Annotated in this window: 76 protein-coding genes, 1 tRNA gene, 4 pseudogenes and 1 other annotated feature; of the genes and pseudogenes, 19 read left to right on the top strand and 62 right to left on the bottom strand. The window is 39.4% G+C overall.

The genetic code is table 11. The features are described 5' to 3' along the window. From M1R56_RS03545 to M1R56_RS03490, 11 genes and pseudogenes are all read right to left on the bottom strand, one after another. The coding region (locus M1R56_RS03545) for a YSIRK-type signal peptide-containing protein (RefSeq protein WP_248034627.1) at window positions 1-3,093 on the bottom strand (3,093 nt) is incomplete at its 3' end. A gap of 465 nt (window positions 3,094-3,558) precedes the next feature. Continuing rightward, window positions 3,559-3,954: a YtxH domain-containing protein gene (locus tag M1R56_RS03540; RefSeq protein ID WP_248034626.1), complete on the bottom strand. Its 396-nt coding sequence runs from the start codon at window positions 3,952-3,954 to the stop codon at window positions 3,559-3,561. Further along, a pseudogene (locus M1R56_RS03535) lies at window positions 3,954-4,353 on the bottom strand (DUF948 domain-containing protein). Before M1R56_RS03535 ends, M1R56_RS03540 begins: the two are co-directional and overlap by 1 nt. Window position 4,354: 1 nt before the next feature. After that, window positions 4,355-5,143 (bottom strand): prolipoprotein diacylglyceryl transferase, encoded by a 789-nt coding sequence (lgt, locus tag M1R56_RS03530; RefSeq protein ID WP_075231806.1) that lies wholly within the window; start codon window positions 5,141-5,143, stop codon window positions 4,355-4,357. Continuing rightward, a complete protein-coding gene (gene hprK, locus M1R56_RS03525; protein WP_194251822.1) occupies window positions 5,136-6,071 on the bottom strand; it encodes an HPr(Ser) kinase/phosphatase in 936 nt (311 codons plus the stop codon). Before hprK ends, lgt begins: the two co-directional genes overlap by 8 nt. Before the next feature lie 129 nt (window positions 6,072-6,200). Next, a complete protein-coding gene (gene rpsU / locus M1R56_RS03520; RefSeq protein WP_000048054.1) occupies window positions 6,201-6,377 on the bottom strand; it encodes a 30S ribosomal protein S21 in 177 nt (58 codons plus the stop codon). A gap of 503 nt (window positions 6,378-6,880) precedes the next feature. Further along, window positions 6,881-7,588, bottom strand: a complete 708-nt coding sequence (locus tag M1R56_RS03510) for a glucosamine-6-phosphate deaminase (RefSeq protein ID WP_049526994.1) — start codon at window positions 7,586-7,588, stop codon at window positions 6,881-6,883. Window positions 7,589-7,846: 258 nt separating this feature from the next. Continuing rightward, window positions 7,847-8,606 (bottom strand): annotated as a pseudogene (locus tag M1R56_RS03505) (IS5 family transposase). Window positions 8,607-9,509: 903 nt separating this feature from the next. Then, a complete protein-coding gene (locus M1R56_RS03500) occupies window positions 9,510-10,145 on the bottom strand; it encodes an SGNH/GDSL hydrolase family protein (RefSeq protein ID WP_248034625.1) in 636 nt (211 codons plus the stop codon). A 1-nt stretch (window position 10,146) separates the two neighbouring features. Next, window positions 10,147-10,974: an HAD family hydrolase gene (locus M1R56_RS03495; protein WP_248034624.1), complete on the bottom strand. Its 828-nt coding sequence runs from the start codon at window positions 10,972-10,974 to the stop codon at window positions 10,147-10,149. A gap of 21 nt (window positions 10,975-10,995) precedes the next feature. Next, the gene (locus tag M1R56_RS03490) at window positions 10,996-12,315 is read right to left on the bottom strand and encodes a CapA family protein (protein ID WP_248034623.1); all 1,320 of its coding nucleotides are present in this window, start codon (window positions 12,313-12,315) and stop codon (window positions 10,996-10,998) included. Window positions 12,316-12,490: 175 nt separating this feature from the next. Here M1R56_RS03490 and def point away from each other — a divergent pair, with 175 nt between their 5' ends. Both def and rlmB read left to right on the top strand, forming a co-directional pair. Continuing rightward, window positions 12,491-13,102, top strand: a complete 612-nt coding sequence (def, locus tag M1R56_RS03485) for a peptide deformylase (protein WP_075231800.1) — start codon at window positions 12,491-12,493, stop codon at window positions 13,100-13,102. A gap of 44 nt (window positions 13,103-13,146) precedes the next feature. Continuing rightward, window positions 13,147-13,875: a 23S rRNA (guanosine(2251)-2'-O)-methyltransferase RlmB gene (rlmB, locus tag M1R56_RS03480; protein WP_248034622.1), complete on the top strand. Its 729-nt coding sequence runs from the start codon at window positions 13,147-13,149 to the stop codon at window positions 13,873-13,875. Window positions 13,876-14,058: 183 nt separating this feature from the next. Here the strand turns inward: rlmB and trxB are convergent, their stop codons facing one another. From trxB to M1R56_RS03445, 7 genes are all read right to left on the bottom strand, one after another. After that, window positions 14,059-14,970: a thioredoxin-disulfide reductase gene (gene trxB, locus M1R56_RS03475; RefSeq protein ID WP_248034621.1), complete on the bottom strand. Its 912-nt coding sequence runs from the start codon at window positions 14,968-14,970 to the stop codon at window positions 14,059-14,061. A gap of 65 nt (window positions 14,971-15,035) precedes the next feature. Next, window positions 15,036-15,260: a DUF4059 family protein gene (locus tag M1R56_RS03470; protein ID WP_000960970.1), complete on the bottom strand. Its 225-nt coding sequence runs from the start codon at window positions 15,258-15,260 to the stop codon at window positions 15,036-15,038. Between the two features lie 79 nt (window positions 15,261-15,339). Beyond that, window positions 15,340-16,083, bottom strand: coding sequence for an amino acid ABC transporter ATP-binding protein (locus tag M1R56_RS03465; protein WP_045762917.1), 744 nt, complete (start codon window positions 16,081-16,083; stop codon window positions 15,340-15,342). Beyond that, on the bottom strand, window positions 16,083-16,883 hold the full coding sequence (locus M1R56_RS03460) for an amino acid ABC transporter permease (protein ID WP_248034620.1): 801 nt from the start codon (window positions 16,881-16,883) through the stop codon (window positions 16,083-16,085). Before M1R56_RS03460 ends, M1R56_RS03465 begins: the two co-directional genes overlap by 1 nt. A gap of 156 nt (window positions 16,884-17,039) precedes the next feature. Then, window positions 17,040-17,396, bottom strand: a complete 357-nt coding sequence (locus M1R56_RS03455; RefSeq protein ID WP_223339217.1) for a Spx/MgsR family RNA polymerase-binding regulatory protein — start codon at window positions 17,394-17,396, stop codon at window positions 17,040-17,042. Window positions 17,397-17,408: 12 nt separating this feature from the next. Beyond that, complete coding sequence (locus M1R56_RS03450) at window positions 17,409-17,921, bottom strand: methylated-DNA--[protein]-cysteine S-methyltransferase (RefSeq protein ID WP_248034619.1); 513 nt, start codon at window positions 17,919-17,921, stop codon at window positions 17,409-17,411. Further along, complete coding sequence (locus M1R56_RS03445) at window positions 17,914-18,414, bottom strand: GNAT family N-acetyltransferase (RefSeq protein WP_248034618.1); 501 nt, start codon at window positions 18,412-18,414, stop codon at window positions 17,914-17,916. Before M1R56_RS03445 ends, M1R56_RS03450 begins: the two co-directional genes overlap by 8 nt. Window positions 18,415-18,548: 134 nt before the next feature. On the opposite strand from M1R56_RS03445, the gene M1R56_RS03440 reads away from it, so the two are divergent. Further along, entirely contained in the window at window positions 18,549-19,004 is a 456-nt protein-coding gene (locus tag M1R56_RS03440) for a DUF1836 domain-containing protein (protein ID WP_248034617.1), read from the top strand. Then, complete coding sequence (locus tag M1R56_RS03435) at window positions 18,994-19,641, top strand: hemolysin III family protein (protein ID WP_248034616.1); 648 nt, start codon at window positions 18,994-18,996, stop codon at window positions 19,639-19,641. The genes M1R56_RS03440 and M1R56_RS03435 overlap by 11 nt, the downstream gene beginning before the upstream one ends. A 29-nt stretch (window positions 19,642-19,670) precedes the next feature. Here the strand turns inward: M1R56_RS03435 and pdxT are convergent, their stop codons facing one another. From pdxT to M1R56_RS03405, 6 genes are all read right to left on the bottom strand, one after another. Further along, window positions 19,671-20,243 (bottom strand): pyridoxal 5'-phosphate synthase glutaminase subunit PdxT, encoded by a 573-nt coding sequence (gene pdxT / locus M1R56_RS03430; RefSeq protein ID WP_248034615.1) that lies wholly within the window; start codon window positions 20,241-20,243, stop codon window positions 19,671-19,673. After that, complete coding sequence (pdxS, locus tag M1R56_RS03425; protein ID WP_248034614.1) at window positions 20,244-21,119, bottom strand: pyridoxal 5'-phosphate synthase lyase subunit PdxS; 876 nt, start codon at window positions 21,117-21,119, stop codon at window positions 20,244-20,246. A gap of 137 nt (window positions 21,120-21,256) precedes the next feature. Beyond that, complete coding sequence (locus M1R56_RS03420) at window positions 21,257-21,889, bottom strand: Pr6Pr family membrane protein (RefSeq protein WP_248034613.1); 633 nt, start codon at window positions 21,887-21,889, stop codon at window positions 21,257-21,259. Between the two features lie 2 nt (window positions 21,890-21,891). Continuing rightward, on the bottom strand, window positions 21,892-22,230 hold the full coding sequence (locus M1R56_RS03415) for a zinc ribbon domain-containing protein YjdM (RefSeq protein ID WP_248034612.1): 339 nt from the start codon (window positions 22,228-22,230) through the stop codon (window positions 21,892-21,894). 138 nt (window positions 22,231-22,368) lie between these two features. After that, entirely contained in the window at window positions 22,369-23,040 is a 672-nt protein-coding gene (gene cmk / locus M1R56_RS03410) for a (d)CMP kinase (RefSeq protein ID WP_248034611.1), read from the bottom strand. 8 nt (window positions 23,041-23,048) lie between these two features. Beyond that, entirely contained in the window at window positions 23,049-23,537 is a 489-nt protein-coding gene (locus M1R56_RS03405; protein WP_248034610.1) for an SAG1386/EF1546 family surface-associated protein, read from the bottom strand. Window positions 23,538-23,582: 45 nt separating this feature from the next. Between M1R56_RS03405 and M1R56_RS03400 the strand changes: the two genes are divergently transcribed. Further along, window positions 23,583-23,780, top strand: a complete 198-nt coding sequence (locus tag M1R56_RS03400; protein WP_248034609.1) for a ferredoxin — start codon at window positions 23,583-23,585, stop codon at window positions 23,778-23,780. Between the two features lie 102 nt (window positions 23,781-23,882). Here the strand turns inward: M1R56_RS03400 and M1R56_RS03395 are convergent, their stop codons facing one another. From M1R56_RS03395 to M1R56_RS03370, 6 genes are all read right to left on the bottom strand, one after another. Further along, window positions 23,883-24,815, bottom strand: coding sequence for a glycosyltransferase family 2 protein (locus M1R56_RS03395; RefSeq protein ID WP_248034608.1), 933 nt, complete (start codon window positions 24,813-24,815; stop codon window positions 23,883-23,885). 1 nt (window position 24,816) lies between these two features. Further along, on the bottom strand, window positions 24,817-25,836 hold the full coding sequence (galE, locus tag M1R56_RS03390; protein ID WP_248034607.1) for a UDP-glucose 4-epimerase GalE: 1,020 nt from the start codon (window positions 25,834-25,836) through the stop codon (window positions 24,817-24,819). A gap of 103 nt (window positions 25,837-25,939) precedes the next feature. Then, entirely contained in the window at window positions 25,940-27,037 is a 1,098-nt protein-coding gene (locus M1R56_RS03385; RefSeq protein WP_248034606.1) for an FAD-dependent oxidoreductase, read from the bottom strand. A 16-nt stretch (window positions 27,038-27,053) separates the two neighbouring features. Next, window positions 27,054-27,851: a Nif3-like dinuclear metal center hexameric protein gene (locus M1R56_RS03380; RefSeq protein WP_248034605.1), complete on the bottom strand. Its 798-nt coding sequence runs from the start codon at window positions 27,849-27,851 to the stop codon at window positions 27,054-27,056. After that, window positions 27,838-28,515: a tRNA (adenine(22)-N(1))-methyltransferase TrmK gene (locus tag M1R56_RS03375; RefSeq protein WP_248034604.1), complete on the bottom strand. Its 678-nt coding sequence runs from the start codon at window positions 28,513-28,515 to the stop codon at window positions 27,838-27,840. The genes M1R56_RS03380 and M1R56_RS03375 overlap by 14 nt, the downstream gene beginning before the upstream one ends. 101 nt (window positions 28,516-28,616) lie before the next feature. Beyond that, window positions 28,617-30,953, bottom strand: a complete 2,337-nt coding sequence (locus tag M1R56_RS03370) for a cation-translocating P-type ATPase (RefSeq protein WP_248034603.1) — start codon at window positions 30,951-30,953, stop codon at window positions 28,617-28,619. 131 nt (window positions 30,954-31,084) lie between these two features. On the opposite strand from M1R56_RS03370, the gene M1R56_RS03365 reads away from it, so the two are divergent. From M1R56_RS03365 to M1R56_RS03355, 3 genes and pseudogenes are all read left to right on the top strand, one after another. Beyond that, window positions 31,085-31,834, top strand: coding sequence for a 1-acyl-sn-glycerol-3-phosphate acyltransferase (locus tag M1R56_RS03365; RefSeq protein ID WP_248034602.1), 750 nt, complete (start codon window positions 31,085-31,087; stop codon window positions 31,832-31,834). Window positions 31,835-31,951: 117 nt separating this feature from the next. After that, a tRNA-Thr gene (locus tag M1R56_RS03360) sits at window positions 31,952-32,024 on the top strand. A 430-nt stretch (window positions 32,025-32,454) separates the two neighbouring features. Then, window positions 32,455-33,307 (top strand): annotated as a pseudogene (locus M1R56_RS03355) (IS630 family transposase). 8 nt (window positions 33,308-33,315) lie between these two features. Here M1R56_RS03355 and M1R56_RS03350 read toward each other — a convergent pair. The 16 genes and pseudogenes from M1R56_RS03350 to M1R56_RS03275 all read right to left on the bottom strand — a co-directional run bounded on the left by M1R56_RS03350 (window position 33,316) and on the right by M1R56_RS03275 (window position 53,820). Next, on the bottom strand, window positions 33,316-34,572 hold the full coding sequence (locus M1R56_RS03350) for an ISL3 family transposase (RefSeq protein WP_248034601.1): 1,257 nt from the start codon (window positions 34,570-34,572) through the stop codon (window positions 33,316-33,318). A 261-nt stretch (window positions 34,573-34,833) separates the two neighbouring features. Beyond that, entirely contained in the window at window positions 34,834-36,339 is a 1,506-nt protein-coding gene (pyk, locus tag M1R56_RS03345; RefSeq protein WP_001042821.1) for a pyruvate kinase, read from the bottom strand. Between the two features lie 66 nt (window positions 36,340-36,405). After that, window positions 36,406-37,413, bottom strand: coding sequence for a 6-phosphofructokinase (gene pfkA, locus M1R56_RS03340; RefSeq protein ID WP_248034600.1), 1,008 nt, complete (start codon window positions 37,411-37,413; stop codon window positions 36,406-36,408). An 81-nt stretch (window positions 37,414-37,494) separates the two neighbouring features. Continuing rightward, window positions 37,495-40,596, bottom strand: coding sequence for a DNA polymerase III subunit alpha (locus M1R56_RS03335; protein ID WP_248034599.1), 3,102 nt, complete (start codon window positions 40,594-40,596; stop codon window positions 37,495-37,497). 247 nt (window positions 40,597-40,843) lie between these two features. Beyond that, window positions 40,844-41,512 (bottom strand): annotated as a pseudogene (locus tag M1R56_RS03330) (phenylalanine--tRNA ligase beta subunit-related protein). 77 nt (window positions 41,513-41,589) lie between these two features. Further along, the gene (locus M1R56_RS03325) at window positions 41,590-41,976 is read right to left on the bottom strand and encodes a VOC family protein (RefSeq protein WP_000157160.1); all 387 of its coding nucleotides are present in this window, start codon (window positions 41,974-41,976) and stop codon (window positions 41,590-41,592) included. A 57-nt stretch (window positions 41,977-42,033) separates the two neighbouring features. Next, a complete protein-coding gene (rplT, locus tag M1R56_RS03320; RefSeq protein ID WP_000124830.1) occupies window positions 42,034-42,393 on the bottom strand; it encodes a 50S ribosomal protein L20 in 360 nt (119 codons plus the stop codon). Window positions 42,394-42,444: 51 nt separating this feature from the next. Next, entirely contained in the window at window positions 42,445-42,645 is a 201-nt protein-coding gene (rpmI, locus tag M1R56_RS03315; RefSeq protein WP_001125942.1) for a 50S ribosomal protein L35, read from the bottom strand. Between the two features lie 32 nt (window positions 42,646-42,677). Further along, window positions 42,678-43,208 carry a translation initiation factor IF-3 gene (infC, locus tag M1R56_RS03310; protein ID WP_000848177.1) on the bottom strand — a complete coding sequence of 177 codons (531 nt, stop codon included), beginning with the start codon at window positions 43,206-43,208 and terminating at the stop codon, window positions 42,678-42,680. 15 nt (window positions 43,209-43,223) lie between these two features. Then, window positions 43,224-43,354, bottom strand: a sequence feature (ribosomal protein L20 leader region). Window positions 43,355-43,440: 86 nt separating this feature from the next. After that, entirely contained in the window at window positions 43,441-44,832 is a 1,392-nt protein-coding gene (pgdA, locus tag M1R56_RS03305; protein WP_248034598.1) for a peptidoglycan-N-acetylglucosamine deacetylase PgdA, read from the bottom strand. A 262-nt stretch (window positions 44,833-45,094) separates the two neighbouring features. After that, window positions 45,095-46,822 (bottom strand): septation ring formation regulator EzrA, encoded by a 1,728-nt coding sequence (gene ezrA, locus M1R56_RS03300; RefSeq protein WP_248034597.1) that lies wholly within the window; start codon window positions 46,820-46,822, stop codon window positions 45,095-45,097. Window positions 46,823-46,903: 81 nt separating this feature from the next. Next, complete coding sequence (gene gyrB, locus M1R56_RS03295) at window positions 46,904-48,850, bottom strand: DNA topoisomerase (ATP-hydrolyzing) subunit B (protein WP_248034596.1); 1,947 nt, start codon at window positions 48,848-48,850, stop codon at window positions 46,904-46,906. A gap of 29 nt (window positions 48,851-48,879) precedes the next feature. Then, a complete protein-coding gene (locus M1R56_RS03290; RefSeq protein ID WP_248034595.1) occupies window positions 48,880-49,443 on the bottom strand; it encodes an HAD family hydrolase in 564 nt (187 codons plus the stop codon). A 105-nt stretch (window positions 49,444-49,548) separates the two neighbouring features. Further along, entirely contained in the window at window positions 49,549-50,100 is a 552-nt protein-coding gene (locus M1R56_RS03285; RefSeq protein ID WP_248034594.1) for a DJ-1 family glyoxalase III, read from the bottom strand. A 10-nt stretch (window positions 50,101-50,110) separates the two neighbouring features. After that, the gene (locus M1R56_RS03280) at window positions 50,111-51,334 is read right to left on the bottom strand and encodes an FtsW/RodA/SpoVE family cell cycle protein (RefSeq protein WP_248034593.1); all 1,224 of its coding nucleotides are present in this window, start codon (window positions 51,332-51,334) and stop codon (window positions 50,111-50,113) included. A gap of 32 nt (window positions 51,335-51,366) precedes the next feature. Further along, window positions 51,367-53,820, bottom strand: coding sequence for a bifunctional DnaQ family exonuclease/ATP-dependent helicase (locus tag M1R56_RS03275; RefSeq protein ID WP_248034592.1), 2,454 nt, complete (start codon window positions 53,818-53,820; stop codon window positions 51,367-51,369). Window positions 53,821-53,938: 118 nt separating this feature from the next. On the opposite strand from M1R56_RS03275, the gene M1R56_RS03270 reads away from it, so the two are divergent. Next, on the top strand, window positions 53,939-54,124 hold the full coding sequence (locus M1R56_RS03270) for a hypothetical protein (RefSeq protein ID WP_045762893.1): 186 nt from the start codon (window positions 53,939-53,941) through the stop codon (window positions 54,122-54,124). Window positions 54,125-54,147: 23 nt separating this feature from the next. Here the strand turns inward: M1R56_RS03270 and M1R56_RS03265 are convergent, their stop codons facing one another. The 6 genes from M1R56_RS03265 to M1R56_RS03240 all read right to left on the bottom strand — a co-directional run bounded on the left by M1R56_RS03265 (window position 54,148) and on the right by M1R56_RS03240 (window position 66,949). After that, window positions 54,148-54,996 carry an NAD(P)H-hydrate dehydratase gene (locus M1R56_RS03265; RefSeq protein WP_248034591.1) on the bottom strand — a complete coding sequence of 283 codons (849 nt, stop codon included), beginning with the start codon at window positions 54,994-54,996 and terminating at the stop codon, window positions 54,148-54,150. 11 nt (window positions 54,997-55,007) lie between these two features. Further along, window positions 55,008-55,829 (bottom strand): phosphate ABC transporter ATPase, encoded by an 822-nt coding sequence (locus M1R56_RS03260; RefSeq protein WP_248034590.1) that lies wholly within the window; start codon window positions 55,827-55,829, stop codon window positions 55,008-55,010. A 127-nt stretch (window positions 55,830-55,956) separates the two neighbouring features. Further along, window positions 55,957-64,290, bottom strand: a complete 8,334-nt coding sequence (locus M1R56_RS03255; protein WP_248034589.1) for an SIALI-17 repeat-containing surface protein — start codon at window positions 64,288-64,290, stop codon at window positions 55,957-55,959. Between the two features lie 251 nt (window positions 64,291-64,541). Next, window positions 64,542-65,399 (bottom strand): bifunctional methylenetetrahydrofolate dehydrogenase/methenyltetrahydrofolate cyclohydrolase, encoded by an 858-nt coding sequence (locus M1R56_RS03250; protein ID WP_248034588.1) that lies wholly within the window; start codon window positions 65,397-65,399, stop codon window positions 64,542-64,544. A gap of 132 nt (window positions 65,400-65,531) precedes the next feature. Continuing rightward, window positions 65,532-66,266 carry an amino acid ABC transporter ATP-binding protein gene (locus M1R56_RS03245; protein ID WP_248034587.1) on the bottom strand — a complete coding sequence of 245 codons (735 nt, stop codon included), beginning with the start codon at window positions 66,264-66,266 and terminating at the stop codon, window positions 65,532-65,534. Further along, entirely contained in the window at window positions 66,266-66,949 is a 684-nt protein-coding gene (locus tag M1R56_RS03240; protein WP_001011628.1) for an amino acid ABC transporter permease, read from the bottom strand. The genes M1R56_RS03245 and M1R56_RS03240 overlap by 1 nt, the downstream gene beginning before the upstream one ends. A gap of 196 nt (window positions 66,950-67,145) precedes the next feature. On the opposite strand from M1R56_RS03240, the gene M1R56_RS03235 reads away from it, so the two are divergent. From M1R56_RS03235 to M1R56_RS03215, 5 genes are all read left to right on the top strand, one after another. Next, window positions 67,146-67,376: a DUF1797 family protein gene (locus tag M1R56_RS03235; protein ID WP_000443576.1), complete on the top strand. Its 231-nt coding sequence runs from the start codon at window positions 67,146-67,148 to the stop codon at window positions 67,374-67,376. A 397-nt stretch (window positions 67,377-67,773) separates the two neighbouring features. Continuing rightward, window positions 67,774-70,026 carry an ATP-dependent Clp protease ATP-binding subunit gene (locus M1R56_RS03230; protein WP_248034586.1) on the top strand — a complete coding sequence of 751 codons (2,253 nt, stop codon included), beginning with the start codon at window positions 67,774-67,776 and terminating at the stop codon, window positions 70,024-70,026. A gap of 88 nt (window positions 70,027-70,114) precedes the next feature. Continuing rightward, window positions 70,115-70,564: an NUDIX hydrolase gene (locus M1R56_RS03225; RefSeq protein WP_045762885.1), complete on the top strand. Its 450-nt coding sequence runs from the start codon at window positions 70,115-70,117 to the stop codon at window positions 70,562-70,564. Between the two features lie 63 nt (window positions 70,565-70,627). Beyond that, window positions 70,628-70,927 (top strand): DUF1827 family protein, encoded by a 300-nt coding sequence (locus tag M1R56_RS03220; protein ID WP_000767183.1) that lies wholly within the window; start codon window positions 70,628-70,630, stop codon window positions 70,925-70,927. 225 nt (window positions 70,928-71,152) lie between these two features. After that, a complete protein-coding gene (locus M1R56_RS03215) occupies window positions 71,153-71,785 on the top strand; it encodes a GNAT family N-acetyltransferase (protein WP_248034585.1) in 633 nt (210 codons plus the stop codon). 34 nt (window positions 71,786-71,819) lie between these two features. Here the strand turns inward: M1R56_RS03215 and metK are convergent, their stop codons facing one another. Together metK and M1R56_RS03205 are read right to left on the bottom strand one after the other, a co-directional pair. Continuing rightward, window positions 71,820-73,010: a methionine adenosyltransferase gene (gene metK / locus M1R56_RS03210; protein WP_000003967.1), complete on the bottom strand. Its 1,191-nt coding sequence runs from the start codon at window positions 73,008-73,010 to the stop codon at window positions 71,820-71,822. A 236-nt stretch (window positions 73,011-73,246) separates the two neighbouring features. Further along, a complete protein-coding gene (locus M1R56_RS03205; protein ID WP_248034584.1) occupies window positions 73,247-73,945 on the bottom strand; it encodes a GntR family transcriptional regulator in 699 nt (232 codons plus the stop codon). 140 nt (window positions 73,946-74,085) lie between these two features. On the opposite strand from M1R56_RS03205, the gene guaA reads away from it, so the two are divergent. From guaA to M1R56_RS03180, 5 genes are all read left to right on the top strand, one after another. Continuing rightward, window positions 74,086-75,648 carry a glutamine-hydrolyzing GMP synthase gene (gene guaA, locus M1R56_RS03200; RefSeq protein ID WP_248034583.1) on the top strand — a complete coding sequence of 521 codons (1,563 nt, stop codon included), beginning with the start codon at window positions 74,086-74,088 and terminating at the stop codon, window positions 75,646-75,648. Between the two features lie 245 nt (window positions 75,649-75,893). Further along, complete coding sequence (locus tag M1R56_RS03195) at window positions 75,894-76,667, top strand: ABC transporter ATP-binding protein (RefSeq protein ID WP_004251193.1); 774 nt, start codon at window positions 75,894-75,896, stop codon at window positions 76,665-76,667. Beyond that, the gene (locus M1R56_RS03190; protein ID WP_248034582.1) at window positions 76,657-78,711 is read left to right on the top strand and encodes an FtsX-like permease family protein; all 2,055 of its coding nucleotides are present in this window, start codon (window positions 76,657-76,659) and stop codon (window positions 78,709-78,711) included. Before M1R56_RS03195 ends, M1R56_RS03190 begins: the two co-directional genes overlap by 11 nt. Window positions 78,712-78,743: 32 nt before the next feature. Then, entirely contained in the window at window positions 78,744-79,427 is a 684-nt protein-coding gene (locus M1R56_RS03185) for a response regulator transcription factor (RefSeq protein ID WP_049528771.1), read from the top strand. After that, window positions 79,417-80,418: a sensor histidine kinase gene (locus M1R56_RS03180; RefSeq protein WP_248034581.1), complete on the top strand. Its 1,002-nt coding sequence runs from the start codon at window positions 79,417-79,419 to the stop codon at window positions 80,416-80,418. The genes M1R56_RS03185 and M1R56_RS03180 overlap by 11 nt, the downstream gene beginning before the upstream one ends. A gap of 131 nt (window positions 80,419-80,549) precedes the next feature. Here M1R56_RS03180 and M1R56_RS03175 read toward each other — a convergent pair whose 3' ends face one another. The 8 genes from M1R56_RS03175 to M1R56_RS03140 all read right to left on the bottom strand — a co-directional run bounded on the left by M1R56_RS03175 (window position 80,550) and on the right by M1R56_RS03140 (window position 88,425). Then, window positions 80,550-81,893, bottom strand: coding sequence for a DEAD/DEAH box helicase (locus M1R56_RS03175; protein WP_248034580.1), 1,344 nt, complete (start codon window positions 81,891-81,893; stop codon window positions 80,550-80,552). A gap of 156 nt (window positions 81,894-82,049) precedes the next feature. Next, complete coding sequence (locus M1R56_RS03170) at window positions 82,050-82,745, bottom strand: alpha/beta hydrolase-fold protein (RefSeq protein ID WP_248034579.1); 696 nt, start codon at window positions 82,743-82,745, stop codon at window positions 82,050-82,052. Beyond that, window positions 82,726-83,736 (bottom strand): ABC transporter substrate-binding protein, encoded by a 1,011-nt coding sequence (locus M1R56_RS03165; RefSeq protein ID WP_248034578.1) that lies wholly within the window; start codon window positions 83,734-83,736, stop codon window positions 82,726-82,728. Before M1R56_RS03165 ends, M1R56_RS03170 begins: the two co-directional genes overlap by 20 nt. Before the next feature lie 22 nt (window positions 83,737-83,758). Continuing rightward, window positions 83,759-84,514, bottom strand: a complete 756-nt coding sequence (locus M1R56_RS03160) for an ABC transporter ATP-binding protein (protein ID WP_248034577.1) — start codon at window positions 84,512-84,514, stop codon at window positions 83,759-83,761. A 1-nt stretch (window position 84,515) separates the two neighbouring features. Continuing rightward, on the bottom strand, window positions 84,516-85,562 hold the full coding sequence (locus M1R56_RS03155) for an iron ABC transporter permease (protein ID WP_248034576.1): 1,047 nt from the start codon (window positions 85,560-85,562) through the stop codon (window positions 84,516-84,518). A gap of 151 nt (window positions 85,563-85,713) precedes the next feature. Next, window positions 85,714-86,328 carry a CadD family cadmium resistance transporter gene (locus tag M1R56_RS03150; protein WP_248034630.1) on the bottom strand — a complete coding sequence of 205 codons (615 nt, stop codon included), beginning with the start codon at window positions 86,326-86,328 and terminating at the stop codon, window positions 85,714-85,716. Between the two features lie 323 nt (window positions 86,329-86,651). Continuing rightward, on the bottom strand, window positions 86,652-87,989 hold the full coding sequence (locus M1R56_RS03145) for an ISLre2 family transposase (protein ID WP_248034575.1): 1,338 nt from the start codon (window positions 87,987-87,989) through the stop codon (window positions 86,652-86,654). 109 nt (window positions 87,990-88,098) lie between these two features. Then, window positions 88,099-88,425 (bottom strand): hypothetical protein, encoded by a 327-nt coding sequence (locus M1R56_RS03140; RefSeq protein ID WP_248034574.1) that lies wholly within the window; start codon window positions 88,423-88,425, stop codon window positions 88,099-88,101. Window positions 88,426-88,436 lie beyond the last annotated feature (11 nt).

The following is an 88,436-nucleotide window of genomic DNA, read 5'->3' as shown; positions in this document are numbered from 1 at the left end:
TGGGAGTTCGGTTGTCTCCACTTTGTCCTTCGCTGCGACTTTGACAATTGTTGCTGTTGGATTTACTACTACTGGTTTTCCTACTGTTTCTGTAATAGCGCCTGTAGTAGAATCAACACCATATGTTGTTGTGGTAGTGCTTGAACCTGCTTGGCCTGCTTCTTCCACATTTGGTTGATCTTTGTCGCGTGTATCATCTTTTACATATTTCTTAGGTGATGGAATTTCTGTTGTTTCTACTTTATCCTTCGCTGGAACTTTGACAATAGTATTCGTTGGTGCTTTCGTACGAACTGGTTTACCTTCACTTGCTGTAATCTTTCCAGTATTAGGATCCACAGTGTAAGTTGTTGTGATAGTGTCTTCACCATCTTCACCTTTAACAGTAGTTGGGGTTGTACCTTTTTCTTTTGTACCATCTTTTTCATAAACTACTGGAGACGGTACTACTCTCTTCACAACCGTTGGTGCTTTCGTTTTCCCATAAGTTCGAACTGTTGTTGGAGTTACCTTACCTGTTTTTGAATCAACTTCATAGGTAGTGGTATCAATCACATCACGACCTTCAGAATCTTTAGATTGTTCAACCTTAGTTTTCGCACCAACTTTAACGATTGTCTTACCTGCCGGGGTGACAACTGGGGTACCAACGTGTTCTGTGATATGACCGTCGTTTGAATCTACATCGTAAGTAGTTGTAGTAACTGTTTTACCTTTTTTACCCTCAATACGCTGATATGGTGTACCGAAGTTTTTTTCAACATCTTTAACATACTCAACTTCAGGTTCAATTGGCGTTTCTACTACTTTGTCCTTCGCTCCCACTTTTACAACTCTAGCTATTGTTAGAGTTACGACTTCTGGTTTGCCTTTTGATGGAGTTAGGGTTCCATTTACTGGATTTACGCTATATGTTGTGGTGACTTTAGTTTGTCCTGCTTTCCCTAGAAATTGAACGGTAACAGTACCTTTTGGACTGTTCTCATCTTTTAAATAAACTGGTTTGGGTTCAACTGAATTATACTCAACTATATCCCTCGCGCCACCTCTATTGACTACTTCTTCCTTCTCAGTCGAAGTAAGACTGCCAGTTTTTGAGTTTACTGTGTAGCTCGTTGTCTTCTTAACAACATCGTCTCCTTTTTTAATGTATTCTACTTCGTCCTTGGCTGCGACTTTGACAACTGTTTCTGTTGCCGGTTGCTTAACTACTGGTTGTCCTACATGTTCAATAAGATCTCCAGTGTTAGGATTGACACTATAAGTTGTTGTTACCGTCTGTTCTCCAGTTTTACCAGGCTCTTCAACATTAACTTGTCCTTTTTCGCGTGTATCATCTTTTACGTATTTCTTAGGTGATGGGATTGCTGTTGTTTCTACTTTGTCCTTAGCTCCATCTTTCTTGAACATTTCATCAAGTGTATTCTTAGTAATGTTTTCTGTATCAGGATCCTTGATACTAACAGTTGTTGACTTAATGATGTCATTTCCGAGTTTGCTATATACAACAGTTTCTCCAACTTTTTCTAGAGACTTGGCTGTAGTAATCTTAGGATTTTGAAAACCTATCCCATCTAAGGAAATTCGTTTCCCAGAAATAAACTCTGGTCGTCTATTAATCATATCGGCTTCAAAATAAGAACGGGAACTATGCCCTCCTTTTGTATCCCCAACATTTATAACAACATCACTATCATTACTGACACTTTTTCCTATAGTAGAATCGTTATTAACTATATAATGGGTCAGTTTACCTGACTTAGCTATTTTTTTACTATCTAAACCTTTTTGCCAAAACGCAGATGATGAGAGAAGACCTGTCCTCACTTTTGGAGCATTAAATGTTGTTCCTTTTTTTAATACATTATTATAAAAGTTTCTATAAGCCAGCTGTTCTTTAGTAGACATGACTCTGCTGTCAGAATATGCCAACTGATAGGCTTCAACCATTGCCCGTTGTACTAAATATCCTCCCAGAGAATGTCCTGTTAGATAAAGGTTGGTGACACTCTTATCCTTGGCTAATTCACGCATAATTTCTTCTGCTTCTATCGCCTGTTTAGGATTACTCCCTGTTCCAAGTGTTATATCAGCACCTATATCTTTAGAATCACTAGTCCCACGAAATGCTAGTACCTGGGCAGTTCCATTTGGTAAATATAAGAAATCGCTCTTAGTCTCAAATAATACAGCATCAAGTCCACTGGATGTATGATAACTTTTCTTTCTTTCCCAATAAGGTCCCAATTCCCTATTCATCATCATATATTCATAGCGTGGTTTACTTTCACCTTTCTTTTTGTATAACTCTGCTTCTGTTAAAGGTCTCTTATGATCCAGTACTCTGTCAATGTACTTATCGTCACGGTAAGCCAATTCCATGAACATAATCATATCACGTTCACTTACATTCCATTTTAATTTTTCATCTGGCTTTTCGTCACTATCAATAATCCCATCACCATCAGTATCCTCTAGTAACGGATGACTATTATAACCTACATACTTTTTACCATTTTTTTCATAAATATAGAGTTCTTCTTTATCACTCAAATAATCGTTATCTGTATAACCATTCGGTTTTAACTGTTCTCCATCTAGTAATAGGCTATCATACTTATCCCCTTCTGAACCGATTATTCCTGCTTTGATTTTTTTAGCATCTTCCTCAGTCAATTCATATTTTTTAATCTCAGTAGGATTTGATGCTGCTCTAACCTCTGGAGCACTTGATCTGTCTTCACCAGCCACCAAAGTAGTTGCCGTCGAATTGATATTTTCCTTACCACCGGAAGTATCTAGAACTGTCTCTTTTGTAGCTACTGTTGAAATCTCTTTAGCATCTATCTCAGAAGAAGCATTGTTTCGATGTTCTGAGATACTTTGAGCTTCTTCTTTGATCTCCACAGTCGGCAGAGAATTGTCAGTTTCAGAATTAACTTCTATCCCTGTATTATTATCATTATTATTTTCCGTAGAAGCTAAGACTCCTTGAGTTGGAGCAAATAAGGAAACCCCTATTAGTACCGACGCCACTCCAAAAGAAAACTTTCGAATCGAAAAACGCTGGCGTTTATTAAAGATATCTTTCATGTTATCCAATCCTTTTTAACAATTTTTCATATAAAACATAGAAAACATTAACATTTTCTGTTAACAAAATCACAATTTTTTCTTTTCCTAAAATTTAGGAAGTTTACTCTACTTTAATACATCACATTTTAAATCCTTTCAATTTTTAAATAACTATTTGTTATAATAGCTAAACCCAGTCACCCAGTTCATCAGGCATGTTATTTAGGTTACGGACAGAACCGCTAATTTTAGACTTCCAAACAACTCTGTAAAAAGTACAAGGTTATCTTTTTCTATTTTATCATCTAGTTCCATTTTCCCATCCGTATAAAGATCAATAACCTGCTGTTAAAATTTCACTAAATTAAGAAAGAAATCTAAATACTGAACTTTCTATACTGCCATTATATCACAAAGAATTCCTTAAAAGAAAAAAATCACCATTCTTGATTTTCTAGAAAACCAAAAAATGGTGATTCTATGTTAATTTTCTTGAAGCTCAATGACAATTTCTTGACCATTTCCATTTTCTTCCACAACTACTTTTTCTTCCAGTTGTGATTTGAAATGATTCAAGGTTTCTTTTGAAACTTCAGTCGCTTGTTGAGCATGATATTTTGCTTTATCAAGAACAGTGTCCAGAGTAATTTCCCCAGATTCAATCTGCTCTTTTGTTTTAAGAACAAATTCTTTGGTTTGTTCTTTGACATCCGTTAATTTTTCACAAACCTGCTCTTTCGCATATTCAGGATCTTCTTTTAGATCTTCTAAAAATTCTTGTGCTTGGCTTCTAACTTGTTTTCCTTTGTCACTAGTTAGAAACAAGGCAGCTGCAACGCCTGAAACAGTTCCTAAAAGGATAGATGATAGTTTTCCCATTAGTCAACTCCTTTTTTATTTTTTAAAAAATTTACTTGCAACACGAATGGCAGACAAGCCTGCGCCAGTCTTCAAGGTTTTTGAACCAGCAGATGATGCCTTTTTACTCAAAACACGCGCTTGATCATTAAGGTCTGATACAGAAACAGACAAATCAGCCACTGCTGTAAAGAGGGGGTCAATCGTTGCCACTTTAACGTTGATATCATCAACCAGAACATTGACCTTTGTAAGCAATTCATTTGTTTGATGAAGAGTTACATCTACATCTGATGTTAAAGTTTTAACAGTTTTTTCAGTTTCATCAATTACACGACCAACTTTTTGAAGGGTAATAATCAGATAAACTAAAAATACAACCAAGGCAATTGCCACAATAATATAAGCCACTTCTAACATTTTAATTCTCCTTTTTTACATTATAAAATGGTGCTTTTTTCCGATTTTGATAAAAGATGATATAAATACCAAGGCCAATCAATAGGGCAGACAACCACTGGGATACTCGGAGCCCAAAGAACATGAGACTATCCGTACGCATGCCCTCGATAATCATACGTCCAAATCCGTACCAAATTAGATAAAAGGCAGTGATATGACCACGACGGATACTCTTTAATCGGCGTCTAAAAATGACAATCAAGGCAAAACCGATCAGATTCCAGATAGATTCGTATAAGAAGGTTGGTTGGCGGTATGAGCCATCAATATACATCTGATTCTTAATAAAACCAGGTAAATAGTCTAGATTGTCAACGACTGCTCCATAAGCTTCTTGGTTAAAAAAGTTTCCCCAACGCCCTAGACTCTGAGCAATCATGACGCTCGGAGCTGCAATATCTAAGAAATCCCAAGTATTGATTAATTTGCGATCAGCAAAGATATAGAGAACAATCGCTCCAGTAATTAAACCGCCATAAATCGCAAGACCACCATTCCAAATAGCAAAAATCTCTCCCAGATGTTGGCTATAGTAATCAAATCTAAAAATAACATAGTAGAGTCTAGCACCAATGATGGATAAAGGAAAGGCAATTAAGATAAAGTCCAAAATATCATCAGATAAAATCTTCTTTTTAGGCGCTTCTTTACTGGCAAGGTATACCGCTAAAACAAGACCTGAAACAATGCAGAGTGCATACCATCTAACAGCTAAAGGGCCAATTTGAAAAGCAATTGGATCAATCATCTTTCACCTCGTTCTTTGCAATCAGATTTGTCAATCTTTCTTCAAACAATCGAGTAGCATCAAAGCCCATTTCCTTAGCACGATAATTCATCGCTGCTGCTTCGATAACGACAGAAATATTACGTCCTGTTTTTACAGGAATGCGGATACGCGGAATGGCTACTCCAGAAATCTCCAATTCTTCAGCATTATTGCCTAGGCGATCAAAAGTCTTTTGTGTGTCATAATTTTCTAGATAGACAGCTAACTGAACTTGTGAAGAATCCTTAACTGCACTGGCACCATAAAGACTCATCACATCTATAATACCAACACCACGAATCTCAAGTAAATGCTTCAAGATTTCAGCTGGTTCACCCCAGAGAGTCATTTCATCCTTAGCAAAGATATCTACACGGTCATCCGCTACCAAACGGTGTCCTCGTTTCACGAGTTCTAAACCTGTCTCACTCTTACCAATACCACTGTCACCCTGAATGAGCACACCCATACCATAGATATCCATCAAGACACCATGTACACTTTCACGCTCAGCCAAACGAGAATCTAGGTAACTTGACAATTCCCCAGACAGACGACTTGTTGCTGTACGACTCGTTAAAATAGCGATTTTACATTCTCTAGCAGCCTTTAGCATTTCCTCTGGAACTACTAAACCACGCGCAACAATAACTGCAGGTGTTTCTGGTTGAAACATCTTTTTCAAAACCTGGTAGCGATTATGAGAAGACATACTAATCAGATAAGACCACTCTTTCATTCCCAAAAGTTGAATCCGCTCTGGAGTATAGTAGTCAAAATACCCCGTCATTTCAAGCCCTGGTCGCGTAATATCCGCAGTATTGATTTTCTTTTCAAGTAATTCAGTCTCACCATAGACAATGTCTAGTCTGAGCTTATCAATCACTTCTTTGACTAAAACCGACATAATTTTCTCCTTCAATCAAGTTCTTCCCTCTATTATATCAAATTGTAGGAGGAAGTTTCAGAATTTTGCAGGATTTATAGGATTTATTTAAAGCAAAAAAGACTAGATCACTCTAGCCTTTCTTATTAATTAGAATTTTTTACGTTTACGAGCTGCTTCTGACTTACGTTTACGTTTTACAGAAGGTTTTTCATAGAATTCACGTTTGCGTGTTTCTTGAAGAGTACCAGCTTTAGTAACTGCACGTTTGAAACGACGAAGAGCATCGTCAAGAGATTCATTCTTACGTACTACTGTTTTAGACATTTTTTTCACTCCCTTCAAGTTCAAGATCTATTCTATTTTACACGGAATAAAGAAAATTGTCAAGAAAAAAATGAAATTCTCCCAAATCATTCCATTTAAAATTTACAAGATTTTACCATTATGTCTAGCCTAGTTCTCCACTTCTAAAGTTTGTTCTAAACGAACACTTAATTTTTTAATTTCTAACCCCATGTGGTCTAGGTACTCCCAATAATCTGACGGTAGATCAAAAATGGTATATAAGTCCTTGCTGCCAACGTGATCAACAAGATGTTTCAGTATTTGCTCTCGAATAAAATATAAATCCTTTACTTGACCTAAACTAATAGTTTCTAACTTTGCTAAATACTGACATAAAGCAGAAAGTGAAGAACAGTCAAATTTGTCTTCTTCATGTAAAAAATATAAAAATTTTGATTTTCAACCCTTATCATATTTGAAATATACCCAAACCAAAAAACCACCCAATCCATAGGATCGAATGGTCTTTAATGATTAAAATCTTATTTTTTTAACAAGCTGAGTGCTGCTGCATCTGCGATAATGGTCACATCTGGATGGTTTTGCAGGCTACTTGCAGGTAGACTTTCTGTCACAGGGCCTTCAACAGTTCCAGCGATAGCTTCTGCTTTTGATTCACCATAAGCAAATAGAAGGATAGACTTAGCATCCAAAATGTTCTTAATCCCCATTGAAATAGCTTGGGTTGGAACATCTTCAATCTTCTCAAAGAAGCGCGCGTTAGCTTCGATAGTAGACTGGTCAAGCTCTACAAGGTGAGTTTGACTATCAAATGGTGTGCCTGGTTCATTAAAGCCTATATGACCATTGCGACCAATTCCTAAGATTTGTAGGTCAACTGGATGGTCAGCAAGAATTTGGTTGTAGCGTTCTACTTCTGCTTCTGCATTATCCTTGACACCACGTGGCAAGAAGCTTTCTTTAAATGGTTTCTTATTGAAAAGATTTTCTTGCATGAAGTAACGATATGATTGAGGATTGTCCCCATCAAGACCTACGTACTCATCCAAGTTCACACTTGTAAGATTTGAAAAATCAAGATCGCTCTCAACGATTTGTTGGTAAAACTCCAGAGGGCTACTTCCTGTTGCAAGTCCCAATGTTTGTGCACCGTTTTCCAATTTTTCTTTTAAGATATCAAAAGCAACTTTTCCACCTTCAATTGGATTTTCCACTTGAATAACTTTCATAATTTTGTCCTCCATATTCTTTATTTTATTATATGGTATAGACCAATTTTTGTCAAGTGAAAACGATTTATTTTTGTTAGAAATATGAATATATTAGTAACTGATTTAAAAAGTAGATTAGAAAACTAAAATTGAGAACCAGAGTTTATAAACTATTTGAAGTTACACAATTTTTTCATAACTATTATAGAACATGTTTTATTGTAGATTAACTATAATATCAGAAAATAATAAAAACTCATTAGATTTCTTGCGAAACTAAAATCCTAGTTCACGGTTGATAATGCCAGCAATCAAATTCATTCGTAATCCAAACCGTTTGCGTCGATTTCGATAGGTTGTTGAAAATATTTTAAACGTTTTTACTTTGGCAAAAATATTCTCAACCTTGATTCTCTCTTTAGATAGCGCATGGTTATCGGAGTTTGCGCTTGTGAATACATCTTCGTGAGTCCTTGATAACCACTGTCAGCCAAGATTTTACCAGCTTGTTCGATATTTCTGCGACTCATTTTGAACAATTTCATATCGTGGCAATAGTTCACAGCGATATCCAATGAAACAATTCTCCCTTGGCTTGTGATAATCGCTTGAGCCTTCATAGCATGATATTTCTTTTTACCAGAATAATTGGCTAGTTGATTTTTTTAGGACGATTTATTTTTACCTCTGTTGCATCCACAATCACCGTATCCTCAGCACTAAGATGAGTTTTTGAAATCGTAAAACCACTTTGAATAAGAGTTACTTCAACCCATTGACTCCGACGGATTAAGTTGCTTTCGTGAATGCCAAAATCAGCCGCGATTTGTTCATAAGTACGGTATTCTCGCATGTATTGAAGAGTAGCCATGAGGAGATCTTCTAAGCTTAACTTAGGGGTTCGTCCACCTTTTGCGTGTTTACGTTGATAAGCTGTTTTTAACACAGCTAACATCTCTTCAAAAGTAGTGCGCTGAACACCAACAAGGCGCTTAAAGCGTGCATCAGTTAAGAGTTTACTTGATTCATAATTCATAGTTTTATTGTATCATATTTTGTTTCGCAGGAAGTCTATTAGATTTCTAGCAAAATTCAACTACATGAACTCGATAGGAAGGAGTTTCTTATGTGATTTCATCATTTTACCATAGAGAATCTGAAAGTATTCTATTCGACCATTCTCATAGTCTAAATTTTTCATAAATATGAAATTATTTCATTCCATTCTTCTAGTACTAGTCGTGATTAGAAACAGAAGGAGGTAGTTCTCAATGACCAACAATCTACTGATGAAATAAAAAGCTACCTACTCTTACAGTATTTTAAGGATGATATTAGTTATCAAACAAGCTGGCAATGAAGAGGTAAATTTTGATGATAAACCACTTTCACATGGTCCTTAGATTGTAATTCGCCAACTTCACCATCGTATAAAACATATTCTGCTAGAAAAGCATACCAGATGAGGTGTTGTTTTAGTATGCCTTTCGGAGATCAATAAGTGTTAACAATATGACAGTAGCCTCAAAATAGCTACTGTCTTGTCTCATTTGATTCTTAAAACCTTGATAGACTTGACAAATAGTAGGAAAGAGCCAAAAAAAGCTCGATAATATTTGTAATAGGCAAATTCCTATAGATATTATGGAGCTTTTTATTGTATCGAATTGTCAAATGAAGAGCAGATAGTAGATTGCATACAGAATAGTGCACTGTGACTTCTAAAACATTGCTAGAAATTGATTTGACTTCCTTAATCAATTTATCCAGATTTTAATACTTTCAAGATCTATTATTTAGTATATCCTCCGACAGGTGAATGGTATCATCAACTAACATGAGATCGCTAGTATTGAGAGAATTTTTTTAATAATATTAACAACATATTTATTTTACCAAAAATATTAATCATAAAAAATCTTGTTCATCTATAATGAACCTAGAAAATATATTTCTTTAAAGTATTTGATAAAGCTTGATAACCAGCGACACCGAGATGAAGACCATCCGTTGTGAAGTCTGACTTGAGTTGACCTTTCTGATCTAGTAAGTTCTCAAAAACAGGCACAAATTCAACCTGCATGTATGCAGAAGCTAGCTCTTGATAGGCTTGGTTCCACGCCTTGATTTTCTCATTGGTACGAATATAAACTGTCTGTTTAAAGTCCTCACCTTCATTGACCGGTAAGATTGAAACTAACTTTATCTGTGACAGTGGATAATCACGAGAAATACTTTGAATCACACTTTCAAGATTTGTTAATGCTTGACTCATTGGAATATCTTTCCCAATGTCATTGGTCCCAATCAAAAGCACAATTTGATCCACTGCATCGCCATAAAGATGAGCATCAAGATTTTCTCGTAAAAGTCCAGTCTGGTAGCCTCGAATCCCTCGGTTCACAATAGTTTTTGACGTTCCCAATAATTCTTGCAAGGGATAATATTCAATAATGGAATCCCCGATAAAAATGATATCTGGTTCAATTACCGAGATTTGATTGAGTTCACGATACTTGGTTTGGATTTTCTCCTGCTCTTTCAAGAGCCAGTTTTCTAATAATTGTACTGCCAAGTTATTCTCCTTCTTCTAGCCAGTTTTCTAAAACTTGGTAAACACCTGCCTGACTGTTTGCTGGCGCTACTTCTGTCACAATTTCCTTGACTCTATCCTCTGCATTTTCCATTGCATAAGAAATACCCGCCAACTCTAACATTTCAATGTCATTTTCACTGTCTCCAAAAGCCATGATTTGTTCAGGTTTTAAATTCCAACGTTTGAGCAATTCTTCTAAGCCCCAAGCCTTATGAATTCCATCTTGTAAGATATCAATACAACCATATCCACTAGAAACAGCTCGCACATGCCCATCAAATAAGTCATTGATTTCCTGTAAAACCGAATCGGATCGTTCTTCACCAACAACCATACTCATCTTAAGAACTCCACCGAAAAGACTGGAATCCCATTCATCAATAAAGTGCATCCGTTGATAGAATTTCTCAATCATCTCCGGAGTCATGAATTTATCAAGTTCTGTAAAGACAGTGCCTTCCTTGACAAAACCCCCACTCATAGCAGTTACGACAAACTGATCCTGACACTCTCTGCCTTTAAAATGAGCTAAAGCTCTATCAACCATAGCATCGTCCCAAGTCTGAGCTTGAATCAATTTATCACTTTCGAATATACGAGCACCATTAGCAACCACGAGAACTACTCTATCTGCTAGATGTTCCAGTAATTGTCGCATTCGATGAACTTCATTTCCCGTTGCAATGACAAAACGAACTCCACGCTGATCTAGCTGATTTAAAATTTTCTCTAGTCGAGGTAGATCCAGTTGTCCTTGAGGATCCAACAAAGTACCGTCCATATCCGTCGCTATTATCTTAATATCCATCTTGCTCCTCTTTTAATGTCACTACCACTTCAAACCTACATGCTCGTTCATTTCTTTATAGGCTGTATCAATCCGTTGCTTGGTGGCCTCGTCTAACTGACTACGGTATTTCCCACCCTCAATAAAGTCTTCCAGGATATAAGTTTGGTAAAGATAGAGTGGGTAGCCTTCTGGAGAATAGCCTCCCTTTGGAGTTCTACTCACCCAGCTTGGATGGGCTTGAGCCGTCTCAATTATAGTCTTACCTGCTTTTTTCTTAATAGTCACATCCATGAGAACACCACGTTCTGTCCATTTTGCATTTTCCTCATCCTGCATAGTCTCAATTCGCTGATTTGAGATGAAATTCCCCATAGAATAGATAATGAGTTTCTTGTCCCCATCTTTCTCAACCGTTTCAGCAGGCTCAACTACGTGAGGATGGCCACCAAAGATAATATCAGCTCCCCAATCAATCATCTTGTGATAGAGAGTCTTTTGCTCTTCAGTTGGTTCCAATTGGTACTCAATTCCCATCTGAGGCATGATAATTGTAATATCCGCTTCCTTCTCTGCTCGTTCAATTTCAGCCTTCATCTTGTCTTCATTTAGGTCAGCAAGATGATTATCATAGTCTTCTTTTGAAATGTATTCTTCAATGCCGTTAAAACCATAAGAATAGGCTAAAAGGGCAATTTTAATTCCATTGACTTCCTTGATAACTATCGGTGCTTTCTCTCGTGGTTCATGGGTATAAACACCAATTGGTGTCATTCCAGCTTTTTCGATAGCATCTGCAGTTGAAAAAACTCCCTCAATCTGAGAATCCAAGATATGATTGTGAGCCAAGTCTAAGACCTGATAACCAGCATCCTTTATAGCATCCATGACTTCACCAGGTGCATTAAACAAGGGGTAGCCAGCTAAATAATGGCTAGGACTTATCGTCCCCTCAAAATCACCGATGACTAAGTCAGCTTGCTTGAGCCAAGGTTTTACATACTCAAAATTTTCATGAAAATCGTAAGTCCCATCTTCTTTTAGAGCAGTTCTATAAATCGGAATATGATAGAGCAAATCCCCATTTGCCATAATACGCGCACTTGTTTCTTGCTCCGTATCTGCATTCTTTTCCTGAGAATTTAACTTTTTCTGCACAGCACTTGGATCACTACTGCTTAAAGAAATCCCTCGAACTCCTTCCACTAATAAAGTAAAAATCATCAAGATAGCTACCGAAGCTAACAAGACCACAATAAAAGTGCGATTGTTCCACTGCTTATAGTTCCTGAAAAATCGAACAGAATGTCTAATAGCATGTAGAACAGGACCTTTTTTTCTTTTTCTACTACGTTGTTCCAAATTTTTTCTCCCTACTTTTTGATGCAAGTCACCTTACCTTATTATACCACAGACAAATTGGTATTTCCTTTTATTATATTATTTTTTAGCAACTTCTGTGACTTTCTTTCTCATCTGTTTTGTGTTATCATGTAATTGTAATAGAAGGAAAGGAAAGGAAAGGAAAGGAAAGAATATGTCTGCTATAGAACGAATTACCAAAGCTGCTCATTTAATCGATATGAAAGATATTATCCGCGAAGGGAACCCTACTCTTCGTGCCGTTGCCGAAGAGGTCTCTTTCCCCTTGAGCGACCAAGATATCATTCTTGGAGAAAAAATGATGCAATTTTTGAAACACTCGCAAGATCCTGTTATGGCTGAAAAATTAGGTCTACGTGGAGGTGTTGGGCTTGCTGCACCACAGCTGGATATCTCAAAACGCATCATCGCCGTACTGGTACCAAATATCACTGAGGAAGATGAGACTCCTCAAGAAGCCTATGATTTACAGGCTGTCATGTACAATCCGAAAATCGTCTCACATTCAGTCCAAGATGCTGCCCTAGGCGAAGGGGAAGGTTGCTTATCTGTTGACCGTGCTGTTCCAGGTTATGTTATCCGCCACGCTCGAGTAACTGTCGACTATTTTGATAAGGATGGAGAAAAGCACCGCATCAAACTTAAGGGCTATAACTCTATTGTAGTTCAACACGAAATTGACCACTTAAATGGCATTATGTTCTACGATCGCATCAATGAAAAAGACCCATTTGAAGTTAAAGATGGTTTGCTCATTCTTGAATAAAGAAAATCCCGTTGCAAGACGGGATTTTGTGTTATAATGAAGATATGAAAACAAACGATATTGTCTATGGCGTTCATGCCGTCACAGAAGCTCTTTTAGCAAATACTGGAAACAAACTCTACCTTCAGGAAGATTTACGAGGAAAGAATGTGGAAAAAGTTAAGGAATTGGCTACTGAAAAGAAAGTATCCATTTCTTGGACTTCTAAAAAATCACTTTCTGAGATGACTGAAGGAGCTGTTCACCAAGGTTTTGTCTTGCGTGTTTCTGAATTTGCCTACACTGAACTCGAGCAAATTCTTGCTAAGACACGCCAGGAAGAAAACCCACTACTACTAATCCTTGATGGTTTAACGGACCCACATAATCTCGGTTCTATCTTGAGAACAGCGGATGCAACCAATGTTTCAGGTGTTATCATTCCCAAACACCGAGCTGTCGGCGTCACTCCTGTCGTTGCAAAAACAGCAACAGGTGCGATTGAACACGTTCCTATCGCTCGCGTGACCAATCTCAGCCAAACCTTGGACAAACTCAAGGATGAAGGCTTCTGGACCTTTGGAACTGATATGAATGGAACTCCTTGCCACAAATGGAATACAAGTGGTAAAGTCGCCCTCATCATCGGAAATGAAGGCAAAGGTATCTCAAGCAACATCAAGAAACAAGTAGACGAGATGATCACCATTCCTATGAATGGTCACGTACAGAGCCTCAATGCCAGTGTCGCAGCTGCTATCCTCATGTACGAAGTCTTTAGAAATCGATTATAATAAAAAGGTGAGGTTGGGACAAAAAGATCCCGACCTCACCTTTTTATTAGCAATCAAACTTTGACGCGGAGCTGATTGAACTTTTTGTTCGTCTTTTGGACTCCAAAAAGCTCCTAATCATCCTCGCGGGGCTGGGACTACGAAATCGAGACTTTGTCTATCGATTTCTGTCCCACCGCCTTTTTAACTATGTTCAGTAATATATTTATAAGCTTCTTGACCTGCAATAGCGCCATCTCCAACTGCAGTTGTGACTTGACGAAGGTCTTTTTGACGAACATCGCCAACTGCGAAGACCCCTGCAACGCTTGTTTTCATGTGGTCGTCTGTCACAATCCAACCCGCTTGGTCTCGAATCTGCAACTCTTGGACGAAGTCACTAACAGGGTCCAATCCAACATAGATGAAGACACCACCAAAGGCTTGTTCTGTCACTTGTCCTGTTTTAACATTTTCAATGGCAACCGACTCAACACGGTTTTCACCCTTGATTTCTTTGACAACCGAATCCCAAATGAAGTTGATTTTTTCATTGGCAAAGGCGCGATCTTGCAAGACCTTTTGGGCACGTAGTTCATCTCGACGGTGAACGATGGTTACAGACTTAGCAAATCGTGTTAAGAAGATTGCTTCTTCAACTGCTGAGTCACCTCCACCTACAACCAACAAATCTTGGTCACGGAAAAAGGCTCCATCACAAACCGCACAGTAAGAAACACCACGGCTATTGAGTTCTTCTTCCCCAGGAACTCCCAAGAGACGATGATTAGAACCTGTCGCTACGATAACTGTGCGCGTTTCATAAACTTGGTCGTCTGTTACGACTTTTTTGAATTCGCCATGGTCCTCAATATTTTCAACGAAGCCATAGAGATGCTCAACACCCAGATTTTCAAGAGGTTCAAACATTTTTTCAGCTAATTCAGGACCACTGATATTAGCATAACCTGGATAGTTTTCAATGTCAGAAGTATTATTCATCTGACCTCCTGGAAGGCCCCCTTCAATCAAAGCCACTTTCAGATTACTGCGTGCTGCATACAAGGCTGCAGTCATCCCAGCAGGACCTGCACCGATAATAATCGTATCGTACATTCTCTTTCCTTCTTTCTTGTTGTAACTATTTTTATTCTAACGAATTAAATCCCATTTTACAACTATTAAGCCTTGAGAACCAACAAGATGCTCATGGTTGCAAATGACAATACTGGAATTGTTAAAACTCCAATCATAATCATATCGTAGAGATGGGCTTGACGTGCTTTGGCAGTTTTGTCAACCCCCGACAGAGCTCTAAGACCAATCCAGAGTCCCAAAATAATCAAGACAAGTAGAATTGTCAACACTAAACTCTCTAAATACAAAGCAAATAGCTGAACTAGCATGCTCTCTCTCGTTTCTATTAATTTTAAAGAGCAAACCCAGTTGGCCTAGCCAACTGAGTCTTTCTTGTCTTCTATTATATCAAATATAGGTCCGTTTGTAACTAGCAAAGAATTCTTTTGTTCGTTCTTCTTTAGGATGATTGATAATCTCATCTGGTGTTCCAGACTCAATAATCTTTCCTTTATCCAAGAACAAAACCTTATCAGCTACTTGAGAAACAAAGGACATATCGTGACTGACTAAAATCATGGTTTGACCTGATTTAGCTGCATTAGCAATAGATCTTTCTACCTCACCAACTAATTCTGGATCAAGGGCTGAAGTAGGTTCATCCAAGAGCAAGATAGCTGGCTTCATGGCCAAAGCACGCGCCAAAGCTACCCGTTGTTTTTGTCCACCTGATAAGTGGCGAGGATAGTGCTGTTGACGATCTGAAAGACCAACCTTAGCCAACTCTTCTTTGGCAATCTTAGTTGCTTCTTCGTCGGAAAGTTTTTTAACGACTACCAAACCTTCCTTGACATTGTCTAGGGCTGTTCTACGCTCAAACAAATTGAACTGTTGGAATACCATAGATAACTTGCGGCGGAGAGTCAAGATCTCATCTTGAGTAATTTGAGAAAAGTCGACTTTGAAATCATCAATCTGAATGCTTCCACTATCAGGTGTTTCCAGATAATTTAGGCTACGAAGAAAGGTTGATTTACCAGCTCCTGATGAACCAATCAAAGCCACTACTTCCCCTTTTTGAATATCTAAATTCAGATGATCCAAGACGGTTTGACCTGAAAAGGATTTGCTTAAATTTGAAATCTTAATCATTAGCGAAGGTCTCCTTTCACATCTGTTTTCACATTATCTGGTGCTTCGATGGACATTTTTCTTTCAATAAAGCGGCCAAGATTTTCAATAGCGATATTTACCACCCAGTATACAAGGGCAACTGAGATGAAACGTTCGAAGTAACGGTAATCGGCACCACCCAAAATCTGAGCTTGGGCAAAGACTTCTACAACACCCGCACTAAAGGCTAGGGAAGTACCCTTAGTCAAACCGATTAGGGAGTTAATCAAGGTTGGAGTTGCTACTACCGCTGCATTTGGAATAATCACACGACGGTAAACTTGTGCACGTGTCATTCCAAGACTACGAGCGGCTTCAATCTCTCCAGGATTGACAGAAAGAATAGCGGCACGGATAGTTTCACTAGCGTAGGCTGCTTCATTAAAAGCAAAGGCTACAATGGCAAAAGCTGCAGCCGGAATCGCATTGATATTAAAAGCAGTCCCCCATTGTTGATTCAACGCTTTTAATGCTAGAGGAATTCCATAGTAAGTCAACATCAGCTGCACTAGGATTGGTGTCCCTTTTAAGAAACTAACAAAGAATGCTTGTAATGGATAAAGAATTCTAACGCGATTAATTTTTACAATAGCAAAAACCAAGGCCAAGATGATACCAAAAAAAGCACCAAATACTGTCAACATCAATGTTGTTGGCAATTGTTGTACAATTCTTGGAATCCCATCAAAGACAGAACGAAAACTAAACAGTTTGCCGTCTGGAATATACTGCATCAAGTTTTGGTACCAATCTGATGCTAAAAGTGTTGTAACATTCATAGAAACATCCTCTCCTGATAATGAATCATTCTATCATACTTCTGCCTAGATTTAAAATATTTGCTACGAGCAGAAGAGACTTTGTCTACCTACTAGTTTATCATACTTTAAAAGTGTGAGGTTATATATTTTACCTATCAAGGAGATAGAAAAAAACTATTTCAAATCCAAGTTGTCGTAGGTTTTACGATAGCCAATTTGTTTAACAACACCATTCTCCACTAATATTGGACGTTTTAATAACATACCATCACTGGCCAAGAGTTTGGCTGCTTCTTTATTGGATAAAGTCCCAACCTTATCTTTTAAACCCAGTTCACGGTATTTAATCCCACTGGTATTGAAAAATTGCTTCAACTCAAATCCAGAAGTTTCAAGCCAGTTCAGAATGATCATTTCACTTGGAGTTTCTTCTACAATATGAACATCTTTATATTCTAGTCCAAGTTGATCTAACTCTTTTTTGGCTTTTTTACAAGTTGTACATTTTGGATATTCGATAAATTCTAACATTTTCTTTACTTTCTATTTCTTATTTTCTTGAAATGCTGCACCTTCATGCTTTAAGAGCCAAGCCTTCTTGTCAATTCCTGAAGCATAGCCTGTTAGACGATTACCAGCACCTAATACGCGGTGACAAGGTACTAGGATAGACCAGGGGTTGCGCCCCACAGCACCTCCGATTGCCTGAGCCGAAGCTATCTGCAAGTACTTAGCTATTTGTCCATAAGTAACAGTCTGACCAAAAGGAATTCCACGCAAGTAGTTCCAGACTCTTTTTTCAAAGTCACTACCAACAGGAGCCAAAGGTAACTGAGACAAATCTTGATTTTGTCCTTTAAAATAAGCATCTAAATAGCTAGCAATCTGATTTAAGATGGGATGACTTTCCACCTCAACTAGATTACCTAGCGACAAACCTCGCTCAAAATGGCTCTGTGCTTCAACCCATATTCCAAACAGATAGTGATCATCTGCTATCAAAGATAAGATTCCAATCGGAGACTTGTACAGCATCTTTGCATAATTCTTAGACATTTGATTTTAATTTTTGATAGGCCAAGCGTTCCCCATCTACTGGAACTTTACCAACTTGTTTAAAACCTAGCTTCTCAAAAATATGTTGCATGGCTTTGTTTTTAGCGTGCGTATCTGAACGAAAATCTAGGTAATCAAAGCCTTCAATCAAGCCTTCCAAGAAGGTCTGGGCAACACCTTGCCCTTGGACATCTCTAGAAACCGCAATCCGGTGAAATACAAGGTATTCTGGTTCTCTTCCTTCCCAGCTTCCATCATAAATGGCTTCATAGGCTTTTTCTGGACTCTTGGTTACTGCTGCATAAGCTAAGAGCTCTCCTTCTTCCAGGGCTACATAAGCCTGACCTGAGATAATATCTTCGATAATCGTATCAGTATTTGGATAACCATTTTGCCATTGGGTGCTATCAGCTTCCGCCAAGCATTTTTTAGCTTCCTCAATCACTTGCATAATTGCATCTACTTCGTTTGGAAAGGCTAAACGAATTTCCATCTTATCTCCTCTTTTCTGACTAGTTTCTCTCATCATAGCATAATTTAAGGCTTTCTACAAGCAGTTAAAACTTGACTTTTTGTTTCTATTATTTTATAATCTAGTTATCAAAACTAGATAAACAGGAGTTGAAAATGAAAACTACTTTTTCCTACCCAGAATGGGACGAAATTCCAAACATTGATCTCTATTTGGATCAGGTCCTACTTTATGTGAATAAAGTTTGTTCCCCTATTTCTCTTGCTAAAGAGAAAGGTTTAACTGCATCAATGGTGAACAACTATGTGAAGCACGGCTATATCAGTAAACCTGAAAAGAAAAAATACCAACGCAAGCAAATTGCTCGTTTGATAGCTATCACAACGCTCAAGTCTGTTTTTTCTATTCAAGAGATTGCTCAAACACTCAATACTCTACAAACAGAAACTAACTCAGAGCAACTCTATAACGATTTTGTGGACTATATGAACGAAGGAATTGACCCAGAAAATCCAATCATTCAAGCAAGCTGTCAAACGGTCAAACTTTATCATCAAACACTAGCACTAGTCTATACAGAAAATGAAGAGGAAGAAACAAATGAATACTAGTTTCAAACTTAGCAAGCGCCTTAGTTTTGGAGAAGAAATAGCAAACAGTGTCACCCATGCTGTAGGGGCACTTATCATGCTGATTTTGCTCCCTATCTCATCGACTTATAGTTATGAAGCTCATGGATTTTTATCGTCTGTCGGTGTGTCCATCTTCGTCATCAGCCTCTTTCTTATGTTTCTTTCATCGACTATTTATCATTCTATGGCTTATGGTTCCACTCATAAATATGTGTTGCGAATTATTGACCATTCTATGATTTATGTTGCGATTGCAGGTTCTTATACTCCTGTCGTTTTAACCTTGATGAATAACTGGTTTGGTTATCTGATTATCGCCATTCAGTGGGGAACAACTATTTTTGGTATTCTTTATAAAATCTTTGCCAAAAAAGTCAATGAAAAATTTAGTCTGATACTCTACCTCATCATGGGTTGGCTAGTTGTGACTATCCTACCAGCAATCATCAGTCAAACAAATCCAATCTTTTGGACTCTTATGGTATCAGGTGGGCTTTGCTATACAGTTGGTGCTGGTTTTTATGCTAAGAAGAAACCATACTTCCACATGATCTGGCACCTCTTCATTCTGGCAGCTTCCGCTCTCCAATACATTGCCATTGTTTATTACATGTAAAAATAGGTCGGGAAAATCCCGACCTATTTTTATTTGCACATATTGATAAAGTATTGATGCAAGCGAAGATCATTTGTCAATTCAGGATGAAAGGAAGTCACTAGCATATTCTTTTCTTGAGCAGCAACGATTTGATTGTTCACTACCGCCAGAACATCAACACCCTTACCAACTTCACTAATAATAGGTCCACGGATAAAGGTCATGGGAATTTTGCCAACACCCTTGCAGTCAGCTTCTGTATAAAAGCTTCCTAGCTGACGTCCATAGGCATTGCGCTCTACTACTATGTCCATGGTCGCTAAATGGCTTTCCTCTTGAGAAGTGATTTGTTTTGCTAGCAAAATTAAACCCGCACAAGTTCCAAAGACCGGTAAACCATTGAGAATAGCCTCTCTTATAGGAATCAACATTTGCTGATCTCGCAATAGTTTTCCCATAGTTGTAGACTCACCTCCTGGCAAAATCAAACCTGATAGCTCACTTCGATGTTGCTGAAAATCTTCTAGGTTTCGCAGTTCAATACTTTCAACTCCTAGTTCAGCAAGCACTTTTTCATGTTCTACAAAGGCTCCCTGCAAGGCCAATATTCCAATTTTCATCTATTTTCCTCGCTCAGCCATGAGAATTTGGATTTCATTCTCATTGATACCAACCATGGCTTCTCCCAAATCTTCAGAGATTTGAGCTAGAATTTGAGGATTTTGATAGTTTGTGACTGCCTTGACAATTGCTGTCGCACGTTTAACAGGATCACCTGACTTGAAAATCCCTGAACCAACAAAGACACCTTCTGCACCTAGCTGCATCATGAGAGCAGCATCTGCTGGTGTTGCAACTCCTCCAGCTGCAAAGTTGACAACTGGTAATTTCCCATGTTCGTGGACGTATTGAACTAATTCTACCGGAACTTGGAGTTCTTTTGCTGCGACATAGAGTTCATCTTCACGGAGATTTTGAATGCGACGAATTTCTTGATTCATCATACGCATATGGCGGACTGCCTGAACGATGTCTCCTGTTCCAGGTTCCCCTTTTGTACGGATCATCGATGCTCCTTCAGCAATACGACGCAAGGCTTCTCCTAGATCTTTAGCACCGCAAACAAAAGGAACTTGGAATTCTTTCTTATCCACATGGAAACGATCGTCAGCTGGAGATAGCACCTCACTCTCATCGATATAGTCAATCTCGATGGCTTCTAAAATCTGTGCTTCAACAAAATGCCCAATTCGAACCTTGGCCATAACTGGAATGCTGACTGCGTCTTGGATTTCCTTGATCATCTTTGGATCGCTCATACGAGAGACACCACCAGCTGCACGAATATCAGCTGGGATTCGCTCCAAGGCCATAACAGCTGCCGCACCTGCAGCCTCTGCAATTCTTGCTTGCTCAGGATTTTGAACATCCATGATGACGCCACCTTTAAGCATCTGTGCCAAATTTTTATTTAATTCATAACGATTTTCAGTCATTTTTTTCATCCTCAATAGTTGTATTGGTAGCTACAGTTTTATTGTAAGGTATAAAAGACTTCATAACAAGATAAAATAAATCGATTTGTCCGGGTACAATTGTCTCTATCACAAAAAAGCACCCACATTGGGTACTTTTATTTCTTAGATTTTTTAATACTTTTCACAAGATAAAAGAGATATCCTGAAACCATGTAGGCAAGAAAGATAGTAGCTGCCCATCTAAAGACAAAGCCCCAACCATGTTTGGTAGCATTCAAAAAGAAATAAGGGAAGGGACTATCCTTAGCATTAGGGACATCCATCTTTAGAACAAAACCGTTTAAGAGGGCAAAAATCATATAAAGCAAAGGAAGGCTAGTCCAAAGCATGGGATCAACTAACTTATATTGACGACTCTTATCAAAAATAATTGTATCTGCTAAAAACCAGAGAGGGACAATATAATGGCAAAGGAAATTTTCCAAACGGTAAAAATCTGTCGTCAAAGGAGCTAGCATGAAATGATAGATGACACAAGTAATCATAATACTCATAGTGACACCACCTTTGAGACGTAGAATCCCAGAACTCTGCCAACTATCACCGCCACTACGCATCTTTAACAAAAGATAAGCTGTAAAGATGACAACCAAAAGATTGGAAAGGACTGTATAGTAAAGCAACATCCCTAAACCACCACGTTTGGTAATTTCCAGATAGACCCCTGTAAATGCTGCGAAAAACAAGAGAGTCCGACTGAAAAAAATAAATTTATTCCAAGTAGTCATGATTAAATCTTTTTAACAAATTCTGATTTTAGTTTCATAGCACCAAAGCCATCAATCTTACAATCGATGTTGTGGTCACCTTCAACGATACGGATATTTTTAACACGTGTCCCTTGCTTAAGGTCTTTTGGAGCACCTTTTACTTTGAGGTCTTTGATTAGGGTTACTGTGTCTCCATCAGCCAATTTATTTCCATTAGCATCGATAGCAACAAGGCCTTCTTCAATCTCTGCTTGCTCAGCAGGATTCCATTCATAAGCACACTCTGGACAGACTAGCAATGCTCCGTCTTCATAGACGTATTCTGAATTACATTTTGGGCAATTTGGTAGATTATTCATTTTATCTCCTTCTATTTCATGATGGTTTGATTGTCAAATTTTTGTTAACAAAGACTATTATACCTTAAAATTAAAAATTTGACAAATTGCTAAAAAACCGACTCACCACTATCATGGTCAATCGGTTAAAATTTCAAATTAAAAATGTTTGACTGCTTCTGATTTAATTTTTTCGACAACTTCTAAAATAGTTAGTCCTGTAGTATCTAAGTAGATAGCATCCTCTGCTTGTTTAAGAGGCGAAGTTTCTCGATGACTATCCTTGTAGTCACGCGCAGCAATTTCTTCTTTCAAAGTTTCTAGATCTGTTTCGATCCCCTTTGAAAGATTTTCCTTGTAACGACGTTCTGCTCGCTCATCAACTGAAGCAACAAGAAAAATCTTCAATTCAGCCTTAGGCAAGACCACTGTGCCAATATCTCTCCCATCCATGACAATACCGCCTTGTTGGGCAATTTCTTGTTGAAGAGCAACCAATTTTTCACGAATGGCTGGAATGGCAGCAAAAGCTGATACTGCATTAGTCACAGTATTTTCTCTGATTGGATGGCTAACATCTACATCTCCGACATAGACAAGCTGTTCTCCATCCTCAGAACGCCCAAAACTAATCGGATATTGATCCAATAAATCAAGGAGCTGAGAGGATTCTTCTGGATTGATTTGATGCTGTAAGGCAATATAAGTTGCCGCACGATACATGGCACCTGTATCCAAGTAGGTATAACCAAAATCCTTAGCTATGATCTTAGCTACTGTACTCTTTCCACTTGAAGCTGGACCATCAATAGCGATCTGAATTGTTTTCATTCTAACTCCTATCTTGTCTTAAGAACATCACCAGGATTTGCAAACCAAGAACCTGAAGACATATGACCAGGATTCAAGGCTTCAAGCTGGGCAATAGAAATTCCTGCTCTAGCTGCGATAGCCGCTTCACCTTCACCAGCAAGAACAGTAATAGTTCCCTCGGCATTAGCATGTCCCTCTGAACTACTTGAAGAAGTTGATTCTGCATCAGAACTTGATGCTTCAACTGAACTACTTGATGATGTTGAAGAAACTTCCTCTACCTTAGGCGCAGAAGAATCATGGAAATCTTTCAAAGCTGCCGTACGATCACTACCACCTGAAGATAGATAGATTAAAACAGCAATCATACCGACCACGATTACAAAGAAAATACAAGCTAAAATGGTTAGAATACGGTTAGCAACCACTCCTGTTCCCTTATTTCCTCTGCTTCTACGCTCCGAACGGCTTTCCTCATTGTTATAGATATCTTCTTGCCACGGTTCCTTTTCCATACCTTACTCCTTGTTTTTTTTCTATTTTCTTATTACAATATAAATATGAAAATCACACTTATACCTGAACGATGCATTGCCTGTGGGCTATGCCAAACTTATTCTGAATTATTTGATTACCATGATAATGGTATTGTACGTTTCTATGATGATCCTAATCTACTAGAGAGAGACATCCCAGCTAGTGAAGAGCTGCTAGAGGCTGTGAAACAGTGTCCTACTCGCGCGCTCATCAAATATTAATTTGTCATCAGTGGTGTTTTGATGTTCAAATCCCACTTTCTCTAGTTTAGCATATTTTTCCAGAAAATTATAGTCTTTTGAAGGACTTATTTTTAGCAAATCTTATCTTGACTCACTCTGTTCTTTTATCAGATAGAGGGGTCTTTTTTTCGTTTCCATATAAATTTTACTGATATATTTTCCGAGAATCCCAATCGTCAATAATTGGATACCACCAAGAAATAGAATGACAGCCATCAGAGAGGTCCAACCAGAAGTTGGATTGCCAAGTATAAGAGTACGAACAACTACAAACAAGGTCATCACCAAAGCCAGAAAACACGACGAAAGGCCAGCAACAAAGGCTAATATCAAAGGAAAATCTGAAAAATTCACAATCCCTTCAATGGAGTAGAAAAAGAGTTGTCTAAAACTCCAACTTGTCTTACCTGCCTGCCTTTCAACATTAGGATATTCTAGATAGTGAGTGCGAAAACCAACCCAGGCAAAGAGTCCTTTGGAAAAGCGATTGTATTCTGTCAATTCTAACACTGCATCCACAACTGATCTTCTCATCATCCGAAAATCACGAACACCCGATGGAAGAGCTACTGGGCTAATTTTTTGCATAAAACGATAAAAAAAATCTGCGCAGCAACTACGTAAAAAGGGTTCTCCTTCTCGACTGGTTCTGCGTGTTCCAACGCAGTCCAAGTCTGGATTCTGATCTAGTAGTTCTTTCATCTCAAGCAAGAGACTTGGCGGATCCTGAAGGTCTGCATCCATAACCACCACCAAATCCCCTGTTGCTTGTTGTAAACCTGCATATAAGGCCGCTTCCTTCCCAAAATTTCGCGAGAAAGAGATATAATGTACTGCAGAATTTTTCTCTCGATAAACCTTTAAAACATCCAAAGTCTTATCAGTAGAACCATCATCTACAAAAATGTATTCGATTTCTGTTTCCAAATCTGGGATCAGTGCTTCAAGAGTTTGATAAAAAAGAGGAAGTACTTCCTCTTCGTTTAAACATGGGACTATGATTGAAATCATCATCTTAATCTTCAAATCCGTTTGGATGTTGACTTTGCCAACGCCAAGCATCTTCACACATCTCTGTAATTCCAAGTTCTGCTTCCCATCCTAGCTCTTCCTTAGCTTTTGCTGGATCTGAGTAGCAAGCTGCAATATCACCTGGGCGACGTTCAACGATACGATAAGGAATAGGGCGACCAACTGCTTTTTCCATATTTTGGATAATTTCAAGTACAGAGTAACCTTTTCCTGTACCAAGGTTGTAAATATTTAGACCTGAACCTTTTTGAAGTTTCTTAAGTGCTGCAACGTGCCCTTTTGCAAGGTCAACGACGTGGATATAGTCACGGACACCTGTTCCGTCTTCAGTATCGTAGTCATCTCCAAAGACCTGAACTTGTTCCAATTTGCCAACTGCGACTTGTGTCACATATGGAAGAAGGTTATTTGGAATACCGTTTGGATTTTCACCCAAATCACCACTCTTATGTGCACCAATTGGGTTGAAATAACGAAGTAAAACAACATTCCATTCTGAATCGGCTTTATAGATATCTGTCAAGATTTCTTCAAGCATCAACTTAGTACGACCATAAGGGTTAGTAGCAGAAAGAGGGAAATCTTCGAGGATTGGAACAGTATGCGGATCTCCATAAACAGTTGCTGAAGAGCTGAAGATGATATTCTTACAGTTTGTCTCTTCCATAACTTTCAAGAGACTGACAGTTCCAGCAATATTGTTATCATAGTAGGCCAGTGGGATACGTGTAGATTCCCCTACAGCCTTCAAACCAGCAAAATGGATGACTCCTGTTGGTTCTTCATGTTTGAAAATATCACGAAGTGTATCTGTATCACGAATATCTGCTTCGTAGAAAGGAATTTCTACGCCTGTAATTCTTTCGACTACTTCAAGACTTTTACGGCTACTGTTTACCAAATTATCCACAACAACTACTTGGTGTCCAGCTTGGACCAGTTCGATGACAGTGTGAGTTCCGATAAAACCTGCTCCACCTGTTACCAGAATTTTTTCTTGCATTTCATTTCCTCAATTCTTGGATTATTTTTTTCATTTTACCATTTTTGATAGGGAAAGTCATTTACTTTCCTAAGACTATCGTAAAAACTAGGTAAAAGTTTTACTATTGTTTCTTTTTAATGTATCTTTCAGTCGGATAATCTGCTGGATTTAATACTCCACTTCTCCCCTGAAGCATTTGGGCTAGGTGATAGCCTATAATGGGTCCAGTTGTCAATCCTGACGATCCTAATCCACTCGCAGCAAAGACTCCTGATAAGTCTGGAACCTGTCCGAAAAACGGCGAAAAATCACTCGTGTAAGCACGAATCCCCACACGTTCACCACTTATCATTGCATCTTTTAAGCTAGGATAAAACGAACTTGCTGCTTCAGCCATTTGTTGAAGCAAATTCTCATCAACTGCTAGGTCAAATCCCATGTCATTTTCATGGGTAGCTCCTAGAGATAATTTACCGCCGGGAAATGGTATCAAATCCCACTCACCTTCAGGCATAACTACAGGGTAAGCTCCCATGTCTTGTGGCACTTGATAATCTCTAAGTTGACCTTTTTGAGGACGAACATCCACCTCATAGCCTAAAGGCTCCAAAATGTGTCCAAGCCAAGCTCCCGTAGATAAAATTACTTGATCAAACATTTGATTGTCTATCTGATAGCCTGATAATAAAGGAGTTAGACTAACCTCTTTCTTTACGACCTTAACCTGACTGGCATCCAGTAAACGACTCACTAGGAGTTGCCCATCTACTCGAGCTCCACCAGAAGCATAAAGCAATCTATCAAATCCCTTTAGACCAGGGAATAGGCTGCTTGCAGCAGCTTGGTCCAAAATGGCTAATTCGCCAATTAAGGGAGATTCATCTCTACGTTGCAAGGCAAGTTGATAGAGTTCCTCTAGCTTGGAATCATCCTTTTTGAGAAGGAAGACTCCTGAGCGCTGGTAGAAATCAATCTTTTGACCATTTTTTTCTAAATCAGCTAATAAATCTACATAAAAGTCTGCTCCTAGGCGAGCCATCTTGTACCAAGCTTTATTACGTCGTTTAGAGAACCAAGGACTGATGATTCCTGCCGCTGCCTTGGTAGCTTGTCCGTGCCCATGATCAAAGACAGTTACTTCGACATCTGCTTCTTTAGAGAGATAGTAGGCAGCTGTTGCCCCTACAATTCCTGCTCCTACAATGGCAACTTTTTTCATTGTCTTTACCTTCTAACTAGATATGATGGAATGGATTGGTAGAAACTTGACTTGCGACAACTTCTAGCGACCAAGCATTCTCTTCCTTCCATTCATTCAAGAGCACTGCAATTTTTTCAACAAAAAGAACTTCGATATAGTGGCCTGGATCCAATGCCAGCAAACCGTCAGACAACATATCCTGGGCAGTATGATAATAAATATCACCAGTGATATAAAGATCTGCTCCTTTTTCTAAAGCATCAGAGTAGAAAGATTGTCCACTGCCACCACAGATAGCCACTCTTGAGATTGTTTTTTGCAAATCACTCTCATGATAATACACCATACGAAGGCTATCTAGACCAAAGACTTCCTTAACATGACTGGCAAATTCTTCAAATGTTTGAGGTCTAATCGTTCCAATACGCCCAATCCCACGTTCAGGACCTGTTTCCTGCAGATAAGTTGTATCTTCAATACCCAATAGTTGGCAAAACCAATCATTAAGACCATTTTCAACAATATCGATATTAGTATGGCTAACATAGACGGCAATATCATTTTTGATGAGATTGATGTAAATCTGATTTTGAGGACGACTAGCTACCAAGTCCTTGATAGGACGAAAGATAGGAGCGTGCTTAACGATAATCAGATCAACACCCTTGTCAATAGCTTCAGCGACTGTCTCTTCACGGATATCAAGAGCAACCATGACTTTTTGGATATCCTTATCTAGAGTACCAATTTGCAGACCACGACTATCACCTTCCATAGAAAATTCTTGTGGGCAATAGGCTTCATAACGCTTAATTACTTCACTTGCTTTCATGGAGCACCTCCTTGATGGCTTGAATTTTATCTGCTAGAACCTGACGTTCTTCTTGATTTTTTTCTGGAATTTGACTAAGGGCAAACTCAAGCTTGCTGGCTTCTTTTTGCCATTTTTGGATGAAGACTGGACTGACTTCTTTGGACAAGAAGGGGCCAAAGCGAACATCAGTGGCTGATAGCTTCATTTCACCAACTTCTACAACTATGATCTCGTAGAATTTCCCAGCTTCTTCTAGAATACTTTCTGCTATGATTTGAAAACCGTGTTCTTGTAACCAAGAACGCAACTCATCTTCTCGGTTATTTGGTTGAAGAATCAAACGCTCAACATTGGCAAGTTTGTCTAATCCTTCTTCTAATATCGTAGCAATCAAGCGACCACCCATTCCAGCAATAGTGATAACAGAGATCTGGTCAGCCTCTTCAAAAGCAGCCAAACCATTTGCTAGGCGAACCTGAATTTTCTCAGTCAAACCATGACTTTCAACATTTTTGACTGCAGATTGATAGGGACCTTCTACTACCTCTCCTGCAATGGCACGCTCAATGTGACCCTTTTCAACTAGCTCAATCGGTAAATAAGCATGGTCGCTTCCGACGTCCAGTAAAACAGCTCCTTGAGGTACAAAGGAAGCTACCGTTTCTAATCTCTTTGAAATCATCTTCTCTCACTTTCCAAAAGTCTATTTCTCTTTATTATACCATATTTTGTCTAGCAATCCTGTACCTAAAAAAGACCGCAATCATGGATTGCAGCCTTTCTTTATCTTCTAGCTTGATAACGACTTGTCAGGATGAAAATCACAGTAAAGATGAGCATCATGATGCCATAGATAGGCAATGTTTGTCCTGTCAGTGTTGAAATTTCAAGTAGTTTTTGGATTCTTGGAAATAGAGCTGTTCCAAGGAAGCCACCAACTGACCAAATAATCAAGAGGACACGCCACAGACTAAATGGCAAACAAGCTCTAACTACAGACATGAAACCAATCGATGCCAGTAGATAATACAAAAGTGTCGAAATTTCAATGGCTGACCAACCTTGACTGGTTCCAAAAATTTTAATAAATAGAACGCTAAAGACTACCATCAAGGCACTTGGTAGTGCACGGAGCATGGATTTTCTGAGAAAGTTTTGTTCGACTGGTTTGATATTTCGTTCAAAGGTCAATACGAACGGTGGGAATCCTTCCACAAACTGGTCAATCATAGTAATCTGAATCGGAATGAATGGGAAAATCAAAATCCATTCACTACGTCCCAACAATGCACTTGCAATACAGATAACTGCTAACAAGAAAGAATAGATTGTCTTAATCAAGAAAATTGGAGCAATGTGGGCAATGTTATTGACCACACGACGACCTTCAAAGAGAATCTCAGGGACATCATTAAAGTCTGAGTTCAAGAGGACCAGATTTGCAATCTGACGAGTCGCTGGATCTCCTTCAGCCATCACGATGGAACAGTCTGCCTCACGAAGAGCTAGAATATCATTGACACCGTCTCCTGTCATGGCTGTAGTATGACCTGCTTTTTTCAACGTTTGGATAATCAGTTTCTTTTGATGAGGAGAGACACGTCCGAAAATCGCTGTCTCCTCAGCCATGGCAACCAACTCTTCATCAGTAATTTTCGAGCAATCTACGTAGCTGTGGTAGTCTGCAAAACCAGCTTTTTGAGCAATACTTGAAACAGTAACTGGATTATCACCAGAAATAATTTTCAAGCCCACTTCCTGAGAACGAAGATAGTCTAGAGTTTCAGCTGCCCCTTCTCGGATTGGATCTAGAATTTCAAGCAAAGCCAAGGCTTGAATATCAGATGGCTTTTGTGGCTTGTGGTGATCAAGTTTTTCTTGACTGAGGGCCAGAACTAAGACACGAGATCCTTGTTCAAGAGCTTCTCTAGCCTCAGGAACTTCAGCATTCAACAACATCTCAGGTGCACCTAGGAAAACAGTTCCGAGACCTTTCAACTCCATTGCTCCCCATTTACGATCGCTTGAAAATGGAAGATTAGAAATCATCGGATAAGTTACTTGACCTTGAAAATGTTGACGAATAGCTTGTGCTGTTGGGTTCTTATCCTCACTGTTTGCCATATAGCTAGTTAGTATGTCAGCAATAGCATTTTGATCATAAACTTGAGTAAGAGGAAGGACAGTCTCAACCTGCATCTTACCTTGGGTGATGGTACCTGTCTTATCCAAACAAAGCATATCCACACGCGCTAGGGTTTCAACAGAGTACATCTCCTGTACCAAAACCTTTTTCAAACCAAGCTTGATAACAGCGGTTAGAAGAGAGGTAATGGTCAAAAGGGCAATTCCCTTAGGCAACATTCCTAAAAGAGCTGTAGAGGAATTCACTACAGAAGACTTCAGTGGTAAACCTTTTAAGACCAAAGCTTCAAGCAAGAGGGTAATTCCAAATGGAATGATGATTTTCCCAGTAAAGCTTGCCAGCTGGTCTAACGATTTCATGATGCGTGAGTTGATGGGTTTAACGGTCTTAGCTTCAAGCATAAGCTTAGCTGCATAGTTATCCGCCCCTACATGATGAACTTGAGCAAAGACAGAACCACTGGCAAGAAAACTACCTGACAACATTAAGTCTTCTACTTCTTTTTGCACCAAGTCGCTCTCGCCCGTTAACATGGCTTCATTGACTTCTGCAAAACCTTCTAATACAACTGCATCGCTTGGAATCTGATCCCCTGCAGACAAGCGAATCACATCATCCAAAACAAGCTCTTCAGGGTCTAAAGCAATCTCCTGTCCATCACGAATAGTCGTAATCTTTTCTTTATTCAAGAGATTGAGTTTATCTACCATATGTTTGGCACGTAGCTCGGTTACAATTCCTGAAAAAGCGTTAAAACAGATAACTGCAAAGAAAACCAAGTTGCTCCAGGCTTGAACAAAAGCGAGCGCTAAGGCAATAGCAAAGTTCAAAGCATTGAAGAGAGTAAAAACATTTCGTTTTACAATCTGCCAAGTACTGGTACTAGCTGATGCTTTGAAATCATTGACCTGCCCCTGTTTCTGACGTTCTTTAACTTCTGATTGGCTTAAGCCTATAATTTTATTTTTATCCATAATCTCTATCATATCATTTTTTTTTGAATAATTCTAATTTCATATAAAGAGCTTTTCCGCCTTTACAAAAAAAATTTGCCTGTCCTACAACGATAAGGTATAATAAAAGAAAGAAATTTGAAGGAGACACCATGTTTTATACTTATCTTCGTGGGCTGGTTATGTTGATTCTTTGGTCTATCAACGGTAATGCTCATTATCATAATACGGATAAAATTCCGAGTCAGGATGAAAACTATATCCTAGTTGCTCCCCATCGTACTTGGTGGGATCCTGTCTACATGGCATTTGCGACCAAACCGAAACAGTTTGTTTTTATGGCTAAAAAGGAACTTTTCTCTAATCGGATCTTTGGTTGGTGGATTCGAATGTGTGGTGCCTTTCCTATTGACCGAGAAAATCCTAGCGCTTCTGCCATTAAGTATCCTATCAATGTTCTTAAAAAGAGCGACCGATCTCTCATCATGTTTCCAAGTGGTAGTCGTCATTCTAACGATGTCAAAGGTGGCGTAGCTCTGATTGCTAAAATGGCCAAGGTTCGCATCATGCCAGTTACTTACACTGGTCCAATGACCTTAAAAGGACTCATCAGTCGCGAACGTGTCGATATGAACTTCGGAAATCCTATCGATATCTCAGACATTAAGAAAATGAATGATGAAGGAATTGAGATGGTTGCTGAACGTATCCAATCAGAATTCCAACGTCTTGATGAGGAAACAAAACAATGGCACAATAACAAAAAACCAAATCCTTTGTGGTGGTTTATTCGCATACCAGCACTGATTCTTGCTGTCTTAGTTGCGATTATTACCATCATCTTTAGCTTTATCGCAAGTTTTATCTGGAATCCAGAAAAAAAACAAAATCAATTAGGTTAGAATAAAATGGCTGAGGGATATTCTCTTAAGCCATTTTAGTTTGACTGACAGCTGATTACTTTTAAATAAAATATTTTATTGACAAAGATTTGATTCTATAGTATACTTTTTAAGTAAGCTGATTTAGCTCAGTAGGCAGAGCGCATCCATGGTAAGGATGAGGTCGCCGGTTCGATCCCGGCAATTAGCATTGTTTAACAGTTCCTTGGTATAGGAACTTTTTTTATTGACATTTTATGGATCTTATAGTAGAATAGACAATGCGATGAGTCGATATGTAGCGAGAGCTACTATTGAGCAAAGGAGGTCATAACGCAGGAGCGGACCTTGAGAAATTGTGTGAACCGATTTCTCACATGGAGATGCCTCTCAAGCTTTCTGTTTTTTCCAGAGAGCTTTTTTTATTTTCCTAAACACTATTAACTCCTATCTTTTAGCAATCCTTTCTGTCCAAATAGCAATAAGCTCAAGCAACAATCAAACACTTATAGACTTATTATCCAAAAAATCCTAGCTAGATTTAGACAAAAAGATACTAAGATAACCAATGAAATCTCTAATTACAGCAAAAGTTACAGGGCAAACTGTATTATAGTCAATTGAACCCAAAATAGTACATAATGTGGTATAATCTTCTTATGGCATTTTCGTAAAAAAGTTCTCGCTTATTGTGAGCGAACAGGTAGTATAACAGAAGCATCACACATTTTCCAAATCTCACGTAATACCATTTATGGCTGGTTAAAAAACAGGAGAGCTAAACCATCAAGTAAAAGGAACAAAACCAAGAAAGGTTGATAGAGATAGACTTAAAAACTATCTTACTGACAATCCAGACGCTTATTTGACTGAAATAGCTTCTGAATTTGGCTGTCATCCAACTACTATCTACTATGCTCTCAAAGCTATGGGGTACACTCGAAAAAAAAGAATCACACCTACTATGAACAAGACCCAGAAAAAGTAGCTTTATTTTTTAAGAATTTTAATAGTTTAAAGCACTTAGCATCTGTTTATATTGATGAAACAGGATTCGAGACTTATTTTTATCGAGAATATGGTCGCTCATTAAAAGGTCAGTTAATAAGATGTAAAATATCTGGAAGAAGATATCAGAAGATTTCTTTGGTTGCAGGGCTAACAAATGGTGAGTTAATCGCTCCAATGACTTACGAAGAGACGATGACGAGCGACTTTTTTGAAGCTTGGTTTCAGAAGTTTCTCTTACCAACATTAAACACACCATCAGTTATTATTATGGACAATGCAAGATTCCATAGAATGGGTAAGCTAGAGCTCTTATGTGAAGAATTTGGGCATAAACTTTTACCACTTCCTCCCTACTCACCTGAGTACAATCCTATTGAGAAAACATGGGCTCATATCAAAAAGCACCTCAAAAAGGTATTACCAAGTTGTAATACTTTTTTCGAGGCTCTTTTGTCTGGCTCTCTGTCAACTGTAGTGGGTTGAATAAAAAGCTAACATCTGGAGAGGACAATCGTTGTCCTCTCCATTTTTATATTCAGAGCGATGAAAATTCGTTTCTTAAAGTTGTCAAAGTTCCGAAAACCAAATGCATTTCGTTTGATAAGTTTTATGAGATTATTGGTCGCTTCCAGTTTGGCGTTGGAATAGAGTAGTTGAAGGGCGTTGACAATTTTCTCTTTGTCCTTGAGAAAGGTTTTAAAGACAGTCTGAAAAAGAGGATGAACCTGTTTAAGATTGTCCTCAATGAGTCCGAAAAATTTGTCTGGCTCCTTGTTCTGAAAGTGAAAAAGCAAGAGCTGATAGATATTATAGTGGTGTCTCAAGTCTTCTGAATAGCTCAAAAGCTTGTCTAGAATCTCCTTATTTGTTAAGTGCATGCGAAAAGTAGGGCGATAAAAACGTTTATCACTCAGTTTACGACTATCCTGTTGAATGAGCTTCCAGTAGCGCTTGATAGCTTTGTATTCATGGGATTTTCTATCAAATTGATTCATGATTTGAACACGGACACGACTCATAGCACGGCTAAGGTTTTGCACAATGTGAAAACGATCTAGAACGATTTTAGCACATGGAAAAAGCTGTTTAGCCAAGTTATAGTAAGGACTAAACATATCCATAGTAATGATTTTCACCTGACAACGAACAGCTCGCTCGTAGCGCAGAAAGTGATTTCGGATGATAGCCTGTGTTCTGCCTTCAAGAACAGTGATGATGTTGAGATTATCAAAATCTTGTGCAATGAAACTCATTTTTCCCTTAGTGAAGGCATACTCGTCCCAGGACATAATCTCAGGAAGACGAGAAAAATCATGCTTAAAGTGGAAATCATTGAGCTTTCGAATGACAGTTGAAGTTGAAATGGAAAGCTGATGGGCAATATCGGTCATAGAAGTCTTTTCAATTAACTTTTGCGCAATCTTTTGGTTGATAATACGAGGAATTTGATGATTCTTCTTGACGAGCGAGGTCTCGGCGACCATCATTTTCGAGCAATGATAGCACTTGAAACGACGCTTTCTAAGGAGGATTCTAGTAGGCATACTAGTCGTTTTGAGGTAAGGAATCTTAGACGGTTTTTGAAAGTCATATTTTTTCATTTGACTTCCACAATCAGGACAAGATAGAGCATCGTAGTCCAGTTTGGCGATGATTTCCTTGTGTGTATCCATATTGATGATATCTACAATCTTGATGTTTGGGTCTTTAATATCAAGGAGTTTTGTGATAAAATGTAATTGTTCCATATGAATCTTTCTAATGAGTTGTTTTGTCGCTTTTCATTATAGGTCATATGGGACTTTTTTTCTACAACAAAATAGGCTCCATAATATCTATAGGGGATTTACCCACTACAAATATTATAGAGCCTTTTGTCTTATTCTTGTTTCAATTGATTATATATACCTTAGCATTGAAAGGAAAATGATATATTTTGCCCCTCGTCACAAAAAAAGACCTATCACACAAGCTAGAAAGCTTGATATGATAGGCTTTTTAATATTAGATTAACGTACAGTGCGGATACGCATTGTGTTAGTACGAACTGCTTCACCAAGTGGCACACCTGCAACGATAACGATATCGTCACCAGATTGTACAAGACCTGCTTCAACTGCTTTACGTTCAGCAATTTCGAACATATCATCAGTTGATGATGGAGCTTCTGTCAACATTGGGATAACACCCCAGTTCAACATCAATCCACGTTCTGTCAATTCGTCAAATGTCAATGCCAAGATATCAGCATTTGGACGATATTTAGAGATCAAACGTGCTGTGTGACCAGTCTTAGTAAGAGTTACAACCAATTTGATGTCCATTGAGTTTGTAGCGTCTTTAACTGCTGAAGCCATAACTTCTGTCTTAGAGTTACGTTCAAATGAATCTGAGTTCAAACGTCCGTATTCGTTAAGAAGAGTTTGAGCGTTCTTATCGATAGTTGCCATTGTACGAACAGACTCAAGTGGGTATTTACCATTTGCTGACTCACCTGAAAGCATTGTAGCATCAGTTCCATCGATAACAGCGTTAAATACGTCTGATACTTCTGAACGAGTTGCACGTGGTTTTTCAGTCATTGTTTCAAGCATGTTTGTTGCAGTGATAACAACTTTACCAGCAGCGTTCACTTTAGTGATGATCATTTTTTGGTAAACTGGAACCATTTCAAATGGTACTTCGATACCCATGTCACCACGAGCGATCATGATACCGTCAGCAGCTTCAATGATTTCATCCAAGTTATCGATACCTTGTTGGTTTTCGATTTTAGCGAACAATTGAACGTGACCGTTACCAGTTTCTTCACAGATTGCACGAACTTCGTTAACGTCTTTTGCAGTACGTACGAATGAGATCGCGATGAAGTTGATACCTTGTTCAAGACCGAAGCGGATATCAGCGTTATCACGTTCAGCAAGAGCTGGGAAAGGAATTTTAGTGTTAGGGATGTTTACACCTTTTTGTTTAGCGATAACACCGTCGTTTTCAACTTCAACGACAAATTCACGAGTTGCATCGTCTTTTTCTACAACACGAAGACCAAGTTTACCATCGTCAACCAATACTTGGCGACCAACTTCAACGTCATCATAGATGTCAAGAGCTCCAGCAACGTTCAAAGCAATCACTTCACGAGTTGATTTGATACCTTGTTTAGTTGCAACACGGATTTTTTCACCAGTTTTGTATGAGTACTCTTTAGCTTCACCTTCGAACAATTCAGTACGGATTTCTGGTCCTTTAGTATCAAGAAGGAAACCAACTTTTTTACCTGCAAGTTTTTCTGCAAGTTTAACAGTTGCCATACGGTCACCTTGTTCTTGGTGGTCACCGTGTGAGAAGTTGAAACGGAAAGTGTTAGCTCCTGCTTCAATCAATTGGGCAATGTTTTTAGCTGAAGCTTCAACGTCAAGTTTTTCACCCCAATATCCGTCTTCACCGAATTTTTTACCACCACGGATTTCTACCGCAGGACCCAAAGTTGCAACGATTTTTACACGTTTGTTCATGATTTTTGTGACTCCTTTATATAATTTGACCTTTTATGGTCATTTTACCAGTTTAGTTAAAGTTGATTATGACAAGCTCTTGTTCAAAGCAGAAAGTTCAAGGTCAGCTTTATGAGGGTTGTTAACAACGATATTACCATCAGCTGTTAGGCTAAACAAAGCTCCTTCTTCTGCAGTTCCAAGAATTGGATTTTCAACCATTTTCTCATTGCGAATACCAACAGCGACACCACCGATTCCTTGTTTAAGGAGTTTAATAGCGTGTGCTCCCATGCGTGACGCCAATACACGGTCACGAGCAGTTGGAGATCCACCACGTTGGATATGACCAAGTTCAGTTACACGAAGGTCGCTTGTATCTCCAGCTTCTTTTAGCTTTTGACCAAATTCAGCCGCTGACATAACACCTTCTGCCAAAACGATAATGTTGTGTTTCTTACCGTGTTCATATCCAGCTTTGATACTTGCTACGATGTCTTCCATCTTGAAGCCTTCTTCAGGGATGATAATTTCATCAGCACCAGTGGCAATACCAGCCCAAAGAGCGATATCTCCAGCATTACGTCCCATAACTTCAACTACGAAAGTACGACGGTGACTTGATGAGGTATCACGAATCTTATCGATGGCATCCATTGCAGTTGTAACTGCAGTATCAAATCCGATTGTGAAATCAGTACCTACGATATCGTTATCGATTGTTCCTGGAAGTCCGATAGCAGGGAATCCATGCTCAGTCAAGCGCATAGCTCCGTGATAAGAACCGTCACCACCGATAACTACGACACCTTCGATACCGTGTTTTTTCAACTGCTCAATCCCTTTAAGTTGGCCTTCGAGTTTTGCAAACTCAGGATAACGAGCAGAGTGAAGGAAAGTACCACCACGTGAAATGATGTCTCCCACTGAAGCAGCATCAAGTGGATAAATTTCGCCGGCAACCATACCTGCGTATCCATCATAGATACCAAAAACTTCCATTCCTTCTGAGATTGCTTGACGAACTACTGCACGGATGGCAGCATTCATACCAGGGGCGTCTCCACCACTAGTCAAAACAGCAATACGTTTCATTTGGTTTTGCTCCTTTTTCTTTTAACATTCTAACTGATTATACCATAATTAAAGTTAAAATTCTTTTATTTTCATTGATTTTTAACGATAAATCGTTTTCATAGTTATTTGACTCAAAGATTCCTGCAAACTAACATCTTTTGCAACAAAATAGCACGGCAACAGAACATTTTTTTGTTCATTTTCGTAGCGAATGATGACAGGAATTTGTCCCTTGTATTGTTCTAAAATATGATAAATTTCAGAATCATGTTCATGATCAGCAGCCTGAATCCAAAAACGTTCACTCACTGCTTCTTTTAGATTATTTAATACTAACTGAAGGCGACCGTCTCTTGCCTGCACTTTTCCATTAAGGTAGTAAAATCTTTCTTCATGTAAGAGATTGTTAAATTGACGATACTGGTCAGAAAAAACTGTGACTTCAAGCTTCGTTTTACTATCACTAACTTTCAGAAAAGCCATGTTTTCACCTTTTTTAGTACGAATGACACGAATGGATTCTATCTCAACGAGTACTGTAGCTGTCTGTCCTTCAGATAGTTCAGACAAACTCACAATTGGATAGAGGGGATTCTTTGCTAAAATCAGTAAGGGATGCGGACTGATACCGACTCCAAGCCACTCCTGTTCCTTACGAAACTTTTCGACTTGCGTAAAATCCTCACTCTCAAGCCAATTGTAGCTATTATCTGCAAATAAACTACCCAATTCTTCCACAAAAATAAACAAAGTAGGTAAATTGGATAAGATTTTTTGGCGATTTTTTTCAAAACTATCGAATAAACCAATCTCGACTAGGGGAGTTAAAAGACTCAACTTCTGATAATTTTTAGGCAAGCGAGTGACAAAATCTTCGACACTACTAAAAGGACGATTCTCTATAATCCAATAGGCAAAATCTCGAGGCATCCCCTTGATACTCTTAAGTCCCAAGTAAATAGTCTTGTCTGTCAATTTATCCTGATATGGGATTGTATTGATAGATAGTGGTGTCAGTTCAAAGCCCATTTCAAGCGCATCGAGAATATAATCTCCACTGGCATAGTTGAGCATGACTTGATAAAAGATTTCTGGGTAATGTGTTTTAAAGTAAGCAAGCTGGAAGGCTAAAGCCGCATAAGCATAAGCATGTGATCGGTTGAAACCATAACCAGCAAATTTTTCCATGACAGCAAAAACCTGCTGAGCCTGTTCTTTTCCATGACCTTTTTCGAGTGCTCCTTGGATGAAACTTTCCTCCATTCGGTGCATCTCGCCCGCATTCTTTTTCCCCATAGCACGACGTAAAATGTCGGCCTTCCCAAGGCTGAAACCAGCGTAACGCTGTGCCACTTGCATAACCTGTTCTTGGTAAAGCATAATTCCATAGGTTGGCGCCAGAATATCTTCCAAAACTGGGTCCAGAACTGTCACCTTTTCTTTGCCATGTTTTCTAGCAACAAAGTTATCGATATAGTCGCTTGCTCCAGGTCTGTTAAGAGAAGTCGTTGCCACTACTTCTTCAAAGCTTTCAGGCTTCACGCGCTTTAATAAGCGAATAGCACCAGGTTGTTCAAACTGAAAAATCCCCTTGGTCTTTCCAGCTGCAAAGAGGGCTAAAGTTTCTTTATCCTCAAGGTCTATATCCTCAATTCTTAGCTGAATTCCTTGAGTCTCATATAAGAGCTCCTGCATTTTTTGAGCGAAGGTTAGGTTTCGTAAGCCCAAGAAATCCATCTTGAGCAAGCCATTTCCTTCAACACCATGAGCATCATACTGGGTAATGAGCATATCCTCACCATACTTAAGAGGAATATAGTCCGTTAGATTTTTATCACTGATAACTACACCCGCAGCATGAATGGAGGTTTGACGTGGTGCTCCTTCTATTTTCTTGGCAATTTCAAAAGCCTTTTGGTACTCAATCTTACTTTGAATCAGTTGTCTAAATCCTAGATTGCCTTCATAGGCTGTTGTCAAGGTATCTTTGAAACCAATTTTCTTAGTTATGGATGTCAACTCGTACTCGGGAACACCATACCGTTTAAAAACATCTCGGATAGCCTGTTTGGCACCAAAAGTCGAGTAGGTGACTATCTGAGCAGCGTGAATACTACCATAACGGTCACGAACATAGCGGATAAATTCAGGACGATAGATATCAGGAATATCAATATCGATATCAGGCATGGTATAGCGTTCACGATTTAAAAAGCGCTCAAAGATAAGATTCTTAGCTACAGGATCAATACCAGTAATATTTAAGGCATAGGCCACTAGACTTCCAACTGCAGACCCACGTCCCATTCCCATATAATATCCCTGAGAACGACCAAAACGTAAGAGATCCCAGACAACCAAGAAATAGTCATCGAATCCCATGTCATGAATCACAGATAGTTCTTCTTCCAAACGAGCCTGATAAACTGAATCTAGTAAGCCTTTCTGTTCCAAGCCCTTGATAGCTCTTTCGCGCAACTCTTCAACAGCTGGTCTCTCTGGATTGAAGCGTGGAAGCTTGAGGCTACTATCAATCTCATAGGAAGCTTCCTTGATTAATCTTGCCAGATTTTCAAGCGCGAGTGGAAATTTCTCTAAAAAAATCTGTTCTAAACGGTCAGCAGGTAAAAACAAGCCTTGTTGCGCTTGAACATCCACCTCTCGCAAGGTCACATTTTCCTTAATCGCCTTGAGCATTTGAAGCGTTTCTAAATCCTCAGGTTCGAAAGAATTAACACAATAAAGAGGGAGAATTGGTCGAGAAAAATTCGACTGAGCTGTATCTGGATAAACTCCGATATAGTAGTCATGTCCCAAATCCAAATTAACTATTTCCTGAAAGTAGGGAACAATGATGCAAATATCTTCAAGGTAAGGAGAAAAATCAGTCCATTCCTTTTTACCTGTCATTTTTTGACTCGAAAGCTTCATAAGATTTCGATAACCACGATTTGATAGGGCTAGAAAGCGCAGATCTATCAGTTCTTCCTTATGATGAACTGTCATCTCCAGACCTAATAAGGGCTGAATCTCCTGTTTTTGGCACTCTTTGATAAAATAATAGGCTCCATAGAGATTGTCAACATCCATGATTCCAAGTGCTGAGTAGCCGTATGCTTTCCCCTGGTCAACATACTTCTGAATGGAAATCATACTCTCCATGAAACTATAAACCGTTTTTGTATCAAGTTGTGCAATCACTCGCTATCACCTCCCTTTTTCTCCTTATATTATACCATTTTAGAAAATAGAAAAACAATTTCTTTCTCCCCTTGTAGAAAAAAGAACCACAGTTGAATTAACCGTGATTCCCATTCATTATTCTACCTCTAGGATAGGATTTGTGGTTGTCAAATGACTGATCTTACCACTAATACTCTTCGAAAATCAAATTCAAACCACGTCAGCGTCGCCTTGCGGTACTCAAGTACAGCCTGCAGCTAGCTTCCTAGTTTGCTCTTTGATTTTCATTGAGTATAACACCAAAATATTTCTCAATTTTAGTATGTAATTCTAGCATTGATTCTAGAGCTCGTGATGCCTGCTCTTCATTGATAGCTTCAATGACTAAAATAGCATCTTTGTTTTGGTTCTTTGGGCTTCACGCCAGTTTAAACAGCGACAAACCGCACCGTGGTCATCAAAATAAATCATTTCATCAGCTAATGCAGAAGCATCACTTTCAGACCCTAGTGGAAGAAGGATTCATTCCTTCGTGCTCTTCCAAGAAGTCACCAACAATCTTAGCTAAATCCTCTTCCCCACAAGGAACAGCGTAAGAAAGTAAGACGCTATTATAGATATCTACCAAAGGATTTATTGGATTAAATTCTCTTCCTTGACTCACACGCTTTAATAAAGCTTCAATAGAAGAACGAGCACCTTTTTTGGTTTTGAATTTAGTGAATGCCTGACGCCATTCTTGAATCACTTCATTCTGAGTAAAATTCTCATCTGCTATAAAAGTCCGGGCTTTTTTTGTTCCTTCATCTAATAAAGCTTTAAAATATGGATCGTCACTCTCATCAATAGTATTGTTGAGACCTTTTACCACCAATACAGAGATTTGAGCATCTGGAAATAGTTGCCAAAAATCATCTTTTACATGAACTTTCATGACCTTGACGCCATTCTTTTTCTTTCATTCTACTACAAATTAAAAAAACGAGTAGCATACAAGCTACTCGATAGGAACTATAATGAATTTTCACGAATCACTTCTACCTTGTATCCATCTGGATCTTTGATAAAGTAATAGTTTGGTTGAGTCCCTGGAAGTCCATTAGGTGCTGTCACTTCATAGCCTTTGTCGCTATGTTCTTTATGAAGAGCCTCAAGATCAGGTGTGCTTAAGGCGATGTGAGCAAAACCGTCACCGACAACATAAGGTCCGTGATCATAGTTGTAAGTCAACTCCAACTCATAATCATCACCTTCAAGTCCAAGATAAACGATAGTGAAAGCATAGTCTGGAAAGTCTCTACGACGCAATTCCTTAAAACCAAAAGCATCTTGATAAAAAGCGATTGATTTTTCAAGATTTTCAACTCGCAAACAAGTGTGTAGCATTTTAGAAGCCATTTTTTTCTCCTTTGTTTAAAAAAGACTGGGACAAACTTGCACCAGTCTTATGAATAATTATTTACCAAGTTTTGCTTTAGCTGCATCTGCAAGAGCTGTGAAAGCTGCTGCATCGTTAACAGCCAAGTCAGCAAGCATTTTACGGTTAACTTCGATCTCAGCCAATTTCAAACCATGCATCAATTGTGAGTATGAAAGTCCGTTCAAACGAGCTGCCGCATTGATACGTGTGATCCACAATTTACGGAAGTCACGTTTCTTTTGACGACGGTCACGGTATGCATAGTAGTAAGAGTTCATTACTTGTTCTTTTGCAGTACGGAACAAGATGTGTTTAGCTCCATAGTAACCTTTTGCTAATTTAAGAATACGTTTACGACGTTTGCGTGATACAACGCCACCTTTAACACGTGCCATGTTTTATTTCCTCCAAATATTTCCTAGAATTGTTTACTTACAAATACGCGATTATTTCAAGCGAGTAAGCATTGCTTTGATACGTTTGAAATCTCCTGAATGCACCATAGATGCTTTACGAAGATGACGACGTTGTTTTTTAGTTTTTCCGTGGAAACGGTGAGATGTGTAAGCACGGAAACGTTTAAGTCCACCAGAACCTGTACGTTTGAAACGTTTAGCTGATGCGCGGTGTGTTTTTTGTTTTGGCATGATTTTTTCTCCTTTATTTAACTTTCTGACAATTATTTTTTGTCAGTTGCTGGCGCCAATTGCATAAACATTTGGCGTCCATCCATTTTAGCACGTTGTTCGATGATTGCAATATCTTGAGTTGCTTCAGCGAACTCGGCTAAAACTTTTGCACCAATCTCTTTATGGGTGATCATACGCCCCTTAAAGCGAATGGATACCTTCACTTTGTTTCCTTTTTCAAGGAACTTGCGAGCATTGCGAAGTTTAGTTTCGAAGTCACCCTTGTCGATAACTGGGCTCAAACGAACTTCTTTCACGGTCACAACGCTTTGTTTCTTGCGTTGCTCTTTTTGTTTCTTCTGGTACTCAAATTTGAACTTGCCGTAGTCCATAATTTTTGCAACAGGAGGTTTAGCTTGAGGTTGAATGAGAACCAAGTCCACATTAGCTTCGTCCGCAAGTGCTTGCGCTTCGCTTAGTGGTTTGATACCCAATTGCTCACCTTCAAGACCGATTAAGCGAACTTCGCGTACACGAATTTCATCATTGATGAATAAGTCTTGCTTTGCTATGGTTTTCACCTCTTTTTTTAATTTAGAGAAAAACAAGAGCGGACTTGCTAACGCAAACCCGCACTACATGATTGTATTTCATTTCTGAAATTTGATCCGTAGGGGCCAGACAACGTTAGTCGCAAGGCGAGAAGTTCTCACTTCTGCTTTTCTCAACTTTTATATGATATCAAGTTTTCCCCTACTTGTCAAGATTAAAACTATCTTTTTTAAATTTTTTTAAATATTTGCCTACTGTGACTTACTGGTTACGAGAATAGTAAATCTCATGTGGCTTCAAACGAGTGTTGAGTAGATCTGATACAGTCACAAAACTATAACCTTGTTCCTGTAGATACTCAATTACTTTTGGAAGCGAATTTACTGATGGCTGATGGATATCGTGCATTAAAATGATAGATCCATTGCTTGCCTGACGCTGAATTTCTGTCAAAATCGCTGCTTCATTTTTACTCTTCCAATCCAAACTATCCACATCCCACATGATAAAGCTTAAATCAAGACTATTGCGAATATCATCTGAGATTGCACCGTATGGTGGTCGCATCAATTTAGAGCTTTTCCCAAGTACTTTTGTAATAGCATCTTCTGTATCCGTAATTTGTTTCTTAGCATCTTCCAATGACAGTTTTGTTAAAATTGGATGATTCCAGCTATGGTTTCCAACTTCATGACCTTCAGACTGCATACGTTTAAGGATCGACTCATTACCTGAAATATTTTTTCCTTGTACAAAGAAGGTTGCTTTGATCTTGTACTTGGCTAGAATATCTAAAGCTTGTGGAGTTGTCTTTCCATCTGGTCCATCATCAAAGGTAAGAGCTACTACTTTTTTATTTTTCTCAGCCTGAGCCTTCTTATAAAGTTCTGCATCCTTTTCAGTTAGATAGGACGATTGGACAACATCAAAGAAGTCTGAAATAGGCAAAGCTATTTCTTCTACATTATTGGTTGCTTTAACTGGATATAACACCAATTGACTATCTTTGTAAGCAAACTTCCAAGATGATAAATCGCTAGCTGAAAAATCGGCTATTACTTGATCTACAAGTGTTTGCTCGATCTTTTTATCAAGGAGTGTTGACTTGATATCCTCAAGAAACTTCTCTTTAGCTTTGCTAGCATCTGTAAAGAGCTGATCTAATGTAAACAGGGTTCCATCTTCCTTAAGATAAAGCTGATCTAACGACGTATTTTCCAATTCCACAACAGTAGAATCACTCAGGTCATAGGCCTGTTTTTTTACAAGATGGCTCTCCACACCTTTGATAGAGGATGAATCTTTTTCAGAATAGTAAAAAATCAAATGTTCTTTATCTTCTACTTTATCCGTAATATCTTTTACAATGATATCCTGAACAGAGGTAATGACCTTGTCCCCCGTCATAGGATAGTAGGTGATGATTTCTGCCTGCCCCTTACGAAAATTCTCTTTCTGACTTCCTTGTGAATAGGAATCATCTTTTTCTTTTTTCAGTGCTTCAATTTTTTGCTCAAAAGCTTGCTTGGTCAAGACTTTATAAGCAATACCTGCACCTAATGTTAGGATTGTGAAGAATAGAAGCCCCACAATAATCCATAAATTTCTTTTCTTCTTGTCATTTGTTTTACAATTTGTTCTTTTTTTAGTCATAGTCTTATCATATCAAATCAGGCCTATAATTTCAATGATAAATAGGAAAATGTCCATTTTTTAAGAAAAGAAAGGTAAAAGAAAGAGGTTGGGACAAAAGATCCCGACCTCACTTTTTATTAGCAATCAAACTTTGACGCGGTAGCTGATTGGACTTTTTGTTCGTCTTTTAGACTCCAAAAACTCCTAATCATCTTCGCGGGGCTGGGACTACGAAATCGAGACTTTGTCTATCGATTTCTGTCCCACCGCCTTTTCTTAATTAAAATCGAATGATTTCTCTTGTTTTTTCATATGAGGAAACAAAGCGATTTGTTACCCCTGGTTCAGCAACTTCCAAAGCTTGGGAAATCTTTTCGAAAGATGCTTGATAATCAAAGGCATTTTCAAAGATTTCTAAAGATTCGTGGAAGGCTTGTTGAATCCCTTCATCAAATGATCTGTAGCGGTTAGAGTATTGAAGTAATTGTTCAGTCAAGGTAGCATGTTGTACGATGCTGTATGTTTCTGTTTCCAGAATTTCCATATCGTGAGTTGCAATTTCTAAAATACGGTTGACAGACTCAATGTTGACTTGTGACTGTTCCAATTCTGCCATCAAATCCTCTGTACTATGGCTAGCAGCAAAGAACAATTTCAAGAAGTTCTGTGGGATTCCTGGAAGATTTCTCTTTTCCATGTAGCGCTTGATTGTGTGAAGGCGATTGACGTAAACATTTGCCTTTTGACGTGCATTAACATCATCTTTTTCAATCTGCACTAGACGTTCGCTCACTGAAACTTGATCATCTTCAATTTCTTTTAATGTAGCTTGAACATTTTCTAAACGTTCTTCCAATACAGAGTAAGCTTCTGAATATTCCTCTTGTTCTGAAGTCAAATCGCTAACTGTAAGTTCTAGGGAATCCAAATCCACTTGAAGACGACGAACATGATTTACATCACTCTCAGACATCAAGTAAGTTTTGCTCAAGCGTTCAATATCTTTCACTAAGACTTGATTATTGTCTTTTAAGTGGTCAAGATAGGTTGGAAGTGTTGACAACAAGTTTTCAACAACCTTTTGAGAAGCAATCTCTCGTGTGAAAATACTATAGAGAGCATTGATTTCTTCTTGAATCTGATTATTTTCATATTCAGCATTGTCCAATTCCAATTTTTTAATATTTTCTTGGTTATTTTTCAAAGCTTCATACAATAACTGTAAACGTGATTCAATGTCAGTTTCTACAAAGTGATAGTTGGCATCAAGCAACTTACGATAGCCAGCCTCTAGATCTTCAAGTTGATCAGGGAGTTCTGTCGTTAGTTTAGTAACAATTGCTGGAATTCTCTCTACGATATGCGTCAAAGCGAGGATATGATTTTCAGCATTATCCAGAATTCCTGCTGCTTCAACTGGATCTCCTGAAGAGTTTAGCGTCACAAATTGAGAAAATTCTGATTGGATGTTCTCCAATTGTTTTTCAATTTCAGGAAGTGCTTGACCATATTTCTCAGAGTCTTCTGCGACTGTTTTCTGCAGGCTTTCAAATAAATCTAAAGCATGCAAGACACGACCACTATTTTTTGATTCTTGTTTTTCTAGATCTGCCAAAGCATTTCGAATGGAAGCAATATCTTCTTCGATAAGGGTAATCTGGCTTTCAATTTGATCAATTTTGTGTTGAGCTTTCAAGAAGCGAAATGAATTATTGTACCCTTCTGCTTCAAACAGATTATTCTCAATATCCGCAAATGAGTTGAGGGATAGGTCTACCCATTTTTGATTCCACTCTCTAAATGCAATCTGACTTTGACCAATCAGATGCATATTCTTAACAGCTTCTACTTCATCGTTAACTGGAAGGTTATACAACTCTTCCTTTCTTCCTTCTAGTACTGCGAGCCTCTTTTCATTTCGTTTGCGTAACAAAATCGCTACAACATAAGCAATGATCAGAAGAGTCGCGATTACAATCATAATAATAATCAACAGATTATCAGACATATCAAACTCCTTTTTATACTTGAAACAATTGTAATGATTATATCATATTTTTCAAACCATGGGAACTATTTCCAAATTTTTTTAAACGTCAAGCGTACTGTAAACAGCATTTTCTTCAATAAATTCTCGACGTGGTTCTACGCGGTCGCCCATGAGCATATCAAAGATTTTATCTGCTTCTGCAGCATCATCAACTGATACACGCGCCATGAGACGATGTTCTGGGTTCATAGTTGTTTCCCAAAGTTGATGGTCATCCATTTCTCCAAGACCTTTATAACGCTGAATAGTTGGTTTTGAACGTCCTTCACTATAGCGAGCTAAGGCTTCCTGTAGACGGATTTCTTGATCTGCTCCAGGTTGGATGTATTCTTTAATTTCACTGCCGACCTTAACACCGTAAATTGGTGGTTGAGCGATATAAACATAACCTGCTTCTAAAACGGGTTTCATATAACGATAAATCAAGGTTAACAAGAGAGTACGGATGTGAGCTCCATCGACATCGGCATCCGTCATGATAACGAGTTTTTGGTAACGGGCCTTGCTGACATCAAATTCGGCACCAAAGCCTGTTCCCATAGCTGTGAAAAGGCTACGGATTTCTTCATTGGCAAGGATCTTATCCATGCTGGCCTTTTCAACGTTGAGGATTTTACCGCGAATCGGTAAAATCGCTTGGAATTCACGGTCACGACCAGACTTTGCAGAACCTCCTGCTGAATCTCCTTCGACGATGAACAGTTCAGTTTCAGCTGGATTGTTTGATGAACAATCTGCTAATTTACCTGGAAGGTTTGAAATCTCTAAACCAGATTTCTTACGAGTAACCTCACGCGCACGCTTGGCTGCGACACGCGCCTTAGCTGCCAGAATCCCTTTTTCAACGATACGCTTAGCAATCTGAGGATTTTCCATTAGGAAGTCTGAAAATGCTTCACTAAAGAGTCGGTTGGTAATCTTGACAACTTCACTATTTCCAAGTTTAGTTTTCGTTTGTCCTTCAAACTGAGGATTTGGATGTTTAACCGAGATAACAGCAGTCAAGCCTTCACGGACATCCTCACCTGTTAGATTATCTTCGTTATCTTTTAGGAGTTTGTTTTTGCGAGCGTAGTCGTTAATGACACGGGTTAGGGCTGTACGGAATCCTTGTTCATGCGTTCCACCTTCATGTGTATGAATGTTATTAGCGAAACTCATGACATTTTCATGGTAACCAGTTGTGTACTGCATGGCTACTTCAACTGTGATGTCATCCATTTCTCCATCGGTGTAGATTGGATTTTCAAAAATGACATCCTTGTTTTCATTGATATACTCAACGTAACTCGCAATCCCACCTTCGTAGTGGTAGTGTCTTGTTTGTTCAAGTCCCTCACGCTTGTCAGTGATAGAGATTTGAAGACCACGGTTCAAAAAGGCTAACTCCTGAATCCGCTTGTTTAATTTATCAAAATCAAAAGTTGTTGTTTCTGTAAAAATCTCTGGGTCTGGCGTGAAGTGTACGGTTGTACCTGTTTTATCTGTATCTCCAATCACCTCAAGGTCAGCAACAACATGTCCACGACGGTATTCTTGGTAATGGATTTTTCCATTTTTATGAACACGAACATCCAACTGAGTTGAGAGGGCATTTACAACCGATGAACCTACACCGTGAAGTCCACCTGAAACCTTGTAACCGCCACCGCCAAATTTACCTCCAGCGTGAAGAACGGTAAAGACAGTTTCAACGGCAGGACGGCCTGTCTTTTCTTGAATATCAACAGGGATACCACGTCCATCATCAACAACCGTAATAGAGTCATCTGGCTCAATAAAGACCTGAATATGACTAGCAAATCCCGCCAAGGCCTCATCGATAGAGTTATCAACGATTTCCCAGACTAGGTGGTGAAGACCTTCTTTTGAAGTCGATCCGATATACATTCCAGGACGCATACGAACGGCTTCCAGACCTTCCAAAACTTGAATCTGACTGGCATCATAATCCTGTGCCTGTTGGTTTTTGATTTCTTCTGTCATTTTTTCCCTTTTTCTTTTTTTCCTTTTTCTTACATGTCTAATACTTGTCTCAATGTCACGATATTTTTAAAGAGATGCGTCGCTAAGCCTGCTGCTTGTCCAGCTTCAATGTCTATAGGTCGATCACCAATAACGATACCAGAACTAATCTTATACTTATCTCGCAAATAGATCATAGACTCTGGATTTGGTTTTCTCTTAAAACCAGAGCTAGCTGTTACTACTTCTGTAAAATAGTCAGCAATACCAGTCTTTTCAAGGATATCCAAAACTTGGTCATTGCGATGCGAAACTAAAAAGTTCCGTCCTCCCTGGTCTGAGATTTCCTCCAATAAAGCAGGTACTCCATCAAACAAGGCAGGATGTTCAAGCTCTCGCGCTTCGTTTTCCTTGTATTTTTCTAAAAAATGCTCTATTGTTGGGGCAAATTGGTCAATCGCAAAAGCAGTTGACACTTTCAAGGCATTGTAAACTTTATCATGTTCTTCTTCGATTCCAAATTGAGCTAACGTTTCCACAAAAGCCGCGGTCGAAGTCTCATAATTATCAAGTAAAGTTCCACCTAAATCCCAGATGTAATCGTGATATTTCATACCCTTCATTATAGCATTTTTTTATCAAAAAAGCGACGATTTCCTTCTATTTTAACAGTAAAAAACGAGAAGAATCCCCTAATTGATAGATTCCTCTCGTTTTAGTTAATCTATTCCAAACACATCACGATAGAGCATGGCTGCTCTCAAAGCATTTGCATCTCCACCAAGTTGTTCTACTAAGTTATAAGCAAAGGCAAGGGCAGTTGCTGGACCGCGACTGGTAGTCAACTGACCATCGACAACTACTGTTTCCTTTCGATAATGGCCATCAGTAATTTGCTCTTGGACACCATCATAGCAGGTGAACACTTTATCCTTGAGGAGACCAGCTCGATTCAGTACAATTGGTGCTGCACAAATGGCTGCTACTTTTTTACCAACTTGCTCACATTTTTGAAGTTCAGCAATCAATTGCTCATTATCACGCAAGTGAGCTGAACCTGGCATACCTCCTGGTAAGACAATCATGTCGTAGTCAGATAAATCACCATCAAACACACGATCTGCTTGTACTTGGATGGCATGTGATCCCGTCACTCGGTCTTCAAAACCAACCATATGACAAGTAATATTGGCACGACGTAATACGTCCACAACTGTTAGGGCTTCGATTTCTTCAAAGCCCTCTGCTAAGATAACTGCTACTTTAGCCATGATTTACTCCTTATTTAACTTTTTTCAAAACAACTTTCTTACGTTTAAATCTTGTCTTACCGCTCTTTTCTTCGGCTAGATGCGTTTGATAACTCATCGATAGAAGCAAACCAACACCAATCAGATTACTGATAATGGCTGAGCCCCCTTGGGAAATGAACGGCAGAGGAATCCCTGTCAGAGGTAGCAGGCCTGTCACCGCCCCAATGTTTTCAAAGATATGGAACAAGAGCATCATAATAAATCCAGTTGAAATGTAGGTATAAAATTGGTTATTGGACTTCAGAGTGATTTTTAACATTCGATAGATAAGTAGGAGATAAAGTGTAATTACAAGGACAGATCCGATAAAACCAAAATCTTCTGCAATGACTGTAAAAATCATATCACTCTCACGAACAGGAATGAGGAGATTGGATACATTAAATCCTTGACCAAACAGACCTCCACTACCGATGGCGATTTGCCCTTGGGCCTGTTGATAGGTGGTCGTTTGTGCATAATCAAATGGATTGAGCCAGGCAAGGATACGGTTAATCTGATAGGTTGGCATCCCGATTTGATGTATAAAAGCACGCCCATCTTTTGTGATGAAAATTGCCAAAAATCCTGCAATTCCCGATACAGCTGTTACAAAAATTGGAATGATGATTTTCCATGATACTCCAGAAAGCAAGACCAGTCCCGCAAAGATTGCGACAAAGACCAAGGCCGTTCCTAAGTCACTCTGCAGGGCCAGTAAACCTAAGACTGGCAGCGTGAAGATAATCATCCACAGTATCAAGAGGAAATCTAAAGGAATCGTTCGTTCACTTTCCTTGTGTTTCTGTGTGAATTGAACAACAACCCGAGCCAAGATTAAAATATAGGAAATTTTCATGAATTCGGAAGGTTGGAAAAGTGTCACTCCTCCAATTGACACCCAGTTTTTAGCCCCTGTTGCTGCCACTAAATTGGGATTGTAAAAAATCAAGGGTAAAACCATAAGGACTAGACCTAGGGCGTAGAGATAGGGAGTCGCCTGCCATAAAAATTTTGTATTAAAGAACATGACTACAAAGCTGATAACAATTCCCAATACGATCCAAGCTAGTTGCTGACCGAGAATAGGCCAAATATTATGTGGATAGTCATGACTGACAGCTATGTAAATAGCCACAACTCCAATCACCAGCAAACAAAATACTGGTAAAATCAAACTATAATCGACTCGAGAGTCGAGAGAACGTTTCATAAAGGTCTCCTTCATTCTTTCAGATGTTTATTTCAATGTGTGTGTAAAAATTCTTGAACTTTTGAGAATACTTGCTCTTTGCCAACTTCTCTCACTCGACTAGTCTGTGACAAAGCCTTGCTAATCTGCTTTCCATATCGTTTGCTTGTCATTCGGCTATCCAAGATAAGGACAGATGAGCGCTGTCCAAGACGACGCATGGTTCTACCAATCGCTTGTTTGAGGCGAATAATAGCCATCGGCAGTTGATAGTCATAGAAAGGATTTTTCCCTTCAAGACGCAGTTCCTGATTCATTTTTTTCGTAAAGGGATCTTCTGGATTTTGGAAGGGCAAGCGTGTTACCACTTCAATCACTCGAGGGTGAGTTGCAAAATCAACTCCCTCCCAAAAACTTCCTGTCCCTAGTAAGAGTTGAGAGTCTCCTCTTTCAAATCGTTTCTTGAGTTGAGCCGGATCTCCGTTTTTATACTGAGCTAGATGAGAAAGAGATAGAGAGTCTGATACCTGCAACAAAAGGTCTTTTGAAGTGAATAAAACGAGCATGGGTTCTTCAAGATAGGACAAATCTTCCAGCACTTCTACGAGAGCCTGAGCATAGTCTTCTTGAGAGGTTTCTGTCACCAATGGAAAATCCTTGACGACCAAAATTTCTTGATTTTCTTGAAAATTCTCATCCAGTCTGTCAAAAGCTGCATGCGAGAATCCCATTAGTTCTGGTAAAGATACTCTGCTACTAATTTCCAAGGTTGCAGAGACAGCTAATAGCTGACAAGTCTCTGGAAAAATTTCAGAAAAGAGCAGACGTTGATTGCGACTGGAAGAAATGACAACCTTCTTGCTAGACAAGTCTGAGGCTGATAGCCAAAATTCTCCATCAGTGCAGAAAAATCGCTGATAGTCCTGAAAACCTTGAACTTCTAACTCTGAGAAATCCTGTTGGAGTTGTGCCATTGTAGTCGTCGGGCACATTCTTCGTTTGCCAGATAGGAACTGATCCATCAAGTAACAAAGCTCAAAGCGAATACTCTCCATCAAGCGTCTTTGAAGCGTCCCTTTTTCTCGAACTAAGGCTTGATCTAGCTGGTCTACTATGTCGTTTAAAACGAAACTCTTCTGCGAAAGATTTTCCAAAGTTAATAAGATCTTCTGGGCCTCATCCAAGATCAAGAGACGGCCCTCTAGTAGACTGGGATCGTCCTCAAGTCGGGTAACGAGATAAGCATGATTGGTCACAAGTAGCTGGCAAGAGCGAGCTTTTTTCTGCCCCCGTCTCCAAAAATCCTCCAACCAAAAGAGAGAAGCTTTGGGAAGATTACCATCATGCACCAAGTTTGGCAAAAATTGCTGGTAACGGTAAAGCTGGCCAATCTCATCTAGATCCCCCGTTTCTGTTTCAGTCAACCAAACTAGAAGTTGCATCTTGAAACGTGTGTACAAGCGATTGGAATCTTCTTCCTCTAGCGCTGCGTGAAAGGCATCTAGTTTTAAGTAATTTTGTGGTCCTTTCAGACTATGAATCGAAAGGTGAAAGACCTCTTCCAATCTACGAGCCTCTTCTTGCATCACTTGATTTTGTAGAACTTTAGTAGGAACACTGATGAGGATTCCTTTTTCGTTTTCTAGTGATAAGGCTGGCAGGAGATAGCCGTAGGTTTTTCCAATTCCAGTCTGAGCTTGCACAAAGGCAATTTTCTCATTCTGTAGAAAATCTTGAACCTTTTGAGCAAAGCTAGCTTGCGGGGCTCTATCTTCCAAATCCAACAAGGCAATATTGGTCTGGAAATCTTTTGAGAGTTTGCGTGGAGAAAGGGCTGGCTTTTCTTTTCTTAAAAATAAACCTTGCACCTCTACCAAGTCATGTTCAACTAGGATGGACTGCTTCTGATAAACTTCCTCAATGACCAGATAAGACTCATATAATAAACCATCTGACAAACTTAACAAGCGCTCCAATAAGCCTTTTGGCAATTGAAACATTTTTTGTCGCATACAGAGAAAGAGCTCTGCTGTTGCTTGGGCATCTGATAAGGCCGTATGGGCTTTTTCTAGTGAAATTCCCAACTCTTGACAGAGAATCCCCAGATTATACTTTTCAAGCTGAGGATAAAAAACCTGAGCCAACTCGACTGTATCGATACGAGGAGTGCGCAATTCATAACCTTCAAAAAAGAGAAATTCTGCCAACAAATTAGCATCGAACTGGACATTGTGCGCAACAAAAACACCGTCCTTGACCAAGTCAAAAATTTTTCCAGCCACCTGAGAAAATTCCGGTGCCTCTGCTAGTCGCTGATCGGTCAAGCCCGTTAATTCTTTGATATGAGAATCCAAGGGTTCGTGGGGATTGACATCCGTTGCAAATTGGTCAACAATCTCGCCATTTTCAATGACCACGATTCCTACTTGGATAATTTTTGCCTTGCTTCCGGTACTGGTCGCTTCTAAATCCACGACAACATACCGATCATTTCTAAAATTCATCATTAAAAATTATATCAAAATTTACACCATTTGACACCCCTGAACTTGATTTGAAGAGTCAAGTTTCTTGCAAGTTTTGAACAAACATGATTGAATAGAAGTGTAGAAAAGGAGGGACATCATGAACCCATTAGATTTGTTTAATCAAGTAAAAGAGTTAATCGAGAAAAAAGATTTGGCTGCCGCAAAAACTTTTGTCGAAGAAAACAAAGACCAACTCGGTGAGTATCTTAACCAAGCACAAGCTTTGGTTTCAGGCTCAGAAGGACTTAACGGTCTTGTAAATAAGGTCAAAGGCCTCTTCTAATAGTCAAAAGGCACCTGAAAACCTCAGGTGTCTTTTTGTATTTTCTTCATAAAGGCTGGGGTATGTTGACTGATCGTGGTTGGCAGAACTACAAAATTATCCTCAGCCAGTTCCTGGGCAATTGCTGAATGTAAATAGGTCGCTACTGTCACTCTTTCATAGAGACTTGCTTGGGGAAATTGACCTGCAAAACCGGCAATCATCCCAGCTAAGGTATCTCCCATTCCCCCAGTCGCTTGATAGGGACCTCCAACTCCCAGCTGATAAAAATCAGTTTGATCAGCTTGCCAGATTCGAGTAGCTGGACCTTTTTGAACCAAAATCGTTCCTGAAGGAAATCTCTTCAAAGCCTCTCTTGTTTCCTCAGCTCCTTGAGAAGTCAATTCTAAGCCTGACAAGACTTGCCATTCCCTTTGGTGAGGCGTTAAAACAAGCTGAGCTTTAGGAAATTTCAATTCCGTCTTAGCAAAAATGGATAAGGCACCACCATCCAGTATGAGAGTCTGGTCTTGATTTAAATGATGAAAGACTGTTTGGAGAAGCTGTTCTTCACGCTCATCATCCACTAGTCCAGGTCCGACCAAGACAACACTTGCTTTCTGTAACTGTTGCTCAAGTAATTGCTTATCATCAAGTTCAAAAGCCATAGCCTCCGGCAGATGGCTATGCAGAGCTGGAATATTCTCTTTATCCGTTGCTACTGTCACCAAACCTGCGCCACTTCTAACAGCACCTAAGGCAGCCATAATAATCGCTCCCCCATAGGGATAAGTCCCCCCGATCAAGAGAAGGCGACCGTAGTCTCCCTTATGACTAGAACGAGGACGCTCAATGATAACCTTTTCTAGTAGAACTTGATCAATCTCTTTCATACACTACTCCTTCACTTCAACTTATCCTTACCATGTAGTACTTGATTAACCTTAGTATTCCAAGCCTGTAATCCTTCTCTCTCATAGTCTAGGTAAATCACTCTATCTTGTAATTGACAAGGAATCAAACCTTCAAAACAAGACTTATCTTTTGAAGGAATAACACACAAATGAAGAAAGGTATCCAAATCTAACCTATCTCTTACCTTCGCAACATGATAGCCATCAAACATATAATCTGGCGCTTGAATTAATTCTTCATACAGAAAATGAAAACTAACGCCAGGAATGAACTTTTCTTGCAATTCCTCCTCAGAAGGTGCCCTTCCTAACAAACGCTCCATAGCGAGTCGGTAACCCGAAGTCGTATTAGACCATCCGAACATGATATAGTCAAAATAGTCTGCTGGATCAGAAGCTGCATTACGACTATCTGTAACTAGTTCAGCACCACTTTTACCAAATACTTTTACCGCCGACATGAGTTTTCCAGTCTGAAAAATAGCCTGAGCCACCTCAACGGTACAAGTATGACTACAATAATTTGAAGTAACCAACTTCCTCTGGATATCATAGGTAGAAGCTACAAGGCGATGACTTGGCCTGTATGGAGGAAAATAGCTGTGCTCTTGCAAGTAATCATGAATTTGTATATTTAATTCATGATTCTTACATTCCACAATGGTCTGACGATGATGGTCCTGTTCGTAAGCAATAAACTTTGCTAGCTTCTCCAATTCCCATTCTTTAATCTGAGGATAGTTTTCAAGAGCAAATTGATAGATTCCATCCCACTGAAGACTATAATCTGCATTACAAACTTTTACAATCATGGTCCTTCTCCTCAAACTCTCTTACTTTCATTATACACCTCACTACCCAATTAATAAAGGAGAAGACTATGCTATCTTCTCCTTCTTTTATAATGATTAGCTTTTTTATAGCTGGGAGTTATCAGTCTTACTTTTCTCTACGTTTAACTGTTAGTAGTGCCACTGATAAAACAAGACTGAGACTTGCTAGGAAGGCAACTGTATCAGATCGACTTTCACCTGTTTCTGGAAGTCTTGCTGAACTTGCTTTTCCTGGATTATTTCCAGAAACCTCTCCCTGATCTGCTGGCCCATGAGCTGATTCTACTGGTTCTTGATTTTGTTCTTTATAAACAATCGCATAAAGTCCTAGATCTTTGCTGACAAATTCAACTGTGTCATCTACTAACGTCACCTTTTGAACCTGCAAGCCTTGATCTAAGCTCATGTGATAAACCTCTTGAACCTGACCCTTGACTGGCAATCTCACTAAGACAGCACCTTTTGGACCAACCATTTGGTTATCTTTATCTAGCAATTTCACTTGATAAGCATCGTAGTGTTTGCCAGCTAATTCTTGACGTAGAACCTTTTGAACTTGAAGCTTGAGAGTAGCATCTAGGTCTTGAGATAGCCCTGCTACCAGAACTCCAGTTTCCTTATCAGATAAGATTTGAACCTCTGCAGCTGGTTTTTCAACACTTGGGGCTGGCTCATTTCCCACTGTAGCCAATGTTCCTGTGAATTCTGGCAGCTCGTTCTTGGCTGCTTCCACAGCATTAACGCTACCTGTAAATTCTGGGATTTCGTTCTTAGCGGCTTCTACTTCATTGACACCACCTTCAAATTCTGGGACTTCTACTACTGGTGCTGGCTCATCACCTACTGTTCCGATTGCTTCTGTGTATTCTGGCAGCTCGTTCTTGGCTGCTTCCACAGCATTGACGCCACCTGTAAATTCTGGAATTTCGTTCTTAGCGGCTTCTACCGCGTTAACACCGCCCTCAAATTCTGGAACTTCTACTACTGGAGCTGGCGCGTCGCCTACTGTACCAAGTGCATCTGTGTATTCTGGCAACTCGTTTTTAGCGGCTTCTACTGCATTGACACCACCTTCAAATTCTGGGACTTCTACTACTGGTGCTGGATCGTCACCTACTGTGCCGATTACATCTGTGTATTCTGGCAACTCTTGCTTAGCCGCTTCTACTGCATTGACACCACCCTCAAATTCTGGCACATCTACTACTGGTGCTGGCTCGTCGCCTACTGTGCCGATTGCTTCTGTGTATTCTGGCAACTCGTTTTTAGCGGCTTCTACTGCATTAACACCACCCTCAAATTCTGGGACTTCTACTACCGGAGCTGGCTCGTCGCCTACTGTGCCGATTGCTTCTGTGTACTCTGGCAACTCATGCTTAGCCGCTTCTACTGCATTGACGCCGCCCTCAAATTCTGGGACTTCTACTACTGGTGCTGGCTCGTCTCCTGCTGTCCCAAGTGCATCTGTGTATTCTGGCAACTCATGCTTAGCAGCCTCTACTGCATTAACACCGCCCTCAAATTCTGGGACTTCTACTACTGGAGCTGGCTCGTCACCTACTGTGCCGATTGATTCTGTGTATTCTGGCAACTCATGCTTAGCGGCTTCTACTGCATTGACACCGCCCTCAAATTCGGGGACTTCTGCTACTGGAGCTGACTCGTCACCTACTGTGCCAATCGGATCTGTGTATTCTGGCAACTCATGCTCGGCAGCTTCAGCAGCATTGACGCCACCCTCAAATTCTGGAACTTCTACGACTGGAGCTGGCTCGTCACCTTTGCTAGTAGTAATGACAGGTTTGACCTTAACTTCAACAATTCGATCTTGCGCCTCAGTCGTATCTGTATGAACAGTTGTACGGTTAGATCCTAAGACCTCAACATAATCAACTCTTTCACCCTTCTTACCTTCTGAGATTACACGACGTTCATCTTGAGCTAAGTCATTGTTTTCACGAATAATTTCCTTAAATGGAATTTCGGTCTTGACAACTTCTAGACTTGGTCGTTCGAGAACAGGACTTTGGTCGCCTTCTTCAGGAACTATACGGTGACTAGGTTTGAAATGAATACGATATTCCTTGACAAGACTACCATCCTTAGCAAGAAGACGAACAAGGCTAGGAAGGTTATCCTGAATAGACTCAACAACCGTTATCACACCGTTACCACTTGCTTGAGCAGTCACCTGTGGTTTAGTGCCATTTAAGCTCACTGTATAATCTGAAACCGCTGGATCAAAGTTTTCCAATGCTTTTCCATCAACTGAAATGGTCACTGAAGGAGTTTCCACATCTTTTGCTTTAGCAGGAGAGTAGGCACTAAACTCGACCATTGCTAGACCATTAGTTGTCGATTTACGAGTCATGCGTGCTCGAATGGCTGTTGTCTGAATCGGATCAAAGGTAAATTCAATCGGCTTACCAGCCACGATTTCTCCAGATGCCTTATAAGGAATTTCTTGCCAATTTTCTGCCTTGTTAAATGGATGATCCGCATTTTCTTCATAACGAGAAATAGTACTTGGTTCTGTATAGGCAGGCCCAACATATCTTTCTAGTACCATTTTAGCTGGTGCATCTGTTCCACTGTCTTTAAAGAATTGGATGGCTACTTTTCCAACAGATTGAGGTGTAATCTGACCATTCTTCTTAAAGAGAATTCCCACAGATGTTTCTTGGTCTTTTGGAGTACGAGACCAGTTAGTCCAACGTCCATCCTCGTTAAAGTGCCCATCATTGATATAGAAAATCTTATCCCTAGAAGCTGCTTGTGTGTCATTTGTAGTAGACGCAAAGGCTTTAGAATCAGTCTCATTATTATTTGCATTTTCTGAAATGACTTGATTACCTTTTGTAACAACTGTTACTTGCATCTTGGTTGTTAAGTCTGTTCCTAGAACATGACCAAGAACTTCAAAGCTACCTTCCTGTGCAGTCGCATGTTCTGGCACAGCATCCCATTGGACAGCAAGGTTAGCTTTAACCCAGCCAGTCTGTGATGGATAGTAGACTGTTACCTCTGCAGGCAATTGAAGTTGATCACCAACATTCAAGGTCTGGGCACTATTTTCCGCAGCTACTGGTTGTGTTGACTCTTTTTCGTCATCACGGAAGATACGATATTCTTTTAGAACAGTTCCATCCTCAGCTTTCAAGATAAGACGTATCGCACCTTTTTCACTTGTTGCAGGAACAACTGTTACCACACCGTGGTTGCTGGCTGTTGCAGTGATTTCCTTGCTTGCTTGAGGAATATAATAATCTGTCTTAGACGGATTGAAATGCTCAAGCTTCTTGCCATCTACTTGGATAGAAATTTCTGAGCTAGTAGCACTTGGAACTTTACTTCCTAAAATAGTGATTTCTGTCAAACCAACACCAGCAGTTCCATCTGCTTTCTTCATACGCATACGAACAGCATAAGTTTCAACCTTATCAAATGTAAAGTGGTTTGTTTGACCTGCAGATAATTGTCCTGGAGCTTTGAGATGTTCAACTTCTTTCCAGTTGGCAGCATTATTGAATGGATGGTTGGTATCACGCTGAGCATTATTGACATCATTTGGAAGATCTGGAACTTCTTGACCGACATAGTATTCAATAACATATTCTTTTGGAAGTCCGATTGCCCCGTCTGTATAGAAATCAACTGATAGATTGTCTACAAAACGTTTTGTCAAATCACCAGAGTTACCAAACAAGATAGATGCCCAGTCATTATCAGTATTTGTTCTCCAAGTTGTCCATCTGTTCTTGACATCTGTGCTAGCTCTTGAAACTGTCAAATCATTCAAGGTATTTGCCGAATCATCACCACCCGTATTGGACACGATAGCCGCTGGCAATTGGGAACCCGTCCATTGTTTCGAGATGTTATTTCCAGCAACAACTTGACTAGAAACACGGACATGGGCCTTGGTAGTTAGATGGCTACCCACTAATTGACCCTTGATTTCATAGATGCCTTCAGTCTGACTAAAGTTTTCAGGAACCTTATCCCAAACGACATCTTTATAGACAGTTGTTCCATTTGAATGATAAGCACGGACGCTAGCTGGCAATTGAACCGTTTCACCCTTAGGTAGAGTTAAACTGATTTCTTCTGCAACCTGCAAACCTTCAACAGTCACGTTGGCAAGAGCTTCAATGTCTGTGCCTTCTACATGACCTTTAAGGGTAAAGCTATGATAGTAGCTCAGATCTTTTGCATCTACCTTGTCCCAAGTTACAGTTACCTTACGAGGCAAGCCCTTATCAAAATCTACTCCAACTTGACTAGGTAAATTCGGTTGCTGATTGATATCTGTAGAGATAGTTACAGGATGAAGTTTGACAATTTTCTTGTCTACTGTATTTTCTTTGATGACCAGTTCAGTTGCTACAGACTGAGTCTTATCAGTTTGATTGTCAATACGAGGAGTGAGGGTTACACTACCTTTCTTGTAAAGAAGCAAGTTCTTACCATTCACCTCAAGATGTCCACCATCAGCTGACTTAGCTTCCAAATGGATATCTGACGCTGAAAATTCAGTCTGTGAACCATCCTCGTAATGCCCAATGACATGATAAGGGAGAACTTGGTCTTCTGTTGCAGTCTCTTTTCCTTCAACACTTACTTCCAAGCGTGTCAAGGCAGGCGCTTCTTTCACAAATTGAATCAAATAAGTTTGAACCAAATCGCCCTTCTGGTCACTCAAGAATACAGAAGCCTGATAATCATTAGCTGCTGAAGCTTGTTGAACAGTTACTTGGTAGCCAGTAGTTTGTGCACCAACATTTGGAATCTTAGCTGTATAAGGAAGGGATACTCGGTAGTAGGTCTTTCCAGGCTCAAAGTTTTCAAGAGACTTGTCACCAACCGTGAGACCTGTAACAGTACTTTCTGTTTCCTTATCACTTGCGATAAAGGTTGCTGTCACCTCGTAGTCATTTCCAACTAATTTACCAGTTGCTTCAGTACGTCCACCTTCTTTTGTCAAGGCAGATGGATCTTTCAAGGTCCAAGAAACGACATCCGCATCAACCAAGTTACCATCTGATAAAACAGCCGTAACAGTCTTGTCCAAATTTTCAACAGCTGTACCAACTGGGACAGTTGCTACTTTTGGCAACCACTTATCAAGCGCAACTACCTTGACAAGGGCTTCAGCCTTGGCTTCGAGTCCTTCCACACTACCAAGGACTTTTTTCTCACCAGCACTTGAAAGGAGATCTTCTGGGATGTCCCAAGTCACAGCTTTTTCTTCGACACTACCATCGCTATAAATAGCTGTCACAGTCTCTGGCAATTTAGGATCCTCGCTGACATCAGTTCTTGCCTTCACAGGGGCAAAAGCGACAAAATGGCGATTTTCTTTCTTGCCTGAAACGGTTGTGACTGTTGCATGATCAGAGGCTAAACCTGCAGAATCCGCATAAAGAGTGAATTTACCTTCTTTTTCAGTCGATTTAACGATGACAACACCTTTACCATTGAAGGCTTTTCTTTGCCATGTACCATCTTTCTGAGCCTTATAACGTTCACGGCTAGCTTGTTCCCCATTGTCCACACCAACGATTTGCCCTTGCCCATGAAGATTGAAATGAACAAGATTATTAGCAGTTGGCACAACATTACCGTCTTCATCAACGATTTCATAATGGATATAAGACAAATCTTTACCGTCTGCAGTGATGACATGCTCTTCCTTTGTGAGACGAACTCTAGCTGGCTCCCCTGATGTTGTCACACTATCACGCGCAATCTCTTTACCATTTTCATCACGAGCAATAGCAGTTAAGGTACCTGGTTTATAGTCCACCAACCACTCAAGATATAATTCACTTGGTTTAGCTCCCTCGTGATAAGGGCGACCATCTTCAGTTGTTTTCTTAACAAATTCTTTCTTACCGAGGGACTCATTGTTCAAGAACAATTCTACACTAGCGGCATTTGAGAAGGTCCGAACTGGAACCTTACCATTGATGAGCATATTACGTTCCTTGAGCGTTTCTTCAGTCCAATTCCAGTGAGGCATGATACGAACAGTTGGTTTTTCTTTGGCACTATACCATTCACTACGGTAAAGGTAGAAATCATTCTTAGGCAAGCCTGCCGTATCAATGATACCAAAGTAAGAACTTTTCACTGGTGTGTTATCTTGGTTATGCCATGGTGTAGGTTCACCGATATAGTCGAAACCAGTCCAGATGAACTGACCTGCATAGCCAGCACGATCACGGTCAAAAGTCCAAGATTCAGTAGCTGTTCTACCCCAGGCTACACGATCATTACCATAGTCTGACTGTTCATAGTGACGATTTGGACGATTGTCGTGCCAGAGTAAATGAGCAGGATCAAAATAAGAATCACGAGTTCGAGTTGCTGAAGAAGTTTCAGAACCGTAAATCAACCAGTCTGGATGGGCTTTACGAACTGCATCATAATTACGCTCACCATAGTTCATACCAACAGCATCCATGATTGCTGCTAATTCTAAGAACAAGCCTGTAGAAGCACGACTGAATTTATTTTCACCCATAGTCACATAGCGTTCTGTATCAATTGCTTTGATGACAGCTTTCAAACGCTTGGCTGTTTCTAGTGAACGTTTTCCACCATCAGCCTCATCCACTTCATTACCGAGCGACCACATGATGATTGAAGGATTATTTTTATCTCGTTCAACCATGGTTCTCAGATCAAAATCAGACCATTTTTCCCCCTTCTTGGCTTCTGGGTGAGTTGCATCTTGGTCAAAGAAACGTCCATAGTCATAAGTTTTCTTGCCACGATACCAAGTATCAAAGGCTTCTTCTTGGACCAAAAGTCCTAGACTTGCCGCAGCATCAAGTAACTGTGGACTTGCTGGATTGTGGGTTGTACGGATAGAGTTAACTCCCATATCTTTCAGGAGTTTTAATTTACGGTAGGTTGCCTTATAGTTTTCTTCTGCTCCCAAGGCACCGTTGTCATGGTGGATACTAACTCCGTGGAATTTCATTCTCTCGCCATTAAGAGAAAATCCTTCCTTAGCTGTCCAGTTAAAATAACGGTAACCAAAAGTATCTTCTGTCACATCAACTAGCTGACCTTCTTTATAAACCTTGGTTTTCAGAACATAGAGCTGAGGATGATAGCTTTTGGTTGTCCAGAGGGTTGGCTTATTAACCAAAATCGTTTGCTTAAAGTCAGCTGTCTCATTTCCTGCTAGACTCTTAGTTACAGAACGAACCAAATCTGAAACAGCCTTACCTTCCTTAGTAAAAATCTGTTGCTCCACAAATACCTTGGCTAAAGTTTTGGCAGTATTTTTGATCTTGCTTTGGATTTGTGTTTCAACGTTGCCATCTTTTTGTTCAGCTAGTTTTGGAGTTGTGATATGATTTCCATTTTCAGCTACCTGCACCTTATCACGATAGCTTAAAGTCACATCTCGATAGATACCGCTTCCTGAGTACCAACGACTACTTGGCTGCTTATTAGTAACTTGGACCGCAATGGTATTTTCACTGCCATCTTTATTTAAAAATTCAGTGATATCATATGAAAAATGATTGTAACCACTTGGATAATGACCGACAAATTTACCATTTACATAGACCTTAGAGTCCATGTAAACTCCATCGAAGTTGATACGAACATCCTTGTCCTTAGCAGCTTCATCTACAGTGAAAGTCTTGCGATACCAGGCAGTACCACCATTTAGTTGACCACCTTCATTGCGGGCAGGAGACTTGTGATCAAAATCAAAATAGATACTCCAGTCATGAGGAAGGTTCAACTTAGACCAATCATGAACATCTACATCTTTCTTAGAAAAATCACCCTGAGCGTTTAGTTTAAAATACCAGTCTTTGTTGAAATTTTGTTTTCTTTCCTGCAAAAGTTGGTCTTCTTTTTCCTTCTCTTTTGTCACTTGAGGCGATTCACTTGCAGAAGCTTTTTCTTCCTTGCTTTTATCGTCCGTTACAGGTTTATTCTGATTAGGTGTATCAGTATGTTCTTCTCGAACTGCTGGCTTTTCAGTACTCACTTCTGCCACTGTAGGTTCTTTCTCATTCACTTCAGTTGCAGGTTTTTCATTTTTTTCAACTTTGTCTTTTTTAGGGCTAACTACTTCCGCTTCCTTTTCTTCCTTAGGACTTGTAGCCTCAGTCATCTTTTCTTCAGTTACTGGTTTTGCGGATTCAACAGTATCATTTTCTTTTTCAGTAGCGGAATCTTGTGGGCCATTTTGCTCAGCTTTTGCAATGGCTGCAGCAACCTCATCTGGAAGCTTATCTAAAGGTTGAACTTGGTGAATCGCTTCTTCGCTGGGACTAGTTGCTTCGGTTTCAGCTGCTTGAGCCACCTGAAGACCAAATATACTAGCTCCAATCATAACCGAAGCCGCACCAATGGCAAATTTACGAATACTAAAATGACAGCGTTTTTCAAAAAATCTCTTATCCATTAAATCCTGTTTTCCTTTCTTATATATTTAGTAAGCGATTACATTATTTGCCAAAAAATAAACCTCCTCCCAGAACGCCAACTAAATTTTTAGATATAAATATTGTTAACCTTAATATATCAAAATAGTAGAGGATTTTCAATAATTTGTAGAAGTTTTACTGTAATTTTATTAAAATAAGTGCAAGAAAAAAACAAGTTCGTTTTTAGAACTCGTTTTAAAATATCTAAAATTAATAATCGTACTAGGAGTTAGTCTTTTCCCAAACTACGCAATGCCGCCTGATAAGTCTGCTCCATCAGCATGGTAATGGTCATAGGTCCAACTCCACCAGGTACAGGTGTGATATGGCTAGCGATTGGTGCAACGGCATCATAGTCAACATCGCCACAAAGCTTGCCATTTTCATCTCGGTTCATCCCCACATCAATAACAACAGCCCCAGGTTTGACAAAGTCAGCAGTCACAAACTTAGCACGACCGATTGCTACGACAAGAATATCCGCCTTAGAAGCTACCTTGGCAAGATTGTGTGTTCGTGAGTGGGTTAAGGTTACAGTTGCATTCTTAGCTAATAACAACTGGGCCATTGGTTTACCGACAATATTAGAACGACCAATAACAACCGCATTCTTACCTTCTAGTTCAATCCCATACTCATGAAACATTTCCATAATACCAGCAGGAGTTGAAGGAATCATAACTGGGTGACCAGACCAAAGGCGCCCCATGTTGAGCGGATGAAAACCATCCACGTCCTTTTCTGGATCAATAGCCAATAAAACTGCTTCTTCATCGATGTGTTTTGGTAATGGTAACTGCACCAAAATACCATGCCAAGCTGGATCTTGATTGTATTTGGCAATCAAGTCCAACAATTCCTCTTGGGTAATGGTCTCCGGAACTCGCACGACTTCACTTTGGAAACCTGCAGCTATCGCTGAACGTTCCTTGTTCCGAACGTAAACCTGACTGGCAGGATTGTCCCCAACCAAAATAACAACCAAACCAGGAACCAATCCTGTTTCTTCTTTCAATCTCGCAGTTTTTTCAGCCAATTGTCCTTGTAACTTGGCTGCTAGAGCCTTCCCATCGATAATCTGCATCATGTTTCTTCTCTTTTCTATCAAATATGTTCTATTATATCAAAAAACGGCTTATCACTCTAACACTTCTTGACTAAGAGACCTTATAGTCTGAAACTATAAGAAAAAGCCCACTTGGAGCTTTTCATGATATTCTTACAAAACCTTACTCAAGAAATCCTTGGTTCTTTGTTCTTGAGTTTGTTCAAAGACTTGCTCTGGAGTTCCATCTTCGACAACAACACCGTCAGCCATAAAGATGACACGGTCTGCCACTTCACGCGCAAAGCCCATCTCATGCGTCACGATGACCATGGTCATTCCTGACTTAGCAAGTTCTTGCATAACCGCTAGTACTTCCCCAACCATTTCTGGGTCTAGGGCAGAAGTCGGCTCATCAAATAGTAGGACATCTGGTTCCATGGCTAGACCACGCGCGATAGCAATACGTTGTTGCTGACCTCCAGACAAACTTTGTGGATAGGCATCGGACTTATCTGGCAAACCAACCTTTTCCAAGAGCTCATGCGCTCTCTTCTCAGCAACTTCCTTACTTTCCCCTTTGGTCTTGATAGGAGAAAGCGTGATGTTATCCTTCACTGTCATATTGGGGAAGAGATTGAACTGTTGGAATACCATTCCCATCTTTTCACGCATGGCAAAGAGGTCGTTTTTCTTATCTGTAATGTCTACTCCTTCAAAGATAACCTTTCCTTTTGTCGCTTCTTCGAGGAGATTCATAGAGCGAAGGAGGGTTGACTTACCGCTACCAGACGGTCCGATAATCACCACTACTTCTCCCTTTTTTATCTCCAGATCAATTCCTTTTAAAACTTCATTCTTTCCAAAGCTTTTATGAAGGTTTTCAATTTTAATTAGCGTTTCAGTCATTATTTTTTCTCTCCTTGTCCCATACGATTTTCAAAAGCTTTCAAGGCTAGTGTCAAGATAGAGGTCATAATCAAGTAGTAAAAGGCTGCAAATAAGAGTGGAGTTAAAGGCAAGTAAGTGGTTGTTGACACCGTTGTAGCTCCATTCCACAATTCCATAACACCGATTGCTGACAAGAGTGAACTATCCTTGATAATGGTAATAAACTCATTCCCCAAGGCTGGCAAGATATTCTTGATGGCCTGTGGCAAGATGACATAGCGCATGGCATTTTTAGGACGAATCCCTAGAGAGTAAGCCGCCTCTAATTGTCCTTTAGGTACTGCATTGATACCAGCACGAACTGTTTCTGATACATAGGCACCACTATTCATAGAGATAATGATAATCCCTGGAATCAAACGTGAAAAATCAACTCCCAAAACTCCAATCTGAATTGTCGGAGCATTGATATGCATAAGAGCAAAAGCAATCATGATCTGTACCATCATAGGTGTTCCACGGAAAATCCAAATATAAACATTGGCAAGCCAAGCTATGGGCTTTATTTTAGAACGTTGAGCAAAAGCCAAGACTACCCCTAAAATTGTCCCCAAAAAGACAACCAAAACAGAAATCAAGACTGTTACAAGAGCACCATAGTTAAAATATGGCAGATATTTAGGTAAAAAAGAAAAATTCATAAATCCACTACTTTCTAATTTCTAACTTAAAACTTGTATGAGTATAACATGTTTTGAATAAAAATGCAATATTTTTCCTTTTATTTTCAATAAAATTTCAAAGAAAACAGAAATAGCGAGAAATCTTAGTTTTTTCTAGTCAAGTGGATACTCTTTATGGTAAAATAGTAACGATAAGAAATGGAGGAGAATCAAAATGGAATCACATTTGGTTAGAATCATCAACCGCCTAGAAGCAATGACAAAAGATGGTGGTAACTTAAAACGTAACTTTGAGCGCGAGGGAGTTGTTGTAGCTGAAGTTGCTTTTAACCATGATGAAGAAAATGGCCCAATTTTTACACTTCGTGATGTTGAAGCGCGTGAAACATATACTTTTGACAGCATCGACTTGATTGCGATGGAAATTTACGAACTTCTATACTAATAATAGATATACAGAGGTTGGGACAAAAGATCCCGACCTCACTTTTTATTAGCAATCAAACTTTGACGCGGTAGCTGATTGGACTTTTCGTTCGTCTTTTAGACTCCCAAAACTCCTAATCATCTTCGCGAGGCTGGGACTACGAAATCGAGACTTTGTCTATTGATTTCTGTCCCACCGCCTTTCACCAACGAGAATCCTTTTTGTATGACAAATAGGATTTTTTTTCTTACTATCAAGATTTTCTCATGATTAGCGCTCTACTATTTATAGTGCTAGTATCCAATCTTTTTACTTGAATTGCCCAATAATCATGATATAATTAAATTATATACTTGTTTGACTATTTTTGACCTTTTAGATTTAGTCAAGACTAAGAAAGAAATGAGGTGGCGGTATGCTCTGTCAAAACTGTAAAATCAATGACTCAACAATTCATCTTTATACCAATCTCAATGGACAACAAAAGCAAATCGATCTTTGCCAAAATTGCTACAAAATTATCAAAACAGATCCTAACAATAGCTTATTCAAGGGCATTACAGATTTAAACAACCGTGATTTTGATCCCTTTGGAGACTTCTTTAACGATCTCAACAACTTTAGACCTTCTTCTAATAACAACAATATCCCCCCAACCCAGTCAGGGGGTGGATACGGTGGAAATGGTGGCTATGGTTCCCAAAATCGTGGTCCTGCCCAAACCCCACCACCAATCCAGGAAAAAGGACTCTTGGATGAATATGGTATCAATGTAACTGAGATTGCTCGTCGTGGAAATGTTGACCCTGTTATCGGTCGTGACGAGGAAATCATCCGCGTCATTGAAATTCTTAACCGTAGAACAAAAAACAACCCAGTCCTTATCGGAGAACCTGGTGTTGGTAAGACAGCCGTTGTCGAAGGTTTAGCTCAGAAAATTGTTGACGGTGATGTCCCTCATAAACTTCAAGGGAAAGAAGTTATTCGCTTAGACGTTGTTAGCCTAGTTCAAGGCACAGGTATTCGTGGTCAATTCGAAGAACGCATGCAAAAACTCATGGAGGAAATTCGCAAACGCGATGATATCATCCTCTTCATTGACGAGATTCATGAGATTGTTGGAGCTGGTTCTGCTGGAGAAGGTAATATGGATGCAGGAAATATCCTCAAACCAGCCCTAGCTCGTGGCGAACTCCAACTTGTTGGAGCTACTACCCTCAATGAATATCGCATCATCGAAAAAGATGCTGCCCTTGAACGTCGTATGCAACCTGTCAAAGTTGATGAACCAACTGTTGAAGAAACCATTATTATCCTGAAAGGTATTCAAAAGAAATACGAAGATTACCATCATGTTCACTATACTGATGGGGCTATCGAAGCGGCCGCTACTCTTTCTAACCGCTACATCCAAGATCGTTTCTTGCCAGACAAGGCCATTGATCTTCTAGATGAAGCTGGTTCAAAAATGAACTTAACCTTGAATTTTGTAGATCCTAAGGTCATCGATCAACGCTTAATCGAAGCAGAAAATCTCAAGGCACAAGCAACCCGCGATGAAGATTTTGAAAAAGCAGCCTACTTCCGTGACCAGATTGCCAAATATAAGGAAATGCAAAAGACCAAGGTAACGGATCAGGATACCCCAATCATCAGTGAAAAAACAATCGAACACATCATCGAGCAAAAGACTAATATCCCAGTTGGTGATTTGAAAGAAAAAGAACAGTCTCAACTGATCAACCTAGCAGATGACCTCAAGGCTCATGTTATTGGTCAAGATGATGCAGTTGATAAGATCGCTAAGGCTATCCGTCGTAACCGTGTTGGACTCGGTACTCCAAACCGTCCAATCGGTAGCTTCCTTTTTGTTGGTCCTACCGGTGTCGGTAAAACAGAACTTTCTAAACAGCTGGCCATCGAACTCTTTGGTTCTGCTGACAGCATGATTCGCTTTGACATGAGTGAATACATGGAAAAACACAGCGTGGCTAAACTCGTTGGTGCCCCTCCAGGATACGTAGGCTATGATGAAGCTGGTCAATTGACTGAAAAAGTTCGTCGTAACCCCTACTCACTGATCCTCTTGGATGAAGTTGAAAAAGCCCATCCAGATGTTATGCATATGTTCCTCCAAGTCTTGGACGATGGTCGTTTAACGGATGGTCAAGGACGAACTGTTAGCTTTAAAGACGCCATTATTATCATGACCTCAAATGCAGGTACAGGAAAAGCAGAAGCAAGCGTCGGATTTGGTGCAGCTAGAGAAGGGCGTACCAACTCTGTCCTAGGTGAACTCGGTAACTTCTTTAGTCCAGAATTCATGAACCGCTTTGATGGTATTATTGAATTTAAGGCTCTCAGCAAGGAAAATCTTCTTCAAATCGTTGACCTCATGCTAGATGATGTTAATCAACGACTCTCAAGCAATAACATCCATTTAGATGTAACAGATAAGGTTAAAGAAAAACTTGTAGACCTTGGTTATGATCCAAAAATGGGAGCTCGTCCACTACGTCGTACCATTCAAGACTATATCGAAGATGCGATTACAGACTACTACCTTGAAAATCCAAGCGAGAAAAACCTCAAAGCCGTCATGACTAGCAATGGTAAAATCATGATTAAATCAAAAAATAAATTGGAAACAGTTGACTCAAATGACTAATTCCACATACTAAAAGAATGTTCTTACTTGACAGTAAGAGCATTCTTTAATATGATAGAAAGAAAGCGCACACATAAAGGAGAAATTTATGACAAATCCAACCTTTGGAGAAAAAAAAGAGGGTGTAACCTACAAAACTAGATATGGTGTTTATGCAGTCATCCCTGACTCAGCACATGAAAAGATTATACTCGTTCAAGCTCCAAATGGTGCATGGTTCTTGCCTGGTGGCGAGATTGAAGCAGGCGAAGATCATTTTGAAGCTCTCAAACGAGAACTGATTGAAGAATTAGGTTTTACAGCTGAGATTGGCACTTATTATGGACAAGCAGATGAGTATTTCTATTCCAGCCATCGTGACACTTACTACTACAATCCAGCCTATCTCTACGAAGCTACTTCTTATCAAGAAATCCAAAAACCTTTGGAGGACTTCAATCATCTAGCTTGGTTCCCAATCGATGAAGCCATTGCTAACTTAAAACGTGGCAGTCATAAATGGGCAATTGAAGCTTGGAAAAAACAGCATCAAGTTTAAATTAACTTTTCCAATTTTTCCAAAAAGTGCTATAATAGAAATAGAAACACAGGAGGAAAGCCTATGAAGCTCATCAACACTACTAATTCTCACTCAAACCTTGTTAAAAGCCAACTGGAGAGTACCGACGCTACACTCGTAGAAGTCTACTCTGCAGGCAATACTGATGTTATCTTTACTCAGGCACCGCTTCATTATGAAATCCTCATTTCCAATAAACATCGTGCTATTCGCGAACAAGAAATAGAAAAAATCCAAGAATTTTTCTTGAATCGCAAGATCGAAAAGCAAAATATCGATGAAGCTAATATCAAGACCCTCTACTCTGAAAAATTGATTGAAATCTCAATCCCAACAAAATAAAACTTAGCAATATTTGGACAACACTCTAAAAATTCTAACTTTTTAGAGTGTTCTTTGTCTGTCTAATCCGATTTTCTAGAATCAGATTCAGTGTTACAGAAAGAGTTTTTTAACAATCCTTCACTTACTAAATTTGGCAATATTTTTGTAAAAACTCGGTACTTGATCATCAAAACAATTAATTTTACTATTATAATTTACTAACATTAAAAAAGGAGCCCATCAATGGAGAAAATAGTATACAGGAAAGCAAGGCTAGACGAATACCAAAAAATTGGAAAAGTAATAGCCGATAGCTTCTTTGACTATCCATTCTTAACTCTAATCATAGATGATCTCAAGAAACCTGAAAACTATCCTGCTTTCTTAGAACTCTTGGAAAGTCTCCTTACTTGCCTCTATATCAAAGAAGAGACCTGCTTAGTAGCTGAACAAGACGGAGAAATCCTAGCTGTCGCCTTATTACAACAAAATGATTTTTCTATCTTATCTTACTTGCTAAATGGTGTCATAAAACTGTTTCGCTACATTAGCCCACGAAATTTTTTGAAGTATCTTGATCTAGTAGACCGTTCCGAAGAACATTTGAAAAAATCTAATAGCTTTGACTGGTATTTGATGCTCCTTGCAGTCAATCCATCCGTTAAAGGACAAGGAGTGGGCAGTGCTTTTCTTAGAGACGTAGTTGAACCCTATGTCAAACCCAAGGGCTGCAAGCGCTTAGGACTCATTACCAGTACAGAAAAAAATGTTCCATTCTATAAAAAGAATGAATATGTATTACTAGATTTCATGGAATTAGAGTACGGGACTAAGTCCATTGGAAACTGGGCTTTTTTAAAGACTATCAATAAATAACTAAAAAAGGAGTTTATATCAACTCCTTTTTACTTTATTTAACTGCTTCTTTCAAGGCATCAACCTTATCCAAGCGTTCCCATGGAAGATCGATATCTGTACGTCCCATGTGTCCATAAGCCGCTGTTTGACGGTAAATTGGACGTTTGAGGTCAAGCATTTGAATGATTCCTGCTGGACGAAGGTCAAAGATTTGACGTGCTGCTTTTTCAAGCTTGCTTTCAGCTACTGTTCCAGTACCGAAGGTATCGATACGAACAGATACAGGTTGAGCTACACCAATGGCATAAGCCAATTGAACTTCTGCTTTCTTAGCGAGACCTGCAGCAACGATGTTTTTGGCAATGTAGCGAGCTGCATAAGAAGCTGAACGGTCAACCTTAGTCGCATCCTTACCAGAGAAGGCACCACCACCGTGACGTGAGTAACCACCATAAGTATCCACGATGATCTTACGACCAGTCAAACCTGAGTCTCCTTGAGGTCCTCCGATAACGAAACGACCTGTTGGATTGATGAAGAATTTAGTTTCGTCGTCAAGATAAGAAGCTGGAATCACTTCTTTGATAACCTTGTTAATCACATCCTCATGGATTTGTTCATTGCTAACTTCTGGATCGTGTTGAGTTGAAATAACGACTGTATCCACGCGCACTGGCTGGTCATTTTCATCATATTCAACAGTAACTTGAGATTTAGCATCTGGACGAAGATAGCTAATTTCACCAGACTTACGAAGCTCTGCCAAACGACGAACCAACTTGTGGCTGAGTGAGATTGGCAATGGCATGAGTTCTTCAGTTTCATTAACCGCAAAACCAAACATAAGACCTTGGTCTCCAGCTCCAATCAAATCAAGTGGATCTTGATCCGCATTTCCACGAACTTCCAAGGCTTCATTAACCCCTTGGGCGATATCAGGAGATTGCTCTACCAATGATGGATGAACTCCTACTGTTTCAGCTGAGAATCCATACTCAGTGTTGGTATAGCCAATCTCTGCAATCGTATCACGTACCACACGGTTAATATCTACATAGGCATTGGTTGAAATTTCACCAAAAACATGAACTGAACCAGTATAAACAGCTGTTTCAGCAGCAACGTGGGCTTCTGGATCTTGCTCTAAAATAGCATCCAAGATAGCATCTGAAATTTGGTCTGCAATCTTATCTGGATGCCCCTCAGATACAGATTCAGACGTGAATAATTTACGTTCTGACATAAAAATGTCCCCCCTTAAAAAATATTCGTTATAGAGTTACAAAGTACTGGTAGAGAATCGTTAAATGACGTTCACTACCACCTTATCGGGACCATATAACCTAACTATTATAACACGAATCTTTGAAAAATACTCGTATGATTACTATTTTTCTTAATCGGAAACTGTTTTCTAATCTTAACCAAATAAAAACTCTTAAAGTAGATCTGATTTTACTCCAAGAGTATTGTTAAAAACTAATTATTTTCTAGATAAAACTCAAAACGTTCTCCGACGTATTGGCTCTTTACATACTCGAAAGCTGTACCATCATCAAAGTATGAAACCTGAGTAAGCCCTAAAATAGCATGTCCCTTTTCCACTTCCAGATAATGAGCAATTTTTTCCTTGGCTAAGCGAGCATATATAGTCTGGTGAGATTTACCAATCCGATAACCATGTTTCTGCAAGGTTTGAAAGAAGTGCTTGGTTACTTCTTCTTTCTTAAAATTTTTGATAAATTTCTCAGGGATAGAAGCCACCTCGTAGACTACAGGAACTTGATCTGCATAACGAACACGTTCCATCCGGATAATATTTTCAGTAGCCTTAATCCCTAATTTTTCAACTTCTTGCTCATTAGGAATCGTTCGACGATAGGAAATCAGATGACTCGATGGTGTTTTACCCTGTGCTTTTACAATCTCCGTAAAACTAGTTGTTCCACGCATTTTTTCCTGAACACGAGTACTAGAAACAAAGGTCCCACTACCCACACGACGCTCCAAAACCCCCTCCTCGACCAAAAGGGAGATGGCTTGACGCAGAGTCATACGGCTAACTTCAAATTCCTCAGATAAATCTCGCTCACTTGGAAGTCTTTCCCCAATTTTCCAACTTCCCTCATCAATGTCTTTCTTGATTTGGTCGTGGATTTTCATATAAGCTGGTAACATGCTTGCTCACTTCTTTTCTTTATTTTTTCCATTGTACCCTATCTCATAGGGAAAAGTCAAACCGCACTTGTTTGGTTGGTAATTCTAACCCTTTTATGATAGAATATTCAAGAAGATATTTCTTTTAAGAAAGGGAAAAGATGAGCAACATTTCAACTGATTTGCAAGATGTCGAAAAGATCATCGTACTGGACTATGGTAGCCAGTACAACCAACTCATCTCACGTCGTATCCGTGAGATTGGTGTCTTTTCAGAACTAAAAAGTCACAAGATTTCGGCTGACGAAGTCCGTGCTATCAATCCTATCGGGATTGTACTTTCAGGTGGTCCAAACTCTGTTTACGAAGAAGGATCGTTTGATATTGATCCAGAGATTTTTGAACTTGGAATTCCGATTTTGGGAATCTGCTATGGTATGCAGCTATTGACTCACAAGCTTGGTGGTAAGGTTGTTCCTGCAGGCGATGCTGGTAACCGTGAATACGGTCAATCAACATTGACTCACACAGAATCAGCTCTTTTTGCGGGTACTCCAGATGAGCAACTTGTCTTGATGAGCCATGGGGATGCTGTTACAGAAATTCCTGCTGATTTTGTCCGTACTGGAACTTCTGCTGACTGTCCTTACGCGTCTATTGAAAATCCAGACAAGAAAATCTATGGTATCCAATTCCACCCTGAAGTTCGCCACTCAGTACACGGTTATGATATCCTCCGAAACTTTGCCTTGAACATCTGTGGTGCCAAAGGCGACTGGACAATGGATAACTTCATCGATATGCAAATCAAACAAATCCGTGAGAAAGTTGGAGACAAACGTGTTCTCCTCGGACTTTCTGGTGGTGTTGACTCTTCTGTTGTTGGGGTTCTTCTCCAAAAAGCCATCGGGGATCAATTGATCTGTATCTTTGTAGACCACGGTCTTCTCCGTAAAGGTGAAGCTGACCAAGTTATGGATATGCTTGGTGGTAAGTTTGGTTTGAACATTGTCAAAGCAGATGCTGCCAAACGTTTCCTTGATAAATTGGCTGGTGTATCTGATCCTGAACAAAAACGGAAGATTATCGGTAACGAGTTTGTTTATGTCTTTGATGACGAAGCAAGCAAACTAACAGATGTGAAATTCCTTGCTCAAGGAACTCTTTATACAGATGTGATTGAGTCTGGTACTGATACTGCTCAAACCATCAAGTCTCACCACAACGTGGGTGGACTTCCTGAAGATATGCAGTTTGAACTCATCGAGCCTTTAAATACTCTTTACAAGGATGAAGTTCGTGCCCTCGGTACTGAACTTGGCATGCCAGACCACATCGTATGGCGCCAACCATTCCCAGGTCCAGGACTTGCTATCCGTGTCATGGGTGAAATCACTGCAGAGAAACTTGAAACAGTTCGTGAATCAGACGCTATCCTTCGTGAAGAAATTGCCAAAGCAGGTCTTGACCGCGATATCTGGCAATATTTCACTGTTAACACTGGCGTTCGTTCAGTAGGTGTTATGGGAGATGGCCGTACTTACGACTATACCATCGCTATCCGTGCCATCACTTCTATCGATGGAATGACAGCTGACTTCGCTAAGATCCCTTGGGAAGTCCTCCAAAAGATCTCTGTCCGCATCGTAAACGAAGTTGACCACGTTAACCGTATCGTCTACGATATCACAAGTAAACCACCTGCAACCGTTGAGTGGGAGTAGAGTTTCCTATAAAATAATAAATAATACTGCTGGAGCATGGACTACAGTGGTATTATTTTTTTAATTTCAATATTAGGAAAATTTCTCGACTCTCAACTCCTCTTTTTTAATCCTTGAAACCATGCTATAATATAGTAAGTATAGCTCCAATAACCTAATGATAAAGATTTCTTACATCATCCGTAAGTGTTATTCTACTCTGATTCATATTATAATGAAAGTAACAAAAGATGGAGGTGTTTCACATGGAAACAATTTTACGAGTAGAATCATTAAAAAAGCATTATGGAAAAGAGCCGAATATCACCAAAGCCTTGAACGGTATATCTTTTCAAGTTGTCAAAGGTGAGTTCTTAGGGATTATGGGGAGCAGTGGTTCTGGGAAAACAACCCTTCTTAACTGTCTCGCTACTATCATCAAACCAACTGACGGCTCCATTCAAATGCAAGAAAAAGATTTAGGTCAGTTAAAAGGTAGTCAGTTAGCTGATTATCGTGGCAAGGAAATTGGTTACCTCTTTCAAAATTTTGAGCTTTTGGACAATCTGACAGCCAAAGAAAATATTTTACTCCCCTTGTCTTTGCACAAGGTCGATGCCAACGAAAGCAAGGTTCGGTTAGAATTGCTTTCCCAATATCTAGATATTTCTGAACTTCTGGATAAGTTCCCATCTCAATTATCAGGTGGTCAACGGCAAAGGGTAGCTGCTGCGCGTGCCTTGATTTTAGACCCTAAGATTGTATTTGCAGATGAGCCCACAGGAGCTTTGGATTCAAAAAATGCGACCATTTTGATGCAAAAATTATCCGAAATGAATCAAGTGGAAGAAACCACCATTCTCATGGTGACCCACGATTCAGTCGCTGCCAGCTTTTGCAACCGCATCTTGTTTATCCAAGACGGAAAACTATTCCATGAAATTCGACGCGATTATCCAAGAGAAAGTCAAGAAGATTTTTACCACAGAATACTAAAGGTCATGTCTGCACTGGCTGGAGGTGATGGCAATGTTTTCTAAATTAGTCTCAAGAAATAGCAAGAGGGATCGAAAGAATAATGGCTTGTATTTCAGTTCCATGGTTCTTTCTATTATCTCCTTTTACATCATCCTTTCTTTGTCCCATCAAGATGTGATGATCTTTCTCAAACAAATAGAGAGTGACGCTGTAAATAAACTCTTTAGCATGATTCCCATTCTTTATGTAGCAACCCTCTTTATTCTCTTTTTTCTAGTCTACTTCGCAAGCAGTATGCAGATGGAAAGGAGAAAACATGAATTTGGTGTCTATCTAACGCTAGGGATGCGAAGAAGCAAACTGTTCTTGCTGCTCCTACTCGAGGATTTGAGAAACAGTATCCTTGCTCTTGGAATAGGTCTTCCAATTTCAATCTTGATTTCAGAACTGATTAGCCTAATAACCGCTAAAATTGTTGGGTTAGGGATTATTGAACATCAATTTTCTCTATCTACTACAGCTCTATTCTATACAATCATCGGTTTCCTAGCCGTAAAATTAGCTGTCTTTATTCTTTTAAGTGCAAAAACAGCCAATAAGGAAATCGGAGATCTACTATCCTATTCTCCTTCTGGCATGAAGAAACTACTCCCCAAGGGTGTGTACCTTCTTGCTTCTGTCCTCGGAATTTTGCTTCTAGGAACAGCCTATTACTTGGGGATGAGTGGACGAGCTTGGGAAAATGTCATAACAATGGGCATCACTGTTCTCTTGGGAACTCTAGGAACTATACTACTCTTCTTTGGTATGCGTTTGTTTATAGACTTTTTGGTCAAGCTTGGAAGCAATCGAAAACTCCACACCTATAATTTTAGACAGATTCAAGAATTAGTTATCCAGCGCTCAACTATACTGGCTATCTGCTCCCTCTTAATCTTCTCTGCCTTGTGCCTCTTTGGAGCAGGTGTTGCCATTGCAAGTGGCAATTCAGGCAATCAAACCCACGTTTTGGATTATACATTTAGAGATAGCAAACAGGAAACAGATGAAAATCTTGATATGAATACAGTAAAAAAAGAGCTTGAAGCTGCTGGACTGGCATCACAGTTTTCAAAGATTCTACAAATCAAAGTGGGCAAACCGAAAGAACACGAGTCCGTGTCCTTTGAACAGTTCATCAAGGTATTGAAAGAGCAAAAAGAAAGTAAAAACAAGGAAGTCTTAGTCCATAATTTCCAGAAGTATATAAGTTGCCACCTTTTGCCACTCTCTGAATACAATGAGCTTAGAAAGGCTGCCAGTCTCCCTCCTCTAGAATTAACAAACAAGGAAGCCTACTTGTATATGGGAAAAGATTTTCTCCCGGATGATAATCTAGTTAACTCTGTTCTGAAAACAAATCCTCAAATCAAAGTCATGGGAAATGATGTAAAATTGATTGGAGAGGTTCAGTCTTTACCGATTGTAACGGATCGTGAAATAACCATTTCTATAGCCCTCATAGTCCCAGATGAAACCTTTATGAGCTATACAGATGGTCGGTATTCAAATTATGTTAGTGGTATCTTGGCTCCTGAGTTGGTCAAGGAAAAAGGCCTGATGAAAGCTATCTCAGATACCAATAAAAAACTGAATCAAAGCCCTCTTGGCTATGAAAGTTATATACAAAATATGGGAAGACAATTATTTTACATTATCTCTGCCAGCTATATCACCATCTATCTGGCTATCATCTTCCTTGTTGTCGCAAATACAATTATCGGCGTTCAGTTTTTGATGGGACAAAGACAATCCTACAGACGATACCAGACCTTAATCCATCTCGGAGCAAACTACGAAACTCTTTGTAAATCTTCAGAAAAGCAAATCAATTGGTATTTTGGTCTACCAATAGCTCTTGCACTTATCAGTAGTAGCTTCGGAGTGAGCTCCCTCCTCACAGGAATAGTACCAGCCAGTTCAAGAATGGCCATGGGGCAGAAATTTATCACAGCCATGCTGATAATACTGCTGTTAGCTGGATTTGAAGTCATCTATATAAGAATTGTAAAGAAAAATAGCAACAAGTACTTGTTGTCATTAATGGAACCCAAAAGAGATGAATAAGGTAGAATAAAATAGGAAAAGGAGGAGCCGATATGAAGCATATTCTGGTTATTGAAGATGAAGCCTTGATTCGAGATGAAATTGTCATTTTGTTAGAGAAAGCGGGTTATCAAGTTGATAAGTTGACTGACTTCAAAGATACAAGCCAGCAAGTATTGCAATACGATACGGATTTAATCGTACTGGATTTGAATTTACCAGGAGAAACAGGGTTTCAAATTTGTAAAAATCTCAAGTCCAAACGCTCTGTGCCCATATTGGTTCTCACCTCCCGTGAACAACTAAAAGATGAAATTTACGCCCTAAAATTAGGGGCTGACGAGTACTTAACAAAACCTTTCAAGAAAGAAAGATTCTTGGCTCGTATAGAAAACATCTTGAAACGCTATGAAGGTAGACAAAATTTGCTTGAAAAAGATAATTTCCTGCTGGATAGAAATACCTATACTCTTTATATCAACGGACATTCGATTTTACTCCCTCAAAATCAAGGGAAATTGTTAGAAACCTTATTAGTGGCAACTGATTCAGTCGTCACAAAAGAAGAACTAAGTATGAAACTGTGGAATACAACTGAGTTCATCGATGAAAATGCCCTACAAGTAAACATTGCAAGGCTGAAAAAGGTGATGAAACAGGCTGGCATTGCTCTTCAAGTCAAGTCCGTCAGAGGTATTGGTTACAAGCTAGAAGAGGTAAGTCCAGATGAAACATAATCTAAAATATCTAGCTAGTTATCTGCCTTGGTTACTTGTTCTCTTAGCATTTGATCTATTTACAGCTATCCTGCTTTGGCTTTCAGATGTGAGAATGTTTCAAGCTCTCGTCCTTCTCTATATTTTAGCCACCGTCCTGCTTTTTTTCATCCTATCATTCTTACTTATAAGAAAAGAAAGAAAAAAATCCGCTGCTTATAAATCCTTCATAGCCAATCCTAAAATCGATACTGAGCTTGAATTATTGAATTTATCAAGTGCCTCAGAGAAAGAAAGCATTGAAAAAATAGCAGATACACTTTATCAAAAGCAGGCTCAAATAGGAAAACTCAACTCATTACTAGCCGAGTACGAGGACTATGTTGAAAAATGGGCGCATGAGATTAAACTTCCTTTATCGCTTCTTTCCCTCCTTTTAGACAATCAAAGTGACCAACTACCTGAGGATACTGCTTTTAAATTAGACTATGTGAAAAATCAAATCCAAGGAAATGTATCACAGATCCTATTCTACTACAGGGTGAAAAGTGAGAAAAATGATTTTCTATTTGAAGACCTTGACCTAGAAGAGTGTATCCAAGATCTTTTGGAGAACTTTGATCCCTTGCTCAAAGAAAAGAATTTTACGATTAAGTTAGAAAACATACAAGGAATCTGCTACACCGATCAACGCAGTTTTGGATTTATCCTGTCTCAAATATTAGCCAACGCCCTTAAATATTGCTCTGACAAACCAGAACTCAAGATTTCTATGTCAATTGACAAGGGGCGCAAAACCCTGATTATTAGGGATAATGGGTGTGGAGTTAAAGCTTGCGACCTCCCTCATATCTTTGAAAAAGGATTTACAGGTGATTCAGGAGAGACAAGGAAAAAATCAACAGGCATGGGTCTCTATCTTGTCAAACAATTAGCAGATGCTTTAAAAATCGACATCGTAGTAAAATCCGAATGGATGCATGGATTTGAAATCTCTCTTTCTATTTCGTAATTTTTCGATTAAGAAAATTGCCTAGTCATAGAAAGCATATATTTTATATCAAAAAGGAAAGCACTTCTGCTTTCCTTTTTGATATCATAAAAACACCCTGAAATACTTGTCTCAGGGTGTTTGTTTCATTTTTAAAATGTCTGGCGTTTAGCTTTTCGCTCTGCACGTCCACGGGCACGACCTTCTGCTCGCTTGGCTTTGCGACGTTTTTCATCGACCGCCCACTGGATTTTTTTCTTGTAGCCTGGTTTGACTTTTTTCTTTTTCTTTTTAACCAGACCAATCATTTCGATGTCCAGTTTTTCCTGTTTCTTCTCACGATTAGCACGGCGGTCACGGTCATAAGTATCTTGGAATTCTCCGTCTTTGACCATCTTAGGCACAAACTTAATTCCTAATTTCTCTAACTCACGAATATCTGAGTCGTCACTAGGCTGGTAAAGGGTAATGGCTGTACCTGGTAGACCATTACGTCCAGTTCGCCCAACACGGTGAACAAAGAAGGACAAGTCCTGTGGAATAGCATCATTGATAACGTGGCTGACACCTTCGATGTCAATCCCACGCGCAGCCAGGTCAGTTGCTACGATATACTCAAAATCAAGATTTTTGACCTGATTCATGATCCGTTTACGTTCACGAGGAGCAATATCCCCATGAATCTTAGCAACCTTCAAGCCTTGGGCTGTTAGGTAGGTATGCAATTCATCCGCACGAGTTTTTGTATTGACAAAAATCATGGCTAGATAAGGCTGCATGACTTGAGTCAACTCATAAATCTGAGCATTCTTGTCACGACCCTTGGTCGAAATCAACCAGTTATCAATGGTATCTGAGATAACTGTTTTGGTCTTGATTTTTTCCATAACTGGATTAGACAAGTATTTTTTCAAGAATGGTTGCAGTTTTTGCGGAATAGTCGCTGAAAAGACCATAAACTGTAAGTCTTTTGGAAGACTTCCTGCAATCTTATCAACTGTTTCCAAGAATCCCATATCCAAGGTCATATCAGCTTCATCGACTACAAAGGTCTTAGCCTTGTGGATAGCCAAATCGCCTGATTTTACCAAATCATAGATACGACCTGGTGTTCCGATAACAATATGGGGCTGGTTGCTTGCCAGTTTTTCAATTTGGCGGGCCTTATCTGTACCACCAACATAGTTAACAACACGAATTTCTACTTCAGAATGTCCTGCAATTTGACGAGCAGCTTGGTAAATCTGAGTCGCCAATTCACGACTTGGAGCTGTGATAACTGCCTGCACACTATCGCTCTCTTCATCCAACTGTTGGAAAATTGGAAGCAAGAAGGTATGAGTTTTCCCTGAACCTGTTTTTGATTCACCAACCAAGTCTCGACCAGCCAAGACAATAGGAATCAACTTATCCTGCACCTCGGTAGGAGTCGTAAACTTCAACTCCTCCAAAGCTTCTTCTATATATTTTTTAAATTTAAATTTCGTAAATGACATAATATCCTCGATTCTATCTATCTACTCATTATACCACATTTTGATGCATTACAGTTAAACTTTCGGTTTGGATAATCACTCCGAAATGTAAAAACATACCCGATTAAAGGCAAGAAAAATACTCTCTGTCCATCATAAACAGAGAGTATCGCTTTTTTATTTAAGCTCCCATTCTTTCATTAGCCAATCACAAAACTGTTGATAGCGTTGGTCGAGAGCTTCATGATGCCCATAAGCATCAAAGGTGGAATATGTTGAGGGAGCTGCTTCTGAAATCAGATCATGAATGCCTCTAGCAAAAATAGGAGCCTTAGACAGACGATTGGAATGATTGGCACCTTCTATCTGACCATTTTGCAGATAAATCAGACTTTGGTTCTGTATCAAAGTATGTTCCCTGCAAAAGTCTATAAATTCTGGATACCAGAAAGAACCACAGATAGAAAAGATACAGGTCGCAGGAAGATGACTACTATAGAGACTATAAACAGCTGCAAGACCGCCCAGTGAATAGCCACCATAAGCAATCCTACTTTCATCAATCAAGTAGTCCTTTTTCAGAGTTATTAGAATTCCTTGAAAGAGCTTCTGATGGTAGTCGTCTCCCTTCCCACCGAAATCTGGCGCCCCTTCTTTCAACGCACTAGCTTTCCAAGGTGTAAAGTCATCCAGACGATTTTCTGGAATCAAGCCCACCAAAATCACAGATTGGGATAGGTATGATAAATAATCTAGTTCCCCATCATTCAAGAGCACAACTGGGTAGGTTTGTTTAGAGTCATAGTTTGAAGGAAGGCTGACCCTAACCTGAATCCCTTCCCAGTTAAACTCCTTATTTCTTGATAAAGTCATTGATTTTTTCAAGGGAATCAATCACTGCTGGACCGTAGTCCATCAACTCATCGTAAGAGATGGTCATGATTTTTTGATTCTTGATTGCTGGTACATTTTCCAAAACAGCATTTGCCTTCATCAAATCCACTGCTTTTTCATCCAACTTTTGATTGCGGTCGCTGGTTACATAGATAATCAACTCTGGATCCATTGATACTAAGTTTTCCAAGGTCAAGCCAGATGTTCCTGTTGCGACATTTGTGTAACCAAGTTGGTTAAGCAAACTTTCTTGAAGGGCTGACTTGTAGGCACCAAAGGTTTCGTCATTGTAGGCAACCATAATTAAAGCTTTTTTCTTTTCACCCTGTGTTTCTGGGTTGGCTTTTTTAACCGCATCGATTTTAGCTTGCAATTGCTCTGCGTATTGATTAGCCTTGTCTTGGACATTGAAAATGGTACCAAGATTCTTCACATCTTCTACGATATTTCCCAAATCCTGTTGGATATTTGATAGTGAAGCTTTTTGCGTATAAACAGGGATTTTATTTTCATTCCAAGCACTGATAGTTCCCATTGACTTTTCAGAGAACATCATGTTTCGTCCCATCAAGGCATCTGGTTCATAAGAAAGAACCGTTTCTTGTGAGACTGATTTCTTATCCCCAATATGAGGGATAGCTTCAATTGCTTCCTTGTATTTACCAGTTACGGCATTATCAGGATTGAGCATACCGGCAATTTTATCCTTCAAACCAAGTTCAAGTAGGATTTCAGTTGTCGAAAGATTGTTGGTGATGACCTTTTCAGGGGCCTTTTCAAAGACTTGTTCGACTTCGTTTCCTTTGGCATCATAAGTTTTGATGGTTACGGGATAGCTTGTTTCTGTAGTAGATTTTTGACTTGTCTCTGCGCTTGATTGTGTGGTAGCTTTTTCTGTTGTACTATTTCCACAAGCTGCTAAAGTTAAGGTAGCTACTGTTAGGAGCAAAATACTGAGTGATTTTTTCATGTTTTGTTTTCCTTTTCATTTTTTATAAATAGTGAATCATGGCTTGCTGGTCTTCCGTCCAAGTAACCCTACTTTGGACACCATAGACAGCCTGCAAAGACTCAGGAGTGATGGTCTCTTTTGGAGTCCCTTGGTAAACAATCTCTCCTTCTTTCATTAGATAGAGATAGTCTGAATAGCGACAAGCTAGCTGAATATCGTGTAATACTGCTAGTACATTGATATTGAGATGTTTGACAATGGTTAACAAGTCTAGCTGGTACTTGATATCCAAATGATTGGTCGGTTCGTCTAAGAGCAGGAGAGTCGGTTCTTGGGCCAAGGCGCGTGCCAACAAAACCCGCTGCTTCTCTCCTCCTGACAGAGAAGAGTAGAGTCGATTTCTATTTTCGAACATATCTACCTTGACCAGAGCATCCTCAACCAAGGCAAAGTCTTTTTCTTTTTCCTTTTGTAAGAAAGCGAGATGGGGTGTTCTGCCCAGCATAACAATTTCCTCAACCCTACAATCAAATTGTAACTGATTAAACTGCGTGACGACTGCCATCTGCTTTGCCGTTTCCTTGACGCTCATTTGTTCCAAGGGTTTCCCATCTAGAGAAATCAAACCTTGATCAGGCTTTTCCTGTCGATAGAGGAGTTTCAGCAAGCTAGTTTTCCCACTTCCATTGGGTCCCAAAATGGTATGAAATTGCTTGCCCTCCAGTTTGAGCGACACTCCTTTGAGAATTTTTTTCTCTCCGATTCCAAAGTGAATATCCTGGCACATTAAGTCCATATCAGACCTTCACCTCCCCTCGTCTACTTCCAACCATATAAATAAAGAAAGGAGCACCTACTAGAGCTGTGAAAATCCCAATCGGCAGTTCAGCATTTTGAATCAAGACACGAGCAAGAACATCTGCCCAAACAACAAATAGTGCGCCGAGCAAAGTAGCTATCGGAAAAAGTCTTCTGTAATTTGTCCCCACCAAGCTTCGTGCCAAATGAGGTGTGATGAGACCAACAAAACCAATAATCCCACAAGTCGATACCAAGATTGCTGTCATTATAGCCACAATCGTCACATAAAGATACCAGTAAAAACGTAGGGGAATCCCTAAGGTCAAAGCCGCCTCATCACCCATCATCATGGCATTAAAAACACGATATTGGGTAGAGAAAAATAAAAAAGCAATTCCCACGATTATAGTTGGCAAGGTTAAGTGAGCCCAGGAAGTCCCCGCTAAAGAACCCATGGTCCAAAACTTGATGGTCATGACACTATCAGCATTAGCGCCAATTGAAATAATAAAGTTTGAAAAAGCCAAAAATAGTGCATTCACAACTGTCCCTGATAAAATCAGGCTTGAAGTTGTCATCCTGCCTTGCATGGAAGCAATCAGAAGGACTGCAACTGTTGCCACAAGCGCTCCAAGGAAAGAGCCCAGACCAATCATGACCTTAAACCCGAGAATGATGCTCAAAGTCGCACCAAAGGTTGCCCCAGCTGAAATTCCTAAAACATAAGGTTCTGCGATTGGATTATTGACTGTTGACTGCATAACGCTACCACACATGGAAAGGCCTGCACCAACTATCAAACCAAGAAAAACCCGTGGTAATCTCATATTCCAAACAATAGCAAGTGTAGACTTCGAAAGGTCTCCTATATCCAGAGGGGCCCCCATCTTACTTAAAATAATTCTATAAGTATCACTCAAGCTAATCTGAACAGACCCCATAGAAACAGCTAGAAACAGAGAGACACCCAAAGCTCCGAGCAACAGAGCTAGGAGAAAAACATATCGCAGGTTTTGATGGCTTCCAGAAGATTTGGAAATCATGAAACCCTCCCTTAATAAAATTAAAAATTTAGACAATTTTCATAAATAGTATACCACATTTCCAAGGCAGGAACAAGGCTAGAAAAATGCACACAAAAAATCCCTCTGAAGTCAGAGGGTTGATTTGATCTTGGGCTAAAATCCAGAAAAACTAAAAAATCTCCACGATTAGAAAAGTCTCTATCGTGCCATTTTCATACATGATGTATAGTCCAAGTAGAATGAATACTAAGGGCACAATGATTCGCTCATATTTTTCAATTGTCTCGGATATTAACGGCATAGAGGATAGCACACGACTAAGCTCGCAAAAGATAATTATGCCGATTGCAAACACAAGCAACGCCACGAGTGTCTGTGACCAATCTAACGAAGCAAAATAAGGTATATAGATACCTAAATTATCTCCGCCAGACGCAATTGTCAGCAATGTAACTGTCCAAAACAGTTGATTTGCCTTGCTTTGTTCAAATCTTTCAATAATTTCTTCCTCTTCTTCCTCACCTTCTCCAACAATTGCAAAGCGAATCCCTAAATAGATAGGGATTAAACCAAGCAATCCAACCATCCATGCTTCAGGCGCGAAATTGACGACATAAGCAGCAACTAAACTCGCCCCTACAAGTAAGCCTGTGCCTAGATATTGCCCCGCATAGATATGCCATTTCTGTTTATTCTGTGATAGCTGTGCAAATAAAATAATTAAAATAATTAAATAATCGATACTGGTGGAAATATAAACACCAATAGCAGTATGCGGTAGAATTTTTTAGAACGCCTAAATACATATATTTTTCAGGAGAACATCACCGAGTTTAAAAAAAGACTGAACAAATTTCTTGCTCAGTCTTGACATTGATACACTTATTAGGTATCATTAATTAAAGACTGAGTAAGAAGGTCGGTTTCTTACTCGGTAAGGCGAGAAGTGTTAGCGCACTTTTCGTCTTTTTTTATTCGATTAATTTAAGTAAATTATAACACATTTTTACACACCGCGCAAGCATTTTATGTTTGATTGTAGCACAAAAAGACCTTTTTTACAAAGGTTATTGTTATATAACTTTTTATGTATTTTGTTATGTACTTCTATTGTTTTCGGAAGTAGGATAATCTTTTGCTATCAGGGTAACATTGATATCTAGATGTATTCTCTTTATCAGTTTTACTCATTCTCTTTTTAATGGTAGATGCAGAAACTTCCTCTAAAGAAATAAATTTTTCATAATCTTCTCTCCAGTTACCAAAGAATAATTCTCTCAAGGAATCCTCATAATTCAAAACAACAATTCGACTCATCGTTTCAGCTCCAGCAAGAGTCCAGTACATCCCCCTTTTTTTCATTCTATAAGTGACCTTACGATGCTGACTCTCCATTATCCCGATTCCTGCATGACTGAATCCTCTCTGTTCAGCTGGTTTAGTATATTGGAAATTTCTCAATATTTTACTCTTGAACTTCTCAAATAACTCTTGTTCTTCTTCTGTCTCGATGTAACTTTCGCTCGTATCTAGTACAGTTCTCATTAACTGCTTATCATGTTGCTTAATCGCCTGGAAAGCTCTCTCTAATAAGTCTTCAGAGTAAAATTTCAGATAATTCTTCAACTCCTTATTTACATGATACTCATCCCAAAAATGTTCGTGTCGTTTAATACGTAAAACCTTTGCAATTTCTTTGAAAACATAGGGTGTATATCCACGACCTCCATCAGAGTTCGTAATCAATAAAGTCTGATCCGTAACTTCGTAATTATTGAATAGATAATCGATTACCTGCTCCCTCACTAAGCGATTATCAAGGCCAATAAATTCTTTTTTATCCTGGAGTTCAAATCGATTGCTGCTAACTTTCTGGCTTCCTGTATGAACTACAAAATGGGATAAATCGTAATGCTTATTATCCGTCTGTGTGTCACGTGCTTTAACCATCACACCATCACCCTCAATATAAATAACCTGGGGTTTTCTTTTGCTAACTTCTGTCCCCTCTTCGTAATATCGATAGGCTTCTTTTTCCTCTAACAACTTCTCACAAATTTTTACAGCTTTTACTACAATTGGCTTTGTAATAGAGATGTGATAAGTCAATTGGATTACCTGAGTTACTTTATCATATGGCATTAAAGTAGATAATTTAGCTACCTGATACATAAATTCCCAGGAGAAACGGACATTCTTCTGAAGTCCTAACTTTTCATCAACTGGAATTACCCAATGATCTCCTTTTTTCCAACGTCTTCTTCTGAAAGTAAACTCACCAAATGTGAAAGCGACGGTACGCTCCATAGAATGAATACAGGTATAGCCCTTTGCTTTCATGACTGGAATCATCTCCTCATCATACCTAGAAACAAAGTTATAAAATTCTTTTGCATTTTGAAATAGCAATTGATTTTTTAGTTCTCTCTCATCAAAGAAAGCCATTCAGAATCCTCCCTTATTAAAATTATGATTATTTTAATAAATTTTAACCTGAATGTTCAAATAATCCTTTGTTCTGTCAAAAAAAGAGCCTATCTTTTCAGATAAACTCTTACTTGTCATACCAGGGGTTCTCTCTTTTACTAAAATAGGATTTGCTCATGTCAATAGTGAATATAGCCATTGGAATCAAAATGATACTCCATAGAATTGTCACAATTCCATCTGCAATAAAGGAAAAGTCACCTGTAAAGTGAAGCCCAAAATACAATAATAATACAACTGGAAAGAAAGCTGGAGCGAATTTTAAAACGGCCAACCCTAAAACAATTATAAACACCATACTAAGACCAAATGTCTTATAGAACATATATACAGCTATAGCTCCTAGAAAAATAAAGAAGAGCTGAACAAGTCTTTTAACATCAACGAAAATCATTATAGATTCCT

Origin of the sequence: Streptococcus sp. oral taxon 431 (assembly GCF_023115445.1) — a bacterium.
Taxonomy (GTDB): domain Bacteria; phylum Bacillota; class Bacilli; order Lactobacillales; family Streptococcaceae; genus Streptococcus.
This window is presented reverse-complemented; position numbering and strand designations above follow the sequence as displayed.

Coding starts and splice junctions, on each gene's coding strand:
- trxB (WP_248034621.1), bottom strand. CDS start 14,970: ATGTACGATACGATTATTATCGGTGCAGGTCCTGCTGGGATGACTGCA.
- M1R56_RS03455 (WP_223339217.1), bottom strand. CDS start 17,396: ATGTTAGAATTTATCGAATATCCAAAATGTACAACTTGTAAAAAAGCC.
- M1R56_RS03205 (WP_248034584.1), bottom strand. CDS start 73,945: ATGTTACCAGCTTATATGAAAATCCACGACCAAATCAAGAAAGACATT.
- M1R56_RS03165 (WP_248034578.1), bottom strand. CDS start 83,736: ATGAAAAAATCACTCAGTATTTTGCTCCTAACAGTAGCTACCTTAACT.
- M1R56_RS03465 (WP_045762917.1), bottom strand. CDS start 16,083: ATGATTAAGATTTCAAATTTAAGCAAATCCTTTTCAGGTCAAACCGTC.
- M1R56_RS03395 (WP_248034608.1), bottom strand. CDS start 24,815: ATGATGATTTCAATCATAGTCCCATGTTTAAACGAAGAGGAAGTACTT.
- M1R56_RS03365 (WP_248034602.1), top strand. CDS start 31,085: ATGTTTTATACTTATCTTCGTGGGCTGGTTATGTTGATTCTTTGGTCT.
- M1R56_RS03405 (WP_248034610.1), bottom strand. CDS start 23,537: ATGGAAAAGGAACCGTGGCAAGAAGATATCTATAACAATGAGGAAAGC.
- M1R56_RS03385 (WP_248034606.1), bottom strand. CDS start 27,037: ATGAAAAAAGTTGCCATTGTAGGAGCAGGAATTGTAGGGGCAACAGCT.
- M1R56_RS03380 (WP_248034605.1), bottom strand. CDS start 27,851: ATGAAAGCAAGTGAAGTAATTAAGCGTTATGAAGCCTATTGCCCACAA.
- pdxT (WP_248034615.1), bottom strand. CDS start 20,243: ATGAAAATTGGAATATTGGCCTTGCAGGGAGCCTTTGTAGAACATGAA.
- lgt (WP_075231806.1), bottom strand. CDS start 5,143: ATGATTGATCCAATTGCTTTTCAAATTGGCCCTTTAGCTGTTAGATGG.
- cmk (WP_248034611.1), bottom strand. CDS start 23,040: ATGAAAACAATTCAGATCGCTATTGATGGTCCAGCTTCAAGTGGAAAG.
- M1R56_RS03250 (WP_248034588.1), bottom strand. CDS start 65,399: ATGATGCAGATTATCGATGGGAAGGCTCTAGCAGCCAAGTTACAAGGA.
- pfkA (WP_248034600.1), bottom strand. CDS start 37,413: ATGAAACGTATTGCTGTTTTGACTAGTGGTGGAGACGCCCCTGGTATG.
- M1R56_RS03190 (WP_248034582.1), top strand. CDS start 76,657: ATGTTTTCTAAATTAGTCTCAAGAAATAGCAAGAGGGATCGAAAGAAT.
- M1R56_RS03225 (WP_045762885.1), top strand. CDS start 70,115: ATGACAAATCCAACCTTTGGAGAAAAAAAAGAGGGTGTAACCTACAAA.
- rlmB (WP_248034622.1), top strand. CDS start 13,147: ATGAAAACAAACGATATTGTCTATGGCGTTCATGCCGTCACAGAAGCT.
- M1R56_RS03510 (WP_049526994.1), bottom strand. CDS start 7,588: ATGAAAGTTATTCAAGTGGAAAATCCAATTGAAGGTGGAAAAGTTGCT.
- M1R56_RS03140 (WP_248034574.1), bottom strand. CDS start 88,425: ATGATTTTCGTTGATGTTAAAAGACTTGTTCAGCTCTTCTTTATTTTT.
- M1R56_RS03275 (WP_248034592.1), bottom strand. CDS start 53,820: ATGATGAATTTTAGAAATGATCGGTATGTTGTCGTGGATTTAGAAGCG.
- rplT (WP_000124830.1), bottom strand. CDS start 42,393: ATGGCACGTGTTAAAGGTGGCGTTGTATCACGCAAACGTCGTAAACGT.
- rpmI (WP_001125942.1), bottom strand. CDS start 42,645: ATGCCAAAACAAAAAACACACCGCGCATCAGCTAAACGTTTCAAACGT.
- galE (WP_248034607.1), bottom strand. CDS start 25,836: ATGCAAGAAAAAATTCTGGTAACAGGTGGAGCAGGTTTTATCGGAACT.
- M1R56_RS03175 (WP_248034580.1), bottom strand. CDS start 81,893: ATGTCATTTACGAAATTTAAATTTAAAAAATATATAGAAGAAGCTTTG.
- gyrB (WP_248034596.1), bottom strand. CDS start 48,850: ATGACAGAAGAAATCAAAAACCAACAGGCACAGGATTATGATGCCAGT.
- pdxS (WP_248034614.1), bottom strand. CDS start 21,119: ATGACTGAAAATCGTTATGAATTAAATAAAAATTTGGCACAGATGCTT.
- pyk (WP_001042821.1), bottom strand. CDS start 36,339: ATGAACAAACGTGTAAAAATCGTTGCAACTTTGGGTCCTGCGGTAGAA.
- M1R56_RS03235 (WP_000443576.1), top strand. CDS start 67,146: ATGGAATCACATTTGGTTAGAATCATCAACCGCCTAGAAGCAATGACA.
- M1R56_RS03540 (WP_248034626.1), bottom strand. CDS start 3,954: ATGGGAAAACTATCATCTATCCTTTTAGGAACTGTTTCAGGCGTTGCA.
- M1R56_RS03145 (WP_248034575.1), bottom strand. CDS start 87,989: ATGGCTTTCTTTGATGAGAGAGAACTAAAAAATCAATTGCTATTTCAA.
- M1R56_RS03350 (WP_248034601.1), bottom strand. CDS start 34,572: ATGGAACAATTACATTTTATCACAAAACTCCTTGATATTAAAGACCCA.
- pgdA (WP_248034598.1), bottom strand. CDS start 44,832: ATGACTAAAAAAAGAACAAATTGTAAAACAAATGACAAGAAGAAAAGA.
- M1R56_RS03240 (WP_001011628.1), bottom strand. CDS start 66,949: ATGAATTTTTCTTTTTTACCTAAATATCTGCCATATTTTAACTATGGT.
- def (WP_075231800.1), top strand. CDS start 12,491: ATGTCTGCTATAGAACGAATTACCAAAGCTGCTCATTTAATCGATATG.
- ezrA (WP_248034597.1), bottom strand. CDS start 46,822: ATGTCTGATAATCTGTTGATTATTATTATGATTGTAATCGCGACTCTT.
- M1R56_RS03215 (WP_248034585.1), top strand. CDS start 71,153: ATGGAGAAAATAGTATACAGGAAAGCAAGGCTAGACGAATACCAAAAA.
- M1R56_RS03230 (WP_248034586.1), top strand. CDS start 67,774: ATGCTCTGTCAAAACTGTAAAATCAATGACTCAACAATTCATCTTTAT.
- M1R56_RS03325 (WP_000157160.1), bottom strand. CDS start 41,976: ATGGCTTCTAAAATGCTACACACTTGTTTGCGAGTTGAAAATCTTGAA.
- guaA (WP_248034583.1), top strand. CDS start 74,086: ATGAGCAACATTTCAACTGATTTGCAAGATGTCGAAAAGATCATCGTA.
- M1R56_RS03270 (WP_045762893.1), top strand. CDS start 53,939: ATGAACCCATTAGATTTGTTTAATCAAGTAAAAGAGTTAATCGAGAAA.
- M1R56_RS03440 (WP_248034617.1), top strand. CDS start 18,549: ATGAAAACTACTTTTTCCTACCCAGAATGGGACGAAATTCCAAACATT.
- M1R56_RS03495 (WP_248034624.1), bottom strand. CDS start 10,974: ATGGATATTAAGATAATAGCGACGGATATGGACGGTACTTTGTTGGAT.
- M1R56_RS03160 (WP_248034577.1), bottom strand. CDS start 84,514: ATGGACTTAATGTGCCAGGATATTCACTTTGGAATCGGAGAGAAAAAA.
- M1R56_RS03280 (WP_248034593.1), bottom strand. CDS start 51,334: ATGAAACGTTCTCTCGACTCTCGAGTCGATTATAGTTTGATTTTACCA.
- M1R56_RS03255 (WP_248034589.1), bottom strand. CDS start 64,290: ATGGATAAGAGATTTTTTGAAAAACGCTGTCATTTTAGTATTCGTAAA.
- M1R56_RS03370 (WP_248034603.1), bottom strand. CDS start 30,953: ATGGATAAAAATAAAATTATAGGCTTAAGCCAATCAGAAGTTAAAGAA.
- M1R56_RS03220 (WP_000767183.1), top strand. CDS start 70,628: ATGAAGCTCATCAACACTACTAATTCTCACTCAAACCTTGTTAAAAGC.
- M1R56_RS03170 (WP_248034579.1), bottom strand. CDS start 82,745: ATGACTTTATCAAGAAATAAGGAGTTTAACTGGGAAGGGATTCAGGTT.
- M1R56_RS03285 (WP_248034594.1), bottom strand. CDS start 50,100: ATGGCTAAAGTAGCAGTTATCTTAGCAGAGGGCTTTGAAGAAATCGAA.
- M1R56_RS03400 (WP_248034609.1), top strand. CDS start 23,583: ATGAAAATCACACTTATACCTGAACGATGCATTGCCTGTGGGCTATGC.
- rpsU (WP_000048054.1), bottom strand. CDS start 6,377: ATGTCTAAAACAGTAGTACGTAAGAATGAATCTCTTGACGATGCTCTT.
- M1R56_RS03435 (WP_248034616.1), top strand. CDS start 18,994: ATGAATACTAGTTTCAAACTTAGCAAGCGCCTTAGTTTTGGAGAAGAA.
- M1R56_RS03420 (WP_248034613.1), bottom strand. CDS start 21,889: ATGACTACTTGGAATAAATTTATTTTTTTCAGTCGGACTCTCTTGTTT.
- M1R56_RS03180 (WP_248034581.1), top strand. CDS start 79,417: ATGAAACATAATCTAAAATATCTAGCTAGTTATCTGCCTTGGTTACTT.
- hprK (WP_194251822.1), bottom strand. CDS start 6,071: ATGTCGGTTTTAGTCAAAGAAGTGATTGATAAGCTCAGACTAGACATT.
- M1R56_RS03245 (WP_248034587.1), bottom strand. CDS start 66,266: ATGACTGAAACGCTAATTAAAATTGAAAACCTTCATAAAAGCTTTGGA.
- M1R56_RS03445 (WP_248034618.1), bottom strand. CDS start 18,414: ATGGAAATTCGTTTAGCCTTTCCAAACGAAGTAGATGCAATTATGCAA.
- M1R56_RS03155 (WP_248034576.1), bottom strand. CDS start 85,562: ATGATTTCCAAATCTTCTGGAAGCCATCAAAACCTGCGATATGTTTTT.
- M1R56_RS03470 (WP_000960970.1), bottom strand. CDS start 15,260: ATGCTAGTTCAGCTATTTGCTTTGTATTTAGAGAGTTTAGTGTTGACA.
- M1R56_RS03195 (WP_004251193.1), top strand. CDS start 75,894: ATGGAAACAATTTTACGAGTAGAATCATTAAAAAAGCATTATGGAAAA.
- M1R56_RS03185 (WP_049528771.1), top strand. CDS start 78,744: ATGAAGCATATTCTGGTTATTGAAGATGAAGCCTTGATTCGAGATGAA.
- M1R56_RS03265 (WP_248034591.1), bottom strand. CDS start 54,996: ATGAAAGAGATTGATCAAGTTCTACTAGAAAAGGTTATCATTGAGCGT.
- M1R56_RS03260 (WP_248034590.1), bottom strand. CDS start 55,829: ATGATTGTAAAAGTTTGTAATGCAGATTATAGTCTTCAGTGGGATGGA.
- M1R56_RS03375 (WP_248034604.1), bottom strand. CDS start 28,515: ATGATTTCAAAGAGATTAGAAACGGTAGCTTCCTTTGTACCTCAAGGA.
- metK (WP_000003967.1), bottom strand. CDS start 73,010: ATGTCAGAACGTAAATTATTCACGTCTGAATCTGTATCTGAGGGGCAT.
- M1R56_RS03290 (WP_248034595.1), bottom strand. CDS start 49,443: ATGAAATATCACGATTACATCTGGGATTTAGGTGGAACTTTACTTGAT.
- M1R56_RS03415 (WP_248034612.1), bottom strand. CDS start 22,230: ATGAATAATCTACCAAATTGCCCAAAATGTAATTCAGAATACGTCTAT.
- M1R56_RS03450 (WP_248034619.1), bottom strand. CDS start 17,921: ATGTCTAAGAATTATGCAAAGATGCTGTACAAGTCTCCGATTGGAATC.
- M1R56_RS03460 (WP_248034620.1), bottom strand. CDS start 16,883: ATGAATGTTACAACACTTTTAGCATCAGATTGGTACCAAAACTTGATG.